Origin of the sequence: Methylobacterium nodulans ORS 2060, assembly GCF_000022085.1 — a bacterium.
Classification (GTDB): Bacteria; Pseudomonadota; Alphaproteobacteria; order Rhizobiales; family Beijerinckiaceae; genus Methylobacterium; species Methylobacterium nodulans.
This window is the reverse complement of the sequence record NC_011894.1, coordinates 2749637-2864345: the sequence shown is the minus strand read 5'-3', so window position 1 is coordinate 2864345 and position 114709 is coordinate 2749637. Positions and strand designations below refer to the sequence as shown.

The 114709-nt window shown below is 65.2% G+C and carries 101 protein-coding genes and 7 pseudogenes (2 of these 108 cut by a window edge); 54 read left to right on the top strand and 54 right to left on the bottom strand.

Annotated features, from left to right (window positions below; genetic code table 11):
- From mltG to MNOD_RS13230, 5 genes are all read left to right on the top strand, one after another.
- A protein-coding gene (gene mltG, locus MNOD_RS13250) for an endolytic transglycosylase MltG (RefSeq protein ID WP_015929411.1) crosses the window boundary here: on the top strand, positions 1-784 show its 3' portion. 587 nt of this gene lie to the left of the window's left edge; 784 of the gene's 1371 nt are visible here — the last part of the coding sequence; its start codon lies off the left edge, out of view; it ends in the stop codon at positions 782-784.
- A 13-nt stretch (positions 785-797) separates the two neighbouring features.
- Entirely contained in the window at positions 798-1673 is an 876-nt protein-coding gene (locus MNOD_RS13245) for a YicC/YloC family endoribonuclease (RefSeq protein ID WP_015929410.1), read from the top strand.
- A 79-nt stretch (positions 1674-1752) separates the two neighbouring features.
- Positions 1753-2412, top strand: coding sequence for a guanylate kinase (gene gmk, locus MNOD_RS13240; protein ID WP_015929409.1), 660 nt, complete (start codon positions 1753-1755; stop codon positions 2410-2412).
- Between the two features lie 97 nt (positions 2413-2509).
- On the top strand, positions 2510-3643 hold the full coding sequence (locus MNOD_RS13235) for a hypothetical protein (RefSeq protein WP_015929408.1): 1134 nt from the start codon (positions 2510-2512) through the stop codon (positions 3641-3643).
- 301 nt (positions 3644-3944) lie between these two features.
- Complete coding sequence (locus MNOD_RS13230; RefSeq protein WP_015929407.1) at positions 3945-4286, top strand: hypothetical protein; 342 nt, start codon at positions 3945-3947, stop codon at positions 4284-4286.
- A gap of 86 nt (positions 4287-4372) precedes the next feature.
- Here the strand turns inward: MNOD_RS13230 and MNOD_RS13225 are convergent, their stop codons facing one another.
- The 6 genes from MNOD_RS13225 to MNOD_RS13200 all read right to left on the bottom strand — a co-directional run bounded on the left by MNOD_RS13225 (position 4373) and on the right by MNOD_RS13200 (position 12237).
- Positions 4373-5158 (bottom strand): glutathione S-transferase family protein, encoded by a 786-nt coding sequence (locus MNOD_RS13225; protein ID WP_015929406.1) that lies wholly within the window; start codon positions 5156-5158, stop codon positions 4373-4375.
- 133 nt (positions 5159-5291) lie between these two features.
- Positions 5292-6647, bottom strand: a complete 1356-nt coding sequence (locus MNOD_RS13220; RefSeq protein WP_015929405.1) for an MFS transporter — start codon at positions 6645-6647, stop codon at positions 5292-5294.
- A gap of 75 nt (positions 6648-6722) precedes the next feature.
- Complete coding sequence (locus MNOD_RS13215; RefSeq protein WP_015929404.1) at positions 6723-7664, bottom strand: hydroxymethylglutaryl-CoA lyase; 942 nt, start codon at positions 7662-7664, stop codon at positions 6723-6725.
- Positions 7661-8902, bottom strand: a complete 1242-nt coding sequence (locus tag MNOD_RS13210) for a CaiB/BaiF CoA transferase family protein (protein ID WP_015929403.1) — start codon at positions 8900-8902, stop codon at positions 7661-7663. Before MNOD_RS13210 ends, MNOD_RS13215 begins: the two co-directional genes overlap by 4 nt.
- Positions 8903-8934: 32 nt before the next feature.
- Positions 8935-10920: an aconitate hydratase gene (locus tag MNOD_RS13205; RefSeq protein WP_015929402.1), complete on the bottom strand. Its 1986-nt coding sequence runs from the start codon at positions 10918-10920 to the stop codon at positions 8935-8937.
- 336 nt (positions 10921-11256) lie between these two features.
- Positions 11257-12237, bottom strand: coding sequence for an IS110-like element ISMno29 family transposase (locus MNOD_RS13200; RefSeq protein ID WP_015927424.1), 981 nt, complete (start codon positions 12235-12237; stop codon positions 11257-11259).
- Between the two features lie 562 nt (positions 12238-12799).
- Between MNOD_RS13200 and MNOD_RS13195 the strand changes: the two genes are divergently transcribed.
- From MNOD_RS13195 to MNOD_RS13185, 3 genes are read left to right on the top strand one after another with little or no spacing between them, the layout of a single operon-like run.
- Positions 12800-14089 carry an MFS transporter gene (locus MNOD_RS13195; RefSeq protein WP_015929401.1) on the top strand — a complete coding sequence of 430 codons (1290 nt, stop codon included), beginning with the start codon at positions 12800-12802 and terminating at the stop codon, positions 14087-14089.
- Between the two features lie 7 nt (positions 14090-14096).
- Positions 14097-15314, top strand: coding sequence for a CaiB/BaiF CoA transferase family protein (locus tag MNOD_RS13190; RefSeq protein ID WP_015929400.1), 1218 nt, complete (start codon positions 14097-14099; stop codon positions 15312-15314).
- A gap of 52 nt (positions 15315-15366) precedes the next feature.
- On the top strand, positions 15367-16158 hold the full coding sequence (locus MNOD_RS13185; protein ID WP_015929399.1) for an enoyl-CoA hydratase/isomerase family protein: 792 nt from the start codon (positions 15367-15369) through the stop codon (positions 16156-16158).
- A gap of 28 nt (positions 16159-16186) precedes the next feature.
- Here the strand turns inward: MNOD_RS13185 and MNOD_RS13180 are convergent, their stop codons facing one another.
- Positions 16187-16858: a GntR family transcriptional regulator gene (locus MNOD_RS13180; RefSeq protein ID WP_015929398.1), complete on the bottom strand. Its 672-nt coding sequence runs from the start codon at positions 16856-16858 to the stop codon at positions 16187-16189.
- Between the two features lie 38 nt (positions 16859-16896).
- Positions 16897-19821: an FAD-binding and (Fe-S)-binding domain-containing protein gene (locus MNOD_RS13175; protein WP_015929397.1), complete on the bottom strand. Its 2925-nt coding sequence runs from the start codon at positions 19819-19821 to the stop codon at positions 16897-16899.
- Between the two features lie 107 nt (positions 19822-19928).
- On the opposite strand from MNOD_RS13175, the gene MNOD_RS13170 reads away from it, so the two are divergent.
- Positions 19929-21122, top strand: a complete 1194-nt coding sequence (locus MNOD_RS13170; protein ID WP_015929396.1) for a pyridoxal-phosphate-dependent aminotransferase family protein — start codon at positions 19929-19931, stop codon at positions 21120-21122.
- A gap of 573 nt (positions 21123-21695) precedes the next feature.
- Here MNOD_RS13170 and MNOD_RS13165 read toward each other — a convergent pair.
- Together MNOD_RS13165 and MNOD_RS13160 are read right to left on the bottom strand one after the other, a co-directional pair.
- Positions 21696-23126, bottom strand: a complete 1431-nt coding sequence (locus MNOD_RS13165; RefSeq protein WP_015929395.1) for a sensor histidine kinase — start codon at positions 23124-23126, stop codon at positions 21696-21698.
- Positions 23123-23788 (bottom strand): response regulator, encoded by a 666-nt coding sequence (locus MNOD_RS13160; RefSeq protein ID WP_015929394.1) that lies wholly within the window; start codon positions 23786-23788, stop codon positions 23123-23125. Before MNOD_RS13160 ends, MNOD_RS13165 begins: the two co-directional genes overlap by 4 nt.
- 147 nt (positions 23789-23935) lie before the next feature.
- On the opposite strand from MNOD_RS13160, the gene MNOD_RS13155 reads away from it, so the two are divergent.
- The 5 genes from MNOD_RS13155 to MNOD_RS13135 all read left to right on the top strand — a co-directional run bounded on the left by MNOD_RS13155 (position 23936) and on the right by MNOD_RS13135 (position 31585).
- Complete coding sequence (locus MNOD_RS13155) at positions 23936-25024, top strand: ABC transporter substrate-binding protein (protein WP_015929393.1); 1089 nt, start codon at positions 23936-23938, stop codon at positions 25022-25024.
- Between the two features lie 102 nt (positions 25025-25126).
- The gene (locus MNOD_RS13150; RefSeq protein ID WP_015929392.1) at positions 25127-26422 is read left to right on the top strand and encodes an ATP citrate lyase citrate-binding domain-containing protein; all 1296 of its coding nucleotides are present in this window, start codon (positions 25127-25129) and stop codon (positions 26420-26422) included.
- 14 nt (positions 26423-26436) lie between these two features.
- A complete protein-coding gene (locus tag MNOD_RS13145) occupies positions 26437-29145 on the top strand; it encodes a CoA-binding protein (protein WP_015929391.1) in 2709 nt (902 codons plus the stop codon).
- 217 nt (positions 29146-29362) lie between these two features.
- Positions 29363-30676, top strand: coding sequence for an MFS transporter (gene tcuC / locus MNOD_RS13140; protein ID WP_015929390.1), 1314 nt, complete (start codon positions 29363-29365; stop codon positions 30674-30676).
- A 117-nt stretch (positions 30677-30793) separates the two neighbouring features.
- A complete protein-coding gene (locus MNOD_RS13135; RefSeq protein WP_015929389.1) occupies positions 30794-31585 on the top strand; it encodes a substrate-binding domain-containing protein in 792 nt (263 codons plus the stop codon).
- 285 nt (positions 31586-31870) lie between these two features.
- Here MNOD_RS13135 and MNOD_RS13130 read toward each other — a convergent pair whose 3' ends face one another.
- Positions 31871-33670 (bottom strand): hypothetical protein, encoded by a 1800-nt coding sequence (locus MNOD_RS13130; protein ID WP_015929388.1) that lies wholly within the window; start codon positions 33668-33670, stop codon positions 31871-31873.
- A gap of 931 nt (positions 33671-34601) precedes the next feature.
- Here MNOD_RS13130 and MNOD_RS13125 point away from each other — a divergent pair.
- The 3 genes from MNOD_RS13125 (at position 34602) to MNOD_RS13115 (ending at position 37426) form a co-directional block, all read left to right on the top strand.
- The gene (locus tag MNOD_RS13125) at positions 34602-35264 is read left to right on the top strand and encodes a peroxiredoxin (RefSeq protein ID WP_015929387.1); all 663 of its coding nucleotides are present in this window, start codon (positions 34602-34604) and stop codon (positions 35262-35264) included.
- A 137-nt stretch (positions 35265-35401) separates the two neighbouring features.
- Positions 35402-36325: an MBL fold metallo-hydrolase gene (locus tag MNOD_RS13120; protein WP_015929386.1), complete on the top strand. Its 924-nt coding sequence runs from the start codon at positions 35402-35404 to the stop codon at positions 36323-36325.
- 69 nt (positions 36326-36394) lie between these two features.
- The gene (locus MNOD_RS13115; protein WP_015929385.1) at positions 36395-37426 is read left to right on the top strand and encodes a cysteine synthase A; all 1032 of its coding nucleotides are present in this window, start codon (positions 36395-36397) and stop codon (positions 37424-37426) included.
- Between the two features lie 214 nt (positions 37427-37640).
- Here MNOD_RS13115 and MNOD_RS46465 read toward each other — a convergent pair whose 3' ends face one another.
- The 6 genes from MNOD_RS46465 to MNOD_RS13100 form a co-directional block, all read right to left on the bottom strand.
- Complete coding sequence (locus tag MNOD_RS46465; protein WP_015929384.1) at positions 37641-37871, bottom strand: hypothetical protein; 231 nt, start codon at positions 37869-37871, stop codon at positions 37641-37643.
- A 173-nt stretch (positions 37872-38044) separates the two neighbouring features.
- Positions 38045-38851, bottom strand: coding sequence for an anti-sigma factor family protein (locus MNOD_RS13110; protein WP_015929383.1), 807 nt, complete (start codon positions 38849-38851; stop codon positions 38045-38047).
- The gene (locus MNOD_RS13105) at positions 38848-39354 is read right to left on the bottom strand and encodes an RNA polymerase sigma factor (RefSeq protein WP_015929382.1); all 507 of its coding nucleotides are present in this window, start codon (positions 39352-39354) and stop codon (positions 38848-38850) included. Before MNOD_RS13105 ends, MNOD_RS13110 begins: the two co-directional genes overlap by 4 nt.
- A 963-nt stretch (positions 39355-40317) precedes the next feature.
- Positions 40318-41454 (bottom strand): glycosyltransferase family protein, encoded by a 1137-nt coding sequence (locus MNOD_RS43165; RefSeq protein ID WP_198157603.1) that lies wholly within the window; start codon positions 41452-41454, stop codon positions 40318-40320.
- Positions 41448-42569 carry a glycosyltransferase family 2 protein gene (locus MNOD_RS43160; protein WP_083786405.1) on the bottom strand — a complete coding sequence of 374 codons (1122 nt, stop codon included), beginning with the start codon at positions 42567-42569 and terminating at the stop codon, positions 41448-41450. The genes MNOD_RS43165 and MNOD_RS43160 overlap by 7 nt, the downstream gene beginning before the upstream one ends.
- 1048 nt (positions 42570-43617) lie before the next feature.
- Positions 43618-45828: a rhamnosyltransferase WsaF family glycosyltransferase gene (locus MNOD_RS13100; protein WP_015929380.1), complete on the bottom strand. Its 2211-nt coding sequence runs from the start codon at positions 45826-45828 to the stop codon at positions 43618-43620.
- Positions 45829-46060: 232 nt separating this feature from the next.
- Between MNOD_RS13100 and MNOD_RS41470 the strand changes: the two genes are divergently transcribed.
- The 6 genes from MNOD_RS41470 (at position 46061) to MNOD_RS13070 (ending at position 53607) form a co-directional block, all read left to right on the top strand.
- A complete protein-coding gene (locus MNOD_RS41470) occupies positions 46061-47476 on the top strand; it encodes a class I SAM-dependent methyltransferase (protein ID WP_015929379.1) in 1416 nt (471 codons plus the stop codon).
- 46 nt (positions 47477-47522) lie between these two features.
- Positions 47523-49325, top strand: coding sequence for an AMP-binding protein (locus tag MNOD_RS13090; protein WP_015929378.1), 1803 nt, complete (start codon positions 47523-47525; stop codon positions 49323-49325).
- 28 nt (positions 49326-49353) lie between these two features.
- Positions 49354-49599, top strand: coding sequence for an acyl carrier protein (locus MNOD_RS13085; protein ID WP_015929377.1), 246 nt, complete (start codon positions 49354-49356; stop codon positions 49597-49599).
- A 164-nt stretch (positions 49600-49763) separates the two neighbouring features.
- Positions 49764-51149 (top strand): alginate O-acetyltransferase AlgX-related protein, encoded by a 1386-nt coding sequence (locus tag MNOD_RS13080; RefSeq protein WP_015929376.1) that lies wholly within the window; start codon positions 49764-49766, stop codon positions 51147-51149.
- A 175-nt stretch (positions 51150-51324) separates the two neighbouring features.
- On the top strand, positions 51325-52773 hold the full coding sequence (locus tag MNOD_RS41465) for a class I SAM-dependent methyltransferase (protein WP_015929375.1): 1449 nt from the start codon (positions 51325-51327) through the stop codon (positions 52771-52773).
- Positions 52774-53205: 432 nt separating this feature from the next.
- Positions 53206-53607 (top strand): hypothetical protein, encoded by a 402-nt coding sequence (locus tag MNOD_RS13070; protein ID WP_015929374.1) that lies wholly within the window; start codon positions 53206-53208, stop codon positions 53605-53607.
- 144 nt (positions 53608-53751) lie between these two features.
- Here MNOD_RS13070 and MNOD_RS49945 read toward each other — a convergent pair.
- A pseudogene (locus tag MNOD_RS49945) lies at positions 53752-53877 on the bottom strand (IS3 family transposase); the annotation flags it as partial.
- 45 nt (positions 53878-53922) lie between these two features.
- Between MNOD_RS49945 and MNOD_RS13060 the strand changes: the two are divergent.
- The 3 genes from MNOD_RS13060 (at position 53923) to MNOD_RS50605 (ending at position 55751) form a co-directional block, all read left to right on the top strand.
- Positions 53923-54825 carry a LysR family transcriptional regulator gene (locus MNOD_RS13060; RefSeq protein WP_015929373.1) on the top strand — a complete coding sequence of 301 codons (903 nt, stop codon included), beginning with the start codon at positions 53923-53925 and terminating at the stop codon, positions 54823-54825.
- 23 nt (positions 54826-54848) lie between these two features.
- Positions 54849-55595 carry a cysteate racemase gene (gene cuyB / locus MNOD_RS13055; RefSeq protein ID WP_244424724.1) on the top strand — a complete coding sequence of 249 codons (747 nt, stop codon included), beginning with the start codon at positions 54849-54851 and terminating at the stop codon, positions 55593-55595.
- Between the two features lie 84 nt (positions 55596-55679).
- Positions 55680-55751, top strand: a complete 72-nt coding sequence (locus MNOD_RS50605) for a copper resistance protein CopC (RefSeq protein ID WP_244424785.1) — start codon at positions 55680-55682, stop codon at positions 55749-55751.
- Positions 55752-56182: 431 nt separating this feature from the next.
- On the opposite strand, the gene MNOD_RS13050 is transcribed toward MNOD_RS50605, so the two are convergent.
- Positions 56183-56413: a hypothetical protein gene (locus tag MNOD_RS13050; RefSeq protein ID WP_015929370.1), complete on the bottom strand. Its 231-nt coding sequence runs from the start codon at positions 56411-56413 to the stop codon at positions 56183-56185.
- A 105-nt stretch (positions 56414-56518) separates the two neighbouring features.
- Here MNOD_RS13050 and MNOD_RS13045 point away from each other — a divergent pair, with 105 nt between their 5' ends.
- Positions 56519-56677, top strand: coding sequence for a TOBE domain-containing protein (locus MNOD_RS13045; protein ID WP_050783327.1), 159 nt, complete (start codon positions 56519-56521; stop codon positions 56675-56677).
- Positions 56678-56807: 130 nt separating this feature from the next.
- On the opposite strand, the gene MNOD_RS13040 is transcribed toward MNOD_RS13045, so the two are convergent.
- The 8 genes from MNOD_RS13040 to MNOD_RS13005 all read right to left on the bottom strand — a co-directional run bounded on the left by MNOD_RS13040 (position 56808) and on the right by MNOD_RS13005 (position 63853).
- A complete protein-coding gene (locus MNOD_RS13040) occupies positions 56808-57593 on the bottom strand; it encodes an ABC transporter ATP-binding protein (RefSeq protein WP_015929369.1) in 786 nt (261 codons plus the stop codon).
- The gene (locus MNOD_RS13035; protein WP_050783510.1) at positions 57590-58588 is read right to left on the bottom strand and encodes a FecCD family ABC transporter permease; all 999 of its coding nucleotides are present in this window, start codon (positions 58586-58588) and stop codon (positions 57590-57592) included. The genes MNOD_RS13040 and MNOD_RS13035 overlap by 4 nt, the downstream gene beginning before the upstream one ends.
- Before the next feature lie 59 nt (positions 58589-58647).
- Positions 58648-59670 (bottom strand): iron ABC transporter substrate-binding protein, encoded by a 1023-nt coding sequence (locus MNOD_RS13030; RefSeq protein WP_043751130.1) that lies wholly within the window; start codon positions 59668-59670, stop codon positions 58648-58650.
- 259 nt (positions 59671-59929) lie between these two features.
- Positions 59930-60337, bottom strand: a complete 408-nt coding sequence (locus MNOD_RS50600) for a hypothetical protein (RefSeq protein WP_015929366.1) — start codon at positions 60335-60337, stop codon at positions 59930-59932.
- 164 nt (positions 60338-60501) lie between these two features.
- On the bottom strand, positions 60502-61158 hold the full coding sequence (locus MNOD_RS13020) for a DoxX family protein (protein WP_015929365.1): 657 nt from the start codon (positions 61156-61158) through the stop codon (positions 60502-60504).
- Positions 61159-61212: 54 nt separating this feature from the next.
- Entirely contained in the window at positions 61213-62031 is an 819-nt protein-coding gene (locus MNOD_RS13015; protein ID WP_015929364.1) for a nucleoside phosphorylase, read from the bottom strand.
- Positions 62032-62040: 9 nt separating this feature from the next.
- A complete protein-coding gene (locus MNOD_RS13010; protein ID WP_015929363.1) occupies positions 62041-62664 on the bottom strand; it encodes a class I SAM-dependent methyltransferase in 624 nt (207 codons plus the stop codon).
- Between the two features lie 241 nt (positions 62665-62905).
- A complete protein-coding gene (locus MNOD_RS13005) occupies positions 62906-63853 on the bottom strand; it encodes a helix-turn-helix domain-containing protein (protein WP_015929361.1) in 948 nt (315 codons plus the stop codon).
- A gap of 236 nt (positions 63854-64089) precedes the next feature.
- Between MNOD_RS13005 and MNOD_RS13000 the strand changes: the two genes are divergently transcribed.
- The 8 genes from MNOD_RS13000 to MNOD_RS12970 all read left to right on the top strand — a co-directional run bounded on the left by MNOD_RS13000 (position 64090) and on the right by MNOD_RS12970 (position 71020).
- Entirely contained in the window at positions 64090-65799 is a 1710-nt protein-coding gene (locus MNOD_RS13000) for an FAD-dependent oxidoreductase (protein WP_015929360.1), read from the top strand.
- Positions 65800-65859: 60 nt separating this feature from the next.
- Positions 65860-67098, top strand: coding sequence for an ABC transporter substrate-binding protein (locus MNOD_RS12995; protein ID WP_015929359.1), 1239 nt, complete (start codon positions 65860-65862; stop codon positions 67096-67098).
- Positions 67099-67143: 45 nt separating this feature from the next.
- The gene (locus tag MNOD_RS12990; protein WP_015929358.1) at positions 67144-67479 is read left to right on the top strand and encodes an NIPSNAP family protein; all 336 of its coding nucleotides are present in this window, start codon (positions 67144-67146) and stop codon (positions 67477-67479) included.
- Positions 67480-67518: 39 nt separating this feature from the next.
- On the top strand, positions 67519-68346 hold the full coding sequence (locus tag MNOD_RS12985; RefSeq protein WP_015929357.1) for an SDR family NAD(P)-dependent oxidoreductase: 828 nt from the start codon (positions 67519-67521) through the stop codon (positions 68344-68346).
- Between the two features lie 29 nt (positions 68347-68375).
- Positions 68376-69131, top strand: a complete 756-nt coding sequence (locus tag MNOD_RS12980; RefSeq protein WP_015929356.1) for an SDR family NAD(P)-dependent oxidoreductase — start codon at positions 68376-68378, stop codon at positions 69129-69131.
- A gap of 332 nt (positions 69132-69463) precedes the next feature.
- Positions 69464-69676, top strand: coding sequence for a DUF6494 family protein (locus MNOD_RS12975; RefSeq protein ID WP_015929355.1), 213 nt, complete (start codon positions 69464-69466; stop codon positions 69674-69676).
- 86 nt (positions 69677-69762) lie between these two features.
- Complete coding sequence (locus MNOD_RS46460; RefSeq protein ID WP_015929354.1) at positions 69763-69936, top strand: hypothetical protein; 174 nt, start codon at positions 69763-69765, stop codon at positions 69934-69936.
- A 55-nt stretch (positions 69937-69991) separates the two neighbouring features.
- Positions 69992-71020, top strand: coding sequence for an alpha/beta fold hydrolase (locus tag MNOD_RS12970; RefSeq protein ID WP_015929353.1), 1029 nt, complete (start codon positions 69992-69994; stop codon positions 71018-71020).
- 201 nt (positions 71021-71221) lie between these two features.
- Here the strand turns inward: MNOD_RS12970 and MNOD_RS12965 are convergent, their stop codons facing one another.
- The 5 genes from MNOD_RS12965 to MNOD_RS12950 form a co-directional block, all read right to left on the bottom strand.
- Entirely contained in the window at positions 71222-72397 is a 1176-nt protein-coding gene (locus MNOD_RS12965; RefSeq protein ID WP_043748637.1) for a DUF2382 domain-containing protein, read from the bottom strand.
- A gap of 906 nt (positions 72398-73303) precedes the next feature.
- On the bottom strand, positions 73304-74101 hold the full coding sequence (locus MNOD_RS12960; RefSeq protein WP_015929351.1) for an IclR family transcriptional regulator: 798 nt from the start codon (positions 74099-74101) through the stop codon (positions 73304-73306).
- Between the two features lie 9 nt (positions 74102-74110).
- Positions 74111-74836: an SDR family NAD(P)-dependent oxidoreductase gene (locus MNOD_RS12955; protein WP_015929350.1), complete on the bottom strand. Its 726-nt coding sequence runs from the start codon at positions 74834-74836 to the stop codon at positions 74111-74113.
- Positions 74833-74961 carry a hypothetical protein gene (locus tag MNOD_RS49940; protein ID WP_015929349.1) on the bottom strand — a complete coding sequence of 43 codons (129 nt, stop codon included), beginning with the start codon at positions 74959-74961 and terminating at the stop codon, positions 74833-74835. The genes MNOD_RS12955 and MNOD_RS49940 overlap by 4 nt, the downstream gene beginning before the upstream one ends.
- Positions 74961-75518 carry a 2,4'-dihydroxyacetophenone dioxygenase family protein gene (locus MNOD_RS12950; RefSeq protein ID WP_015929348.1) on the bottom strand — a complete coding sequence of 186 codons (558 nt, stop codon included), beginning with the start codon at positions 75516-75518 and terminating at the stop codon, positions 74961-74963. Before MNOD_RS12950 ends, MNOD_RS49940 begins: the two co-directional genes overlap by 1 nt.
- 310 nt (positions 75519-75828) lie before the next feature.
- Between MNOD_RS12950 and MNOD_RS12945 the strand changes: the two genes are divergently transcribed.
- Positions 75829-76176 carry an MFS transporter gene (locus MNOD_RS12945; protein ID WP_043748633.1) on the top strand — a complete coding sequence of 116 codons (348 nt, stop codon included), beginning with the start codon at positions 75829-75831 and terminating at the stop codon, positions 76174-76176.
- Between the two features lie 144 nt (positions 76177-76320).
- Here the strand turns inward: MNOD_RS12945 and MNOD_RS12940 are convergent, their stop codons facing one another.
- On the bottom strand, positions 76321-77343 hold the full coding sequence (locus tag MNOD_RS12940) for a LysR family transcriptional regulator (RefSeq protein ID WP_015929347.1): 1023 nt from the start codon (positions 77341-77343) through the stop codon (positions 76321-76323).
- A 690-nt stretch (positions 77344-78033) separates the two neighbouring features.
- On the opposite strand from MNOD_RS12940, the pseudogene MNOD_RS48990 reads away from it, so the two are divergent.
- Positions 78034-78314 (top strand): annotated as a pseudogene (locus tag MNOD_RS48990) (hypothetical protein); the annotation flags it as partial.
- Here MNOD_RS48990 and MNOD_RS43145 read toward each other — a convergent pair.
- The 6 genes and pseudogenes from MNOD_RS43145 to MNOD_RS12920 all read right to left on the bottom strand — a co-directional run bounded on the left by MNOD_RS43145 (position 78301) and on the right by MNOD_RS12920 (position 82649).
- Positions 78301-79050 carry a sulfite exporter TauE/SafE family protein gene (locus MNOD_RS43145; RefSeq protein WP_015929346.1) on the bottom strand — a complete coding sequence of 250 codons (750 nt, stop codon included), beginning with the start codon at positions 79048-79050 and terminating at the stop codon, positions 78301-78303. The pseudogene MNOD_RS48990 and the gene MNOD_RS43145 sit on opposite strands and share 14 nt — an antisense overlap.
- A gap of 28 nt (positions 79051-79078) precedes the next feature.
- Positions 79079-79924, bottom strand: a complete 846-nt coding sequence (locus MNOD_RS12935; RefSeq protein ID WP_244424784.1) for an FAD-binding oxidoreductase — start codon at positions 79922-79924, stop codon at positions 79079-79081.
- Positions 79925-79939: 15 nt separating this feature from the next.
- A pseudogene (locus MNOD_RS50595) lies at positions 79940-80227 on the bottom strand (2Fe-2S iron-sulfur cluster-binding protein); the annotation flags it as partial.
- Positions 80199-80570 (bottom strand): Rieske 2Fe-2S domain-containing protein, encoded by a 372-nt coding sequence (locus tag MNOD_RS41460; protein WP_015929344.1) that lies wholly within the window; start codon positions 80568-80570, stop codon positions 80199-80201. The gene MNOD_RS41460 and the pseudogene MNOD_RS50595, both read right to left, overlap by 29 nt.
- Before the next feature lie 131 nt (positions 80571-80701).
- A complete protein-coding gene (locus MNOD_RS12925) occupies positions 80702-81238 on the bottom strand; it encodes a nuclear transport factor 2 family protein (RefSeq protein WP_015929343.1) in 537 nt (178 codons plus the stop codon).
- A 163-nt stretch (positions 81239-81401) separates the two neighbouring features.
- Positions 81402-82649: an aromatic ring-hydroxylating oxygenase subunit alpha gene (locus MNOD_RS12920; RefSeq protein ID WP_015929342.1), complete on the bottom strand. Its 1248-nt coding sequence runs from the start codon at positions 82647-82649 to the stop codon at positions 81402-81404.
- A 628-nt stretch (positions 82650-83277) separates the two neighbouring features.
- Between MNOD_RS12920 and MNOD_RS12915 the strand changes: the two genes are divergently transcribed.
- From MNOD_RS12915 to sorB, 4 genes are all read left to right on the top strand, one after another.
- Entirely contained in the window at positions 83278-84333 is a 1056-nt protein-coding gene (locus MNOD_RS12915; protein ID WP_015929341.1) for a YeiH family protein, read from the top strand.
- A 311-nt stretch (positions 84334-84644) separates the two neighbouring features.
- A complete protein-coding gene (locus MNOD_RS43140; RefSeq protein WP_015929340.1) occupies positions 84645-84902 on the top strand; it encodes a (2Fe-2S)-binding protein in 258 nt (85 codons plus the stop codon).
- Between the two features lie 563 nt (positions 84903-85465).
- On the top strand, positions 85466-86674 hold the full coding sequence (gene sorA, locus MNOD_RS12910) for a SorA family sulfite dehydrogenase catalytic subunit (RefSeq protein ID WP_015929339.1): 1209 nt from the start codon (positions 85466-85468) through the stop codon (positions 86672-86674).
- Positions 86675-86685: 11 nt separating this feature from the next.
- Positions 86686-87009, top strand: a complete 324-nt coding sequence (gene sorB, locus MNOD_RS12905) for a SorB family sulfite dehydrogenase c-type cytochrome subunit (protein WP_015929338.1) — start codon at positions 86686-86688, stop codon at positions 87007-87009.
- A 1355-nt stretch (positions 87010-88364) separates the two neighbouring features.
- On the opposite strand, the gene MNOD_RS12900 is transcribed toward sorB, so the two are convergent.
- Complete coding sequence (locus MNOD_RS12900; protein ID WP_015929337.1) at positions 88365-89702, bottom strand: MFS transporter; 1338 nt, start codon at positions 89700-89702, stop codon at positions 88365-88367.
- 1077 nt (positions 89703-90779) lie between these two features.
- On the opposite strand from MNOD_RS12900, the gene MNOD_RS12895 reads away from it, so the two are divergent.
- The 4 genes from MNOD_RS12895 (at position 90780) to MNOD_RS12880 (ending at position 94273) form a co-directional block, all read left to right on the top strand.
- On the top strand, positions 90780-91655 hold the full coding sequence (locus MNOD_RS12895; protein WP_015929336.1) for an amidohydrolase family protein: 876 nt from the start codon (positions 90780-90782) through the stop codon (positions 91653-91655).
- Positions 91656-91723: 68 nt separating this feature from the next.
- The gene (locus tag MNOD_RS12890) at positions 91724-92476 is read left to right on the top strand and encodes a hypothetical protein (protein WP_015929335.1); all 753 of its coding nucleotides are present in this window, start codon (positions 91724-91726) and stop codon (positions 92474-92476) included.
- 18 nt (positions 92477-92494) lie between these two features.
- Positions 92495-92770 (top strand): hypothetical protein, encoded by a 276-nt coding sequence (locus tag MNOD_RS12885; protein ID WP_157091454.1) that lies wholly within the window; start codon positions 92495-92497, stop codon positions 92768-92770.
- A gap of 756 nt (positions 92771-93526) precedes the next feature.
- Positions 93527-94273, top strand: coding sequence for a PAS domain-containing protein (locus tag MNOD_RS12880; RefSeq protein WP_015929334.1), 747 nt, complete (start codon positions 93527-93529; stop codon positions 94271-94273).
- Between the two features lie 246 nt (positions 94274-94519).
- On the opposite strand, the gene MNOD_RS12875 is transcribed toward MNOD_RS12880, so the two are convergent.
- Positions 94520-94885: an SPW repeat protein gene (locus MNOD_RS12875; RefSeq protein WP_015929333.1), complete on the bottom strand. Its 366-nt coding sequence runs from the start codon at positions 94883-94885 to the stop codon at positions 94520-94522.
- A 583-nt stretch (positions 94886-95468) separates the two neighbouring features.
- On the opposite strand from MNOD_RS12875, the gene MNOD_RS12870 reads away from it, so the two are divergent.
- The 4 genes from MNOD_RS12870 (at position 95469) to MNOD_RS12855 (ending at position 98040) form a co-directional block, all read left to right on the top strand.
- Positions 95469-96149, top strand: a complete 681-nt coding sequence (locus MNOD_RS12870; RefSeq protein WP_015929332.1) for an RNA polymerase sigma factor — start codon at positions 95469-95471, stop codon at positions 96147-96149.
- Between the two features lie 81 nt (positions 96150-96230).
- Complete coding sequence (locus tag MNOD_RS12865) at positions 96231-96752, top strand: DUF4142 domain-containing protein (protein ID WP_015929331.1); 522 nt, start codon at positions 96231-96233, stop codon at positions 96750-96752.
- Positions 96753-96763: 11 nt separating this feature from the next.
- A complete protein-coding gene (locus MNOD_RS12860) occupies positions 96764-97087 on the top strand; it encodes a cupredoxin domain-containing protein (protein WP_015929330.1) in 324 nt (107 codons plus the stop codon).
- Positions 97088-97539: 452 nt separating this feature from the next.
- On the top strand, positions 97540-98040 hold the full coding sequence (locus MNOD_RS12855; protein ID WP_015929329.1) for a DUF2165 family protein: 501 nt from the start codon (positions 97540-97542) through the stop codon (positions 98038-98040).
- A gap of 249 nt (positions 98041-98289) precedes the next feature.
- Here the strand turns inward: MNOD_RS12855 and MNOD_RS43135 are convergent, their stop codons facing one another.
- From MNOD_RS43135 to MNOD_RS12835, 5 genes are all read right to left on the bottom strand, one after another.
- Positions 98290-99465 carry a GNAT family N-acetyltransferase gene (locus MNOD_RS43135; RefSeq protein WP_015929328.1) on the bottom strand — a complete coding sequence of 392 codons (1176 nt, stop codon included), beginning with the start codon at positions 99463-99465 and terminating at the stop codon, positions 98290-98292.
- Positions 99466-100567: 1102 nt separating this feature from the next.
- Positions 100568-100765 carry a hypothetical protein gene (locus MNOD_RS12850; RefSeq protein ID WP_043748617.1) on the bottom strand — a complete coding sequence of 66 codons (198 nt, stop codon included), beginning with the start codon at positions 100763-100765 and terminating at the stop codon, positions 100568-100570.
- Positions 100766-100850: 85 nt separating this feature from the next.
- Complete coding sequence (locus tag MNOD_RS46455; protein WP_157091452.1) at positions 100851-101483, bottom strand: hypothetical protein; 633 nt, start codon at positions 101481-101483, stop codon at positions 100851-100853.
- Between the two features lie 1072 nt (positions 101484-102555).
- Positions 102556-103413, bottom strand: a complete 858-nt coding sequence (locus tag MNOD_RS12840; protein ID WP_015927380.1) for an IS5-like element ISMno12 family transposase — start codon at positions 103411-103413, stop codon at positions 102556-102558.
- 88 nt (positions 103414-103501) lie between these two features.
- The gene (locus MNOD_RS12835) at positions 103502-104836 is read right to left on the bottom strand and encodes an IS1182-like element ISMno38 family transposase (protein ID WP_012631034.1); all 1335 of its coding nucleotides are present in this window, start codon (positions 104834-104836) and stop codon (positions 103502-103504) included.
- 219 nt (positions 104837-105055) lie between these two features.
- Here MNOD_RS12835 and MNOD_RS12830 point away from each other — a divergent pair.
- Positions 105056-105268: pseudogene (locus tag MNOD_RS12830) on the top strand (integrase core domain-containing protein); the annotation flags it as partial.
- A 130-nt stretch (positions 105269-105398) separates the two neighbouring features.
- Here MNOD_RS12830 and MNOD_RS43125 read toward each other — a convergent pair.
- Positions 105399-105789 (bottom strand): annotated as a pseudogene (locus MNOD_RS43125) (IS6 family transposase); the annotation flags it as partial.
- Between the two features lie 7 nt (positions 105790-105796).
- Between MNOD_RS43125 and MNOD_RS49935 the strand changes: the two are divergent.
- Positions 105797-105895 (top strand): annotated as a pseudogene (locus tag MNOD_RS49935) (IS6 family transposase); the annotation flags it as partial.
- A 151-nt stretch (positions 105896-106046) separates the two neighbouring features.
- Here MNOD_RS49935 and MNOD_RS12820 read toward each other — a convergent pair.
- On the bottom strand, positions 106047-107987 hold the full coding sequence (locus MNOD_RS12820; protein ID WP_015929324.1) for an acyl CoA:acetate/3-ketoacid CoA transferase: 1941 nt from the start codon (positions 107985-107987) through the stop codon (positions 106047-106049).
- Positions 107988-108421: 434 nt separating this feature from the next.
- On the opposite strand from MNOD_RS12820, the pseudogene MNOD_RS43120 reads away from it, so the two are divergent.
- A pseudogene (locus tag MNOD_RS43120) lies at positions 108422-108659 on the top strand (transposase); the annotation flags it as partial.
- Between the two features lie 57 nt (positions 108660-108716).
- Here MNOD_RS43120 and MNOD_RS12810 read toward each other — a convergent pair.
- Both MNOD_RS12810 and MNOD_RS43115 read right to left on the bottom strand, forming a co-directional pair.
- Complete coding sequence (locus MNOD_RS12810) at positions 108717-108935, bottom strand: hypothetical protein (RefSeq protein WP_043748612.1); 219 nt, start codon at positions 108933-108935, stop codon at positions 108717-108719.
- An 83-nt stretch (positions 108936-109018) separates the two neighbouring features.
- Complete coding sequence (locus tag MNOD_RS43115) at positions 109019-109444, bottom strand: DUF2380 domain-containing protein (protein ID WP_015929323.1); 426 nt, start codon at positions 109442-109444, stop codon at positions 109019-109021.
- A 98-nt stretch (positions 109445-109542) separates the two neighbouring features.
- Between MNOD_RS43115 and MNOD_RS12805 the strand changes: the two genes are divergently transcribed.
- The gene (locus tag MNOD_RS12805; RefSeq protein ID WP_244424783.1) at positions 109543-110739 is read left to right on the top strand and encodes an AraC family transcriptional regulator; all 1197 of its coding nucleotides are present in this window, start codon (positions 109543-109545) and stop codon (positions 110737-110739) included.
- Here the strand turns inward: MNOD_RS12805 and MNOD_RS48975 are convergent.
- Positions 110736-111083, bottom strand: coding sequence for a recombinase family protein (locus MNOD_RS48975; protein WP_083786396.1), 348 nt, complete (start codon positions 111081-111083; stop codon positions 110736-110738). The two genes, MNOD_RS12805 and MNOD_RS48975, sit on opposite strands and share 4 nt — an antisense overlap.
- On the opposite strand from MNOD_RS48975, the gene MNOD_RS12795 reads away from it, so the two are divergent.
- Positions 111045-111686 (top strand): 2,3-bisphosphoglycerate-dependent phosphoglycerate mutase, encoded by a 642-nt coding sequence (locus MNOD_RS12795; protein WP_015929321.1) that lies wholly within the window; start codon positions 111045-111047, stop codon positions 111684-111686. The two genes, MNOD_RS48975 and MNOD_RS12795, sit on opposite strands and share 39 nt — an antisense overlap.
- Before the next feature lie 617 nt (positions 111687-112303).
- Here the strand turns inward: MNOD_RS12795 and MNOD_RS12790 are convergent.
- The 3 genes in view from MNOD_RS12790 to MNOD_RS12780 are tightly spaced (at most 14 nt apart) and all read right to left on the bottom strand, a layout consistent with a single transcriptional unit that may run on beyond the window.
- Positions 112304-113176, bottom strand: a complete 873-nt coding sequence (locus MNOD_RS12790; RefSeq protein WP_015929320.1) for an ABC transporter permease — start codon at positions 113174-113176, stop codon at positions 112304-112306.
- Positions 113176-114072, bottom strand: coding sequence for an ABC transporter ATP-binding protein (locus tag MNOD_RS12785; protein ID WP_015929319.1), 897 nt, complete (start codon positions 114070-114072; stop codon positions 113176-113178). Before MNOD_RS12785 ends, MNOD_RS12790 begins: the two co-directional genes overlap by 1 nt.
- 14 nt (positions 114073-114086) lie before the next feature.
- Positions 114087-114709, bottom strand: the 3' portion of a protein-coding gene (locus tag MNOD_RS12780; protein WP_015929318.1) for an ABC transporter substrate-binding protein. The gene runs 409 nt beyond the window's last position; 623 of the gene's 1032 nt are visible here — the last part of the coding sequence; its start codon lies off the right edge, out of view; it ends in the stop codon at positions 114087-114089.

Below are 114709 nucleotides of genomic sequence, written 5' to 3'. Positions count from 1 at the left end.
CCTGCCCGACACCTACAAGTTCGAGCGCGGCGACAGCCGCCAGAAGATCCTGAACCTGATGCGCGCCAAGCAGCGGGAGGTGCTCAACCAGGTCTGGAGCCGCCGCTCCGCCGAGGTGCAGGTGAGGACGCCCCAGGAACTCGTGACGCTCGCCTCCATCGTCGAGAAGGAGACCGGGCGCGCCGACGAGCGGCCCCGTGTGGCCGGCGTGTTCGTCAACCGGCTGCAGAAGCGCATGAGGCTCCAGTCGGACCCGACCATCGTATACGGCCTCGTCGGCGGCCGCGGCACGCTGGGCCGAGGCATCCTGCGTTCCGAGATCGAGCGGCCGACGCCCTACAACACCTACGTGATCGAGGGCCTGCCGCCGGGGCCGATCGCCAATCCGGGCCGGGCCGCCCTCGAAGCCGTGGCGAATCCCTCGCGCACCAAGGAGCTCTACTTCGTGGCCGACGGCACGGGCGGCCACGTCTTCGCCGAGACCCTGGACGCGCATAACCGCAACGTCGCCCGCTGGCGGCAGGTGGAGCGGGCGAAGGCCGCCACCGATCCGGCCGCCGCGACGCCCGTCGACAAGGTGGAGCCCGCGCCCGCGGCCGATCCCTCGGCGGCGCCGGCCACCCGGGCCTTAAGCCCGTCGCCCATGGCCTATGACGGAGTCGATCCGAACGCGCAGCGCTCGAAGGCCTTCGACGCCTCCGAGGGCACGGCGCGCGATCCCCTGCGCAACAAGACCTACGACCTGACCTTCCCCAAGACCGTCCCGGTCCTGCGCAACCCGTGAGGCCAGCGGACCGATGACGATCGCGAGCATGACGGGCTTCGCCCGCGAGGCGGGGGTGACCGGGCCGGTCCACTGGGCCTGGGAGGTCAAGAGCGTCAACGGCCGTGGCCTCGAGGTGCGGGTGCGTGTGCCGCCCGGCTTCGAGGCGGTCGGCGAGGAGGCCCGCACCCGGATCCAGAAGCGGCTGGCGCGCGGGCAGTGCCAGCTCACCCTTACGCTCTCGCGCACCGAGACGATGCCGCGGCTGCGGATCAACGAGGCGCTCCTCGCCTCGCTCGTCGACGCGCTCGGCCGCCTGCCGCGACCCGAGGGCGTGCAGCCCGCTTCGCTCGATGGGCTCCTGCAGGTGCGCGGGGTGATCGAGTCCGAGGAGGTGCGGGAGGACGCGGCGGCGCTGCAGGCCGACCTGTCGGCGGCGGCCGGACGCCTCGCGGATGCGCTCGTCGCCATGCGCGAGAGCGAGGGAGGCGCCCTCGCGGCCCTGATCGCCGAGCAGCTCGCCGCCATCGCCGCGCTCGCCGATGCCGCCGATGCCTGCCCGGCCCGTCAGCCGGAGGCGATCCGGGCGCGGCTCGCCGCCCAGGTCGCCATCCTGATGGAGGCCGGCGCCTTCGATCCGGCGCGGCTGCACCAGGAGGCCGTGCTCCTCGCCGCCAAGGCCGATGTGCGCGAGGAGATCGACCGCCTGCGCACCCATGTGGCGGCGGCCCGTGCGCTGCTGGAGGCCGGGGGCGCCGTCGGGCGCCGCCTCGACTTCCTCGCCCAGGAATTCGGCCGGGAGGCCAATACCCTCTGCGCCAAGGCCAACGACGTCGCCCTGTCGCGGATCGGACTCGACCTCAAGGCCGTCGTAGAGCAGTTCCGTGAGCAGGTGCAGAACGTCGAGTAGGGAACCCGGTGGCCGTTTCCGGTCCTTAACCAGCAATCGTTAGGATCGGGCTGCGAGAGGGCCTGAAGGGCGTGTGCAGATGGCGATAGGGTCCGAAACACGGGTGTCGCGGCGCGGTCTGGTGCTGATCCTCTCCTCGCCCTCGGGCGCAGGCAAGACGACGCTGACCCGTGCGCTCGCCCAGCAGCCCGAATGGGGACTGGAATTGTCGGTCTCGGTCACGACCCGGGCGCGGCGCCCTTCCGAGATCGACGGCCAGCATTACCGTTTCATCGACCGCGAGACCTTCGACGCCCTGCGCGAGCGCGACGACATGCTCGAATGGGCGGAGGTGCACGGCAACTTCTACGGCACGCCGTGCCGCCCGGTGGAGCGGGCGCTGGCGGCGGGCCGCGACATGATCTTCGACATCGACTATCAGGGCACGCGGCAGGTGCGCGCCAAGCTGCGCGACGACGTGGTGACGATCTTCATCCTGCCGCCGAGCATGGCGGAGCTGCGCCGCCGCCTGGAGCGCCGGGCCGAGGATTCGGCCGAGACCATCGAGCGTCGCCTGCGCAACGCGCGGACCGAGATCGAGCGCTGGTCGGAATACGACTACGTTCTCATCAACGACGATCTCGACCGCTCCTTCAAGACGCTCGAAGCGATCCTCACCGCCGAGCGCCTGCGCCGCCAGCGGCAGGTGGGACTCGACAGCTTCGTGGCCGGGCTCCTCGCCGAGGCGCCCGCCGGCTGAGCGCGGGACCGAAGATCGGGCTTCGTCCGGCGCTCGAGGCGGCGCCCGGCCCATTCTCGATCGAAAGCTCACCCTCTTGGGAGGGGCGGCACGACGCATGGCGCATCCTGAGGCTTCATCCGTCGGGATCAGCTCGGCCGGAGGCGAACGAGGCCAAGACGGTCGGCTCTGCGGCGAGCGGAGGCGAGGCCGTCCCTCGGAAGTCCCGCAGGACGGCCGTGGAGGCCAGAACGGCCCTCGTGCCGAGGGCAACCACCAGGGTATCTTCCTGCCGTTCCTCAACGCGCCGGACCGCGACGCGGAGATCGAGCGCTCACCGCGGCTCGGCCTCTCCTTCGGGGGCGAGGTGCGCCCCGTCCTGATGGACACGGGCTCGACCGGCATCGTGGTCTCGGCCGCGCGCATTCCGGACGTCGATGCGCTGCCCTCGCGACCCGGTCGCCTGACCTACAGCAGTTCCGGCCGCATCATGATCGGCCGCTGGGTGACGGTTCCGGTGACCGTGTGGGGCCGCAACGGCGCAAGCATCACGACGGGCCCCATCCCGGTGCTCGCGGTGGACCGTATCGCCTGCACGAGCAGGGCTCGCCGCTGCACGCCCGAGGATACGCCCCGGCACGTCGCCATGATGGGCGTGGGGTTCGGGCGGGAAGGCGACGGTCAGGCTCGGAGCACGCCCGAGACCAACCCCTTCCTGAACCTCGCCCCGACCGGGGCGGGCCCGGCCCGGCGCGGCTACATCGTGACGAAGGAGGGCGTGCATGTCGGGCTGACGCATGCCAACACGCGGGGCGACTACCGCTTCGTCAAGCTCGATCCCCACCCCGCCATTCCCGGCGAGTGGCAGGGCGTCCCGGTTTGCATCGGCGTTGGCGGTCGACCGCCGGCCGCCTGCGGGCGGGCCCTGATCGACACGGGCGTCACGGCCATGTTCCTGACGCTGCCGCCGGAGCAGGTCGCCGGCAACATGGCCGCCGATGATGACGGCCGGATTGCGCTCCGTCCCGGAACGCGGCTGAGCTTCAGCTTCCCCGACGCCGCTGCGCCTGCGGCGCATTACGAGATCACCGTCGGCGACGCGTCGTCGCCGCTCGCGCCGGAGCGCATCATCCTCGACACCGCGCGCCCCACTCCCTTCGTCAACACGGGGCTGCACGTCCTGAACGGATTCGACGTCCTCTACGACGCCGATGGCGGCTGGTACGCCTTTCGCGCCCGCGAGGGCCGATAGCTTCACACCTGGATTCTCCCGCCGCGCTGCGCACCGTTCTCCTGAGAACCATCCCACCGCAGTGCAGGGCCGGCCTCGAGTCCGTCCGGGAGAGCTGGACAGTCTCCAGCCGGCTTTTCGGCGCCCGATTCCCAGCCGCAACGGTTGCAACCGGCTGTACCCGTCCCTGAATTTACAACGGGCGACAACCGGGCGTAGGCTGCTCCCTGCAACACGAATGCGACACGCCAAGGGGGCGTTCTCGAGGTTTCCGGATGAGGTTGAATCCCCGGATGTGGCGCGGCGTGGCAGGGCGAACCTCATGAGTCCCGCACTGCTCCTTGAGATGCTCGAAGGCCGCATGGCTGCGATCGGCCAGGCTCTCAAACGCCTCGCTTCGGACGGAGATGCCGTCGCCGAAGTCGAGAGCATCCGGACGAACCTGCTGGACGTCCTTCAGCTCGTGGAGCGCGATCCCGGCATCGATGCAGCGGCCGACGACCTCTACGAATGCGTCCGAGCATTTGTCCAAGCCGGGGAGGGCGACCCGGGCATCATGGAGCGCCGGAAGCGGCTGCTCGGCGATGCCTACTCACGGCTCTGGCACCGGCTCGGCATGTCTCACCTGCAACCGGATGGTGGCCTGCCGGGCTCTCGAACGTAGAGATCACCAGGACACTGATCAACAAGACGGCTGATCGCCGAACCGGTCGCGAGACAGGCCGGCCCAAGCGCCTGGTCCTCGCGCGGTCATGGGGCCCCGGGCCACGGGAAGCGGATGTTGCCGGCGCGCAGGCCGGCCAGCACCACCTCGATACCTCCCGACTTGACCATCCATTCGAGCCGATGATCGCGGTACTCGCGACGCCGCCCGCCCGTGGTGTAGAGATCGGCAGAAGCGGCCATTCGAGCCGCCGCGGCGTCGAACTCGGCAAACGTCGCCGCCACGGGCGGCCGCTCGCGCACGCGCGCGTGCCAACGGGCAAGGGTGCTGCCTTCTGCAGGTCCCAAACCGTAATGCACGGAGCGGTTGATCATCGGCGCGACCGCCGCATCCGCCCAGCCGAAGCGATCCCCGCCGAACCAGTCCGCCGCGCCGAGCCGATCGGACAACCACGCCTGCAAGATCCGGGTCTGCGCCGCCGCCTGCGCCCGCAGATGATCGGCCAGCGCGCCGGTCGCGCGGCGGAACCAGAGCACCTCGCCGAAGCCCCAGTTCACCGCCTCGTATTGCGTGTCGCAGACCTCCTCGGTCAGGCGCGCGAAGGCGCGGGCCGCAGGCTCACGCGGCAGGAGCGGCGGCTCGGGCCAGCGCTCCTCGATGTATTCCAGGATCACGGTGGATTCGAAGATCGTGACCTCGCCGTCGATCACGACCGGCACCTCCATGCGCGGGTTCGCTGCGGCGAAGGGGCCATCGGTGCGGCCCGTGCCGAAGCTCTCGGGCAATTCGGGCGTGAACGGCACGCCCTTCTCGCGCAGAGCGATTTTGACCTTCTGCGCGTAGGATGAGAGCGGGTGCTCGTAGAGCAGCACGGCGGTTCCTCCGGGTTTGACGACGCTCGGAACATGGCCCCCGCTCAATCCAAGGGGGTAGCGCGGACGGAGGCCCGCAGCCCGTCCTTCCGCGACGGATGGGCGCTCAACCTTCCTGACCGCCGTCCCGCACCTATTCCGGTAGCGGCTTTCCGGTCGTCTCCGGCATGAACCACGGTACCACCAGACCGATGACGTAGACGCTGCTCATGATCAGCGCCGCCTGCGCGACACCGCCGAACGAGGTGACGATCTGGCCGGCGATGATCGGAAAGATCCAGGCGACCAGACGGGCCCCGTTGAACACGAAGCTTGCGGCCGTCGCCCGAACTGCAGGCGTGAACAGCTCGACGAGGTAGATCGCCATCCAGCTGAAGGAGAAGCCCAGCGTGAAAGCCCCGTTCAGGAAGGCGATCACCATGAAAGCGACAAGGCTGCCGCTCCACAGATAGGCCAGGACCGAGGTCGCGATGCAGCCGACAAAGGTCAGGAACAGGAACCAGCGGCGCCCGATCGCGTCGGCGAGAAAGCCGGACATCACATAGGCGATGATCGCCCCGATGTTGTAGATGATGCCCATGCGCGGGCCCCACACATTGGCCGGTTCGCCCGCCGCCTTCGCCAGGGCCTCCGTATAGGCCGGCAGCCAGGATGACACCGCCCACCAGCCGACCGTCGTCGCAAACGACATTGCCGTCGCCAGCAGCACCCGCCGCCGGCTCTCGGGCTCGCGGAAGATCTCGGCCAGCGTGAAGGGGCGCTGTTCCGTCTTGTGGACCCTGCCACTCTCGGCATCCTCCGTCGTCGCCGCCCAGCGGTGTTCCCGCAGCGCCTGCATCCAGCGCTCGGACTCCTCCAGTGCCCGACGCAGATAGAGGCAGACGAAAGCCGGCAACGCACCGAGCGCGAACATGATGCGCCAGCTCTCCGGACCGAGCGGGTTCGTTGCCGCGAGGATCGCCCAGACGATGGCCGCGAGAACCGCGCCGCCGCCGAAGCCCGATTGCAGGAAGCCGCAGCCCTTGGGCCGGGCCCGGTTCGGCCAGGTCTCGGCGACGAGCGCGATCCCGGTGCTCCATTCCGAGCCGATCGCGAGCCCCGTGATGAAGCGCAGGACAGCGAGCTGGGTGAAGCTGGCCGCGAACGCCGTCAGGCCCGTGAAGATGGCATAGCCGAGGATCGACAGCATCATCATGCGCTTGCGGCCGATGTAGTCGGCCGCAATGCCACCGAGCATCCCGCCGATACCCCAGCCGAGCAGCGTGATGCCGATGGCCGCGCCGACATAGAAGGCCGGTGCCTGCGCCTGCTCGGGCGTCAGGATGCTGGCGAGAGCGGGCCGGAGCGCGTAGACCAGCGCGACCGCCTCGTAGCCGTCGAAGATCCAGCCGAGATAGCTGCCCCAGAGAATGCGCCAGTGACGGGGTGTCAGACCCGCATACCAGGGAGCGGGGACGTCCTCTCGCAGCAGGGCATTGCCGGCCGACATGTGATCCTCCCTGACCCGTGCGTGTTGGCTCCGACGCTCGGCCCGGCCTCCCCGAGAGCTTCTGCTCGGGTCCCGTCAGGTCACCGCGCAGGCGGCGCTGCCCGCACTCAGCGCATCGCGCACGCGTCCCCCGGCCAGCCCGCCCGGCAGCGCCGCGCCGTCCCGCGCAACGCTGACGAGCGCCGCGAGATCGACGCCGGTCGCCACACCCATCCGCTCGAACATCCAGACGAGATCCTCGGTCGCGACGTTGCCGGTGGCGCCGGGCGCGAACGGGCAGCCGCCAAGGCCGGCAAACGAGGCATCGAAGATCCGCACACCCTCACGATAGGCTGCGTGCACATTCGCCAGCCCCAGCCCGTAGGTGTCGTGCGCGTGCAAAGCCCACGCTTTCACCTCCGGAAACCGGCTCGGAGCTTCGGAAAAGAGCCTGCCGACATGATCCGGATCGGCGCGTCCGGTCGTGTCGCACAGGCAGATCTCGGCATCGGGCTTCAGGGCGACCAAGCGTTTAAGCAAGGCCAGCGTCTTCGCCTCGGGAATGCGGCCCTCGAAGGGGCAATCGAACGCGGTCGCCAGGTCGAGCCGGATCGCAACGTCGTCAGGAATGGCCTGCAGCAGGCGCCGGTACTCGTCGGCCGATTCCTCGGGCGCGCGCCGGACATTGTTGCGGTTATGGGCCTCCGACACGGAGAGCACGAAGACGAGCCGCCGCGCGCCCGCCGCGACTGCATCACGACCGCGGCGCTCGCTCGGAACCAGGACCTGGGGCTCGAGGTCCGGAAACTGCTTGCAGGCGGCCAGGATGTCCGGCGTGTCGCGCATCTGCGGCAGCGCCGTTGCGCTCACGAACGACCCGATCTCGATGCGCCTGAGCCCCGCGGCGACGAGCCGTCCGAGAAGTTCGATCTTGCGCTCTGTCGCGATGAAGGGGCCGATGCCCTGATAGCCGTCGCGCGGTCCCACCTCGACGATCTCGACCGCGTTCTCGGCAGGGTTCTTGGCAGGTTGTGTCATGCTGCCACTCCATCCCGGCGCAGGGCGGCGATCTCGGCCGCATCGAGCCCGACCACGTCACGGAGGATCTCGTCCGTATGGAAACCGGCTGGCGGACCCGGCCAGCGGATGCGGCCCGGATCGTCCGGAACATGCGGCACGATTCCCGCATGCAGGACCTTGCCGAAGAGCGGATCGTCGACCTCCCGGACCATGCCGCGAGAGCGGAACTGCGGGTCGGTCGCGATCTCGGCCGCCGTATAGGCGATGGTCGAGGGCACATCGGCTTCGGCCAGCAGCTTGTCCAGCTCGGCTGCCGTGTGCTCAACGCTCCAGGCGCCGATCAGCCGGTCAAGCTCCTCGACATTGGCCACCCGCGCGCGGTTGCCGACGAAGCGCGGATCCTGGGCCAGGTCGGGCCGGCCCATGAGCGCGGTCAGACGGGCGAAGATCGGCTCGGAATTGCCGGCGATCAGGATCCATTTGCCGTCGGAGGTCGGATAGGCGCTCGACGGCGCGGCGGTGGCAATGCGCGATCCGGTCGGTTGCCGGACCGTGCCGAACGCGCCGTATTCCGGCAGCATGCCTTCCATCATGCTCAGCACGGATTCGGTCAGCGCGACATCGAGCGTGCGGCCGCGTCCGTCTCCACCCTCCCTGCGATCGCGGGCCCACAGGGCGGCGACGATGCCGAAGGCCGCATAGAGACCGGCGATCGAGTCGCCGATGGAGACGCCGACGCGGACCGGGGGCAGGTCGGACATGGAGGGCGGATGGTTGGTGAGGTAGCGCAAGCCCCCGATCGCCTCGCCGATCACCCCGAAGGCGGCGCGATCCCGGTAGACACCGTCCTGCCCGTAGCCGGAGATCTGCGCGACGACGAGCCCGGGCCGCGCCGCTTCGAGCCTCTCGCGGTCGAGGCCCATCCGCGCGAGCTGGCCCGGTCGGAAGTTCTCGATCAGCGCATCGCAGGTCCCGACGATGCGCAGCACGATCTCGATCGCGCGCGGATCCTTCAGGTTCAGCACCAGGCTGCGCTTGTTGCGCTGGTGCATCGACGACCACGGCGCGCCCGCCCCCTCGACCTGCCGTCCCCATTGGCGCACCGGATCGCCGCCGGGCGCCTCGATCTTGATCACGTCGGCACCGAGATCGGCGAGCAGGCGCGATCCGAACGGGGCGGCGACGAAGTGACCGAGTTCGAGGACGCGCAGCCCCGTCAGAGGACCGGAGGTCTGGGTGGTGTCAGGTGAGGGCATGGCTTCACAGGCGGTTCATGGCTTAAGGACCATCAGGCGACGTTCTGTGTTGGCTGCCCGCCCGAGTCTGCTCCCAGACGCTCGCGCAGCCAGTTGATGACGCCTCCCTTGAGCAGAAGCTCGATCTGCCGTGATGAGAGGTCGTGGCGCAGCCGAATCTGCCGCTGCCCATGGTTGACGGAGGCAGCGATCTCGTGACCCGCAGCCAGGGCAGCCGCAATACCCTGTATGTCGAGCACATCCCCGAGCCGGAGGCCGTCGTAGTCGGCCGCATCCACGAAAGTGAGCGGCAGGACACCGAAATTCACCAGGTTCTGCCAGTGGATGCGCGCGAAGCTCTTGGCCAGCACGGTCTCGAGACCGAGATAGCGGGGCGCCAGCGCGGCGTTCTCGCGGCTTGATCCCTGACCGTAATTCGAGCCGGCGACGATGGCGTGACCGGTCGGCTCCTGCCCATTCTGGCGTGCACGTTTCGGATAGCTGTCGTCGATCGGCTCGAACGTGAATTCGCTGGTTTTCGGGATGTTCGACCAGAACGGCATGACCCGGGCGCCGGCCGGCATGATGTCGTCCGTGGAGATGTCGTCGCCCAGCTTGAGCAGGATCGGCACGCGGATGCTGTCGGCGATGCGGCCGAGTTCCGGCAGGGTCGTGATGTTCGGCGTCTTCTCCAGCCGCACGGCGCGCGCCGCGGCGGCGTCGAGCGGCGGGACGAGCATGGTCATGTTCGCCGCGACGGTCGCGGGCACCTCGATGCGCTCGTATGGGATTCCGAGGCTGCGCGGGTCCGTGATGACGCCCGTCAGGGCGGAAGCCGTGGCCGTCTCCGGGCTGCACAGGAACACGCTGTCCTCGCGCGTGCCGGACCGCCCGGGAAAGTTGCGCGGAACCGTCCGCAGCGAGTTGCGCCCGGACGCCGGAGCCTGCCCCATGCCGATGCAGCCGTTGCAGCCGGCCTGGTGAACCCGCGCGCCGGCGTGAACCAGGTCGGAGAGCCTGCCCGTCGTGATCAGCGTCTCGAGAACCTGTCTCGAACTCGGATTGATGTCGAAGGAGACGCGATCGTGGACGTGCCGCCCCCTCACCATCGCGGCCGCGATGGCGAAGTCCCTGTAGCCCGGATTGGCGGATGAGCCGACATAGGCCTGGTAGATCTCCTCCCCGGCCACGTCCCGAACCGGCACGACGTTGCCGGGGCTCGAGGGCTTGGCGATGAGGGGCTCGAGGCCGGAGAGGTCGATCTCCTCGTGGATGTCGTAGGAGGCGCCCTCGTCGGCCGCGAGCGGGATCCAATCGGCCTCGCGGCCTTGACCGCGCAGGAAGACGCGGACCGCGTCGTCGGACGGGAACACGCTGGTCGTCGCGCCGAGTTCGGCCCCCATATTGGCGATGACGTGCCGGTCCATGGCGGAGAGATCGTCCAGCCCGGGCCCGTAATACTCGACGATGCGGCCGAAACCGCCCTCGACCCCATGGCGGCGCAGCATCTCCAGGATCACGTCCTTCGCACTGACCCAATCGGGCAGAGCGCCGGTCAGCCGCACGCCCCAGACCTGCGGCATGCGCAGGTGGAGCGGTTCGCCGGCCATGGCGAGCGCCACTTCCACGCCGCCCGCGCCGAAGGCCAGCATGCCCAGCGAGCCGGCCGCAGGCGTATGGCTGTCCGAGCCCACCATCGTCTGGCCGGGCTTGCCGAAATGCTGCATGTGAACCGGATGGCTGATGCCGTTGCCGGGTCGGCTGTACCAGACGCCGAAGCGCCGGCAGGCGGAACGCAGGAAGAGGTGCTCGTCGGCGTTCAGATGGTCGTTCTGGACCAGGTTATGGTCGACATACTGGGCCGCGAGACCCACCTTGACGCGTTCGATGCCCATGGCCTCCAGCTCGAGCATCACCAAGCTGCCGAGGACGTCCTGAAGGAGGGCCTGATCGATCGCGAGCGCGATCTCGTCACCGGGGGTCAGGCTGCCAGCGAGGAGATGCGACTGGACGAGCTTCTGGGTGAGGTTCAAGGCCACCGGCGCGCCTCCCTCGTTCAGATCTGCTCCGATCTTCAAGCTGACCGATTACGGCGTCCGCACGATCGATCATTGCAGCTTGAGCATTGGCTCAGATTTTTGTTGAGAGGAGAGAAGCAGAGAACTCTGTTTTCCACAAGTGAGCTTCGAACGACACATCTCCGCCGTGGTCTGGTCAAGGTCAAACCCTCGACCGAACCTGAGGAGCGTGGTCGCTCCCAGGCATCTCAGGGTCGATTGAGACCGCGGCAGCCCATGCGACGATGTCCGCTTCCCCTTTCCCGGGCGCATGCAGCGTCAGCGGAAGGAGATCCGGGAAAGCATCTGTGTTTGGCGTCAAGCCTGTTGGGGCTGATTTGGCGTCCAGAGGCGGTCCTGAGCGATGAGGCTGTTGGCCAGCACGGCGAGCTTGCGGGCCACGGCGATGATGGCGCACTTTGGCTTCTTGCCGTTGGCGATCAGGCGTTCGTGGAAGGCTTTCAGGCCGGCGTTGTGGCGGGCGGCCGAGAGCGCCGCGAGGTAGAGGACGCGGCGCACGGGCGGGCGGCCGCCCCAGATGACCCGCACGCCCTGGCGCGCGCCGGAATCGTCGGCGACCGGCGCCAGGCCCGCCAGCAGGCCGATCTGCCGGCTGCTGCAGGTGCCCAGCTCGGCCAGGCTGGCCACCAGGGTGGCCGCGATCGTGTCCCCGATCGAGGGGATCGAGACCAGGATGGCATGCCGCCGGGCCAGTCCGGGATCGGCCGCGATGAGCCGGCGGATCTCGCCGGCAAGGGCCTCGATGTCCGCGGCGATCCTGGCCAGACGGTCCTGGAGCTGGCGGATCAGGAACGGGCTTGCGGCCGCGGCCAGCTGGTTCTTGAGGGCGGTTTGTTCGGCCACGGCGCTGTCGCGGGCCGCGACCAGTTCCTGGAGCGCTTCGAGCGCGTCCGAGGCCGGCGGGCGCTGCGGGGGGGCCATCACCGCGGCAAACTGCGCCAGCACGCGGGCATCGAGCCGATCGGTCTTGGCCCAGATGCCTTGCGCCTTGGCGAACATGCGCACCCGAAACGGATCGACGACGGCGACCGGCAGGCCCGAGGCATGCAGGCTGCGGCGGGTCTGGCGGTGCCACTTGCCGGTGGCCTCGACCACGACCAGCCCCAGAGCAAAGCGCCCAAGCCAGCGCTTGAGCTGCCGGATGCCGACCTCGGTATTGGCGAACCGCTGGGCTTGGCCGGAGGGGAGGACGTGGACGTCGAGCCAGCTCTTGCTGACGTCGATCCCCACGCTAGACTTGCCCGCGGTCTCTTGTTTGGACACTTCCTTGCCTTGCATACGGGACTTGCTCCCCAGCATCTGTTCAGGACAAGAGCCAGAGGGCGGCCGGATCCTGCTTTCCCACGGTGCCAATCCTAGAGGGAGATCGATCCCGGCCGCCCGCGTCGCGGCCGGTGGCCACCGGCCGCGACGCACCTCACAGCTTGGTGCGCTGGTCGGCCCGTCAAACATGCAAGAGGGAGCGGGCGGAGATCCAGGAAGGACAGAGAACCGTCCGCCTGAGCGGAGCCGACATCCCCATGGCGAAGCAAGCAACCGGATGTCGTGAACTCACCACCGGCCGGGCCAACCCCGATGGGGATGAGCACGTGCCATATCGAGGCGGGCAAAAGGTGCTGCCGGCCTCGGATTGCTCCGGCTCGGTGCATGCCGCACGGACGGGGTCAATCCATCGCTCCGGGCGGATTGCCACGGGGGAGGTCGATCAGATAATGTATTCAAAATTCGTAATGCCGTCCGGAATGCCGCCGGAACGGACGAGACCGCCGCGCCAAGACGGTGGCCCGACCCCAGGATGCAGAGGTGAGAAGCCTCACGTCCGCCATGGAGAGAGACGCCCATGCAAGTACGGGTTAAGGCAACGACCAGTGTTCTTCTGCTTCTCTGTTTGATGTATTTCATCACATACATCGACAGGGTTAATATCGGCACGGCTGCCAGCCACATCAAGCAGGATCTCGGCCTCACCAACACGCAGTTGGGACTGATTTTCTCGGCCTTTGCCTACCCGTATGCGGTGTTCCAGGTGATCGGCGGCTCGATCGGCGATCGGTTTGGAGCGCGCCGCACGCTGCTGCTCTGTGGCGTGATCTGGGCCTCCGCCACCATCCTGACGGGCTTTGCCGGCGGGATCGCGTCACTCTTCCTGGCCCGGGTGATGCTCGGCTTCGGCGAGGGCGCCACGTTCCCGACCGCGACGCGCGCGATGCAGAACTGGACCGCGGCGAGCCGCCGGGGCTTCGCGCAGGGCATCACCCATGCCTTCGCGCGCCTCGGCAATGCGGTCGCGCCGCCCATCGTCGCCCTGCTGATCGTGCTGGTCGGCTGGCGCTGGAGCTTCGTGGTGCTGGGTGTTGCGAGTTTTCTCTGGGTGATCGCGTGGTACGGCTATTTCCGCGACGATCCCCGGGATCATGCGCGCATCTCGGCCGAGGAGCTCGCCGCCCTTCCGCCGCCCCGCACTCCGGGGAGCCGCAGCGCCGTGCCGTGGGGACGCCTCACCCGCCGCATGCTCCCGGTGACGCTCACCTATTTCTGCTACGGCTGGACGCTGTGGCTGTTCCTCAACTGGCTGCCGTCCTTCTTCAAGGAGGGCTACGGGCTCGACCTCAAGAACTCCGCCCTGTTCGCTTCCGGCGTGTTCTTCGCCGGCGTCGTCGGCGACACCCTCGGGGGCGTCCTCTCCGACCACATCCTGACGCGCACCGGCAACCTCAAGTTCGCCCGCCTCAGCGTCATCCTGTTCGGCATGCTGGGCGCGGCGGCGAGCTTGGTCGGGGTGTTCTTCACGCGCGACCTCACGCTGATCGCGATCATGCTTTCGGCGGGCTTCTTCTTCCTCGAACTGGTGATCGGCCCGATCTGGTCGGTGCCGATGGACATCGCGCCGCAATATTCCGGCACGGCGAGCGGCCTGATGAACACCGGCTCGGCGGTCGCCGCCATCGTCTCCCCCCTCGTCTTCGGCTGGATCGTCGACCTGACCGGGAACTGGATCCTGCCCTTCGCGGGGTCGATCGGGCTGCTGCTGGCGGGCGCGGCCCTCGCCTTCACGATGCATCCGGAGCGTCGCTTCGTCGACGAGCCGGCCTCGGCGCCGTCGGGCCTGGCTGCGGCCGCGGCGGAGTGAGCGCGTGATGACCTCGATGCGAACCGGCCCGCTCGCGGGCGTGAAGGTGGTCGAACTCGCCCACATCATGGCGGGTCCGGTCTGCGGCCTGATGCTCGGCGATATGGGCGCCGAGGTCATCAAGGTCGAGAAGAGCGAGGGGGGCGACGACACCCGCCGGATGGTGCCGCCGACGCTCTCCGGCGAGAGCGCCGCCTACCTGATGATGAACCGCGGCAAGCGGGGCATCGCCCTCGACCTCAAGCACCCGGACGGCAAGGCGGTGCTGCGCCGGCTCGTCCGGGACGCCGACATCCTGATCGAGAACTACCGCGCCGGCACGATGGAGCGGCTCGGCCTCGGCTATCCCGCCCTGCGCGCCGAGAATCCGGGCCTGATCTACTGCTCGCTCTCCGGCTTCGGCCGCACCGGCCCCTACGCGGACCGGGCGGGCTTCGACCTCGTGGCGCAGGGCATGAGCGGGCTCATGAGCATCACCGGCGAGGGGCCGGGCCGCCCGCCCGTGAAGAGCGGCGCCCCCGTCACCGATATCACCGCCGGCATCCTGGCCGCCATGGGGGTGCTCGCCGCCTACACCCACCGCCTGAAGACCGGCGAGGGGCAGCAGGTCGACACCTCCCTGTTCGAGGCCGGCATCGTCCAGACCTACTGGCAATCGGCCATCGCGCTCGCGACCGGGGTCGCGCCCGGCCCGATGGGCTCGGCCCACCCGCTCAACGCCCCCTACGAGGCGTTCCCGACCGCGGATGGCTGGATCACGGTCGGGGCCGCCAACCAGACGAACTGGCTGCGCCTGCTCGCCGTCCTCGGGGCGGAGGCCCTGGCGGAGGATCCGCGCTTCTCCGAGAATCGCGGCCGGATGGCGCATCGCGAGGAACTCGCCGCCGCGCTCGCCGCGTATTTCCGCGAAGCCAGCTCGGCCGAATGGCTGGAGCGGCTGGAGGCGGGCGGCGTGCCGGCCGGGCCCGTGCTCGACGTTGCGGCGATGCACCGCGACCCGCAGACGCTGGCGCGCGAGATGCTGGTCGAGGTCGAGCATCCCCGGGCCGGCCCGATGAAGACGCTGGGGCTGCCGGTGAAGTTCTCGGCCACGCCGGGACGCGTCCACGGCCCGGCCCCGCTCCTGGGCGAGCACAGCCGCGCGATCCTCGCCGCGCATGGCTACGACGCGGCGGCGATCGACGACCTGATCGCTCGAGGCGTGGTGCGCGAGAGCGCGGCATGAGCCGCGGCGCAAGCTCAAGCCTCGATCGACATCCTCCCGAGGAGCCCTGCCGATGAGTGCCGACGAGATCCTGTATAGTTGCGACAGCGAGGGCATTGCCCGCATCACCCTGAACCGGCCGCAGGCCCGCAACGCGCTGACCTTCGCGATGTACGAGCGGCTGTATGAGCTCAGCCGCGCCCTCGACGAGGACCGCGCGGTCAAGGCGGTGATCCTCAGCGGGGCGGGCGACAAGGCCTTCGCGGCCGGCACCGACATCGCGCAGTTCCGCGGCTTTGGCACGGCCGAGGATGCGCTCGGCTACGAGCGCTTCATGGACCGGGTGCTCGGCAGCCTGGAGCGCTGCCGCAAGCCCACCATCGCGGCGGTCGCGGGCGCCTGCACGGGCGGCGGGGCGGCGATCGCGGCGGCCTGCGACCTGCGGCTCGCCACCGGCGATGCGCGCTTCGGCTTCCCGATCGCCCGCACGCTCGGCAACTGCCTGTCGCTCGGCAACCTGCGGCGGCTCTCGGCGCTGGTGGGGGCGGCGCGCGTGAAGGAGATGCTGTTCACCGCCCGGCTGGTCGGGGCCGAGGAGGCGCAGCGCATCGGCCTGGTCAGCGAGGTGGTGGCGGATGCCGCCGCGCTTGCCGAGCGGGCGACCGCGCTGGCGCGGCTGGTGGCCGCGCATGCGCCGCTGACGCTGGCGGCCACCAAGGAGGGTCTGCGCCGGCTCGCCGGCGAGCCCGAGGCGGGCGGGCCGGCCGGCGATGACCTGATCCTGATGTGCTACACCAGCCGTGATTTTCGCGAGGGCATGGAGGCCTTCCTGGCCAAGCGCCCGCCCAACTGGTCCGGGACCTGAAGTCCTCGGGGTCCGGCGGTGGGGCGCGTCACTCCGCCTCTGTTCCGTAAGCCGCTGCGATCACCGGCTTCTTGCCCCGGATATGGGCACGCATCACCCGGGCGAGCGCCTCGCCGTCCCGAGCGCGCAGATGAACCAGCATCTGCTCGTGCTCGTCCACGGCCTGCTGCCATTGCTCGGGCGTCTTGTGGGCGGAATAGCGGGCCCGCTGAATGCGGCCCGAGAGGCTGGCATACATGTTGGCGAGGGTCGCGTTCCGGCTCGCTGCCATGATCGCCTCGTGGATCTGGCGGTTGAGGGCGAAGTAGGCCGGGTCGTCCTCGCGGCGCCACGCCGCCACCATTGCCGCGTGGGTTGCGGCGATGGCCTCGACCTCCGCGTCGGTGATGTGCCGGCAGGCGAGTTCGGCCGCAACGGCCTCCAGTCCCGCCACCACTTCCAGGATCTCCTCGATCTCGGCGGTCGAGATGCTGACGACCCGCGCACCGCGGTTGGGCAGCAATTCGAGCAGGCCTTCCGTCGCCAGGATCTTGATCGCCTCCCGGAGAGGCGTGCGCGAGATGCCGAAGCGTTCGGTGAGGGAGACCTCGTTCAGACGCGCCCGCGGCTCGAGTTCCCCCGACATGATCAGCGCCCGCAGCCGCTCCGCCACTTCATCGTGGAGGTAGCGGCGGCTGATCCCGGTCTCGACGCTGTTCATCGCTGAGCCACTGAAGAATCCTCTTTCCTCACACGTATTCAGCGGGCGTAACTCTGTCGAGGTTCCAGTGCGGAATGGAGCACGCGGGCGACGTGGAGCGCCTCGCGGCCGAGCCCGTCGCGGATCTGGTGGCGGCAGCTGGTGCCGTCCGCCACCACGAGGTCCTCCGCCGCGGCGCGGCGCAGGGCCGGAAACAGCGACAGCTCCGCCATGGCCCGCGAGACCTCCTGCCGGTCCGCCCGGTAGCCGAAGGCGCCCGCCATCCCGCAGCAGCTCGACTCCACCGGCCGCACCTCCAGGCCCGGCACCTGGCGCAGCACCGCTTCGACCGCGCCCATCGCCCCGAACGCCTTCTGGTGGCAGTGGCCATGCAGATGGGCCGCCCGGCCGCCCTGGTGAGCGAGGGGAAGCGCGATGCGCCCGGCCGCGAGGTCGGCCGCGAGCAGCTCCTCGAACAGCAGGCTCGCCCGCCCGAGCGCCTCGGCCTCCTCGCCCGGCAACAGGGCCGCGAACTCGTCCCGGAAGGTGAGGAGGCAGGAGGGTTCGAGCCCCACCACCCGGGCGCCCGCCCGCACGAAGGGCAGGAGCGCGTCGCGGGTGCGGCGCGCCTCGGCCCGCGCCCGGGCGACATCCCCCGCCGCCAGGAAGGTGCGCCCGCAGCAGAGCGGGCGGTTGCCCCGGCCCGGCGCCGCCACCCGGTGCAGGCGGTAGCCCGCCGCCGTCAGCACCGCCTCGGCCGCCTCCAGGTTCTCCCGCTCGAAGGCCCGGTTGAAGGTGTCGCCGAACAGGACGATGTCGCGAAAGGTCCCGGCGACGTCGCCCGGATGGGCGATCTCGCCGCTCTCGCGCCAGGGGCGGCGCCAGCGGGGGAGGGGGCGCGCCGCCGCAAGTCCCAGCGCCCGCTCCGAGAGCCGGGCCAGGGCCGGGATCCGGTCGCGCAGGTTGAGGAGGGGCGCCAGCACGGCGGCGGCCCCCGCGTAATCGGGCAGATGCGCCACCAGCCGCTCGAACAGCGGGCGGCCGTGGCGGGCGTAGTAGTGGTGGAGCACCTCGATCCTCATCCGGGCCATGTCGACGCCGGTCGGGCATTCCCGCCGGCAGCCCTTGCAGGAGACGCAGAGATCGAGCGCGCGCTTGGTCTCGGGCGCGGTGAGCGCCTCCGGCCCGAGCTGCCCCGAGAGGGCGAGCCGCAGGGTGTTGGCGCGGCCCCGCGTCAGGTGCTCCTCCGACCGGGTGACCCGGTAGGACGGACACATCGTGCCCCCGGCGAGCGCCCGGCAGGTGCCGTTGTTGTTGCACATCTCGACGGCGCCGCCGAGGCCGCCCCAGGCCGACCAGTCGAGGGCGGGCACTGGCACCTCCACCCGGTAACCCTCCGGAAAGCGCATCAGGCGCCGGTCGTCCATGCGCAGCGGCCGCACGATCTTGCCGGGGTTGAGGCGGTTTCCCGGGTCGAAGGCGTCCTTCACCGCCGCGAAGGCGCCGGCGAGCCGCGGCCCGAACAGCGGCGCGATGAATTCCGAGCGCGAGATGCCGTCGCCGTGCTCGCCCGAGAAGGAGCCCTTGAAGCGGCGCACCAGCTCGGCCGTCTCCTCGGCGATGGCGCGCATGGCGGCGACGCCCGCCTCCTGCTTCAGGTTGAGCACCGGCCGCACGTGCAGGCAGCCGACCGAGGCGTGGGCGTACCACGTACCCCTGGTGCCGTGCCGGGCGAAGCAGGCCGTCACCGCATCCGTGTAGTCGGCCAGGTGTTCGAGCGGGACCGCGCAATCCTCGATGAAGGAGACGGGCTTCGCGTCGCCGCGCATCGACATCATGATGTTGAGGCAGGCCTCCCGCATCGCCCAGACGGTGCGCTGGCGGGCGGGCTCGGGGACCGCGACGACGGCGCCCGGAAAGCCGTGGTCGGCCATGCAGGTATCGAGGCGCGCGAGGTCGGCCGCGAGGGAGGCCGCCTCGTCGCCCGCGAACTCGACGAGGAGCAGGCAGTCGGGGCGCCCGCGGGTGATGTCCGCCAGGGTGGCGCGGAACAGCGGGATGTCGGCGCCCAGCACCAGGACGTTGTTGTCCACGAGCTCGACCGCGACGGGGTCGAGGGCGACGAGGGCCGGTACCGTCTCCATGGCGGCCCGGAAGGACGGGAAGTGGCAGACCCCCATCACCCGGTGGGCGGGCAGGCGGGCGAGCTTCAGGGTGATGGCGGTGGTGGCCGCGAGCGTCCCCTCCGAGCCGACGAGGAGATGGGCGAGGTTCGGCCGCTCGGCCAGCAGGGCGTCGAGGTTGTAGCCGCCGACCCGCCGCTGGACCTTCGGAAACATCCGTTCGATCTCGTCGCGCTCGGCCTGCGCGAGGCGGAGCATGCGGGCGGCGAGCTCCTCCGCACCGGAGACCGCCTCGGCCGAGAGCGAGATGGCGGTGCCGTCGGCGAGCAGCCCGTCGAGGCCGAGCACGTTGTCGACCATCTTGCCGTAGCGCAGCGAGCGGGCGCCGCAGGAATTGTTGCCGGCCATGCCGCCGAGGGTGCAGCGGCTCGCCGTCGAGGGCTCGACCGGGAAGAACCAGCCGTCGTCCTTCAGCCGTGCGTTCAGCCGCTCCAGCACCATGCCGGGCTCGACCGTGACCGTGCCGGCCTCGCGGTCGTAGGCGAGCAGGCGGTCGAGGTGGCGGGAGCAATCCACGATGAGCCCGGCGCCGATCGGCTGCCCGTTCTGCGAGGTGCCGCCGCCCCGCAGGATGACGGGCACATCGTGCCCGGCCGCGACCGCGAGGGTGGCGGCGATGTCGGCGGGGCTCTTCGGCAGGACTACGCCGCGGGGCATGATCTGGTAGATCGAGGCGTCGGTGGCGTAGCGACCGCGGTCGAAGGCGCCGGTCAGCACCTCGCCGGAGACGGCGGCGCGCAGGGCGCGCTCCAGGGCCGCCTCGCCACCGGGCGCACCGATGCGCTGCAATGATCCGTGCATCCACCCCTCCCCCGACTCGGCCGGCCGCCGCCTCTTGCCTGGTCCGGATACATAATACAAAATTCAAAAGACGCCACAGCGACGGGCAGAATGCCGGGGAGGATCTCATGACCCACATGCCGGGCCGCCACTTTCTTCAGATCCCGGGTCCCACCAACACGCCGCTGCCGATCCTGGCGGCCATCGCCAAGCCGACCATCGATCACCGCGGGCCGGAATTCGGTCGGCTCGGCCGGACAATCCTGCAGGAGATCCGGCCCGTCTTCGGCACGACGAACCCGGTCGTGATCTACCCGGCCTCGGGCACCGGCGCCTGGGAGGCGGCCCTGGTCAACACGCTCTCGCCGGGCGACCGGGTGCTGATGTTCGAGACCGGGTGGTTCGCCACTCTGTGGAGCCGGCTTGCCAAGCGCCTCGGGCTCGAGGCGGAGTTCCTGAAGGGCGACTGGCGCTCCGGCGTCGATGCGGGCGCAATCAAGGCCCGCCTCGCCGAGGACCGGTCCCACACCATCAAGGCGGTGTGCATCGTCCACAACGAGACCTCGACCGGGGTGACGTCGAATGTCGCGGCGGTGCGCCGGGCTCTCGACGCGGCCCGTCACCCGGCGCTGCTCCTCGTCGACACGATCTCCTCCCTCGGCTCCATCGACTACCGCCACGACGAGTGGGGCGTCGACGTCACGGTCGCGGGATCGCAGAAGGGGCTGATGCTGCCGCCCGGCCTCTCCTTCAATGCCGTGTCCGACAAGGCCCTGGCCGCGGCGAAGACGGCCCGTCTGCCCAACTCTTACTGGAACTGGGAGGAGATGCTCGCGGCGAACGCTACCGGCTACTTTCCCTACACGCCCTCGACCAACCTCCTCCAGGGGCTCGCGGTGGCGCTGGAGATGCTGCGGGCGGAGGGGCTGCCAGCGGTGTTCGCCCGGCACGACCGCGCCGCTGCAGCGACCCGGGCCTGCGTGGCGCATTGGGGCTTCGAGATCCAGTGCCGCAATCCGGCCGAGTATTCTTCGGCCCTCACGGCGGTTCGCTTGCCGGACGGACATTCCGCCGACGCGCTCCGGGCCGAAATCCTGGCACGGAGCAACATGTCCCTCGGCAATGGCCTGGGTCCGCTGGCAGACCGGGTCTTTCGCATCGGACATCTCGGCGACTTCCATGACCTGATGGTCACCGGAACGCTGGCGGGCGTCGAGATGGGCCTGAGGGTGCGCTGTATCCCGCATCGTCCCGGCGGCGTCGACGCCGCCATGCAGGTGCTGGCCGGACATGCCGGGCCGGCGGCCCTGGCTGCGGAGTAGGGGCGCCCGGACCGGGCCGGGGCGATACGCTTGCCCCGCGCCCCCATTCCTGGCTCCAGATCATACCAACGGTCATTTTCATGTGACCGTTGGTTCCGGTCTCGGCTTGTCGCCAAGCCTCGTCACAAAGCCTCTGGTGGCATCGACAATGCGAGATGGGTCGACGGCCCGATGCGCAAGCATGCGCGTCAGCACCCGCTGCCCCAGCAGTCTGGGCCGGTGGCATCACTTCGCCACCGGTCGGGCTGCCCCTGATGGATGAAACCGCGGCTGAATGAGCGCTCCCTCTCGTGGCAGCTCCACCGCTCCTCATGCTGAGGTGCAGCCGCAGGCTGCCTCGAAGCACCCCTGAACGGCGATCCCGGCCAAACTCGTGTCTTGGATAACCCTTCCGGGGTGCATCGAGGCTGCGGCTGCGCCGCAGCACCTCAGCATGAGGAGCGGGGCGGCTTCCACGAAGGTCAGTTTCGATTGAGACCGTGGGTCGTCCGGCATCGAACCGCATGCGTCAAGATCGCAAGCCTTTCGGGCTTTGCCTTTTCGGGCCGATCACCCGCCGGTTGCCATGCGCTCTTACGCTGGTGCAGGGCCTGAGAGGCCTGACGAGACTGGCCGGAAGACCACTCTCGCAAGCAGCCCGGGCCCGCCTCGGCTTCCTTCCTCCAAGGTGACGGCTGCGCCGATCCGGTCGGCGAGGGCCCGGACGACGGCGAGGCCAAGGCCGCTGCCCTCCGGACCGCCGCTCCGGGCCACGCGGTAGAAGCGCGCAAAGACCTTCTCCCGCTCCGACGAGGGGATGCCGGGCCCGTCGTCCTCGATCTCGACACGGGCCCCGGCCGCGTCGTTGGCGACGCGCACGACCACCGATGCGCCGCTTCCGCCGTAGCGAATCGCGTTGTCGATGAGGTTGCCGAGGATCTCGCCCACGAGGGTGGGGTGGGCCAGGATCATGACCGGCCCGTCGGGCCGCTCGAACGCGATCTCGACCCCGGCGGCGAGCGCCCGCGGTACCTGTTCGGCGAGGACGGCCGCCGCAACCTCGGCGAGATCGAGATCGGTCGTCGTCACGGCATCGGCGGCCTCGTCGGCCCGGGCGAGAGCGATGAGCTGCGACAGGAGGTGCTCCAGGCGCTCCGCCGCCCCCTCGATATCGTCGAGGGCGGCGCGCCCCTCGGAACTGGCTGCGACGCCGTAGCGGCGCGCGAGGTCGAGATGCGTGCGCAGCACCGCGAGGGGCGTGCGCATCTGATGGGATGCATCGGCCGTGAAGCGACGCATCGCGCCCATGGCTTGCTCCAGCCGCGCCAGCAGGGTGTTGAAGGCAAGGACCGGCGCGACCGCCTCCTTGGGCACCTGCGACGCGTCGAGGGGCCGCAGGCTGATCGCGCCGGGCACCGCCCGGCGGTCGATCTCAGCGCTCAGCCGGTTCAGGGGCTCCAGGCCGCGGCCGATCCCGTGCCATGTCAGCACCCCCACGAGGCCGAGGAGCCCCGCCTCGAGCAGGATCAGCCCGCCGAGGAGCCGCGTCTGCAGGGCGCGGCGGGCATCCCGCGTCTCCGCCACCTGGACGAGGACGGGCTCCGGCTTGCCGTAGATCCTCCGGGCCTGCGCGGCGACGCGGACGGGCGCACCGCGCATCACGGAATCCCAGTGGCGCGTGACGCCGGGCTCCAGCTCCGTCACCGCCGCGCGGGGCAGATCGCGGTAGCCCGTCACCAGCTGCCCGCCGTAGCTGACGCTGTAGTAGATCCGGTCCTGCGCCTGGCTCTCCAGCATGCCGAGCGCCACCCGCGGCAGATCCACCGTCACCTCGTTGTCCTCGTCCAGCGCGAGGCGCTCGGCGATCGCCAGCACCGAGCCGTCGAGGAGCCGGTCGTGCGTCGTCTCGACGACGTCGCGGATGACGAGGGCGCCGCCGAAGCCGAGCACCAGGGCGAGCGCCGCCGCGGGCAACAGCATCCGCGCCATCAGCCCGCGCCGCAGCGAGGGAGGATGCCGGCTCATCGGCCGTCCAGAAGGTAGCCGAGGCCGCGGATGGTGCGGATCTCCGGTCCGTTCGGCTGCAGCTTCTTGCGCAGGCGGGCGACATAGAGTTCGAGGGCGTTGGGGGCCACCGCCTCGTCGAAGCCGAACACCTCGCCGCTCAGCCGCTCCTTCGGCACCACCTGTCCGGCCCGCGCCATCAGCACCGTGAGCACCGCGAGTTCCCGGCGCCGCAGGCTCACCGGCTCGTCGCCGAGCGTCACCGTCCCGGTCGCGCGGTCGAGGGAGAGGGCCCCGCAGCGCAGCACGGGGTTCGGCAGGCCCTGGCCCCGCCGGATCAGGGCCCGGACGCGCGCCTCGAACTCGGCCGGTGCGAACGGCTTGAGCAGGTAGTCGTCGGCGCCGAGATCGAGCCCGCGCACCCGGTCCGTCACCGCGTCCCGGGCGGTCAGGATCATCACCGGGACCGCGCTCTTCGCGGCGCGGATGCGGCGGAGCACCTCGAAGCCGGACAGGCCCGGCAGGCCGACATCGAGGACGATCAGGCTGTAGGGCTCGGAGAGCGCGAGCCTCGCCGCCTCGGCCCCGTCGGCCTCGTGGTCCACCGCCAGCCCGGCGAGCCGGAGCGCCGCCACCAATCCCCGGGCCAGGGCGGCATCGTCCTCGACGACCAGCACCCGCATCCGCTGCTCCTCCCTCGGAGCCGGCCGCCCCCGTGTCCGGGCCGCGGCGGAGCGGCTTGGAATCGCGGCGCGAGCCTGTAGCCTCCGATCCTCGCCGCCCATGGCGCCGTGGGCAACCGAAAGGTTCGGAGGTTCAGGGAGGAACGGGTGCGCGTGCGGATCCTTGCGGCCGGGCTGATCGGGCTCGCGGCCTTCCTCGCCGTTCTTCTGACCTCCGCCCGGGCGCAGGTCGACGCTTCTGTCGATGCCGCCCGCCAGGACCTCGCGGCGGCGCAGCGGGAGGGCACGGTCGTCATTCGCGCGACGACCGACGAGGCCGAGGCCGCCGCGATGCTGGAGGGTTTCCGCCAGCTCCATCCCGGCCTTTCGGTCTCCTACGCCAAGGTGAACTCGTCGAATCTCTACGAGGAATTCCTGGCCGAGGCTGCGGCGGGCGGTGGCACGGCGGACATCATCTGGAGCTCGGCCATGGATCTCCAGGTCAAGCTCGTGAACGACGGCTACGCCGAGCGCCATGTCTCCCGGGAGGCGGAGGGCCTGCCGGCCTGGGCGGTCTGGCGCAACGAGGCCTACGGCATCACGGCCGAGCCCGTCGCCCTCGCGTACAATCGTACCCTGCTGCCGGAGAGCCGGGTGCCGCGCAGCCATGCGGAGCTCCTCCGGGCCCTGACGCAGAACCCGGAGGCGTGGCAGGGCAAGGTCGCCGCCTACGACCCCGAGCGCAGCGGCGTCGGCTTCCTGTTCCTGGCGCAGAACCTTGAGGTGACGCCCCGGACTTGGGACCTCGTCCGGGCCCTGGGGCAGGCCGGTGCGAAGCTCTACACGACAACCTCGACGATGCTCGACCGCGTCTCCTCCGGCGAGGCGCTCATCGCCTTCGACGTGTTCGGCTCCTACGCCCTGGAGCGGGCCAAGCACGATCCCGCGCTCGGCGTCGTACTGCTCTCCGACTACACGCTCGTGACCTCGCGCATCGCCTTCATCCCGAAGGCCGCACGCCACAAGGCGGCAGCGCGGCTCTTCATGGATTACATGCTGTCCCGGGCAGGACAGGCGCAGCTCGCCGCCCGGTCGGTGACGCCCGCGCGCCCCGACGCGCGCCGGCCCGACGACCCGGTCGCGACCGCCCCGGCTCTGCGCCCGATCGCGGTCGGCCCGGAACTCCTCACCTATCTCGACCAGATCAAGCGGGCCCGGATGCTGCGCCAATGGCGGCGCGCCACCGAGGGGCGCTGATGCGGCAAGCTCAACCTTGGGCTCGCAAAGAATTCGCCGCGCGACAGGTTAGTGACAGGTTCCATCCGTAAGATCCGGGCAAATACAGCGCGGAGGAAACGGATGCAGGTCACGGGCATGTTGCACGGCGCCAAGCTGTTGCAGTTCGCCGGCTTCCCGACGGCCGAGGTGCTCGGCCCGGACGCCAGCGAGGAAGAGATCAAGGGCCTGATCGACCGCCACGGCTCGATCTTCATCAAGCCGGTGTTCAAGGGCGGCGTCGGCAAGAAGGGCAAGGCCGGCCTCGTCGGCCGCGCCCGCGACCTCGGGACGGCCCTGCGCGAGAAGGAGCGGCTCTACTTCGTCGAGCACCGCCACGGCAATGCGCTGGCCAAGGCCAACGGCGTCACCTTCGAAGGCGCGGTGCCCGCCGAGCACGAGGTCTATTTCTCGATCACCGACAGCACCCGCTTCCGCGCCCCGACCATGACGCTCACCCACCGGGGCGGGGTCGACATCGAGGAACTCGACCGGAGCGAGGTGGCGCAGGTGCCCTTCGACCCGCTCACCGGCCTCAAGGCCTTCGTGGTCGCCAACGCCCTCTCGGAGCTGAACGCGCCCAAGGCCCTGATCTCGCCGCTGGTGCAGCAATTGCCCAAGCTGTGGGAGCTCTACCACGGCTTCGGCATGACCACGGTCGAGCTCAACCCGATCCGCATGCGCCCCGACCGCACCGGCCGGCTGACGCCCGTGGCCTGCGACTTCAAGTGCGGCTTCGACCGCGACGATCCGCGCTGGCAGCGCCTCGGCCTGCCCGGCCACCTGTTCTCGGTCGACTACTCGGACTTCGAGGCCGAGATCAACGGCTTGCGCACCTACCAGGGCCAGAGCGACGTCTGCGTCATCAACCCGGCCGGCACCATCCTGGCCCCGACCTTCGGCGGCGGCGCCAACTCCCTCGTCACCGAGATGCTCGGCGACGACGCGATCATCTCCTCGGATTTCGGCGGCAACCCGCCCTACGCGAAGATGAAGGAGGTGGCGCGCATCTGCTTCAAGCACTGGCTGAAGCAGGCCAACGTGCTGTTCATCATCGGCGGCAAGTCGAACAACACCGACATCTTCGAGACCTTCCGGGCCATGGCGGATGCCCTGCGCGAGCATGTGGGCCGGCACGGGCCGACGCCCCTGTACATCGTCGCCGGCCGCGGCGGGCCGAACCTCGTGCGCGGCATGGGCGCGCTGCGCGACACCGCCGAGGCGCTCGGCCTGCCCTACCGGCTGTTCGGCTTCGATTCCGACATGAGCGAGGTCGTCGCCTACGCCCGCACGGCCGACCAGTGGATGAGGCAGGGCGGGCGCGAGGCCGTGGCGCGCGCCCTCGGCAGCGGCGAGCCGCTGCGCCAGGCCGCCGAGTAAAAGGGGAGGAAAAGATGCACAAGCCGGGCATCGGCAGCTTCAAGTACTACGTCGGCATCAGCTCGCTCGACCAGATCGCCACGCGCGAGGACCGGGTCTGCGTGCTCAACATCTTAGGCGGCGAGTCGAGCGACGTCACGCCGGTCGGCCACGCCTATTCGGGGGGCAACGTGGTGTTCGGCACCTCGCCGGGCCGCCGCGGCCAGGGGCTGGAGACGCCGCTCGGAGAGATCCCGGTCTACAACAACGTGCGCGAGGGCCTGGAGGCCGGCCACCGCTTCAATTGCGGGGTCGTCTACCTGCCGCCCGCGGGGGCCCGCGACGGCGTCGCCGAGCTGATCCGGGTCAACCCGGACCTGCGCAAGATCTTCATCGTCACGGAAAAACTCTCGGTGCACGACAGCCGCGAGATCCGGGCGCTCGGCCAGCAGAACGGCGTCGACATCTTCGGCGGCAACAGCCTGGGGGTGGCCGACGCCTACCATCAGGTCCGCATCGGCGGCGCGCTCGGCGGCGACAGCCCGGGCGAGGCACTCAAGCCCGGCTCGATCGCGATCTTCTCCAATTCCGGCAACTTCACCACCACGATCGCCACCTACCTGCGCATGAGCGGCTGGGGCACCACCACGCTGATCTCGAGCGGCAAGGACGTCTACATCCAGTACGCGGCGCCGGAATTCGCCTTCGCGCTGGCCAACGACGCGCGCAGCAAGGCGGCGGTGCTCTACGTGGAGCCGGGCGGCTACTACGAGCGCGATGCCCACTTCACCAAGCCGGTGGTCGCCTGCGTGGTCGGGCGCTGGAAGAGCCGGCTCACCCGGGCGGTGGGCCATGCCGGCGCCATGGCGGGCGGGGACGACGATGCCGCCGCCAAGGAGCGCTGGTTCCTGGAGAAGTTCGGGGTCGCGAGCGTGTTCACGCCCGACAACCCCGTCGTCTCGGCCCGGGGCGCGGTGGTGACGAACATCGCCCACATCCCGGCGGCGCTGAGTGCGGTGATGCACGAGAACGGGGCGCGGCCCGACTTCGCTCCCGAGAGCAGCCTCGCCCTCAAGCCCTGGTTCGGCTCGAATGCGTCCTTGAGCCTGCCGGCCGCGCTCGACCTGCCGGTGGTCGAGGCGGTGGCGCCCTACGGCGCGCAGATCGCGCGGCTCAACCGCCAGATCGGCGTGGTGCTGCCGCGGCAAGCCATGAAGGACGCCTCGGGCGCCTCGCAGATGGACCCGAAGACGCAGGTCACGAGCCTCAACGGCGTCTCGATGCTGGAGGCGGCGCGCCTGCCGATGGAGGCCAACCTCGTGCTGGCGCTCCTGCGCGAGCCGGCGAGCGAGAACGACCGCGCCCTGGTCAACGCGGCCGTCGCCGCGCAGGTGAACCTGCACGGCCGGCCCGAACTCGCGGCCGCCGAGGCGGTCCGGGAGGCGGGCAACGCGCCGAACGTGGTGCTGGCCGCGGCGGCGGCGCTCGTGGGGCCGCGGCGGGCAGAGGCGGCCCGGCGGATCTGCCGGCTGCTCACGGATCGCTTCGCCGAGGCGGGCCTGCCGAGCGCCCTCGACGAGAGCTTCGAGCTCGGCCGCGTCGCGGCGGACCCGGATCTCTCCGCACTCCTCGTCGGCCCCGAGCCGGATCCGCGGGCGGAGGCGCTGCTCGACGCGCTCCAGGCCCGCGGCGCCCGCTCGGTCTTCCTGCGCTACCTGCGCAGTCTCGGCGGTCATCCGACCCGCGAGGCGGTGCTGGCCTCGGTCGCCACGACGCTCGCCTGGGGGCCGCTGATGCGCAAGCGCATCTCGCGCCTCACGGCCGAGAGTCTGCCCTGGTGGCTGCAGCTGTTCGGCGTGCTCCTCGGCGCAGCGGTCCCGGCGGCGCGGCACACGGCAGACAGCTTCTGCGGCGTGCCGAATGCCGACCTCCTGACCCGCCGGACGCTGGGCGAGATCGGCTGCCTCGCGCTCCTCGGGCGCGAGCCTGCCGATGCGGGCGACGTGTTCGTGTTCGAGACCCTGGTCGGCCTGCTGCTCTCGAACGGCCCGGGCACCATCTCGGCTCAAGGGTGCAAGGGCGCGGTCTCGGCCGACGGCCCGGAGAGCCCGGAGCGGGTGCAGCTCAACAAGGCGCTGATCGGGTTCCTGACCCATGCGGGCTACGCGCATGGGGGCAACGGCTACGAGGGCATCGCCTTCCTGATCGAGCAGTTCCGGGACAGCGGCCTCGCCGATCCGGCCGACCCCGATCACGGCATCGACCTTCAGGCGCTCGCCGGCCGGACGGCGGCGGAGTACGCGCGCTACAAGTCCGACCGGAAGAGTGCCGGCAGCCTCGACATCCAGAAGATCCCGGGCGTGAACCATCCGGTGTTCAAGGACAAGGCGGTGAACCACGATCCGCGCGAGGTCTGGCTGCACGAGCAGCTGGCGGCGCGGGGCGACAGCAACGCCTTCCACGCCTATTATCGCGCGCTGGTGCAGGCGCTGTTCGAGGCGGGCGTGTCGCGCAATGTCTACTGCGTCAACATCGACGCGGTGATCGCGGCGCTGCTGCTCAAGATGCTGTGGCGGCCCTACCGCACCGGAGAGCTGTCCGCCTCCGCGCTGGAGAGTGCGGCGTTCACGATCTTCCTGTTTGCCCGGATGCTCGGCTGCGCGGCGGAGGTGGATGACCACCTGAACCGCGGCCGCGACATGGACACGCGGACGCCAGCCTCGCAGTGCCGGTTCGTGGCCTGAGAGCCGGGCCGCGGGTTCGGAGCAACCCATCCCCTTCGGTGCGTCATCCCCGCTCCCTGCCGGGAGCAGGGGCGCCGCACGCGAAGCGGGTCACCCCCTGACGATGCGAAAGAGGCCGCAGGATCGCGGCCCCTCGGCGCGGGCCGCCGCAACGGCAAGCCCCGCCCACCACTCCGTTCGCCTCCGGTCGGGCGGATCAACACCCTGGGAGGACATCATGACTGACGACACCGCCGACCCGCGACCCCGTTCGAAAGCCGCCACCGTGCTGCGCGTGACGAGCGGCAACTTCCTGGAGATGTTCGACTTCTTCCTGTTCGGCTTCTACGCCACCTACATCTCCCGGGCGTTCTTCCCGGCCGGCAACGAATACGCCTCCCTGATGCTCACCTTCGTGACCTTCGGGGCCGGCTTCCTGATGCGGCCCCTCGGGGCGATCTTCCTCGGCGCCTATGTCGACCGGATCGGACGGCGCAGGGGCCTCATCGTCACCCTCACCATCATGGCGGCGGGCACCATCCTGATCGCCTTCGTGCCCTCCTACGAGACCATCGGTCTGTTCGCGCCGTTCCTCGTCCTGGTGGGGCGCCTGCTGCAGGGCTTCTCGGCCGGCGTCGAACTCGGCGGCGTGTCGGTCTATCTCGCCGAGATGGCCACCCCCGGCCGCAAGGGCTTCTACGTCGCCTGGCAGTCCGGCAGCCAGCAGGTCGCCATCATGGCCTCGGCTGCGATCGGCTACGGCCTCAGCCAAGCTCTCACGCCGGAGGCCGTGGGCTCCTGGGGCTGGCGGGTGCCGTTCTTCATCGGCTGCCTGATCGTGCCGTTCCTGTTCTACATCCGCCGCTCGCTGGAGGAGACGCAGGAGTTCCTGCACCGCAAGCACCGCCCGTCGGTGGGCGAGATCTTCGCTTCACTCGGCCGCAACTGGCGGATCGTGCTGCTCGGCATGCTCCTCGTGGTGATGACCACGGTCTCGTTCTACACGATCACGGTCTATACCCCGACCTTCGGCAAGTCCGTGCTGAAGCTCTCGGCCACCGACAGCCTGATCGTCACCTTCTGTGTCGCGGTGTCGAACTTCTTCTGGCTGCCCGTGATGGGCGCGCTCTCCGACAAGATCGGCCGCAAGCCCATCCTGCTGGTGTTCTCCGCACTCACCCTGCTCACCGCCTATCCGGCGCTGGCCTGGCTCGTGGCGAACACCTCCTTTGCCAACATGCTGATCGTGTTGCTGTGGCTGTCGTTCCTGTACGGGAGCTACAACGGAGCGATGGTGGTGGCGCTCACCGAGATCGTGCCCGCCCATGTGCGCACCGCCGGCTTCTCGCTCGCCTATTCGCTCGCCACCGCGCTGTTCGGCGGCTTCACGCCGCTGATCTCGACTTGGCTCATCGAGGAGACGGGCAACCGCGCTGCGCCCGCCTTCTGGCTCGCCTTCGCGGGTGCCTGCGGCCTCGTCGCGACGCTCCTCGTCTATCGGGAGCGCAGTTCCGCCCGGTTCGGCCTCGCCGAAGGCCCGGCGGCCGTCTGAGCGTTGCTTGCGGCACCGCGGCCGGCGCGTCGCCCGACGCGCCGGCCGCGACCTTGACGAGGCCACCATCCGGCGCCCCGGATGTGTGGGCGACCCCCGGTCCTCATGGAGAATGTCGTGATCCGTCGCTTCTTCCTATCCCGCGTCCTCGCCTTCGCGGCAGCGATCCTCGCATCCGCCGCTGCCCCGGCCGCCGAGGTGCGGGTGGTCAGCTCGGGCGGGTTCGCCGCCGCCTACCGCGCCCTCGCGCCCGAGTTCGAGCGCCGCACCGGACACGGCCTCGTGACGGAGTGGGGCCCCTCGATGGGCCAGACTCCGCAGGCCGTGCCGGCCCGGCTCGCCCGGGGGGAGCCGATCGACGTCGTGATCATGGTGGGCTACGCCCTCGACGACCTGATCCGGCAGGGCAAGGTGAGCGCCGACAGCCGCACCGCGCTTGCGCGCTCCGGCATCGCCCTCGCGGTGCGCGCGGGCGCGCCGAAGCCGGACATCTCCTCCATCGACGGGCTGCGCCGGACCCTGCTCGCGGCGAAGTCCATCGCCTATTCGGACAGCGCGAGCGGCGTTTACATTGAGACCGAGCTGTTCCGGCGCCTCGGCATCGCCGACGCAGTGAAGGCCAAGGCGCGGATGATTCCGGCCGAGCCGGTCGGCGCGGTGGTCGCGCGCGGAGAGGCGGAAGTCGGATTCCAGCAGCTCAGCGAACTCAAGCCGGTCCCGGGGATCGAGATCGTCGGTCTGCTCCCCGCGGAGGTGCAACTCTACACCGAGTTCTCGGCCGGGCGGGTCGAGGGCAGCCGTGCGCCGGAGGCCGCCTCCGCCCTGATCGGCTTCCTGGCCTCGCCCGACGCGGCCGGCGCCATCCGGGAGAGCGGGATGGAGCCGCTCCCGGCCGGAGCGGCGAAGTAGGACCGGGGACGCTCCCGCGCGCGGATCAGCTGACGGGCATCGCCGGATCACGGCGGTCGGTCTGCGCCAGCCGCTGGAGGTCGGTGCGGGTGGCGGAAGGTGATTGCTCCGGCCCGCGGTGAGGCACGCCCCGCTAGAGCGCTCCCCGCCGAAGTGGGTGCCGGTTCGGCGCAAGGCAGCGCGACAAATCAAAGACTGAAGAGCCGTGACCGTTTCGACGGAAACGGGCACGGCTCTCGTCGCGGACTGTATTCCGGTTCCCAGGCCGCCTGCACCACCGCGGGCTCAGCAGTCACCGCTGTCCGACGCGGCCGAGGCGTTGCGCGCATGAACCGCCGCGGAGAGCACGAAGGCCGAGGTCACCTCCGGGCCACCGACGATGATTCGGGTTGGCGTCTTCATCTTGTTCCACTCATAGGCGCAGTAGGGCGCGCCTCTCGGGCCCTCGCCGAATCCTTCTGCAATCACCCTCAGAGCCGGTGCGAAGCTCGCGGGCTCCGCTCCGAGCTTGGCGAGCGCCAGCAGGGCCATCGCAGCATCGAAGGGATTCATCTCGGCTGCCATCAGCTCGTCCCGGACGTAAGACAGGACGCGAGCCCGGATGAGGTCGAAGCTGCCCTCCGGATCAACCGCTTGCCTCGTCGCAGACGGGAGCCGCATCCACGTGGCGTACAGGCGAGCAAAGTAGGCGCAGTACACCTCCGGCAGATAATAGAGGTGCGAGCGCGAATCGGCAAAAGCTCCCGTCTCCGCCAGCCGGCGCTGGAACCGCACGATCCTGCGGGTGCAGGCCAGGCGCTCGGGATGCTCCGCGATGCGCCAGCGCGCATGGTTGCGGAAGACGGCTTCCAGAACGTCAAGGTTCAACGTCGGGTCGAGGTCATTGCCATACGGCAGCTCGCCGGACGCATTCTCGATCCAGGTCAGAACGCCCCCCTCGTAATCGATCCCGCCATTGATCGCCACGCCGGGTGGGGCGCAGCCATCGCTGCCGACCTGATACCCGGCAAAGAGATCGATCAGCGGCTGCGCCAGCAGGGGCTCATCCGAGTCCGCCTGCGTCGCGGCGGAGACGGCGCAGGCGGTCGTGTCGCCATCGGGCACGAAGACACCAAAGCCGAGATGGACTTTCGTCACGGTGTGGAAGAAGCGGCTCTGCCGCGCATGCGGGTAGGGCGCGAGTGCCGTGACGACACGATAGGAACCGCTGCCGCGAGGGTCCGGCACCTGCTCGCAACTCGCGATCAGGCAGAAGCGGATCATCTCGTCGATCGCGCATCGGGCCTGCTCAGCCTCGGTCCGGCTTGCGAGGCCGCTCCCCAGGAAGTCGAGCAGCGCCTCACAGAAGAACGCATCGTAATAGGCGGAGCGATGCCGGATCTGGACCGGTCCCCTCAGCGGCTCGGCACGGCCACGCCAGGGCGGGCCGATGAGCGCCGCCACGGACGGATTGGCCAGGACGAACACCCGCGCCAGATTGAAGAGGAGGGTGGAGTTCTTATAGGTGCGCGCCTGCAGCCCATCGAGGGCGACAAGAAGATCGCGGCCGCGGAAATCCGGGTCGCCGATGAGGTTGAAGGCTCCGTAGGCTGGAATGAAACCGTTCCGGCGGTAGGAGCCCAGGAGATGGCCGGCGCAGCGGCGGATCAGCGTCTCGAGGTGCCCTGGCGGGAGCGGGTCTGCCGACATTCGGTTGGGCAGCGGCGCGTGACGAGCGTGAGCCTGCTCGTCAAGGAGCGCCGCCAGGGGAGCACCGACCGCGCGCCAGTCCGGCGCGGCGTGGTCGCGCGCAGCCAGAAGGGCTTGCTGCAACGCGCGGAAGTGCGCCTCGTCGCGGAGCGTCGGCAGACCTGCGCGACCGAGGAGAGGCCGCAGCAGGGGATTCGCAAGCGCAACCTTGTAGAACAGACGCAGATGCGCGTTGCCGGGTCTTGTCCCCTTCAGAATTGGGTCGCAGAGATCATAGAGGGTCGGTCCGGTCTTCGGCGTGCGGAAGGTCCGGTAGGCAGCGCGAGCGAGATTGCCGAGGTAAGAGGCTGTGGGCGTCGCCCATGGCGTGGCCGGCCGCGGATGCGGTGCAGACATGGCGGTCTCTTCGGTCGGGCTCTTGGGTCGGGGCACGACGGACACGGCCCAAAGATGCTGGGCAGGTGCGTCGACTCAAGGGCGAGCCGGCAACGGGCGCGAAAGGCGCCGCTCTCATTGAGAAGAGCTTGCCATGGGTTGCTTCACAGATCTACCCTCTTGGCTCGTCAGACCAGCTCAGGCCACGTCTTTCTTTCGCCCGGGCCATCATGCTGATGGCCGTCGATAGATCATGAAAACATCAGGATGCGCATCTGGTGTGCTTCCAACGCAGAGCTGTGAGAGATTTTGGGCCGCGACGGGGCAGGTTCAGTCGTCCTGCGGCAGGATCGATCAGGAGCGCGGGGATGTGTGCTCACGGATCATGTGACTTGGCTGTGGTCCAGATGGAGCAGCCCGACCCTGTCGTAATCCGCCCGTTGCTGTGTCGCGACAGCCGATACGCAAACCGATCCGCCGCGAAGTGCTGGCCGCCAATAACGCGCGATTGCTCACTGGCAGCCTGAACGAGGTCGCGGCCGCGAGCGAGACCGGCCGCCCCGTCGCCGGAGAGAACCGAGCTGCACGGGTCCGAAGGCGGCGCAGTCTGCCCGGGGCCCACGCACCGTTTCGGCCCGCTCGGATGCCGCTCTGAAGAAATTGGCGAATTGCTTCTCCCCAGACTGCCCTTCGAAATGCCCTTGGCCAAGATTCTCTTAGCCAAGCTTCTCTCGGCATCGAGATGCGCGCATGCATGGGAGCATCCACGAGGCGCGGACGAGAGCCGTGCCCGCTCCGGTTGGGTCGGATCACGGCTCTAAGGTCTTGATTTCATGCGCTCCCTTGCGCCGAACCGGCCTCCAGCTTGGCGGGGAGCGCTCTAGGCAGGTCCACGAAGTTCAGCTAACTTGAAATCCGGGGCAAAGCGAACGCGCTGCAATGGGAGGCGTTCATGGCTCTTCAGATCGGTGATACAGCGCCCGACTTCGAAGCCGAGACCACCGCCGGACGAATTCGATTTCATGACTGGATTGGTCAGTCATGGTGTGTATTGTTCTCGCATCCAAAAGACTTCACTCCGGTCTGTACGACTGAACTTGGCTATATGGCCAAGATAAAACCCGAATTCGACAAGCGAAACGTAAAGATCATCGGGCTGAGCGTCGACCCCGTCGAAAGCCACGCCAGGTGGGTTGCTGATATCGAGGAGACCCAGGGCTTCTCGCCGAACTACCCGATGATCGGGGATTCCGACCTGCAGGTCTCGAAACTCTACGGGATGCTGCCGGCAGGCACGAGCGGCACCTCCGAGGGGCGCAGTCCGGCCGACAACCAGACGGTCCGGAACGTATTCGTCATCGGGCCTGACAAGAAGATCAAGCTCATCCTCGTCTACCCCATGACGACGGGCCGCAACTTCGATGAGGTGCTCCGTGTGATCGACTCCCTGCAGCTGACGGCCCAGCACAGGGTTGCGACGCCTGTGAACTGGCAGCAGGGCGAGGACGTCATCATTGCAGGGTCGGTATCGGACGAGGAGGCGCGCCGGATCTACCCGCAGGGCTGGAAGGCGCCAAAGCCTTACATCCGCATCGTGCCGCATCCGGCAGCTTAGCAAGCCTCGGGTTGCTCGCTGCCGCCTCATTGTTTGCCGGACCGCGGACGGCACGCGTCGCTCGCACGAGGCGTGCCGGTCATGCCCTTCGCCGCGGCTGGAAGCTCCTCCGCTACCCTTGGCATCAAGAGGGACGTATGCGCAGTTCGGCTCCGACCCGTCGGTCGCCTTGCACGATGAGATGCGAGCCAGTGGTCACCGCCTTCTTCGAGAGGCGAACATGCAGCGTCCAGTACATCGTTGCCGATCCCGCCTCTCGTGAATGCGCCATCATCGACCCGGTCCTCGACTACGACGAAAAGTCCGGGTCGATCGCCACGGAATCCGCCGACGCGCTCCTGCACGACATTGCCGAACGGCAACTGCACGTGGCGTGGATCCTCGACACCCACCCGCATGCCGACCATGTCAGCGCAGCCTGTTATCTGCGCGAGAGAACAGGGGCACCCACCGGAATCGGTGAGCGGATCGTCGAGGTTCAGGCGCTCTGGAAGACCATCTACAACCTGCCAGACACGTTTCGCGCAGACGGTTCTCAATGGGACCGCTTGTTTGCTGATGGCGATCGCTTCGCGATCGGAGGCTTGGAGGCGGAGGTGCTCTTCTCGCCAGGGCACACGCTGGCCTCGGTGGCCTACGTGATCGGCGATGCTGCGTTCATCCACGATACCCTGCTGATGCCCGATTTCGGCACGGCGCGATGTGACTTCCCAGGCGGCGACGCGCATCAGCTCTGGCGAAGCATCGAGCGGATCCTGGCTCTCCCCGACGATACGCGGCTATTCACAGGGCATGATTACATGCCCAACGGGAGGGCTCCGGCCTGGGAGAGCACGGTTGCCGAGCAGCGAGCCCGCAACGTTCATCTGCAGTGCGCCCCAACAGAGAAGGATTTTGTAGCGCTTCGCCAAGCGCGAGATGCCGCGCTTCCTTTGCCGAAGCTGATCCTGCATGCCCTGCAGCTGAATATCGCGGGTGGCCAGCTGCCCACGCCCGAAAGCAACGGCCGCCGCTATCTCAAGATACCGCTCGGCGCCTTCGCGATGGCGCAGTGGGATTAGAATGACCACAAAGGGCGCTCGCGGTATGAGCAATTCAAGAGCGCAAGTTCCGGGATAGGGTTAGGTGCCATGGACATCCGCGACAGTATCATCGAGGCGATCGGCAATACGCCGCTCATCCGCTTGCGCCGGGCATCTGAGGCCACCGGATGCACCATTCTGGGTAAGGCCGAGTTCATGAACCCGGGCCAGTCCGTTAAGGACCGGGCGGCCCTGTACATCATCCGGGACGCGGAGAAGAGGGGCCTGCTGCGGCCCGGCGGCGTGATCGTCGAGGGCACGGCCGGCAATACCGGCATCGGTCTCGCGCTCGTGGGCAACGTGCTCGGCTACCGCACCGTGATCGTGATCCCGGACACGCAGACCCAGGAGAAGAAGGACATGCTGCGCCTGTGCGGCGCCGAGCTCATCGAGGTTCCGGCGGTGCCCTACGCCAATCCCAACAACTATGTGAAGGTCTCCGGCCGCTTGGCCGAGCGTCTGGCCGGCGAGGAGCCGAATGGGGCAATCTGGGCCAACCAATTCGACAATGTCGCGAACCGTGACGGTCACGTCGCCTTCACCGGGCCGGAGATCTGGGAGCAGACGCAGGGACGCGTGGATGGGTTCGTCTGCGCCGTGGGCACGGGTGGCACGCTGGCCGGCGTCGGGATGGCGCTGAAGGAGCGAAATTCGGATATCGTGATTGCGCTCGCGGATCCAATGGGTGCCGCACTCTACAGCTACTACACGACCGGCGAGCTGAGGGCGACCGGCTCCTCCATTACGGAGGGCATTGGCCAGGGCCGCATCACCAAGAATCTGGAAGGTGCGCCGATCGATGTCGCTTATCAGATCCAGGATGAGGAGGCGGTGCCGATCATCTTCGATCTCTTGGAATATGAAGGCTTGTGTCTGGGCGGCTCGTCAGGCATCAACGTCGCGGGCGCAATCCGACTGGCACGGCAATTGGGGCCAGGACATACCATCGTGACCGTATTGTGCGACTACGGCACGCGCTACCAATCGAAGCTTTTCAATCCTGATTTTCTGCGTTCCAAGAACCTGCCGATCCCAGCCTGGCTGGAGCGCAAGAGCACGATCAATGCTGACCTTGTCTGAAGATGCCGAGGATCTGCGAGGTTTCGCTCGGCCGAGCGGGCGATCTCGGTGCGCACGGCCGGGGTGGTGCGAGCCTCAGCGCGCCCTCCTGAAAGAAGCGTGCCGTGATGGCTCGAAGCGCCACGCTTGCTCCTTGGTCGCCCGACACACCTGATCCCAACACCATTCCGCGGCCGAACTGATCAAGCTGGACGACATTGGCCCGGAGCCTGGATCAGGGCCGATGCCCGGTCTTGCTCCGCATCAGTGTCAAGGCTCTCAGAATGACCCGACGCACATGCGCTCGAACAGGATGCGGGGCCGAACCGGATTTCTCCGCCGAGGACGACGACGTCGCCGCTTCCTTCGGCTCGTCGTCGCCCCGCGACGACGTCGCGTTCAAGCCAGGCCGGTCTCCGAGGCTGAGGACTCCGATGCTGAGGACAAAGCGGGCATCCTTGATCATCGCGAACGCTCCCTTTCGAGGGCAGGCCGGTGGTCCGGAGCCGGCATGCACGCCATGCCGCATCGCGCACGGGCCGGGGCGCCTCGACACCGCACCGCCTCGCGCCCCCGCCGGTCCCGCGGAGACACGAACGGCGGGATGGACGGCCGGACCCGATGGACTGTCGAGCTTCATCAGCCGTTCTTGCGAAGTGGTCCCTCGAATTGCCGGAAGACTTGCTCGGCCACCGTCTGCAGACGTGCCCGGTCGAATGTGCCGACAACGGCATAGCCGCAGCCATCGTCGACCCAGTAGAATGTTTGCACGTCCCCCTGCCGCATGAAGCTGACATCGCCTCCCCCAAACTCACCGGTGCGGACGTAGACGGTCAGGCGGGTTCCCTTGTCTTCCTCGAACATGAACTGGGCTGCGATGTTCTGCCCAGCCGGCAGGATGCGGCCGCCGACCAGATGGAAGCCCACTGGTGTCAGGTCTGGAATGAGCACGCTGCGACCGAGCCGCTTGGCGACCCATTGCGCGAGGTGCGCCTGGTCGCTCGCCTTGACCTCGACCGGGTGAACGACCTCGACGGCGAAGGTGCGGTGTGCATCGATGGCCTCCCGTGCCATGGCGGCCCAGCGCAGACCGAGACCCGGCGGGACGTTGGGACCGAGAAGGTCGTTGGCCACCCAGCCGATGACCCCGCCGAGGCTCAGCCAGAGGCATGCCACCGCGGCTGCCAGCATGCGGCTCTTGCGCGTGTCCCGCTGCGCGGCGGCGATGCCGCCGACCCTCAGCCGCGCCGGGATCGGCTCCTCGGCCTTGAACTGCAGGCGCGCGCGCAAGGCGGCCTGCGTCGCCTGGTAGGCTGCGAGGCGCTGTGCCAAATCAGGGCGATCGGCCAGCATTGCCTGTACGGCCTCCTGGCGCTCGGGATCGAGCCGGCCGTCGATCCAGGCCTGCAGATCATCCTCGCCGACGGGGCGGTCGCGCCGCGTCATTTCACTCTCCTCAGGCGCGGCAGCTGTCCCGTGTCGAGATAGGCCTGCAGGCGCTCCCGGCCGCGGCTGAGGCGCGACATCAGGGTGCCGACCGGGATGGCGAGGGCCCGAGCCGCCTGTGTGTAGGACAGCCCCTCGACTCCGACGAGCAGGATCGCGCTCCGCTGCTCGGTCGGCAGCACGTCCAGCCCGGCAAGCAGGTCGCCCATGCCGATCTGTTCCTCCGCGCCAGGGGCTCCCGGAACGGCCAGCGCCTCGTCCAGGCTGACGTGGACGCCGCGCCGGGCCCAGCGACGCCTGAAGCTGACGAACAGGTTATGCTCGATGGTGAACAGCCAACCGCGCACGTCGCCGTCCTGCCGCCGCAGGTGCCAGCGGCGGACCGCATGTTCGAGCGTGTCCTGCACGAGATCGTCGGCGGCATCACAGTCGCGCAGAAGCGCCCAGGCGTAGCGCCGCAACGCCGGGATGTGAGGCGCGATCAGGGCGGTAAGCTCGTCCATGACGCCGCAACCTGGCTCCGGCGGAGGCCTCTCGTGGCATAGACGCCGAGAGTCCGCGATTATTCCGATCCTTTCCGACGATTCTGCCGACCGCCGGCAATCCCGGAGACAGGCTGGCGGGCCCGCGGCTTCCTTCGCGGACGGCCAGGGCGGGCCAATCAACGGTGCGGATGCATCGGGTCACCGCTCCGCTGCGGGCGCCCGCAGGCGGCCGAAACCTGTGCCGAGGGTGTGGCGGCGAGGGCGTGCCGGATTGGTGCCGACCCGGGGGCGAGCGCGCTGCCCTCGAGCAGCACGGCAGAGTGCTGCCGCTGCCGCAGCCGGAGTGGCGCCGGTTCGTCGCGGGAAGCAGCTTCGCCCCGGCCTGCGGGCGCGGTGGCCGTTCCAGTATCCCGAGGAAGCCGAGGTGGATCTTCCGGAAGACCTCGCCTGTGCGCAGTGGTCGGCCGTGGTCGATAACGAACGGACCGGCGGGGAGTACGGCGTGATGACCAGAGAGGGCGCTGGTGAATGATGCCTCCGACGACATCCTGACCATCCTGCGGCTCACGCTGAGACGGCGAGGCTACCCCCGTACCGGTGGCTGGGCCCGACATGAACGTGCCGTCCGCTGGAAAGCACCCGCTTGTGGCCAAGTGGCAGCTCCGCTGCCTCGATGCCAGTGAGGACGCGGTGCAGGCCTGGCGGCGCAGCGAGCCTGGGAGCACCAACACCGGCCTGCTCGCGCCGCGAGCGCCCGCTGGCCTGGGCAAGCCACACGGCCTCGTCACGGACCTCCGGAGTGAAACGCTTCTTTGGTTCTGGCATCGGAGACCTCTTCCCTCACGGTAAAGAGCTCTCCACTTCTCCGGCACAAGTCCAGATAGAGCGTGTCCAGCTCCCGTAGCTGCGCAGGGCTCAGGTCGTCCAGACGAATGGCGCGCATCGCCACCCACGGCCAGATGCGCCATCATACCACGAAACTTATGAAGCTGTACTTAAATGCATACCATAATAATCCCGTACGACGTCTGCATATATATACTCGGAGTAAGGCCTTGCATTTTGCCTGAGTAACCCAATGTCTAAGCGCAGAAAGAGGTCGTTTACGGATTTCACATCATCTTTAAGAGCATAGTCTAAGATTATTCCTTGTTCAATGTTACGCAAGCGTTCGGCAGGAGCTCCGAGGTCGAATACCACAGGCGGAATACCCGACGCCAGGGCGATCGATAGTGTATAGCAGTAAGTTTCAGGCCAGATTGAAGGCATGAGAACAAGATCTATGTTGTTAATATACAGTAAACTGATAGCTTCCATGGGGCTGTTGTATCTACCAGTCTCATGTATCCCGACACTTCCCATCCGGTCGGTCATATGAGAGTATCCGATAATCATATACTCGATCGGCAGCTGACGCAGTTTCGCGTCAAGTGCGAGGTCGTGAAGGACATAGGACCCTTTATGTGGTCCTATCGCACCAATAACAGCAATTTTTGATTTTGAACCACTATCCGAGAATCCGTTCTGGAACTGATGAATTTTACCTTTATCGGTACATTTAATTGACAGATGCTCCTCATGGGGTCGGATTATCAACTTATCTGCTGGCAGATGCTCGCGCATGCGGTCTGCTATATCTGAGGACGGCGCGAAAATGACGTCGACTTTATCCAGGAACTCGGAATAGAGATTTCGACGCACCTCAGGATCAACGGCATCAACATACTGATGATCAATCATACTACATTTGCGGCAAACATCAACGCTCATCAAGCGACAATAATTACCATCCGGCATAACCAGATCATTACGATGACACACTGGGGAATTATCATGTAACGTGTAAAATAACTTGTAACCTCGATCCAGAATTCCCATAAATGTCTGCAATGAACGGAATTCGAGCCCAACAAAGGAATGAATGTGTATAAATGTCGGTGAGATCCAATCTATAATCTCTCCAATTAGTTCCGAATTCTTAGAGATATGCAGCTTGTCGACGGAGTTTAGCGGAAGAAAAAAGCGACTCAATCTTGGGTATTCGACACGCAGTGCATCATCGCTGATAATCTTGAGTATAATTACAGAGACTCCTTCAGCCTCAAGTCGTTCTACCAAGTCGTCAGTATGAGTCTGTATTCCGCCGCCGCGATGATGAGTAACAAAGATAGCCCTGTATCTACTAAATGCTTCGCAGCACGATATAGATCGAGGCGTGCACGCGCTTCCCGGCCTGGATCCGCCAGAAGATGCTGATGGACTAGGGATAAGAACACCGGGTGTTTCAACAAAAGATTTCTCTCGATCTCGGCCATATTCTCGCTATAGATATTGTCAAAAGAGACGCCTCCTGCGTGATAAACGAAAACATCGTGCGCAAGAATGTTGCGAAAACCAGCCTGCGACGCACGCAGGCAGAAATCATTCTCTTCTCCGTAGCCTCGTCCAAACGTTTCAGCATCAAGGAGGCCTACACAGTCAATCACGCTGCGGCGCATATAGAAGCAGAACCCCACTCCAGTCGGAACCGGTGAGGACAGTCTTGAGTTACAGATCTTTGAGTAATCATCCAAGGTTTTTGCAGAGGCTTCCAGTTCTATCCTATTATTGTCGTTGTTTACGGGGTAACTATAGACAGTGGCGTTATTGGACATCGGTGTTATCGTCGCCACGTCGGCATCAGCATGAGCATGCCACATGAGGCGATCGATCCAGTCGCCAAACGGAATTGCATCCGAGTTAAGGAGAATAACGTCCTTGCCTTCGGAGTGCGTAAGTGCCCTGTTGACGCTTCCCACAAATCCAAGATTTACCTCGTTTTCAAGATATGCAAAATAAGAAAGTTCCGCCAAAGCCCGCAGCTTCTGTGTTAGGCTTTGATCTGGACTTCCATCATTCACAACAAGCAGAGCAAATGGTACCTGTTGGGGATTGCATAGAACTGCATGAATTGCACTTAACGTCTCATTGTAGCCTTTATAAACTGGAATTATCACAACCACTTCTGATTTTTCAATATTATTTGCGCGGATCGCATTTGCCCACGCATCCTCATCCGGGGCCGTTAAAGAAGGCCAGAGCCCTTTGTTATAAGGGTTCGGCCTGAATCCAGCAGACTTGCCAATTGTCAAGTAGTGAAAGAATGGATTTTCACATTCTTTTAGATGATCATTGTAATTGTTCAGGTAAACTCTGTCCAAAATGCACCGTTTGGGTTGCGTTTTTCTTTCCATCCATACTGGACATAATGCAGCAGAGGATCCGAGCCGCTCGAACGGACGTCCCCATACGCGCGAAGGTAATATTCTTTGTCGAAATGCGGTAGGAGTGTCTTAAGCACAAAACCGAGGGAGCGGCCCTCTGTGATCTCGCTTCTGATTCGTTCAAGGCGTTCCGCTTCTGCGGTGGCCGAGGCATTTCGCATGAGACCTGTGGAAACGACGTGGTGGAATGGCGTGTATCCGCTGCTTTCGACGTGAGAGTTCCTGGATAGATATTCTTTCGTTTTGAATATTTCATTGGGCTCATAATCTAGTTTCCAGCCGATTTCCAAATAGTGGTCAATTGGATCTATATTTTCCTCAATATTATATCTATATATATACAAACTCGTGTCAAAATATGGCTTGATTATCTCGCGTTGAATTTCCTTCTTCTCCCGCTGAAGGCAATGTGCGATTATGGATTGTTCGCGGCATTTAGGCTGACAAAATGTAGATAAGGGTTCGTATCTGCTTTGTGATTCTGCATAAATCTATCTTTGTACAATAAGGTAGTAAAGTAAGGTGAAGGATCTCGCCCTTCACGCCAGCCAAAATTTATGTAATGTTCAAATTCATCCACGCCAGCGGATGCAACATCCACATGAATATTCCTGTAGAATTTGCGGTCAAAATGGTGCCTCGCGGAGGCAAATTCGGGCGTATTGAATGCACGTCGAATCTTGCGTGAGATCACCTGGTACATTTCGTCAATATCCTTAATGTGGGTAGAAGGGCTTGACGGCTGCGGCGATTACAATAATGAGGGCGGTATGACAGAATGAATTCAAGATTTATGGGCATATAAGATGATATATTCTGATGGTATAGTCATACAAATCATCTCGACGCGGCGGCAGATTGGCGCACTGATCTCGCAGCGCAGAGTGTGGCGGCAGCAATCCGCGCCATCGGCATGATCGAGGTGACGTACGGAGCTCGTGACATGCCTGCCGCCCGCCGCGGGCGCTATTCGTGGGCACGACATCGGCCCGTGCGGTCTGGCCCGGAGCATCCCTGCTCAGGCCTGCCGGCTCGCCGTCAACGACAAGAAGACGCGCTCAATCACGGCCGCGTCGAACGTGCTGCTCCAACTCCGCTCCTGCAGCACCAGTCGCTCGCGCTCCCGCGTCTCGATATCCTCGGCCCGTTCGACCGCGGCTCTGAGTGCCGCTTCGACGCCAGAGAGGCTCGGAAGGCACGGGACGATGTTGCGACAGATAGCTTGCAGATCGTCGGCCGAGCGATTCTCGTACACGTTTGTGACAACAACGGCGCCGGCTGCCGCGAACTCGAACGGCACGACGCTCGGATGAGGCGCAAGCATCAGGCTCAAGCCGATGTCGATGCTGCTCATAAAAGTCTCGTACTCCTCCTGTGGCATCTTCTGAACCATTTCGATCTGGTGGCCACCGCCGAGAGGCAGGATGTGGTCCTCGGCCAATGCCCCGAGGCCAACGAAACGCCAGCGATGATCGAAAACTCCGTCGCGGCAGAGGTTGCGTAGCGCCAAGTAGCCCAGCTCGAACAGGTTGCGCGCCGCATGCATCTCCGGGCGGGCGTAGAACGCGAGCGTCCGCGTAGGTCTCTGCTTCTGCAAAGGCCGCATCGCCAAACGCGTCGGCACGTGCTCGAACACGAAATGTTCTCCGCCCTCCGCCGTGCGCGCCGGTGCGAATGGTCCAATTTCGTGCTTCGAGAAGTAGTTCGTCAGAAATCTGCTATTGAACAACGGAACGTGATCAAGGCGATACGCATCCTCGATCAGGGCTCGCGCCGAACCGCATTCGTAGAAGATCGGTTCGTACTCCTGAGCCAGCAACAGGAATTTCTTTGCTCTGGTTTCCTGCAGCATCGGCTGGATCACATAAGCGTCCCACACCGAATAAACGACGAAGAGATCGTCTTCGCTGAGCTCGACCGGGACTCCACTCTGCCGGTTGGCGTAGGCTGACCGCTTAATAACATCGACAAGCTCGCGGTCCCGCTCGCGATAGACGAAGTAGTCGATCCCCACGATGGGGTCGTCGGTAATGAGCAGGCCAATGGCCCGGCCCGTACGCGCTGTTGCCTTGATCAGCTCGAAGACCGCCTTATAGCCCCCGAAGCTGATATCCGGATTGAGCGTTGGGAGACAGAACCAGACTCGAGACTGCTGCGCCCGAAAACGATGGGGCGGCGGCTGCAATCGACGCTCGATGTCGCTGGCGCGCTGCAGCAGCCGCGGCTCGGTTATCCCAGCCATACGAGCTTCCAGCGCGTAGCTTAGCTTGTAACACGGCAGGCGCTGCTCGACCTTGCCGCTCATCATGTAATGCTGGAAGCCAGACAGAATTTCTCCAGCGGCGATAGCCTCTCCGACGTCACGATAGAACGACCGATACCAGAGTTCGTCGAAATTTTTGCTCGGACTATTGCCGTCCCGTGCGCCCACGGTGAGGTAATGCTGTAGCGCCTCATAGTCGCTTGCACGGCCGTTCAGATATTGTGCTCTGTAGAACTCGCAATCGAATTGATCCAGCAGGAACTCTTCAAACCGATGCTGGACGCTGACCGGCTTCTCGCGCACGGCGTGGCCCAGATCTCGGCCATACAGGCGGTAAAATGCGGCCTCATCGATGATGGGGAAGCACCTAAGAAATTTTTCCACAATTGGATAGGTGCTGACGTACGAAGCGACGTCGAAGGCCGCGGCCGGCACCGGCTCGCCGGCACATCTCTCCGCGCGCGCCAAGTCGAGCATTGCGTTTGGAGAGCGGCCCTCGTGCAGACCATAAAGCACGAAGTGGACAAAACCGGAATAGACTTGGCCCGAAGCCTTGGCGGCTCGTACGTCTTCGTTCCGTTCAAGGTACCACTGCTCGTCGAACAGAACGTTCGGGCTGAGGTTCGCACAGTCGGGATCGGCGAAGTAGGCATCGATCGGCTCCGAAGCAGGCGGCAGCGGCGCGAACCGACGCAAGGCTAGGGCTCTGTCGAAACAGGCTGAGATCATCTCGCAGTTGCGTGGGCCGTGCTTCTCGAAGCGCAGCCGGCCGGCGACCAGCTGAGCGTGGTACCGGTCGCGAATGACGGCGGGAGTTGGGGTCGCCGGCAGATCTGCGACGCTTCGTTGCGAACGCGCGAACTGCTCGATCTCAACGACGACCGGCTCATCCCGGCTGCCGTCGGACGTAGCGTCCGGCTCATTCGGCCTGCCGTTGGACGTAGCGTCGGTTCGACTGAGTTGCATCGTTCGCTCCGGTGTGCCAGCATTGGCATGTATCTGTTCTGCAATCAAGCTGCTAGGAGGCGCGGTTGCGACGCACTACTAGCTGAACGTAATACCACAAATTGTGTCTTTCTTGTCACATCGTGAGAAGTCCGTTGCAGGCACTCCCCGACAGCGCACCGGATGTGCGCTAGAGATTGCGGATGTTTTCCGATACAAATAACCCCTGCAGTGCAACCCCAACGGAAGGCCGATGACGAGTTCCTCTGCCCCCCTTGTGCGTCCCAACGTCACCGGACATGGCGTCGGACAGGGCGTCACGCTCGCTCTTGACCCGCCCGGTCGCGTCAGCGGCCGGATCCGGCCCGGCGCAACGCAGGCGAACCGTGTCACCGTGCTCTGCGACGGGCGGCCCTGGGCGACGGTGCCGGTTGTGACGGATGCGTCGGGTGCCTCCTTCGCCTGCGAGCTGCCCTCGGTGACGGAGCCGACCGCCACGGCGGTGGAGGTGCGGGACGGGGCCGTCTCTCTCGGGGAGATCCGCGGCCAACGTGTGCCGCGCCGAAATGCCCATGGGCTCGACGCGGCGAGCGTACTCGCGGTCTACGATCGCCCGCTCTTCTCCGTACCGTGGCTGCGCTTCGACGGCGCTCACCTCGTCGTGTCCGGCTCTCACCTACCGCCGGCGGGCAATCCGGAGCTGCTGTCCGTCCGCTTCGGCGATGGCGTAGCATACACATTCGACTATCCCTTGCTGTCACCTGAGTTCGCCAATCATTTCTGGTATTGGCCGAACGCCGAGCACTCGAACTTTGTCCTAATAATCGACCTTCCGTCGTGCCGGGCCGGGAGCGACCCGTTCCAGTTCGAATTCGTCTATCCCGACATGGATTGTGGTTCGGTGCTGCCGGCGGAACACCACCGCATCGGCCGGCGGATCTCGATCCCGCCTCGCCTCGACATGTCGATCTGCTTTCCCCGTGACAGCACGCAGCTGACGCGCGTTCAGACTTGGTCGGATGACCAGAGCGTGACGTTCACGGGATACAACACCTTCAAGGCCCTCGAGGCCCTGTTCGCCCATTACGGCGTAACCAGACGGCCGGGCGTCAGCATTCTCGACTGGGGCTGCGGTCATGGCCGTGTCACCCGCCACTTCATCCAGAACTGGCCGGAGGCGAGGATTTCGGGTGCCGACATCGACGCCGAGAACGCGGGATGGTGCAGGCGGCACCTGAACGGCAGCTTCAGCACGGTACCATTGCTGCCGCCGACGGACCTTCCGGGCGCCAGCTTCGACGGGATCTTCGGCGTCTCGGTCATGACCCATCTGACCGCGGAGACCCAGGCGGTCTGGCTGGACGAGATCGCCCGGCTGCTCAAGCCGGACGGCGTGCCCCTGATCACCTTCGCGGGCCCGGCCGCCGCCGCCTTTTCTTCGGTGTTCCGCAGCCGCGCCTGGTGGCAGAATTGGACCGGCACGGGCTTCGACGACGCCCAGCACGATCCCGCACTCGACGGCAAGATCGAAGACAACACGTACTACCGGAATACTTTGCACACGGCCGAGTACACGCGGCGTGTGTGGTCGAGGCACGTCGACGTCGTCGATATCATTCCGAGTGCCATCGGCTACCAGGACATGGCCGTGCTGCGGCGCAAGGCTTGAGCGCGAAGCGCACGCACGGATCCCGCACCATGAAGAGGAAGCATCGATGACGACGGCCATGCTTGCGTCCGGCATGAGGCATGATTGCGCTGAAGCCTGGCCGGATCTGGCGAGCGGAGTGCGCCCTGCCGATGCCCCGGAGGATGCGGAGACGACACTGCTCGGCCGGCTGGAGCAGCACGCGCGCGGAACCCCCGACAAGCCGTTCCTTGTCCACCACCAGGGCGGCCGCTACGCGATCCTGACGTTCTCCGATGTCCAGGCGCTCGCAAGCCGCATCGCCGGAGCCCTGTCCGATATCGCCGAGGGCCATCCGGACTCGCGCGTCGTCCTGCTGTTCCTCAAGCACCACCCCAGGCAGCTGCCGGCTTATCTCGGAGCCATGATGGCTGGGCTGATCCCCTCCTTCATGGCGTTCCCGACGCCCAAACAGGACCCTGCCCTCTACTGGGCCTCGCATGCCGCGCTCATCGCCCGGATCCGGCCGGCGGCGATCGTCACCTATCGCGAGATCGCGGCCGAGCTCACGGCTTTGTGCGCCGACCTGCCGACGCGCGTCCTGCTGATCGACGAGCTTGGGAACGACGCACAGGGGCGCGAAGAAGCCGGCCCCGGCGTGAAGCCAAGGCCGGGCGACACGGCTCTGCTGCAGCACTCGTCCGGCACGACCGGTCTCAAGAAGGGGGTTCAGCTCACCTTCGCGCAGATCGAGGCGCAGGCGGCGGCCTACGCCCCGACCATCCGGCTGGACTCCGACAGCACGGTCGTCAGCTGGTTGCCCTATTACCACGACATGGGCCTGTTCACGGCCTTCCTGGTCCCTCTCACGGTGGGGGCGGCCGTGGTGTCGATGGACGCCTTCGAGTGGGTCGCGAGGCCCGCCAGCCTGTTCGAGGCGATCGAGCGGTTTCGCGGCACCCATTGCTGGCTGCCGAACTTCGCCTTCCAGCATCTTGTGAACACGGTCTCCCCCGGGGGGGCGGATGGGCGGCACTACCAGCTCGCGAGCATCAGGACCTTCGTGAGCTGCTCCGAACCGGTCAAGAGCGCCAGCCTCCAGCGCTTCGCGCAGGCCTTTGCGACTTGCGGCGTGCGGGCGGAGCAGCTGACGGCCTGCTACGCCATGGCCGAGACCGGGTTCGCTGTCTCGCAATCGGATCCGGACCGGCACGCGCCGGTCCGCTGGTACGCGGCCGATGCCCTTGCCAGCCGGTCGCGCGCCGTGGCTGTGGCACCCGATCATCCGGGCGCCCGCCCGCTGGTCTCGAACGGCGTGCCGCTGGCGGGCGTGGAGGTGCGCATCCTCCCGCTCGACCGGTGTGCGGGCGCCTGCGGCGACGGCCCGGATAGCGCGCTGGTCGGCGAGATCGCCGTGCGCGGTCCCATCGTGTTCTCCGGCTACTACGAGGACCTGGAAACCACCCGCGCGGCCTTCGAGGACGGTTGGTACCGGACCGGAGACATCGGGTTCCTGGATGACGGTGAGCTGTTCATCAGCGGCCGCGTCAAGGACGTCATCATCGTGCATGGCCGCAACTACTACGCTCATGACATCGAGGAGGTCGTCTCGGCCGAGGCCGGCGTCGTTCCCGGCCGCGCCGTCGCGGTCGGCGTCATGAACGAGGAGGTCGGGAGCGAGGATGTGGTCGTCCTCGCCGAGACCCGGCTCGAGGCCGAGGCGGAGCTGCGCGCGCTGAAGCGCGCCATCAAGCGCTCGATCTTCGACCGCCTCGAGCTCACGGTGCGCAGCGTCCACCTCGTCCAGCCCGGCTGGTTGACGAAGACGAGTAGCGGAAAGATCAGCCGGTCGGAAAATCTGGCGCGTTATCGGGCTGAGAATCTTGGCTGAGAATCTTGGAGATGCGGGGATAACGTTGATGAGCACGGTACAGGACGCGGTCCGGGCGGTCATCGCCGAAACCTTCGGCGTTCCACCCGAGCGTCTCTCGGACGACACCGTCGCGGACGACGTCGACGGCTGGGATTCCCTCTCGCACACGGTGCTGATGATCCGCCTGCAGAACGCCTTTGGCATCCGCATCCCGGAGAGCGTCGCGGCCGAAGTCGCCACGGTCGGCGAGCTCGTCGCGGCCGTCGCGGACATCGCCGGGATGAAACGATAGCGTCTCTCGACGGCGTAAGGATTTAACCCATCGGGCAACTGCCCCGTCCGGACCTGTCGCCATCAGGCTGAAGTCTTGACGACCATACGGGAACAGAGCCGGCGGTCATCAATCATGACCGTTGGCACCAGCGGGCCTGAGACAGGCAGGATTGGAGGTCGCGCGTGCTGGCTGGATCTAACCTCTCGATCGTGGAGGGGCACGAGGGTTGGCTTTTTCTTGAGCGCTATGAGGATGTCTTTCCTCTGCGAACCGCGGCCGATCTCGCGACCTGGTCGCAGACCACGCTCCCCCTGCTGCGCAGCATCCTTCGCAGCCGCGCCGAGCGGCTCGCGGCGCGCGGCATTGCGCTCGTGGTCGTCGTCGCCCCCGAGAAGGCCAGCGTCTACGACGAACTGCTGCCGGCCGGCTACGTCCTGGATCGTCCGGCCGCCGCCGAGCGCCTGACGGAGGCGGCACGCCAGGACGGCATCAGCGCCATCGACGCTGTGGCCCTCTTGCGCCAGGCGAAGGGTGCGGTCCCGCTCTATTACGACGTGGATTCGCACTGGACGAGCTTTGCCGCCTACCGCGTCTACCGCTCCCTCATCGCGGCCGCGCCCAGCCGGCTCGGCCTGAAGCCGGTGGCGCCGGACTGCGTATGGTACGGTGATCGGCCGACCTTCGGCGATCTCGGCGTCCACATCCGCCCGGAGCGGAAAGGACTGATACAGCAGGCGGACATCTCGGGATCCGAAGTCTCGACCGGGGTGGAGATATACGACGACCGCGAATACGCCTTCCAGCAGTATCATTGCGCCACGGGACGGGGCCGCGCCCTGGTGGTGCGCGACTCGTTCACCACGTTCCTGTCGCCCTTCCTGAGCCGGACCTTCGCCGAGACGACCTACATCTCCCCGGCCAACGCGCTGCCGGACGACCTGGTCGAGGAGCTGTCGCCCGATCTCGTCATCGTCCAGATCGCGGAACGCGCCTTGTTCTACATGCCCGATGGGCTCTGCGACTGGAGCATCCGCAGCTGGCGCCAGACATACCTTGAATCGCAAGCGGATCATCCAGCCCGCAAGCATAACCGCCGGGCACGGCAGGCCCTGAGGGTGGGAGATTGGAGCGGGGCCCTCGCGGCCGCCGAGGCGGCTGCGGCCCTCGATCCCGACGATCGCTTCATTCACAACCTGGCTGAGACGCACCTGCGGGCGGGCAGCCCGGCGGATGCGCTGGCGGCCTGCGAGGGGACGAGCCGGCCTGCCGACCGGCTGCTGCTCACCATCGCGGCCTACGCACTCTGGGCGCTCGGGCGCCAGGACGAGGCGATCGACCGCCTGCAACAGGCGCTCACGCACCAGCCCCTCAACGCACGCCTCCAGTTTCAGTGCGGTGAATGGCTGCTGGAGCAAGGCCGGCCATCCGACGCCTTGGCGTATCTCGAAAGGGCGGTGGCCAACGCGCCGGCTCATACCACCTCCTGGTACCGGCTGGGCATGGCGCGCCATGCTCTGGCCGACTATCCGGGCGCAGAGGCAGCCTTCAAGAGCGGCGGCTTCGGTTGAAGACGGCGATTTTCCTGAAAAATACTTCGAGGTATAATACCGATCTTTTCCATTCATTGTGAAATGGATTCCTAGACACAACCCTGGGGCAGATCGCACGGACCAGGGTCGGGAGAGCCCGGCCCGACCGGCAGGGTGTGCCATCGACCAGACCAGGAACCGGGAGCATAGGGACATGGTAGCTTCGGCGGCAACGAATCCGAGTTTTCGCGCGGCGCAGGACTTGGCCCTCCAGCAGGACTTGGCCCTTCAGCAGGACTTGGCCCTCCAGCTGAGCCTGGACCCTGCCGATATGCTGTGCGGCCAGTTCACCGGCGAGGGCGCCCCCGCTCAGGTCGCCATCCGCTGCAACGGCAGGCACTGGGCAACCGTGCCGGTGGCGACGGACGGCGCGACCCGCTTCACCTGCCAGCTGCCGCCGTACGGCGCCGAGGACGAGACCCGGGTTGAGATCTACGACGCCGGCGGAACCCGCCTCCTCGGCCAATTCACCGCCGCGCCGCGCCAGCCGATCGTCAACAGTCATGGGCTGACGGCTCGAGAGGTCCTGGTCTCCCATCCGCTGCCCTTCTACGCCGCCCCCTGGATGCGCTTCGATGGCGCTCGCCTGGTGATCACCGGCGAGCACCTGCCGCCGGCCGGCGACCCCGGCGCGCTGCGCGTCGTATTCGGACCGGGCGTCGCCTACGAGTTCCAGTATCCGTTGCCGTCGGTGGCATTCGGCAATCATTTCTGGTATTGGCCGAACGCTCATCTCTCGACCTTCAACGTGATCATTGACCTCCCGGCCTGCGCGCCCGGCTCGAATCCGTTCCAGTTCCACTTCGAGTACGACAACGGCAACCCGCTGGCGCCCGACGCGAACCAGGTGGGCGATGCTCTCGGCCGTCTCGTCTCCATCCCATCCCGCCTCGATGCCGGCATCGGGCTGCCGCGCGACGGCAGCCAGCTCACGCGGGTGCAGACTTGGTCGGTCGACCGGAGCGTCACGCTCACCGGCTTCAGCGCCTACAAGGCCATCGAGGCCCTGCTGGCGCGCTACGGTGTCACGAACCGGCGCGAGGTCTCGATCCTCGATTGGGGCTGCGGTCACGGGCGTGTGACCCGCCACTTCATCCAGCAATGGCCGGAAGCGCAGGTGTGCGGCACCGACATCGACGCCGAGAACATCACGTGGTGCCAGCGTAACCTCGCCGGGACATTCGCGACGGCGCCGCTGCTGCCGCCGACCGGCTTCCCGGACGAAACCTTCGACGCGATCTTCGGCATCTCGGTGATGACGCACCTCTCCGCCGAAGTGCAGGCCGCCTGGCTCGACGAGATCGCCCGGCTGCTGAAACCGGATGGAGTCGGGCTCATCACCTTCGGGGGCCATAACGCCGCCGCCTGGTCGTCGGTCTTCCGTACGCCGGAGTGGTGGCAGCACTGGGTCACCGCCGAGTTCGAAGATCGCCACCACGACCCCTCCCTGGACGGCAAGATCGCCGACTCCACCTATTATCGCCACACCGTCCAGACGATCGAGTACACGCGAGCCTTCTGGTCCCGGCACATGGATGTCGTTGAGATCATTCCCGACTTCATCGGGAATCTCGACGTCGCCGTGCTGCGCAGGCACCGCTAGTGCACAGATGCCGGCGAGAACACCAGGCACTGTACGCTCAATGCTTGCAGCTGCGAGCCAAACCGCGCTGCGCGGTGTCCGTTTCGAAGGCGTCGGTGCATGAGGGCATCAGCCCGAAAGGCGGCTCCCAGTTCTCGGGAGGGCCGAGGCACAACAAGGAACAGCATCGGACCGGGTCCGATATCCTGCCCGATGCTGGAGGATGCACGGGCAGGCGAGGTCTCGGCCTCCGCCCTGCCGCGGCGGCACCCGATGGGATGGTCAGGCCCCAGGTCCTCCATCGGTCCTCACGCATGATCCGCCCCTGTACTGAGAATTCGAAGCTTCTGGCTTCTGATTCCTAAAGATCTCCACCGTCATCTCGGCCATTGGGGTTTCGCCCCGCAACATAATCGGCAGCTTATCTGCTAGCTTACCTGCCGGAGAACCAACGTGCTCTTCTCACAACTCAATCGACAGATTAGCAGGTATAAAATCAGAAGCGGAGATAGCTGTGTTCTCATCAAGAGTGAGGTTCTGGATGAGATCCTGGCCATCGCTCTCAATTCCGTCAAAGTCGACGAGCAATGGTACCTTGAGAGATATCAGGATGTGAAGGCCGCGATTGCGGCTGGCAGCGTCAAGACGGCGAAGCAGCATTTCGTCAAATACGGCTACTTCGAAGGAAGGCTGCCCCGCCCGATCGAGGTGGACGAGGTGTTCTATCTCCGAGAATACCCGGATGTCCGGGCCGCAATTGAGAGCGGCGAGATTCCGGACGCCACAACGCATTTTCACACGGCCGGAGCCAGGGAGGGCCGCATACCTTATCACGGCTTCTCGCTATTTGATTAAACTGAAGTTCGTTGCGGGACGAATAGTCCTGACCCGCGAAAGGGGAGGGAGGTTCGAGCGCAAGTTTTTCGGGCATCCTGAACCCTGAAGGAGGGTGGATGCCATTGAACCACCCCGGGTTTCCCGGAGGCTGTCTGGTTTGGGTCAGGCGGCCAAGGCTGCCTCCTGAGCCTGTGCATAATAGCGTGCTTCCGCCTCGGCGGGCGGCATGTTGCCGACATGTTCGAGCAGGCGGCGGGTGCTGAACCCGTCGACCCACTGTGACATGGCGAGCCGCTGGTTCCCGTTCCGAACAGGCGTTAGGCTGATGCGATCATGGAGCTAAAATGGCTTGAGGATTTCGTCAGCCTCGCACGAACCGGCAGCTTCTCGCGTTCTGCCGAGGAGCGCCACGTCACGCAATCCGCGTTCAGCCGCCGCATCCAAGCCCTTGAGACCTGGCTAGGCGTCTCCCTGATCGACCGCAGCACCTACCCGACCACACTGACGGCGGCAGGCCGTGAGTTCCGCGAGATGGCCGAGGAGGCCGTGCGGATGCTCCATGGCAGCCGGGCTGCCCTGCAGGCGAGTGCCCGGCCGAGCAAGCAGACCGTGGCGGTTGCCGCGCTCCACACCCTGGCCCTGACGTTCTTCCCGCGCTGGTTCCGACAGATCGAGGCGCATACAGGGCCGCTCGGCAGCCGCTTGCTGCCCGACGACTTCCACAACTGCATCCAGGCAGTTGCCGAAGGCGGCTATGATTTCCTGCTGACCTTCCACCATCCGAGCGTACCGATCCTGCTCGACCCCGCGCAGTACCCGTATTGCGTGGTCGGCGCCGACAGCCTTGTGGCCGTCCGTAGCGCCGCGCGGACCGACGGGAGCGCGAGTCTGCCGCTGCTCAGCTACGCGCAGAACTCCTTTCTCGGCCGAGTGGCGATCGTCGCCCAGGCACAGGCTGGCGAACCGCCTGCCGGGATCTCGCACACCAACGAGAACGCCATGGCGGAGGCGTTGAAGTTCATGGCGCTCGAAGGGCATGGGCTGGCGTGGCTGCCCCGCAGTCTCGTGGTGCGTGAACTGGCCGAGGGCAGCTTGATTGCCGAGGGCGAGGAGACGCCCCTTGAGGTACGCCTCTACCGCAACGCTGGACACCGCCGGACGGCCGTGTTGGCGGTCTGGCAGGCGGCGGAAGCCGTTGCTGCCGAAACTATGCAGCATCGGAATAAGGTGGACTGACACAGCATTGGACCCTGCACCGGGTGCGGCCCATCGTGCCTTCACAACAGGAGGTCGCGATGCTCGGTGTGCTTGGTGGAATGGGTCCGATGGCGACCGTGGATTTCATGGGCAAGGTCGTCCAGAACACCCCGGCCGCCTGCGACCAGGACCACATTCAGGTGGTCGTCTGCATGGCCGCCAACATTCCCGACCGCACCGCCGCGATCCTGGGCGAGGGTACCGATCCATTCCCCGCAATGCGCGCCACTGTCCGGTGGCTTGAGACGGCGGGCGCGACCTGCATCGCTATCCCCTGCAACACGGCGCATCACTGGCACGCTGCCCTGCAGGCCGAGACATCGGTGCGCATCCTGCACATTGTGGACGCTGTGGCTGACACGCTCGCCGGTCAGGGCGGCTGCATCGGAGTGCTGGCGACCAGCGGCACGGTCAAAGCTGGCATCTACCAGAAGCGCCTTGCCCTGCGCGGCTTCTCCTGCCGGACACCCGACGCAGCCGGACAGGCCGAGGTGATGCGGGCAATCCGGCTCGTGAAGGCCGGGCAGCTCGCCGAGGCGACAACCATTCTGCGAGCGCAGGCCGAGGCGATGGTGGCGGCGGGATGCCGTCAGGTGGTGATGGCCTGCACCGAAATCCCGGTGGCGCTCGCGACGGTCAACGGGGCGCTCCGCTCCGTGTTGGTGGATGCGACTGAGGCACTGGCCTGCGCCTGCGTCGAAGCCTGCACGACGGGCGCGGCTGATCCGGCGCTGCCGCTCGCCGTTTAAGCGAGAAGCAAAAAAGCCGGCTTGAACAGGCCCGGCCCAGCGCGCATTGCCTTGGCTCCTCGTCTTCCGCCGGGCATCTACCGGGTGACGTGGCACGTGGTGTCGGTGGACACGCACCGAACGCAGGGCAGCTTCACTTTCGAGATCAGGCCCTGAGCCATGGACCCGGTCCAGGCCGCGATCCCGCTGGCAAGGGCGGTGTACTACGTCGCCCTCGTCGTGCTGTTCGGCGCATCCGTATTTCCCCTCTCCGCCGGCCGAGGCGGGCGTGCCGCGCTGTCGCGGTGGCCGGCGGTGGCTCTCTCGGCCGCAGCCCGGCCCTCATGCTGAGGCGCGGGCGATCGCAGATCGCGCAGGCGATCGAAGATCGCGCAGGCTGCCTCGAAGCACGCCTGAGCAGTCATCCCGGCCACCCGAATCTTGCACGAGCGGTCCGGGGTGCGTGCCGGCTGATGCCGGCCAGAGGCTCGCTGCGGTGCGATCTTCGATCGCCAGTACCTCAGCATGAGGAGCGCGGCGGCTTCCACGCACCCCGGTTTCTATTTGGACGGCGGAGCGGGGATCCGCCGTCCCCGCAACCGTGACACCTACCAGGGCCGATGCTGCAGCCAAGCACGGCTGAGCACATTCAGAACCGTGGTCTCAATCCGACTCTCGTTGAGGATCTGGTCGTAGGCGAAGAACGCGGCTTGCAATGCGAGCAAGACCGTGACCGTTCCGAAGCCCCATCCGACATCGCGCTTCAGGAAGGCCTTCCAGTCTTCCTTCATCATGTCAACGGCTGGTTCGGCCTCTTGCTTGGGGCTGCCCCCTGCCATGGGCGATCTCCTCGGCATGCTGTACTCATAGACTGGCAGAGCCGTCTATCCATCTCCCCATCTCCCGATACAGCGTCCAGGTTCCGAGACTACGCGGCCTCACGCGTGCCGCTCACCACGCCGCACGTGAAGATCGAGATCGCGCCCGGCCAAGTCATCACGTCATCAATCACCAACAAGTCCGTCGATGGGCTGAAGTTCAGGATTGGCAGTGTGGCCTATACCGTGTTGAAGTCCTTGGATGTCATGATCGCCATCGACTGAAAGCCGGTCAGCCACAGCATGAGCAGGGTCCCTTGCGAGAGCATTGTCCGACGAGGTGGATGCCGGTTCGTCGCAGACGATGCGGCAAAGGCCTGGAGCAGAAGCCGGTCCACCGTGACCGGATTCTGCTCTAGGCAAGGACAGGGGTACAGACCGAGCGTCCATGCCCGGGAACCGGCACCACCGCGACCTCGACGCCATAGAGGCGCTCCAGGCTCTCCGGCGTGATCGTGTCGGATGGGGGTCCGAGGCCGGCGAGGCGGCCGTCCCGCAGCAGGGCCACCCGGTCGGCGCAGAGGAAGGCGTGGCCGGGATCGTGGGTCGAGAGGATCACCCCGAGGCCGCGCTCGGCGAGGCGGCGGATCTGGCCGAGCACCCGCGCCTGGTTGCCGAAGTCGAGGCTCGCGGTCGGCTCGTCCATCACGAGGAGGCGAGGCTCGCCCGCGAGCGCCCGCGCGATCAGGGCGAGCTGGCGCTCGCCGCCGCTGACCTCGGTGTAGACGCGCTCGGCGAGGTGAGCGATGCCGAGGGCCGCGAGCGCGGCCTCGGCCGCCGCGTGGTCGGCCCGGCCCGGGCTCGCGAAGGGCTTCAGCCGGCTCGCGCGACCCATCAGGACCACGTCGCGCACTGTGAAGGGGAAGAGGGCCGCGTGCGCCTGGGGCACGTAGGCGATGCTGCGCGCGAGCCGCGCCCGGGGCCAGCGGGCGACGCTCTCGCCTTCGACGAGCACCCGGCCCGCCTTCATCGGCAGGAGCCCGAGCACGGTCTTGAACAGGGTGGTCTTGCCGCAGCCGTTGGGGCCGAGCAGGCACAGGACCTCGCCTGCGGACAGGGCGAAGCCGACGCCCGAGCCGACGATGCGGGCGCCGTAGCCGAAGGCGAGGTCCTCGACCCGCAGCAGGGGCTCCCTGCTCACGACCAGCCCCGCCGGGCTGTGGCGAGGAGCCACAGGAAGAAGGGCGCACCGATGAGCGCCGTGAGGATGCCGAGCGGCACCTCGATCACGGCGGCCGTCCGCGCCACGAGGTCGACGGCGACGAGGTAGCCCGCCCCGAGCAGGAGGGAGGCGGGCAGCAGGCGCCGGAAGTCCGGCCCGACGAGGAGGCGGGCGACGTGGGGCACGATGAGTCCGATCCAGCCGATCACGCCGGTGACCGAGACGGCGGCCGCCGTGACGAGGGTGGCGGCGGCGATGAAGAGGGGGCGGACGAGCCGCGTCTCGACGCCGAGCGCCCGGGCCTCCTCCTCGCCGAGGCTCATCAGGTTCATGCGCCAGCGCAGCAGGACGAGGGGTGCGAGGCCGATCAGGATCGCGGGCAGGATCGCGCCGATGTCGGCGAGCGTCGCCGAGGCGAGGCTGCCGAGCAGCCAGTAGGTGATGGCGGGGAGTTGGTTGTAGGGGTCGGCCAGCACCTTGAGGAGCGATATCGCCGCCCCGAGCACCGCCCCCACGGCGACGCCGGCCAGCACCAGGGTCAGCACAGGATCGTGACGCTTCACGGCGGCGCCGACGCCGTAGACGATCGCCACGGCCCCGAGCCCGCCGAGAAAGGCGAGGCCCTGGATCGCGGCGACCGGCAGGGACAGGAAGATGCCGGTGACCGCCCCGAGGCTCGCGCCCGCCGAGACGCCGAGGATGTCCGGCGAGACGAGAGGGTTGCGGAAGAGGCCCTGATAGGTCGCGCCCGCTGCCGCGAGTCCCGCCCCGACGACGAGGGCGCCTGCGACGCGGGGCAGGCGCACCTGCAGGATCACGGTCTGCGCCGTCGGATCGACGCCGCTCGGCAGGCCAAGGAGCTTCGCGCCGAGAACCGCGACGATGTCCCCCGGCGGCACGCCGTAGCGGCCAGTGGCGAGCGACAGGAGGGTGAGGAGGAACAGGGTGAGGAGTGGGAGCAGGCCGCGCAGCAGGCGGCGCGGGAGCCCGGCCGCCGCAGCCCGTCCGCCGGTGGCCGGCGCAACCGCCCGGGTCACGGCCCCGCACCCTTCAGGAGCGCCTCGGCCTGATCGGGCGTGAGATCGACGTGGTAGAAGAGCCGATAGAAGTCGCGGGTCGCGGCCTCGATCGGCTGCGGGAAGAGGTCCGGGTGGAGCACGCCCGCGAGCCAGCGCAGGCCGATCAGGCGGTTGACGCCGGGCGGCGCGTCGAACCAGCCGAAGGGGAGGCGGGGCGCCAGGTAGATCCGGCCCGCACGCACCGCTCTCAGCCCACTCCAGAGGGGGTCGGTGGCGAGGCTCGCGCGGAACGGTGCGTCGAGGGTCAGGATCACGTCCGGGTCCCAGGCGAGCACCTGCTCGGGCGAGACATTGGTGAGGCCACCCCGGCCCACCGCCTCGGCGACGTTGCGCCCGCCCGCCAGCTCCAGGATCTCGGTGTTGATGGAGCCGGCAAGCCCTGTCTCCAACCCCTTGGGCCCGCGCCCGTAATAGACGCGCGGGCGCTTCTCCTCGGGGATCGACCCGATCTTCTCCGCGACCTCGGCGAGGATCCGCTCGGCGTAGGCCGCGAGTTCGGCACCGCGGGCCTCCGCGCCGATTGCGGCGCCGAAGCTGCGGTAGGTCTCCGGGATCTTCGTGAAGCGCCCGTCGAGGAGGAGGTAGGGAATACCGGTCTGCTCCTGCACCCGGTCGGCGAGCGAGGCGTAGGTGGGGCCGGTCGAGCCGACATCGACGATGAGATCGGGCTTCGTCGCCAGCACCGCCTCGACATTGGCGGTGTTGCCGCGGCCGGTGAGACGGCCGGTCGTCGGCAGGTCCCAGGTCTCGCGGGCGAGGTAGGGCTTCTCGTCGGCGTGAGGCGCGCGGACCCAGCCGACCATCTTGGCCGGTGCCAAGGTGTAGAGGAGCACGGAAGCGGGCGGTCCCGCAGCCAGCACCCGGGAGACCTTTTCCGGCACCTGTACCGAGCGGCCGGCACCGTCGACGAAGGGGCGGGCCAAGGCAGGAGCGGCGAAGAGGATCAACACGACGAAGGCTGCCAGAATGTGCTGCATCGCTGTGGAGGCAGCATCCCGGTCGAGCGCACCGCGCAGGGCAAAGGTGTCGGTAAGGGGCTGAACCATGTGCTCAGACACGACAGCGAGTGAAGGCCAGTATCAATATGAAACGTCTTGCATATACGGCTTCGCCGCAGGTCCATGAGGCGATGGCTCCAAATCCATTCCGAACACCATCTCGGAGGGCCCGTGTCCCAACAGGGCATATCTAGGCGGCCCGGCGTGTACGATCCGTGGCCCGTTGTGCCGGTCAGGATCAGCCCTTCAGGCGCTTGTTGCACTCGGACCAGTAGCCGCCGCCCTTGACGATCCAGGGCATCCCACCGTTGCCCGAGCCGCCCGCGGCCTTGTTGGCGTTGTACTGGCCCAGGCAGGTCTTCTGCCGAGCCATACCGGTGGGCTCGTTGGCGTACTTCGGAGAGACGGCAGGCGGGAAGATGGTGCCGGACGGCGCGGCCCTGGCAGGCTTTTGGGAGGGGGCCGGAGCGGGATCCTGGACAGGCTTGGCCGTGGGAGCGGGAGCCGGCCTTGGGGCGGCCCCGGCACCGCTTGGCAGGCCAACGGTGCCGCCCGGGCCGAACGGGTTACCCATCGGCGCCGTTTGCGCAGCGGCCGGGATGGAGAGAGCCAGGAGGAGAGGGAGAGACAGCGTGGTCAGGCGCATGGCGTTTGTGCCTCGGTTGAGGGCATGAGCTTAGCTCTCGGCTGCCTGATTTCCGAAATCCATCCGAGGTTCACCGCCCGCCCGGTGCCCTCACGACGAAATTATCGGAGGTGCCCAGCATCCAACCGATCGGCTTGGATACAGGTGACGCTTACGGGGCTCCTTCAGCTCACTCCCGCCAGGACCTGCTCCCATGGTGTCCGACGAGTCCACTGCAACATCCGGCGGCGCAGCAGTGCATCCAGCCCGAGCGAGCGACCTGCGGCGTGCAGGCTGAACGCGCCCATCAGCAGCGCCAGAAACACGTAGTTCCACGGCCACTCGCCCGGATGCCGATACAGGCCGATCCAGAGATTGATGACAAAGGCGACGCCGATCAGTCCGGTCAGGCGCACCGCAAAACCAAGGATCAGTGACGCCGCAAAGGCCAGCTCGGTCAGATAGACGAGCGGTCCGATCACGAGAAAGGCCGGGATCACGGCGTGCGCCACCAAGTCCCGATGCCAGTCAAACGCGCTGTGCTGGACCATTTGCTGCGTCCAGTAGAACAGGCCATTGTCGGTGGTGAACAGCGGCAGCTTCCAGAGCGAACCCTGAAACCACATGCTGCCGACGAGGACCCGCGCCAGCCAAGTCACGAGATGCGGCAGTGTCCGTTGGTCCGGATCGTCTCGCCAGTTGATGACCGCAATCACAAGACTGCCGGCGAGCAGGGCGAGAAACAGTCCGAGCAGCAGCCAGCGAGCCTCGCCACGCGCCAGCTGATCGGGCTGATTGGCGAGGAAGAACTGCCAGGTGTCATCAAACGGGTTGGTTCGCATGGAGAGCCCTCCGATCGTTTGACTTCGCCCCGAAAAGCGTGGCGGTTACTCCCCTCAGGCCGACCCGAAAGGCGATTGCAGCCAAGCTTCGGCGACCACTTGCACCAAGACGAGCGAAGCAATCGCACCATTGGCTTCGCCTTTCTCGAAGTCGCCTGCTTGGCCCATCTGGTTGGTGACGTGCGCAAAGCAGAGGACCGGCTTGCTGCGCGCCTGGGCAAAGGCGTAGAGTGCCGCCGCCTCCATCTCGACGGCGAGGATGCCCGCCTCGCGTGCGGCGGCGATAGCCTCCGGCGTTTCCCGGTATGGCGCATCCGTCGTCCAGGTTGCCCCGCGCTCGACCGGCTCGCCGACATGCGCCAGCGCAGCGCTGATCGTTGCGACCAGCGCCGGATCGGCCTCCGCATAATCGGAGGCAGGCAGGTAGTGGTAGCTGGTGCCCTCATCGCGCAACGCGCGCTCGATCAGGATGAAGTAGGGCGGCAGGCGCAGGGCCGTGATCTGGCCAGAGGAGGTTATGCTGACCACCAGGCGGCAGCCGGAAGCGAACATCTGCTCGGCCAGCAGCACGGCGTAGGACGCACCCACGGCACAGCCAACGATGCCGTATTCACGGCCGCCTTGCGTGAAGCGGTCCATGTCGCTGTGGTAGCAGACCCAGCTCTCGACCCGCTGCGCACGACCGGTCGCGCGGAGATACCGCACGACGTCACCGTCCGGATCGAGAATGCAGACCTCGGGCACGGGCGTGTCAGGCAGGCCTTTCTGACGGCGCGCCTCGCGCAGCAGGTTCTCCGGGGTGAACGCCGACGCCGCCCCGTGGTGCTTCCCGCGCAGGATCGGCGGGAGGACGCGAAGGTTGCGGTTGCTCATGGGCTTGGGTCAGGACGTGCGGCGGAAAACACTGAATTGGAACGCCTGCGGTGCGCCCCAGGGCGTGGTGTGCATGTGCCGCAGCGCGCGCACGCGCTCGAACGCCGGGCCGAGGGTCCGGGCGAGACTGTCGGCGTCATAGCGCATGACCGGCAGGCCGCTGCACTTGTCCGGGCCGTCCGGCGCGAAGGTGGCCATGATTGCGTGGCCGCCGGGGACCAGAGCCTCGGTGAGCCGGGCCAGATAGGCCGACCGGTCGGCCTCCGCGACCAGGAAATGGAATGTCGCCCGGTCGTGCCAGACCGCATAGGGCTGCGGCGGCGTCCAGGTGATGACGTCGGCCACCAGCCAATGGACGTCCGCGGCGCGGGAGCCGAGACGCGCCTGTGCGGTTGTCAGGGCAGCCTCGGACAGGTCCAGGACTGTCACATTCTGAAAGCCCTGAGCCAGCAGGTGATCGATCAGGCGGGAGGCCCCGCCGCCGATATCCACGATGGCGGACGCGGGAGACACGGCCACCTGGGCAATGAGATCCAGGGACGGCTGCGGCTCGTCCTGAAACCAGCTGACCTCACGCTCGCCCTTGGCGCGGTAGGTGTCTTGCCAGTGCGCCTGGCGGCCTGACGCGTCCATGACGGTTAGCACCCGGCTCGCAAGATCCTCGCATGCTCATAGGCATGCATGCCGCCCTGGAAGGATTCAAGCTCATTCAATCAATCTGCTGAATGTTCAGTCGTGTGGGGCCCCACAAGCTCAATGGGTCCACCTACGCCCACGCAATCCTCCCCACGGCCGAGCTGCTCGCGGCGCTGCATGCCGAATCGGCTGATCGCATAGCGGGCGCCGCCGCCGGCCTCTGAGGGGGCTCGGCAAGTCAGGAGAGCCGCGGTCGTCCGCTCGCCAAAGTTGATCCTATCCATTGACCGGATAGGGCTGATCCGGTGCGTGAGGAGCGGAATGCCTGGGGTGTCTCGCCGGTTTTCCGCTTGAACACGCGGGAGAAGTAGGCGGGATCGCGGAATCCGAGCGCGTGACTGATCTCCGCGAGCGGCATCGTCGTGTAGATCAGCCAGCGTTGCGCCTCGACGAGCACGCGCCGCTGGATCAGCACCTTCGGCGGCTGGCCGAACCGCCGATGGCAGGCAGCCAGCAGGCGGTCCTCGGTCACGTTGAGCCGGCGCGCGTAGGACGAGACCGGCTGGGCCTTGCGAAAGTCCCGCTCGATCAGTTGCTGGAAGCGGGCGATCAACTCGGCCTCGACCGGCGCCGAAGCGTCCTCCCGACTTCGTGCGTCCACGATGCGGGCAGCCGCCACGAGGATCCGAATCAACTCGGCCTCGATGGCGAGCATCCGGGCAGGTGCCGACCACACGAACTCCCGCGACAGGTCCACGAAGGCGGCCGACAGAGCATCGGCCTCCTTGCCATCGAGGGTGTTGACGCATCGTGCCTGCCTCAGGAGGCGGACGATGCTGGCTTCGCCTTTGGCCACCTCGCCCGCCAATGTGTCCGCCACGGTCACGACCCAGCCGTCGGTGCCGGCGGTGAAGTCGAAGGCGTGGATCGATCCGGCGGGGACAATCAGCAGTGCCGCCGGCGCAATCGAGTAGCGCTCAGCCTCGGCGCGCATCACCCCGCCGCCCCGCGTGACGAGCAGGATTTGGTGCAAGTCCGCATGGGCGTGAGGGGCGATCGTCCACTCGTGCCTGCCACTGCGCAGGCGGATCGGCTCGACGTGCAGGAAGCGCGCTTCGACGCTCTGCACAGGTTCACCGTACAGAAGATAGCGCTCGACCGGTATTCTCGGCGCCGGATCGGCCATGATTCTCCTCGATGCATCCGGGATGGGCATTCGCGGAAAAAGTGCAAGCGATCGCGGCTTCTGTCCATTGCCTCGTGCGACCTCTCCGCTAGCCTGCGGGCATCAGCCGTCGTGGCCAATGCCGCAGGACGGCCGGGAGGAAAGACGGCGCGAGCCGCAATCGCCGGAAGGTCTTCGCGGGTGGACCGCGGGCCCTGCACGCACGGCTACGCCGCAGCCTGTGAGAGGATGACACCATGGCGGCTTCCGCAGCCAGCGATCTCGCCTGCGACGTGCTCGTCGTCGGCTCCGGCGCCGGTGGTCTCTCGACCGCCATCACGGCGCACAAGCACGGCCTCGACGTCATCGTGATCGAGAAGGAGCCGTTCTTCGGCGGCACCACCGCCTTCTCGGGCGGCGTGCTGTGGATCCCCGGCAATCCCCATGCCGTCGAGGCGGGTCTCCACGACACAAGCGAGGCCGCGCGAACCTATCTCCGGCACGAGGTCGGCAACGCCTTCGACGAAGACGCGGTCGAGGCGTTCCTCGACCAGGGCCCACGCATGGTCGAGTTCTTCGAGCGCGAGACCGAGGTCAAGTTCGTGCTCTCGGGCTACCCCGACTACCATCCGGACGTCGAGGGCGGGGCGAAAGCAGGTCGTTCCATCACGGCCGCCCCGTTCGACGCCCGCAAGCTCGGGCGCGAGATCGCCCGCCTGCGGCCGCCGCTCGAGACCATCACCTTCATCGGGATGATGTTCAACTCGTCGAACGAGGATCTGAAGCACTTCTTCCGCGCCACCCGTTCCCTGACCTCGGCCGTCTACGTGGCGCGGCGCCTCGCCCGACATCTCAAGGACCTCGCGGTCCACCGACGGGGCGTCCAGATCACCAGCGGCAATGCGCTCGCGGCGCGGCTGGCCAAGACCGCCTTCGACCTCGGAATCCCGATCCATACCGGCACGGCAGCCGAGGAACTGAGCGTGACGGATGGGAGGGTGACGGGGGTCATGGTGCGCGACGCGCAAGGCCGTCGCCGGATCACCGCACGCCGGGCCGTCGTGCTCGCCTGCGGCGGCTTCCCGCACGATGCGGCGCGGATCGCGAAGGCCTATCCCCACGTTGCCCGGGGGGCCGAGCACCTGTCGCCGACACCGGCCGGCAATACCGGCGACGGCATCCGCCTCGCGGAATCCGCCGGCGGCGCCTTCGAGATCCGCTTCTCCAACGCGGCGGCCTGGATGCCGGTCTCGCGGGTGCCTCTCGGCGGCGGTCGGACCGGCGTCTTCCCCCACCTTGTCGACCGCTACAAGCCCGGCGTCATCGCGGTGAACCGGCACGGGCGCCGGTTCACCAACGAATCCAACTCCTATCACGACACCGGCGCGGCGATGATCCGCGATGGCGAGGGAGAGGGTGAGACCTCTGCCTGGCTGATCTGCGACCATGCCACGATCCGCAAATACGGCCTCGGCTACGCCAAGCCGGCGCCGGTGCCGGTCAGCCTCTACACACGTAACGGCTTCCTCAAGACCGGCCGGACGCTGCCTGAACTGGCACGGGCGGCCGGCATCGACCCGGATGGCCTCGCGGCGACGGTGGCGGCCTACAACCGGGATGCGGAGCGAGGCGAGGATCCCGCCTTCGGCCGCGGCTCAACGGCCTTCAACCGCTTCCTCGGCGATCCCGACAACAAGCCCAACCCCAACGTCGCGCCGATCCGCCGAGGGCCGTACTACGCGCTCAAGCTCATCATGGGGGATCTCGGCACCTTCGACGGCCTGCGCACGGACACGGTCGGGCGTGTGCTGCGCTCCGATGCGCGGCCGGTTCCGGGGCTCTACGCGGTCGGCAACGACCGGGCCAGCATCATGGGCGGCAACTACCCGGGTGCCGGCATCACGCTCGGGCCGATCATGACCTTCGGCTTCATCACCGGACGCCACCTCGCGGGCGCCGAAGCCTGAGCGGCTGCGGGCGTTCCGCATTTCGGACGAGACGAACCAGAACCACCGGGAGGACACGCCATGATCCTTGACCGCCGCGCCTTCGTGCGCACCGGCCTCGCCGGGCTCGCCATGATGCCCTCATGCCTGACACGGGCGCAGGCCGCGAACACCATCCGCATCGGCGTGATCACCGACATGTCGGGCGTCTACCGCGACGTCTCGGGGCCGACCACGGTCGCCTGCGCGCAACAGGCCGCCGACGAGTTCATGGCCCAGAATCCCGACATCCGGGTCGAGATCCTAGTCGCGGACCATCAGAACAAGCCGGATGTCGGCCTCACCATCATCCGCCAATGGTTCGACCGTGGCGGGGTCGACCTGATCGAGAACGTCGGCAACAGCTCCATCGCGCTCGGCGCCCGCGGCATCATCGAGGACAAGAAGAAGGCGGCGCTGATCACGACGGCCGGCAGCTCCGATCTCACCGGCAAGAGCTGCAGCCCGAACTGGGTGCACTGGTCCTGGGACTCCTGGTGCCTTGCCCACTCGACTGCGACCTCGCTCGTGCGCGTCGGCGGCGACAGGTGGTTCTTCATCACCGCCGACTACGCCTTCGGCCACGCGGCTGAGGCTGACGCGACGAAGTTCGTCAAGGCGGCGGGCGGCAGGGTGCTGGGTTCCGTGCGCTACCCGCTCGGCAGCACCGCGGACTTCTCCTCGTACCTGCTCCAGGCCCAGAGCAGCGGTGCCAACGTGATCGCCTTCGCCAATTCCGGCAGCGAGCTGATCGCCTGCCTCAAGCAGGCGCAGGAATTCGGCATCGAGGGCGGCGGCGTGCGGCTTGCCGCGATGGTGGGCTATATCACCGACGTCGTTGGCATGAGCCTGCCGGTCGCAAAGGGGCTGTCGCTCACGGAGACCTTCTACTGGGACCTGAACGAGCGCACCCGCAGCTTCATGGGCCGGGTCAAGCCCCGGCTCGCAAGCGGCGTCTTCCCCAACATGAGCCAAGCCGGCGACTACGCCGGCGTGCTGCACTACCTCAAGGCCGTCAAGGAACTCGGCGTCGCACGGGCCAAGGCCGACGGCCGCGCGGTGGTCGAGCTGATGAAGCGGATGCCGACCGACGACGACGCCTTCGGCCGCGGCAGCATCCGGGAGGACGGGCGCAAGATCCACCCGGCCTATCTGTTCGAGGTGAAGAAGCCGGAGGAGAGCCGGGGCGCGGGCGACGTCTACAAGCTCGTCTCGACCATGCCGGCCGAGGAGGCGTTCCGGCCCCTGGCCGAGGGCGGCTGCGTGCTGAGCCGGTCCTGAGCCGTGCGGCATGGCCGCCCGAGCGTCACGCGAGAGGAGCTTCCCATGACCTACGACGCCGCAATCGTGGATCTGCGCACCTACACCATCCGCCTGCGCGGCATGGCGGAGTTCCTCGACGTCTTCGACCGGCTCGCCATGCCGGTGCAGCTCAAGTATCTGGGCCGACCGCTCGGGATGTTCACCAGCGCGGTCGGCCCTCTGAACCAGGTCGTCCACCTCTGGGGCTTCGACGACATGGGCCAGTTCGAGGCGCGGCACGCCGCGCGGGACAGGGACCCGGATTGGCCGGCCTATCTTCAGGCCTCCGCCCATCTGATCACCGCCCAGGAGAACCGACTGATCCGCCGGGTGGCGCTGCCCTCCCTCGGGGGCCGCTGACCGCCGCCCCGCTCACACCCTCTCGGGAGCATCCTCGTCATGACCGAAACCGGTTCCGATTGGCTGAACCTGCGAGGCCGCGTCTGTGTGGTGACGGGCGCCGGCGGCGGGCTCGGCCACGCCATCGCGCTCGGCTTCGCAGAGGCGGGCGCCCGCCTGGTCCTCCTCGATCGTCGGGCGGAGGCGATGGCACGGACCTGCGAGGAGGCCGAGCGGCGCGGTGCCGAGGTGCTGGCGCTCGCCTGCGATGTGGCTGAGCTTGGGAGCGTCGAGGCGGCGGCCGAACAGGCGCGGGCGCTCGGGCCTTGCGCGGTGCTGGTCAACAACGCTGCGCTGCTGCGGCCCGGCCCCCTCGCGACCCTGCCGCTCTCCGAGTGGAACACGCTCCTGTCGGTCAATCTCACCGGCTATTTCCTGTGCGCGCAGGTCTTCGGACGGCAGATGCGCGAGCGGGGCGGCGGCGCGATCGTCCACGTTTCCTCGATCGCCGGCAGCCACGCGCAGGGGTTCAGCGGGGCCTACAGCGTCAGCAAGGCTGGGGTCGTCATGCTGTCGCGCCAGCTCGCCGCAGAGTGGGGACCTGCGGGAATCCGCAGCAACGTCGTGAGCCCTGGGCTGGTGGTGACTCCGCTGAGCCAGCCCTTCTACGACGCGCCCGGCGTGAGGGAGCGCCGCAGCGCCGTGGTGCCGCTCGGCCGCATCGGTGCGCCCGAGGACGTCCGGGACGCCGTCCTGTACCTCGCGAGCGACCGCGCGGCCTACGTCAACGGCGACGAGATCACGGTCGATGGCGGTTTCGGCCGCGTCCTCATGAACCTGATCCCGCGGCCTGGCTACGAGGCCGGTCCCTCCGTCGAGCCGGCGTGACCGGGTCGCTTGATAAGGAGCTTTCCGCCATGGAACAGGTCGCCCTCATCACGGGTGCCGCGGACGGGATCGGCTGGGCGATGGCCCGGCGCTTCGCCGAGGCCGGATGCCGCATCATGCTGGCCGATATCGATGGCGCCCGGGCCTGCGACCGCGCGGCTGCTCTCGGGACGGATCACGCCGCGGTGCGGGCCGACCTGTCGGACGAGGCCTCGACCGTCGCGATGGTCGAGGCGACGCTCTCCCGGATGGGGCGTCTCGACATCCTGGTGAACAATGCCGGCATCGGGGACAGCCACCGGCCGACCCTGGAGCAGGACGTCGCGACCTTCGATCGGATCCTGCGGGTCCACCTCGACGGCACGTTCATGGCGTCTCGCGAGGCCGCTCGCGCGATGATCGGGCGAGGCGGCGCCATCCTGAACGTCAGCTCCATCGCGGGGCTGACCGGTCTGCCGCGGCGCAATGCCTACGGCGCCGCCAAGGCCGGGATCGTGGCGATGACGAAGAGCATGGCCTGCGAGTGGGCGGGATCGGGCATCCGCGTCAACGCGATTGCTCCAGGCTATGTCGGCACCGCACTGGTGGCCAAGCTCGAAGCGGAAGGACGCATCGACCGCGCCCGCCTGGAGCGCCGGATCCCGATGGGCCGGCTCGCAGATCCTGCCGAAATCGCCGAGGCTGCCTGGTTCCTGTGCTCGGCGGCGGCGTCCTACGTCACGGGTGCGGTGCTGAGCGTGGACGGTGGCTGGAGCGCATTCGGAGACGCCGGATCGGCCTCCTAGGCCGGTCGGCGGATGCCGCTCCAGGCGTGGACATCGCTTCGTCGGCGCAGCACAGCTGCCTTAGAGCGCTCCCCGCCGAAGTGGGAGCCGGTTCGGCGTCAGGGAGCGCGTCACGTCAAAGCTTGAGAGCCGCCGACCGGATGCAATCAGGTCGGCGGCTCTAGTGGTGGGCGCGACCGTGACGCCCGGGGTGACATCCGGGCAGGTCGAGATGAGGATCACGCTGGCGGACGGCCTTGCTACATCGAGCACGCGGTGGGCAGCATCGAGAACCCGATGACCGGACCTGAAGCGGAGGTCCGCCCGGAACCCGAAGCCGAGGAGGAGGCACCATGGACGAGGATCGCTTCAACATCGAATTGCGCAAGTTCCTGAAGGAGGTCGGAGTCACGTCTCAGCGAGAGATCGAGCGCGTTGCACGGGACGGCCTCGTGTCCGGCAACACCCTGAAGCTGCGCATGACACTTACGGCTGAGAACGCACCGCTCCAGCACACGGTCGAGCGAACGATCGCACTGGAAGGCGACGCCGATCCCAACCCGTAGAGCGGCCACGCGTCACGCTGCCAACGCTCACGAATGGAACCCGGGCGACTGATGCCGGGCTGATCTCAGTCAGCCCAGCTCCTCGCATGCCGCTCAAGGGGCCTCCGAAGGCCTGCCGATACGGATGGAGCGCCAACGAGCTCTGGTGTTCCGGGCGGATCCAGGTCGCGGGCGTGCCGTTCTTCATCGCCGACGGCCAATGGGCCCTTTCGGGAGCGCAGCCGGTCGAGCAGTGGGTCGAGGTGTTGCGCGGCAGGTGAGGAACGAGGTCGCTGCCCCATCTCTGAGACACAGGCACAGCTTGGAGGCATCGACTTGTTCCGGTTCGTTTCACGGCGCGCCTCTCGGCGTGTCTCCGCGGGCGCCTCCAAGCTCCTGAAGTCCACGGTCAAGCTCAATGAGGCCGCTCTCCGCCAGGGCAGCAAGCTTGTTCGGCAGACCAGAAAGGCCGTGCAGGCGCTCAAGCACGAGCAGTCGAGCAGACCTCCGGGGCGATTCGTCGACGTCGACGGGCTGCGGGTTCATTACATCGCGCGCGGCAAGGGTCGGCCCGTGGTGCTGATCCATGGCAACGGGACCATGGCGGAGGATTTCGTCATCTGCGGACTCGTCGACCAGCTTGCCAAGCGATACCGCGTCATCGCAATCGACCGGCCCGGATTTGGTCACACGGACCGTCCGAGGCACCGTGTCTGGACGGCTTCGGCCCAGGCACAGCTTCTTCGGCGCGTGCTGGAGCGCCTCAACGTCGATCGGCCCGTGATCGTGGGACATTCCTGGGGCACCATCGTCTCGCTCGCACTCGCCACGCAAATGCGGCGCGACCTGCGGGGGTTGGTCCTCCTGTCGGGATACTACTATCCGGGCCGACGGGCCGATGTGGCCCTGATAACACCCCTCGCCCTGCCGGGGGTGGGAGACGCAGCGCGTGCAATGATGCCGGGGTCACTCGGACATCTGCTCGCCCCGCAGGTGTTCCGGCACGTGTTCAAGCCGCAGCCGGTTCCAGCTCGCTTCACGGCACGGTTCCCGGTCGCGATCTCGATCCATCCTACGCAGGCTCGCGCGAGCGCGGAGGATACCGCGACCATGAACGCGGCTGCGACTCTGCTTCAGCCGCACTACGCCAAGCTGCGCTTGCCGGTCGCGATCCTGACGGGCGACGCGGACGCCATCGTCGACCCTCACGAGCAGTCCTGCCGTCTGCACGAGGAACTGGCCGGAAGCACGCTGACGATGCTGCCCGGACAGGGCCACATGATCCACTACTCGGCCAGGGCCAAGATCGCGCGGGCGATCGACGGTCACATGGCGCTCACGAGCAAGAGCCTGAAATGGCTTTAGTGAGCGGACTGGCGGACTCGCACGATCTCTTGAGACAAACCTTCTCCCATTTGACTGCGTTTACGGCACGCGGCCTCGTCACGCAATCAACAACGCTGTTTCCGGCAGCAATTTCCTGCCGTCGGAAAAACAGGAAGGGATCGCGGTCGATTCGTCGACCGCGATCCGCTCACATTGAAGGTTGGCAGATTACGCGCGGCTTTAGGCCACTTTGGCCCGCTTGTTGTTTGCGCGCTCGCCCGTGTTCGAGATCTCGATCTCGTCGCGCCGCACTGTATCGCGCACCGTTTCGATACGCTTTGTGCGTTCCCGACGGACGACGACCTCTTCTCGCAACTTGAGGCCCTTGGCCACAAGCGGCACCTCGGATGTTTCAACCATCTCAACGGTGAGCTCGGTCAATGCCTCGCCCGTTACGGCATCGGTGGCCGGCTTGCGCCGTTCAACCACAACCCTCTCGTCATACAGCGTCACCTTCTGCTCGACCGGGATCTCGACGACATAGCGACGGACCGTGGTCGTGCCGCTGTTCACCGTGTGCTTGCCGACGATCAGCGTCTCTTCCGCGAGAGGGATGACTTCCTCCTCGTGGGTGGATTGCCGGGCGGTGGACCCGGGGGCACTTGCCGGCCGCGCCAAGGACCCCCTCTGTGGGAGGCTCCACATGCCGAACATCGCATCCCAGAACAGAGAACCCGAGCTGATCGGCGCAGCGGCAGCACGCTGAACGCCCTCAGCTGCAGTCTGGATCACTTGGCGGGAACTCTCGTCCACGACTTCAGCTGTTTGCATCACTTGCTCTGCAGCCTGCCGTGAGGTCTCTCTGAAGCTCCGCTCGCGATCTGCGGCCTCCTTTTGCTCGGCCAGCTCCTCGTCAGCCTGGTCACGCTCGCGTCTTTGCTCGGCGCGACGCTGTTCAGCCTCGACGCGCCTTGCTTCTTCGATTTCGGCCTTGCCGTCCTCGATCTTCTCGACGACGGCCTGTGCCTCCTCGTCGCTGAGCGCCTTCATCACCGCCGGGAGCAGATCCTTCCGCTCATCGCGCACACTTTGCTGGAAAACCTTTCTCAGCTCGGCAACTTTGGGGGCAAACTCTTCACTCCCCTTCGGCGTCTGCTCAAGCTCGGCCAAAAGCTTGCGGACCTGCCTGTTGTCGTTGAGCGCTTGAGCCACAAGGTCTCTCGTTTCCTTGTGCTTCCGGAGGATTGGAAACAGGTGCTCTTCCTCCAGCTGGGCAGAGAGCTCCAGCTCGGACTTGAGCCCTTCAAGCAACCGCTCTCTCGTCTTGACCGCGTTGTCGGAGGTCTCGGCGAGCCGCGCAAGAAGCTCGTTCGCTCTGACTGGGCTGGTTTGGATCAGCTGCCTGATGGTCGTCATGCCTAACCCCGTGAGATGCAGGAAATGGATCGCCGACGCAGAACGCAAGTAATAACCCCTCCACTCGGACCCGAGATCTCTCAGGGTCTACGAGAGGATCGAGTGCAGGAGCTCCGCCATCTATCGTCCCGCCTGTTGGTGGCTTGTTGACGATGACAGAAGACGGGCAGCCATTCGGACGGCCCCGTTGCAGCATAGCGTTTCATGCTGCATCGCGATGAGCAACGGCCTGGGATGCGAAACGGTTCCGGAGACCTGTCCGTGCGGTTCTGTAAAAATTTCCGGCGTCGGTTTTTGTCTGGTTTGCCGCTCATTCGGGCGTGAACGGGTTGCCTACAACCTGCCTGGAAGCAGGCGTGATCCCGCGCTGCCCGCCGGGTCGGTGCCGCGAAACTGCGGCCCGGGAAAGCGGTAGAGGGTCCAGCCCTCGAAGCAATGCCGGCCCGTGGCCGCATCCGGCCCCCGTCCAGCCGGCCGGTGCATTTGCGGCGGTCGAAGCTCGCCAGATGCCCGCTGGAGAGCACCGTCCGAGCGACGCCCTTCGAGTCCACGTCCACGCCGCGCGCCCCGAAGCTGCCCTCCGGCGGCTGGAACAGCTCCGCAACGGCTGTCCGGCTCGGATCGGAGCCGGGAACGAGACGGATGAGCAGGCTCGGCTGGTCCATGCGCGAGAAGCCCGGCCCCATCGACTGACCCCAGATCACGTCTCCTTCAGGGCTCGGCGCCACGCCGTAGAAGGCCGCCCTGACCCATTTGTCCTTTCCGGACTCGACCGGCTGGTCGGACTGGACGAACGGCGCGCGCTGCCCGCTTCCACTGACATTGGCGATGACGGGCGTCCATCCGTGTGATCCCGCCTCGTCTCCGGTTGCGTCGAACACCCGCGTGTCGAGCCGTGGTGCCTTGCTACGGATGGCGCCCGGCGACCTGCGCAATGCCGTCGACGCAATCCTGCATGGCTTCGAGAATCGTCTCGCGCCGCATGCTCTCGAACCGGTATCGCGGCAGGCTGACGCTGATGCAGCCGAGCACCTTGCCGTGCGGACCCTGGAGGGATTTGCCGTAGCAGCAGATATCCAGCTCGTTCTCCTGCAGATCGAGCGAGTAGCCGCGCATCCTCGTCGCCGCGATCTCTTCGCGCAACCGGTCGATGCTGGTGATGCTGTGGGGCGTATGGGAGATCAGGGCGGCCCGCTCCAGAAGGGGATTCAGCTCCTCGTCCGGCAGGGTTGCCAACCACGCCTTGCCCACCGAGCTGGAATGGAGCGACACGCGCGTGCCGATGCGGGACGCCATGCGTACCGTGCGGTAACTTTCCAGCTTGTCGATGTAGACCATCTCTCCGCGGTCATGCACTGCGAGATGCACGGTCTCGTCGAGGCGGTCCCGGAGGCGGACGAGGTGCTCCTGCGCAGCCTGACGCAGGAGCGATCCATCCCATGAGCGGAAGGCCAGGCTGATCAGCCGCGGGCCGAGATGCAGGCGCCCGTTGTCCCCTTCGGACAGCATGCCCTCCGCCACGAGAGCGGCGGCGATGCGGTGCACCGTCGCGCGCGGCAGTTCCGTGCTGCGGCAGAGCCGCGCGACCGTCATCTCGTCCGGCCTGTCGGCCACGGCCTGGAGCACCCGCATGAACTTGGTGAAGGCCGCCGTGCCCGGAATCTCGGGTCGAACGCCTTTGCGGTCCGGTGTCTCGGAAAGCATCGCAAGCTTCTAGGCAATGAGGTATCCGCCATCAACCGGCAGGATCACTCCGGTCATGAAGCTCGCGGCCGGGCTGACGAGGAAACTCACCGCCTGCGCCACGTCGTGCGGCGTGCCCCAGCGGCCGAGCGGGGTGCGGGACAGGATCGGCTGCGACCGCGCCGGGTCGTCCTGCAGGGCCTGCGTCAGCGGCGTCGCGATCCAGCCCGGCGCGACGGCATTGACCCGAATGCCGTCGGGCGCGTAGGCGAGCGCGAGCGATTTCGTCAGCTGGGCCACGCCGCCCTTGCTGGCGCTGTAGGCCGGAACCAAGCTCCCGCCGAAGAAGGACAGCATCGACGCCGTGTTGACGATGCATCCGCTGCTCGCCGCGAGCTTGCTTCGCGCCGCGGTGCAGACGCGCATCGTCCCGGTCAGATTGACCGCCAGCACCCGCTCGAACACGTCGAGCTGATGCTCTTCGACACGCCGGATGATGCCGGCGCAATTCACCACGATGTCGATCCGCTCGCAGGAATCCACCAGCGCCGCGACGCCGGCATCGTCCGTCACGTCCAGCTCGCGGGCGACCACGTCGGCCCCGGCGGGCGCGCGGTAGGCCGCGGCCCCGATCCCCACCGCGACCACCCGGGCGCCCAGGCCGCTCAGCGCCTCCACGATGCCGGCGCCGATGCCCGTGGTCCCGCCGGTGACGATCGCCGTCTTGCCCCGGAGAAGGTTGGGTTCGAAAGTCATGCCAGGCGCTCCGTCGGGGCCAGAGTCTCGACGCCTTCCAGGGGCTTGCGCACCAGAAGCAGGTAGGCGGTTGCGGCCACGATCGCGACCCGGCCTGCGAGATCGAAATGCGAAGAAGCCGCCATCAGCGGATGAACTGATCCACGTAATCGGCCCCGAGGCCGATCGCCTCGTAGTGCTTCCGGCACATCTCGATCTTCGTGAAGACGTCCTCGTATCCCGTGTGCCGCCCCCATGGGTCGACGTAGTACATGCAGCCATTGACCTGGAAATAGGTGATCATCTCCTCGACCCCCTCGTCCACGACGAGCGTGTGGGTCTCACCCGGCGGCTCGAAGGCATAGGAGCCCTCCGTCGCAATCCAGTCGTGCTCCAGGTAGCGCCAGCTCCCCTTCAGCACGAAGGCGTGGACGGGGCCGGGGTGGCGGTGCCGGCTGAGGATGCCGGACTTGCGGACCTTCAGCAGATTCATCCAGTAGCCGGCGGAGACGTTCAGGCAGAGCGGCCGGAACCAGACGTTCTCGGCCTGCGGGACCCAGATGCGATCGTCCTGCGGGATGGCCGGAGCCACCACGAGGTCGGGCAGACCCTCCTTCGGCTGGGGGAACTGATAGGGCATGCGCTTCAGCGTCGCCGCATCCAGCCCATCTGCCGGATCGGCGGACGATGCCGTCTCGCTCATCGAGCGTCTCCTCGTTTGTCCACATTATGGACATTCAGTCCATAATGTGGATAGTTGCTGAAGGCGGGCAATCTGTCAAACCCCGGACCCTTCCTTTCAGGCCTGCCGCATGGCGATGAGTCCGCGCGTGCCACGCCACTCCGGACATGGCCGGGCCGCCCCCTGGCGATCTGCGGGATTGCGCCGAGCGTCGGCGCGACCGCGCTGGGGTGATCGGCGTGTGCAACGCCATCGGCTCATACGCGTTCGGGCTCTGCTTGGAGCGCGCTACAGCCGCCGGCATCTGCTGGCCGGAATCTACGCAATCCGCATGGTCGCGATCGCGGTTTACGTCTCCCTGCCGGTGAGCGAGGCCTCAACTCTGGTATTTGCGGCTGTGATGGGGATGACCTGGCTTGGGGTCGTCCCGCTCGTGTCGGGCCTGATCGGAAGACTGTTCGGCCTGGATCATTTCAATCTGCTCTTTGGGGGCGTGTTCTTCTGCCATCAGCTGGGCGGGTTCGTCGGACCGTGGGCTGGCGGCATCATTCTCGATGCAACCGGCCGTTACGATCTCGCGTGGTACGGCCTGAACGGCTTCGGTGCCTGTGCGGCCCTTCTGCAGTGGCCGATGGATGATCGTCCGCAGCGAGCCGAGACTGCCCTGATCGCAACCTGACCCGCCGAGGGCTCTGCATATGCTCCCCTGCCAGATCATCCGTGCTCAGACCCGACCAGCCCGTGTCCGGTTCTGATGGGGATTGCCCCGCGGGGCCTGAGATCCGGTCAGGTCGGCACGGGGTATGGACGGTGTGAGTAATCGTTAAGCTTTGACAGGTCGTGGCCTGCGGGAGCTCCCAAGATCGATGGAGAACGGCAACTCGTTCGGTGCGCTTGACGGCCAAGTGCTGGGAGACTCGGTCCGTGGGTCATTCAATATTAGGTCGAGACCTCCCCGCTTGTTCAGGTCCTTGACGGCTGAGACAAGAATACTTGCGATCGGGGTCATCAGCTCGCCTTCTGCCCAGAACAGGCCAACGTCTTGGCTCACCACAGGCTCCACAACCTGCAGCGCTTTCGTGCCCCGGTGCAGGCCAGGCATTCGTGTGAAGTGTTCAGGTATAATTGTACAAAGGCCGCCGAACTGAACCTGAAACATCAGGTGCAGGATTGACTCAGACTCGACTTGCGGCCGTGGATGGCGGCCTACCTTGTCGAAGATCGTATCGACGAAACGGCGTTCATGGATTGCTGGACGAAGCATCGCGAGAGGCAGGTCTGCAACTTCACGCCAGGTGATGCTTGCACGATTCCGAAATTCCTCCGTGTCCGGAACAAGCACGCAGAGCTTTTCAGTATAGATCTTCAGTGAGTTGCGGCGCCCGAGCTCGGCAGTATCGAGATACGTGAGCGCGGCATCGAGGGAGAAGTTGTTGAGCCCTGTCTTCATCGCATCGTTGCCGAGGAATCGGACATCCATGACGACATTCGGGTGCTGCTTACGCACGAGTTGAAGCAGGACCGGAAGGACCGGCGACATCGACGGCATGGCACCCATCCGCAAGCGTCCCGACAGGTTTCCGCGCATCTCGGCGATTTCATCGCGCATCGCTTCGCAGTGGCCGACGACGTTGCGGGCCCATTTGACGACCCTCTCGCCCTCGGGCGTAAGCCCATGAAATCGCTGACCGCGCCCACGCAGGAAGATCGGCACGCCGATCTCGAGCTCAAGCTGCTTTATGCCCACCGATAGACTCGGCTGCGTAACGTTGCAGCGCTCGGCCGCCCTTCCGAAATGCTCCTCGTCCACTACGGCGAGAAGGTACTTGAACTGACGCAAGAACATCGGCGTTCCACCCTTGACCGTAAGCTCGTGAGTTCGCTCTCACTTTCGCTCGTGGCGGTCGAGGTTATCTCATAGATACGATTTCTCAAAATCGAAAATGTGCGATCTTTGCCTATCAGCTCCACCGGATCGGCACTCTCGCATCCGGCCGTGGCCACGAGGTTTGAAACGAGGGCGACCAAGGGCCGGAGCCGATGCCCGGTGATGATCCGGCCTGGCGCGGTTCAGGGCTCCCGCCAGAGAAGCGGACCAAATACTCCAAGGCGGCGTGCCACCTGCCGGCGTTGGGACATGCTTGCCTCCGCGACTTCAGGCGCGTTGCGCCGGGAGCGGGGTGACGATTTCGCTCGCGGGGTGCACCGCTCCAGCCCGCCCCGTGACCGCTCTGCCGGTTCGGCTCTCCCACCCTTTGCGCGGAAGAACCGCGGAGACGCGAGCGCTGCGCGATGCTTCAGGACAGGCATGGGCCTTGCCCTTCGCGCCTCGACCACTGTGCCCTGCGCAAGGGGCGGGCCTGCAGCGCCCGCCCTGTCGACCGCAGGTGCGCCACGGACCTCGCGCAGGGCGGTGCGCAAAGATATCTATGCCGAGAGTTTCACGGTTCCATGCCTTGGCGCGCCGGCTTCGCCCTGCTCCGTCGCGGTGTCCTTGACTCCGAGCGAGAAGGCGGTGGCGCTGGAAGGCTGATGCTGGGCAATCGAAGACGTGTTCGAGACCACCAAGACGGAACTCGGATGGCCCGCAGCGAGAGCCGCTCGTGGCACAACTGGCACCGACACGTCCCGCTGGCGATGCTGGCCTTCGCCATGCTGACGCGGGTGCGGCGGCTGGCGAACTGGTCTCCTCAATAGCCCTCAACGCCAAGCTTACCGGTGCCCTGGTCGATCGCAGAGTTCCGGCGCGCGGTGAATCGGCTTGGCGCTCTGGCGCATTTCAAGCGTAGAGCGAAATGTAAAACTAGGAAAAATTAACTGATACCAACCTTATTGCGACAATGGTACCAGTCGTTACGAGGATTACCGCAGCAATTGTGTGTAAGGTTTTTTCCGTAACTGAATGAGCAATCCTTGCACCTGCGATGCTGCCGGCGACGAGTCCGACCGTCAGCTGAGCTCCGATTTGAGTGTCGAGCGAGCCAATCAGGTAGGCGCCCGCCGTGGCTAAGCCCGCAACCGGAAGCTGGATCGTCTGCGCTAGACCGACCGCAGCCAGCACGGGGACGCCGAGCCACATCAGCAAAGGTACGAGAATTACCGGTCCTCCAGTCCCGGTGAGCGCCGAGATCAGACCAACAGCTGCGCCCAAGAGTCCCGCACAGGTAGCCCCCAGCGCAAACGGCCGAGCACGAACACGAGCTCCACCGCTCAGGCTGTTCAAGCCGGCTCCAGCCGCAAGAGCCGCGATGAGCATTTGAACCACAATCGGGTTTGCTTTCTGTACGGCCCACGCGCCAACCAATGCGCCAGGAGCTGCGCCGATGCACAGCGCCAGCGAAAGCTTCCGATCGACCGCTCCGCTACGGCCAAAGAGCAGGGTGCCAGACGCTCCCGTAGCGATGTAGCCCATCATCGCAGCTGCTGCAGCAGTACCGATGGGAATGCCACATCCGAGAGTCATCACCGGAACAAGGATGACTCCGCCGACGCCGACGCAGCCGATCATAAATCCTGCGAGCAGACCGAGGCCAAGAAGCGCCGGCGTCAGCATCACAATCGATCCGGTGAACATCTCGATGCTACCCGAACTTGTCGTATCGAATCCGGTCTGGCGTCGCACGAGCACCGACGATCAGGGCACGCAAGGCGCCATCGACCATAGGCGGTGGGCCAGCGATGTAGCTCATCGTGTTATCGTACCGATCCTCCATCGCCCGTGCACAGACCTCGTGCACCAAGCCGGAGGCCAGCCGAATCTCCGGGTGCAATGGATGCTGCTGTCCGCTGCAACTCTCGTGGGAAAGTGCGACGGTAATTTTAAGATTTCCGTCCGCCTCCTGCGAGTATCGGCTAAATTCATCTAAATAGAAGCAATCAGACAGCGTACGAACTCCAAAAAATACATAACCCCCGTGGTTGCGAAAATAACCGTCGCGTGTCGCTCGATCCAATATCGACATCATTCCTGCGATTCCGGACCCGCCGGCGATCAGCAGTAGGTTGTGGTCCTCCTCGGGGTGAAACGTTGCTCTTCCGAGCGGGCCGAATACCTCAATCGGTTCACCCTCCCGTGCTCGATCAAAGAGCCAGTTGCCGAATCCTCCTCCAATCTTCCGCTTGACCACGAAACTGAGGCGTTGCGCATTCCTTTCGTAATTCACCATCGAATAGGCCCGCATACCTTCGAGTCCTGCAACTCTCAGCAGCACAAACTGTCCCGCCTCGAAGGAAATCGGTTCCGACAGCGAAATCTCGAAATGGATGACGTCGGGAGTCAGGCGAGTGATGACATCCAGGCGGCCATCACAGCGGCGCGGCACCGCATGCCGCGGGAACCCTACGCCGACATTCGCCGGAACCCGGACCACGCAGTCGCTGAGCGGCCGCGTCTGACACATGAGGATTTCGCCTTTGTCGCGCTTCAAGCGACTCTGTCCCGGGGCCTCGTCCCAGCCAACCGCGACCTCGCCAGATACCACTCTGGCCCGGCAGCTTCCACAAGTTCCGGTTGCGCACTCATACGGGAGAGCAACCCCCTGACTCAGTCCGGCATGGAGGATCGGGTCATCCGGGTTACATGCAAATTCCAGGATTCCTGACTTGGACTGAACCTCAATGAGATGATTACCTGCTGCAGGCTTGGGTCTCTCCTGCACAGAACAAAGATCCTCGGCGGAAGGGCCAGCGCACGTATTCGGCTCATGCCTTAGCAAAGAAATCGTCGTCATCCTCGGCCTCTTCATCGAAATCATATTCAAGCTCTTGCTCAATAAGAGCATACAGACGATTGCCTTCCTGTTTCAGATCATAGGTTTTAAGGGGTTTCTCCGTCTCGCCAATGAGGTCCAAGTTTCGAAGATCCCAGGCCCACAGGTGCTTTGTGCATGTGAGCACGCAGCTCGCGATCACGCCGGATTCCTCAAGAGGTTCCTCCATATGAGGACAGATGGGCGGCATGGCGCGGAATCCCTCGCCATAATTCGCAACGACAATTCTGATCCCGTCAACGTCGACAAGTTTTAGCGAATTGCTTGCAATATCAGACGTATCGCACAAATATTTCCAGTTCATAGCTACCACCACATTTGTATAGTACCATAACGAGTCGGGCGAGTCCGATGGGAGATCGCGGAAATATCGACTAGAAGTCGACAGCTAGACGGTCTCGGCCCGAATCCATACTCAACCATGCTGTCTCGATGCTAGATCGGCCAATGCGATCCCTTGTCGAGCCGCCGATTCAGCAGCCTGACCTCACGTGACTTGAATCTGACGGACGTCTCATCGATTCGGAGTTGATCGTAGTACTTGCCAACCAAGAAAAGGCGGCTCTCTCCAGAGTCGATATGAGAGTTCGTCCCATCGAGCATGTGCTGAAATATGACGACGGATGAGATCGCCTGTGCCGTCCTGCCGTCCGGCGAAATCTCCACTGTGTAAACACTCGTATGACGGCTCAAAGGGGAATGGTCGGTGTTGTGCTTAGGCAATAGCCGGATCAAAGATTCAAGGTCTTTTCTGGACGCATGAAGGTAGGTCATGTCGTAGTTGATCTCGGGGCTCCACGATTTTATGTCATAGGTGAAATCCTCCGCGCAAAGCGCAAGCCAGTCATTCCAGCGCTGGTCATCCAAGAGAAGGCTGGCTTGATATACTGTATCTCGCACGGCTGCTTGCCGAAGATCTCCGTAAGCGCCGGACAGACTGGTATCAGAAGTCGCGATGAAGTGAGTATCCATTGTTGTGGTCTCTCATTCTAGTGTAACCTGCATCAAGCTGCTGCCGTGTCTGACCGCCGGGGCCAAGCGAGAGCTTGACGATTCCATTTCCCGGGAGGCCTGTTCGGTTCCTCCCAGGCGAGGAAAGCTGACGGAGTTCGACACTCCGCCAGTCGATCTCCGGCTACTCAGCTGCGATGGTTGCCGGCGGTGAGTAAGATTTCTCTGGATCGCTCGGAAGCCGATTCATCCAACGGCCCCACTCATCATAGTAATGCCGCATACCATTCTCGTCATGAATGGTCTGGTTTTCCTGGCGCCCGTGAAGAATACGACGAGACTCGGATCCAGGTCGCATGGTGACCCCTTGTCCCTGCACTCCGATGAGGTCCTCATGCAGGTTCCGGCCGAACGGCCCCCAGATCGAATTATGGTGGTTGATGCGGGTCTGGCGCTCTTCCTTGGTGTCGCGCTTCAGGCCTAAACCACGGAATTCGATCATTGTCTTGTTCGGCCCGAGGGGTGTCACGACATCACAGCGAAGGGCGGATCCTCGCAGATTGAAATTCATCCCGGGGAAGAGATCGATCATATACCACTGGTTTGGCGGAAGATGGGGGAACGACAAACCAGCGCGGCTTTCGAAACCTTCATACTGGTCATAGTTGACCTCGAAAGTTCCTACCACGATATGCCCGTGATCGAACGCCTCGTTCTTTCTCGCAAAATAGGCATCGTTGAACCCAGTGACACGGTTATGATAATGCATGAAATCGTGGTAGAATTCGCAATTCGTGTCATGCCAAAGCTTATAATTTGTGTCGACAATCGCCTTGTGGTAATGGAAAACTTCCAGGGGTTCGGCGTCCAGCGTCTTGCGCAGGCACTCGAAGGGAGCTCCTGCCCAATCTTCGAGGGGAACGGGATCGTCGGCCAGGCTGACCCACACAAATCCCCCGAACTTCACTTCGCAGCGGAGCCGGCGGAGCCCGACATCCTCCTTGCAGAGTCGGTCCTGGTAGCCTTCCTTCTCTCGGCTTACGTAGACGCAGCTGCCCTTCATGTCGAATTGCCAGGCGTGGAACATGCAGGTCATCCGCTTCGGATTGCCTGAAGGTTGGCCTTCGTAGAAGCTGCCGGACGGCCTGCGTTCGATGATCATACCGCGATGCGGGCAGACGTTGAGGAATGCTCGCACGACATTGTCTGGGCCGCGGCAGATGATGACCGGCTCACGCGCGATGCTGGTCGTCCGGAAGTCGTATGGCTTCGGCAGCTCTGATTCGTGGCAGACCGGAATCCAGGTACGCTTGAAAATCAGCTCCAGCTCTTCCTCAAAAATCGCGTCGTCTGTATAAACTCTGCTGTCGATCCACTCCCCACGCTGGAGGGGCGGATTAGCGGTCCACTGCTTGGAGTTCCTAGCGGGCATAGACGTCCCTCCTCGCGTTCTTGGTCAATCCGGAACAGTACGTGGCGAGGCAAAGCCGATCGCCCTTGTCGGATCAATATCGTGTGCCAGGGCGCATCAAGCGGCCCGATCTCGAGCTGCTTGAGTGTTGATTGCACTCTTCAGTTTCGCTTCCGGGCGCTCCGGAGCTGTCCCGGCATCACTGGAGGGGAAGATGGCCCACCGTTCGCCCCCGGGCTAATTAAACCTCTTTATCTGCCGATAGTTTTGCGCTGGGTCCAAAAGCGTGGAATGAACGTCGAGCAGGCAAGGGGCAAGGTGATCGCCACCGATGCCGCGAAGCCGCGTACTGCCGGCGTAAATGATTGTAAAATCACGAATAATTGGCGCCTTGTGGGATTGCCTGCTGGTGAGGCTCCGACGTGTGGGCTTCGGCGCTGTTCGGCGACCCGAGAGGCAATCGGCGAGCCAGTGATAGACGCTGCCGATCAAGCAACAGCGACGGTCAAATAGAAAGGCGATCCGGTTGGGGCTATCGAGGATCTGTTCGATCTTACGCTTAGCTGCCTCTCACCAGCGTCTCCGGTCGACGGCGCCCGTTCGAGCGCCGATCGGACCGGACGATATCAATCGTTTAGGAGAATTGTGCATGTCGAGTTCCGTCACGCCGGCGGCCGCCGGAACAGCTCCAAAATTCGGTACTATCCACGAGATTGCTCCGGGGCTGGTCTTTGCCGCTGCGGTTGCCATCGTGAGCACATGGCTGCAGCCTCTGCTGCCGAAGAGCATTCCCCTTCCGGCCATGGTTCTGGCGCTGCTTATTGGGGTCCTGCTGCATCGGTCTGCAACTCACGCCCTGTTCCAGCCGGGCATGCGCTTCTGTGTGAAATCGCTGCTGCGTTGGTCGGTTGCCCTGCTCGGGCTGCGAATTGCCCTGGGTGATATTTTCGACCTTGGCGTCGGCGCGGCCGTCGTCGTTGTAGCCGCCATGGCGGCCACGATGGTTTCCTCGTTCGTCCTGGCGAGAATCTTTGGGCAGTCGCCGATGTATGCAGCTCTCGCGGGGGCGGCCACGGCCGTCTGCGGAGCATCAGCTGCCCTGGCTACGTCGACTGTCGTCCCGAGTTATAGGGAAAAAGATGCTGACATCGCTTTTGTTGTCATCGGAGTCAATTTGCTTGCAACCGGAGCAATGCTTTTGTATCCGCTCCTTGGTCATTGGTTAGGCTTCACGGACCGAGCGACTGGAATTTTGCTGGGCGGGACAATCCATGATGTGGCTCAGGTGGTGGGTTCCGGATATTCGGTGTCGGAGGAGGCTGGAAACGCGGCGGTGATCGTAAAGCTCTTCCGCGTTTTCCTTCTACTGCCCGTCGTTCTCGCGGTTAGCTGCTATTTCACTCGCTCAGGGCTTCGCAGTGGTGAAGGCAAGGTGCCGATGCCGACGTTTGCTTTCGCGTTCCTTCTGCTCTGCATTGTCAACAGCGTCGCTCCTGGATACCCGGCAATTGCGCCCCTTTTTGCGTCCGTAAAGTCCGTTCTCATATCAATCTCGACCTGGGGGCTTCTGCTCGCAATTGCGGCTCTTGGCCTCAATACGTCGTTGCATGCGATCACGTCGCTTGGTTGGAGACATATTGCGACACTGGTCGGCTCAGCCTTCGTCATTTTTGCGACCATGGCAGCCGGCCTTGCAATACTCTGAGCATGAAAATGCGCCCGTGAGGTCAATCCCGGGCGCAGTGCTTTTACTGAGATGGAACTATGATTGGCTGGCTGTCATTGCGCCGACTTGTCGGCCTGAACTTGGTCTGATGGAGACGAATCCGGTGGATTCATCAGCCATGTTTTGAACGCAGGAGTCGCGTCGTTTTCGCGCTATGCAGCAATGGTCATAGCATCGAGAGAGTCCGGGTCAGCGTATCCGGCGCCGACCTGTCGCCGGTGCCTCTGAATTTGACGAGCAGTTCCTTTCATCTGGCCGGTTAGGCAGTACCATCCTGGTGGTGACCTCGAATGATCGTCTGTTCCTGCAATGTCTTGTCCGATGGCGCAGTGCGCGCATGCCTGAGCGGCAGCCCCACGGGCCCGCGTACGCCCGCACAGGTTTATGCCTGTTTAGGCTGCAGCCCGAAATGCGGACGCTGTGCCCGCACCATCCGCTCGATCATGCGAGTCGCGCTCGACAGGGTAGCGCATTCCTGCACGGCCGCTTGTACGAGCACCTGCTCTGCGGTGAAGGCTCAGAAGGCGGAGGGGGAGATCGCCGCCTGAGGCGCGGGTTGGAGCCCGGCCCCCGGCCTTGCGGATGACCCGAGCCTACGGGAGACACCCTTGTGACAAGAGTCGAGCGAGGCCGACCTCGCGAAGGTTGATACTGGCTCGTCACTCTGACGTCCGGCTGGCGCGCGATGACGTGATGCGCATGGTGGCCGCGATAGCCGCGGGCTATGTAGGCCGAGGAAGAATGTATTAGATTATACGGGCGAATGGTTTTCTAATATTTGGCAAAGGTTGGCGTTTGGCGCTATGCTCAAAGCTGGCCCGCTGAAGGTTCGTCAAAGCACGAACGCGAAGGTTTGCCGTGCTCCGCAGTGGCGAGTCGGGTGTCCCTCGCACGCCGATCTCACATGATGCCCACGGCTGTCGGGTATGGGCGTGCCACGATCCATGTCCATGATTCAGGTGCGGAGACGCGGTTATGAGACACCAACGAGTAAAATAGGTGCTTGATGCCATAGGCAAGTCGCCCGAGCATCCGCCCGTATCGGGCCACCTTGTCCAGACACGTCTCGGTCCATCCGAGAGCGGCCACCCTCCATGTCAGAGTCCATCGAATGATACAGAGACGAGAGATCCTCAGATTCGCCGGGCTAGGTGCGCTCGCCGTTGGTGGTGCATCTCTGAAGCCCGTGCGGGCCTTCGCGGACGAACTGGCGCGGCTGCCGTTCGGCAACGGCGAGCGCCCGCTCGTCGCCTATCCGGGCAAGCGCCCGCTCTTGGAGATGACCAGCCGGCCGCCGCAGCTCGAGACCCCCTTCGGCATCTTCGACGAGGGCGTGATCACCCCCAACGACGCCTTCTTCGTGCGCTACCACCTCGCCGACCTCCCGACCGCCATCGACCCCGACAGCTTCCGCCTGGAGGTCACGGGCCATGTCGAGACCCCGCTCTCGCTCTCGCTGGCCGAGCTGCGGGCGCTGCCGGGCAGCGAGGTCGTCGCGGTCAACCAGTGCTCGGGCAATTCGCGCGGCTTCGTCGCGCCGCGGGTCGCCGGCGGCCAGCTCGCCAACGGCGCCATGGGCAATGCCCGCTGGGCCGGCGTGCCGCTGCGCAGCGTGCTCGACAAGGCCGGCCTGCGCCGCGGCGCCGTGCAGGTCGCCTTCGAGGGCCTCGACGGGCCGGTGCTCCCGGCCACACCCGACTACGCCAAGGCGCTCGACCTCGACCACGCCCGCGACGGCGAGGTGCTGCTGGCCTATGCGATGAACGGCGCGGAGCTGCCCTGGCTCAACGGCTATCCCTTGCGCCTGGTGGTGCCGGGCTATTACGGCACCTACTGGGTCAAGCACCTGAACCGCATCACGGTGCTCGATCAGCCGTTCGAGAGCTTCTGGATGAAGTCGGCCTACCGGATTCCGGCCAATGCGTGCGCCTGCACGGAGCCGGGCCAGGCGCCCACGGCCACGGTGCCGATCGGGCGCTACAACGTCCGCTCCTTCGTCACCAACCTCGCCGACGGGGCGCGGGTGCCCGCGGGCGAGACCCTGTTGCGCGGCATCGCCTTCGACGGCGGCTCCGGCGTGACGGAGGTCGCGGTCTCGACCGATGACGGCCGCACCTGGAGGCGGGCGGCGCTCGGTGAGGATCTCGGGCGCTACTCCTTCCGGCCCTGGAGCCTGCGGGTCGATCTGGCGCCGGGGGCGCATGCGATCCGGGTGCGCGCGACGAACCGGATCGGGCAGACGCAGCCGCTCGACCCTCTGTGGAACCCGGCCGGCTACATGCGCAACGTCGTCGAGACCACCCGGGTGCAGGCGGCGTGAGAGAGGCGATGATGACGAAGCGATTCCTGACCGCCGCCGCGGCCGCGGGCCTGCTCGCCGGAGGCGCGGCGTTGGCCGGGCCGCGCACCTACGCGCTGCCCGAGCCAACGGCGCAGCTGAAGGAGCCGAGGGACAAGGCGCACGCAGCCGGGTACGAGGCCACGCAGGCCAACTGCCTGACCTGCCACTCGGTCGACTACATCGCCATACAGCCGCCCGGGAAAGGCCGAGCCTTCTGGGACGCCGAGGTGACCAAGATGATCAAGGTCTACGGCGCCCCGATCAGCGAGGCCGACGCCAAAACCATCTCAGAGTACCTAGCCGACAGATATTGAATCACTTGGCGGGCTTCTCGATCGATTCCAACTGAGCATTGAAGACATTGACCGATCAGGCTCGCCAAAATTGATAAATCTCCAGGATTTCATAAAAATATGCTTGTTCTCCCGAAATTGTAATGACAGTGCTGCCAAGCGACACGATCGATCAGCGCTCGAATGCTGAGCCAGTGTGATACCAACGGACCAAGATGCTGATGCGTCGGGCCGTTGGTCGATCTCGAACGTCCGTGGCAAGCCAAGGGCTTGGCGAAACTCTGAGACCGGAGCCAATGGACTTTTCTAATGCCCATTGTCATGCGGTCTGCATGTAGTGCATGCCAGGTCAGACTTACAGCGACCTGACCGCACGAATTGCGCCAAGCTACATCCAGCCTCAAACGCGCCGAAAATCTTGAAATCTCGCTTGTCTGGTTGTAGAGGCGGACGAGCGATGATCTGATGCCGCGGCGACCGGTGGTGTTCAAGGGCCAAGGCGCTTAGCCGGACGAGGAACCTTGAGGGTCGACACCAGTTGAGTGCCCTTGAGACGCCTCCGTGCCGGTTATTCGTATGCGCTTGAGCATTCCGCGCGAGGGCTGGCAACAAAGGTCTTGGGTATTTCCGATGTCCGTAGTTCTCGCAGAAGTTGCCACATTCACCTTCGGTTGCGCACTCATACATCGCTTCCGGGCGCATCCGAATTTGGTTACGTTGATCCTGGCCGCGCTTCTAACAGTTGCGATTGCCGCTGTGGCGACAATTCTAAACTGGCAAGTGATTGGCGACCTGTGCGGTCATGCCGGGAGCCAACTGCGTTTTTCATCAGAGTACTGCGGTGGCTTGGCAAGCTTCTGACCGTCCTGCGATCGGCCTGGGTCGGTGTCGACTGACGGCGAAGTGAATGGATGTCAACTTTCATCCATGCGCTGATAAGGCTGCAACACCCAACTGCGCCAGGAAGCTGCCTGTCACCATGGCGGGTGGTCGATCGACAGCTTCATCGCGCCGCCGACGAGCTGAGGCCGATTGTTCCTGAAGGGTGCCGCAGCTGCTGTGTGTGATGCCAGGGAGCGCCTGCGAGCGCCTCGCGGCACAGCGCAGCACTTCGGTCGCAGCGTGGCGGAAGAAGGAGATGCCGATTAGCGGGGTATGTAAGAGCTGCCATAGGCAATCGATCAGTCGCGTGTCTACAGCAGCGCTCGCGTATCGTGTCCCCTGCTGCTACTAATATACACATACCTTACCCTCTGCCTCGCGCTGCCCGCGGCGCTTCACTCACTCTGACGGAGAGACCGGCACCTCAAAAAAGAAAGCCGGACCAACTGGTCCGGCTAGAAGTAACGTTGAGCGGTACCATCACGGGTAAAGGTTTAACGGGCCTGCAAATCCTCCATCTCGTTGCTGGAGTTTCTATCAGACCGGCCGAGTGATTCCGGTCCAAAGAGGTAGGCGAGCAACGCACATAGCAGAACAATACAGGAGTACTTCATTGCGTCGCCCATCCCGCCGGGTGTAACGCTCGCCAGCCAGGCGATACCGAGGGGAGCGAAGATTGACGGAAAGCGCCCGAGTGCTACCGACCAGCCGAAGCCCGAACCGCGGATTTCAGTCGGAAACAGTTCTGCTACATGCACCATTCCGATTGCCCAAGAGCCACCAATACCGCCGAAAGCCAGGATTCCGAAGATCACGAACAAGGGGATCGATGTCGTTGAGAACATCACCCATAGAGAGGTGGCCAGGACGATAAGGGTTGATGCGCCCGCAGATTTGCGTCCGATTTTATCCGAAAGCGCTCCGCAACCGATCGAGAACACGAACATTGAGAGATTGAACAGACCCAGCGTTGCCACTGCAGCAGTCGTGCTCATCTTGAGCTGAGAAACCATGAACGGCACTGCGAAAACGGTTTCTGCGTAGTAAATGCATGCGAGCGAGACGTAGATCAGTGATCCCCAGCCGAGATTGCGTCGAAGCGCGGGGCTAGCCTTGAGAGAGGACCAGAACGAAGCGCGCTTGCGACGAGCCTGCTTCAGCTTCTCCATCGTGGCCAGATAGCTAGGGCTCTCCTCCAGTTGCATTCGCACGAACAGGATGATGATCGCCGGCAGGACCGCAAGGAAATACATCGCCCGCCATCCAAGCCATTCGAGGATCAACGCGGACACCAGCGCGGCATAGACGACCCCCAGGGCGTAACCGGCAAACATCAGGCCGGCACCAAAGCCTCGGTGCTTGCTGTCCCAGGACTCCACCACATAGGGCACACCGACCGTCAACTCCCCGCCGCCGCCCACGCCCGTTAAGAAGCGGCCGATCGCAAACTGAACCGGAGTCAGCGCGAGCCCTGTCAGGGCCGTCACACTGCCATATGCGAAGATCGAAAAGCCAAGCGTATGCTTTCGTCCAAATCGATCGCCGAGCATGCCGAACACACAGCTTCCAAGCATGTATCCGGCAATGAAGATCGATCCAATAAGCCCCATTGTCTGGATGCTTACGTCGAAGTCCAGGGCGATAAGCGCAAGCGTCATGCCATAGATATTAATGGCATAGGCGTCGAAAAGATAGCCCAGAGTTGCAGCCAAAGTGATAGTGTTGCGGGCTTTTTTGCTGATTTTTGGCTCTTCAACTACTGCCTTATCGACCACTCTGGCATCTTCGAATGCCTCGTCGAGGGGCCTTATCGTGCTAACTCCTGTGGTCATTCTAGCGTTCCTCCGATTTATGATTTCCGTGTTTGCCGATGACTACCCTTTAGTCAATCAGTTTCGCTGCATGACGCCTGCATCAAAAGTAACCATGTGTCTCACAAGTCTTCGCATTTAAAAATGTTACCCCGGGGCATGAAGATCCAGGAAGCCTTCCAGGTTTCGGCCCGGCGAATGCTGCGGTGCAAAATTCCGACTGCTGCGATGCGAAACTCAAGCGTCCCCTAAACCCTGCCGGCAATATGCCCGCTAGGCTAATATTTATTCGAGAGGTAGGGATAGGAGTTGCCTATGAAGACAGGGGGCTCGAATTACCAGGTCTGAGCGCGTCTTGAGAGGATCGGCGCCAGTGTTCGGGCTGGCCGGTTGCGCTGCCGAGGTCTGGCGGCTTCCCAGGGGCGCGGCATCCGGCGGCCCCCGGGCAATGCTCAAGGCCGCTCTCCGGCCCAGCCAGGCCAGCGGTGCGGATGAACAGGCCATGCGGCATTTCTGATCAGCGAGAACGTGCCCGGAGGCCGCGCGCACCGTCTTGCAGCGGACGCTGGAGGGAAAGCCGTGGTCCGCCATGAGGTGCTTGTTGGTCTTGGGGCGGCAGGCGGTGGAGACCCAGACCGCGCCCTCGGTATTGGCCTTGTCTACCCAAGCCCTTTCGCGTCTTGTCCACGTTGAAGAAGCCTGGCTTTCGGCCTGTCTGCTTCCTCCCGTCAACCCGGGCAGTTGGTCACGGGAAGCCTCGGAAGCGAGGGTTTTCGGATCGTCCAGGCGAACTGCCGCGGCTTGCTGGTGCTCGGGAGCGCGGTCAGATTGCTAGATCCTCTAAACAGCGCACGACGCGGGCTGTCCGAATAGGGGGTGCCTATCTCCCTATCCGAACTTTCAACTATTTTCGCTGCGAGGTGCGCCGCAAGTTGGTGTCTGTCGGATGCAGGCTCTCGAAGAGAGGGCAGGGGATCAGACGGGAAATACGCTGGCGGCCGCTCTCCTTGTTTTGGGATGGCGCTTACTGCAGTCGTATGGCTGCGACACATATTGGCCGCTTCATTGAAATGCCAGATCTTTAGGACGGAACGGGAAATGACTTCGAAGCGAAACCAGCCGATCATCGATATGCGCAACCGGCCCGCCTTCCTGCATCCGTTTTTCGGATCGGCACCTGGGACGCCGCAATACGACGTCGTGCGTTGGCTGAACAGACGCGTCGGCAGCCGTGAGATCGACCATTTTGCGCGAGCGCGCGACACCGCCGGGTTTGTCGCAGAGATGGATGAAGCCGAAATTTCGGCCGCCGTGATGGTTGCCCGCAGTGTCCCCGGCGTACGAGTCAGAAACGACGATCTGGCTGCCATCGCGGCCGAGGCACCGAACCGCCTGATCGGGGTTGCTTCCGTGGACCCGATTGAACTCGGCCGTGAGGCAGCGTTGGCCGAGGCGACACGCGCAGTGCGGGAACTTGGCCTGAAGGGCATCAACCTCGACGCCGGGTTTTACGCTGAGCCACTCAAGGCGAGCGACGAGCGCCTGATGCCTCTGTATGAGCTGTGCCAGACGCTAGGGGTTCCGGCCTTCATCATGTCCGGACCGACGACACCGGACTTGTCGTTTAATGATCCTCTTGCAGTTGATGTTGTTGCGCGCACTTTCCCCAGGCTCAAGATTGTTTGCAGCCATGGATTCTATCCACGCATTTCCGAGATCGTCACAGTCGCATTCCGTAATGAGAATGTCTTCGTTTCACCCGATATGTACACATTCTCGCCCGGAGGCGGCCTCTACGTCGAAGCCGCTAATGGATTTATGAAGGAGCAGTTCCTCTTCGGAAGCTCCTATCCGTTCCGCCCGATGCGACAGGGTGTCGAGGATTTCAGGGCGCTGGGTCTCTCCCAGGAAGCCTACAAGTATGCGACGTTCCGGAATGCTAATCGCATTTTCGGACTCGGGATCGAAAGCTGATGCCGGTCTGCGTCTCTTGCACAGATCCTCGCTAAGTTTGGCAGAAAGCCGGTGAGGGAGATTGAAACATGTCCGCAGAAGAATGGCCCTCTATGGCCGAGTCTGATCAGCAGCGCTTCGCGGAGGCACGACATCAGGTTCACAGCCTCCTGCAATGGCTCGCACGGATCGAAAAAAGCTACGGTCCGGCGGCCGGCAGCACTGCAGATGTCACGTTGCGGTGGTGTGATGCGCGGAAGGCCATCACGACGCGGCGCCTTGGGAAGGATCTGCAGTTGGAGCTGAGATTGCCGGAGATGGTCCTGCAATTCTGGGAGGGTGGACGGGCAGCCAACCACGCTCTCAGCGCAGAGGAGCACTCTCCGGCGCATGTCGAGGCTTGGCTTCTGATTGAGCTTCTCCATCGCGGGATCGATCGGAAGAGATTTACGAAGGAACTTCCGTACGACGTCTCTGGGCTGATGTCGGGCGACGGCGTGGAGTTTTCACCGGAACTCTACCGAAATGAACTGATCACATTGACTCAATGTCTGACGGCAGCCGCCGCGGCAATTTTGCAGGCAAGTGAGACAGCATCGCAAGATCCGGATGAAGAAATTGTCTTGCGGCCGAATGACTTCAGTCTTGAAGCCGCATTCGACTCCCGCCGCGTTCTGGGCTTCAAAGCGAGCGGTGCGAAGGTGGGAGAGCCGTTATTCTATATTCGTACGAGTGATGAGGGCGGCCGCACGGATGTCTGTAATGAGATCATCTTGCCCGTCTCGCGACTTCCGAGCAGCGGAGGCTGTGAGCGGCTGAGGATGTTCTTTCAGTCTCACTGACCATCTGCTGTGAACGTCATGCAACAAGAACTCCTGTATCGGGCATTCTACATCCGCCATGAGTGCGGGATGTTCATCACAGAAGAGGCAGTCATCGGTCCGTTGGCCTTTGAAATGACTTCGAGCGATATCAGCCGAATACAACGTGCCATCGACGAACTTTGGTTCAGCATACGTCATGACTCGACAGGGCCGAGTTGGCTCGTTCCGGCCCTCGTCGAGCACAATCAAACCCGCATAGACCTGGACGGCATCGTTCTCGACACAGAGTTGCGGCAGTCAGTGCATTATTGAGGCGCGCACCCCGCCGCTCGTGACAGTGCTCTCGTGCACGGATGCGGTAAAATGGTGCATGGATCGCATTGATTCCATCTGCTGAATTCATTATACTATGCTCTACCTATAAGTGATCCATCCGCATCGGTGCACTTGGGTGGCTCCTGGCGCGGTATGCGTGCCGGGAGCAGGCCCGGTATGTCCAAGCTTCCCGAACGAGATGCGCTCGGTACGGGTTTGTCGCGGCAGATCGAGCAGCGTAGCAGATCTGCCCCCACGATGTTCGGCTGGAATGTTGGTTGTGTCGGAATGCGTTGCGCATTGAACTGGCGCGGCAGGCTCACGCAAATCCGACACGGGACGCGTCATGAGACGGCGCAACCGACAGCAAGTTGAGCTCGATCCGGTTGCTCGCAAATTTGTTCTATCAGCTCAGCAGCTCAAATCGGCCGTTGGATTGGCAGCAATGCCAACTCATTCCAATTGACAACCAGGCTCACTGACGAAATTTTTACGCGGCAACGGTGGCGGGGTTGGATGACCTATCGTTAGTCATGGCAGGGTCACATTGTTTGTGCGGCGTCAGTCCGCTCTCGCATGGCTTTGTGGAAGAGTATAAGCTGACGCGAGTTGGACGACCTGGAGTGCCGCGCCTCAGGTGTACCGGGACAGCCGCAGCTGCCCTGGTTGGAGCGCGGGGGCACTCAGGTCGCGCGGCAGGAGGGGCAACCGGTCGGGTGGTGGGCCATCTGGCTCGCTGGAGGAGAGCAAAGTGTGGCTTCGGACGCCTTCTGGTCGGAGTTGGACGATTTGAGTGGCCAGTGGAACTGCGAGCCGTCGCGCGCCGAATTGTTTGAGCAGTTCACCTCGGCGGTTTACACCACGGACGCGGAAGGATGGCTGACTTACTACAACGCAGCCGCTGCCGATCTGTGGGGATACCGGCCCGAGCTTGGAAAGGCGCGCTGGTGCGGCTCCTGGCGCATCTTCACGCCCGAAGGTGCGAACCTGCCGCTCGAGCAATGCCCGATGGCGGTGGCCCTGAAGGAGAGGCGCACCGTGCGTGGCGTGCAGGCCGTGCTGGAGCGCCCGGACGGAACGCTGATCCCATTCACGCCCTATCCGACGCCGCTGCGGGACGCGTCCGGTGCGATCGTGGCGGGCTCCAACATGCTGCTGCCGCTGGCCTCACCGGCTGCACCGCGCGACTTCGCCCTCCCGGGCGATGCGTCGCCTGCCATGCAGCCGCAGGAGTCGAGATCCGGGCTGGCACTTGATGACCTGACGGGCGGCCTCCAGGCAACGCTCGCGGCGCTTGCTGATGTCGAGGTCGAGTTTCAGCTCGACCGCGAGCGCCTTGATGGCTGGTCTGGACCAGCCTCGGAAAGGGAACGCATCATCGCTCAGCTGGAGAGCAAGCGGGCACGGCGACGTGCGTTGCTGAGCGAGCGGCTCGATGAGCTCCAGGTGCAAGCCATGCGACTGACCTCGAACATGCATCGCGACGGGTTCGACGCTTAGAGCCGTGCCCGACCCCGGTCGGGTCGGATCACGGCTCTCAAGCCTTGTTCTCACGCGCTCACTTGCGCCGAACCGGCTTCCGCTTCGGCGGCGAGCGCTCCAGCCGCACGGCACGGGAGCGATGAGAGGCCGAGAGCAATTCAGCTTGCGTTGATCGGCGAACCGCGAGGCAGATTGACAGGCCGCCGGACGCGGCTGTCGGCTTGCACAAGGGGCCGGGGAGCCGTTTCTCCCCGGCCGATGCGATCACGCGGTTGCGTGCGGCGACTGATGAATCAGCCACAGTTCGACCGCTGCCAGGATCGCGACGCCGAGCCCAACGGCAACAGCGGTCCAGGTCGCATATGCCAGGCCCGCGAAACCGAGAGCCCACGGCGAGACCGCGACCCACAAGCCGGCCACGAGGTTGATCCACTCCTCCCATTCCTGAAAGGCGATCACCGCCGCGAGCGCGACGATGGCGATCACAAGGCCGCAGATCCAGGCATTCCATGGCGCGGCCTGCTCGCCGGAGTAGCCGAACAGCCAGGGCGAGATGAACAGAACAGCGGCAGCCGCAGCGTTGACGAGGTTGATGGCCGTCATTTCACTGCGCGATTTCAGCAGATCCATGGTTGACCTCCTCATCCTCAGGCAAGATTGCGCGATTGGCTGCGCGGGCCTCTCCGTCCCCACGTCCGGTCTTCGGCGACGAGGCGGCCGAGACTCCCTTCGTGGATGCTGCCCGAGGCAGCGCATCAGTCCGCCAGCGGCCAGGATCGCCGCGCCGTCCGCCCGCAAATCTGATGTGCTGGGCCTTGCAGCCTTGGCCGTTATTAGAGATGGTAGCAGTTGGCGCTCTTTCAAGGGCCTTGCCATAAGAAAAACTGCAGTAAATGGCTGGACGTACGGCACTGGCGCCCGGGCCACGTCCAGGATCGACTTCACTGCCGCGCTGATCGAGTGATACAGACAGGCGATCTGATCGGACTGCCTGCAGCCATTCGCTCGCTGGCCTGTCAGATCTGCTCGGACCGTCCATCCTGGATCGGGGTGCGCCGTGTCTCCGTGCTCAGACGCACGAGGTCCGCAACACCGAGCCTGGCGCCGGGATGGAGCGTAATGCACGGCGGTGAGCACTGCGCCCGAATCTCGGGAACGTTTTGGCACCAGCTGCATCTGACGGCTATTCGAAGCAGCAGCAGGCAGCAGCGCCATGGTCGAGCGCCCGCTTCATCAGTCCCCAGCGGACGAGGCAGAACTCGTCGAACACGCACGTCGCCATAGCCCCGCGGCCATCCGGCTCATCCTTCAGCAACAGAACCGGCGCTTGTACCGGATCGCGCGGAGTATCGTCAGGGATGACAGCGAGGCAGAGGACGTGCTGCAGGAAGCCTATGTGCGAGCCTTCACGCGCCTGAGCACCTTCCGCGGCGACGCGCGTTTCAGCACGTGGCTGGCCCGCATCGTCATCAACGAGGCGCTGGGCCGGCTCCGGCACCGCCGCCCAACTCTGGAGCTGAGTGCCGTGATGGCGCGCATGACAGGCGCCCAGATCATCCCATTTCCGCACGTCAGCATGCCGCCCGACCCGGAAGCTCTCATGGCACAACAGGAGATCCGCGCACTGCTCGAGCAGGCCATCGACAGGCTCCCGGATGCATTCCGCACGGTTCTGGTCGCACGCTTGGTGGAAGGCCTGAGCACCGAGGAAACCGCGGAGCTGCTCGGCATCAGGCCAGAGACGGTCAAGACCCGTCTGCACCGTGCGCGGCGGCTGCTGAAGCGCGATCTGGAGGAGCAGATTGGTCCGGTGCTGGCGGGGGCCTTCCCCTTTGCCGGCTGCCGCTGCAGGTGTCTGACCGAGGCTGTGCTGGAGCGGCTCGGCCTCGCGTAGCACGCGGGAACCTTCTCACTCGTTCAGCATCCAACTGCGCGCAGAAGGGCCATCTGCATGGCCCAGCGATGGAGAGACGCGATGCTCATGAGAGGAACCCCGGCTTTGGCCGCGTTGGTCCTGAGCGCGGTCGCGGTTGGCGCGCAAGGCGCCAAGCCGAATGATGCGCAGATCGCGCATATCGCCTACACGGCGGGACAGATCGACATCAAGGCTGCCGAACTCGCGTTGCAGAAGTCCAAGAACAAGGAGGTCCGCGCTTTTGCAGAGGACATGGTGCGCGACCACAAGGCGGTGAACGAGAAGGCGCTCGGGCTGGTGAAGAAGCTCCACGTCACGCCGGAGGACAACGACACCAGCAAGTCGCTCGTCAAGCAAGCTGACGAGAAAGAGGCTTCACTGAAGAAGCTCAATGGCGCTGCGTTCGACAAAGCTTATGCTGAGAACGAGGTAAGCTACCATAAGACTGTTAATGATGCACTTGAAAACACGCTCATTCCCTCGGCGAGCAATCCCGAACTGAAGGACCTGCTGCGCACGGGCCTGAAGATCTTCCAGGGGCATGAGCAGCATGCCGAGCACGTTGTTCAGGTGCTGAAATGAGGTGCAAGCCCATGGTGCGGCTGCTTTGCCCGGCATGGCTTCTGGGACTGACGATCTGCCCTTTGCCTACAGTTGCGGCAGAGACAATCCGCATCCGGATTGAGGATCTTGCCTACACACCGCAGCACGTCGCAGCGCATGTGGGCGACGCAGTCGAGTGGACCAGCCGCGACTACGTCGCGCATACGGCAACAGCACGCAACAGGGAGTGGGATGTGGTCATTCCCGCGGGCGGAATAGGACGCGTCATGCTCACGCACGCCGGTAAGGTTGAGTACTACTGCCGGTATCACCCGAACATGCAAGGGAGCATCTCGGTCGCTGCGCCACCCTAAGCATCCTTCGCCGAAGCGTCCCCCGGTTCGGCGATAAGAATGAGGCGGAAGCAAAGACATCCAAGCCGGGTGGCGGGGCGCAGCCGCGCCTCCCTGCTTGGACTGATGGGCCATCATCGGGTGGCTCTCGGCCGAACTTGATACCGTCGGCGCATTCAACTGCCGCGCCGCGAGTTCCGCCAAGCGCGAGATGCGGGTGGACGCGAACGGCCAGCGGGACAACCGAGCCGCTTTGTGCGCGCCGCATTGTCTGTGACGAACCGGGATCCTCTTCGTCGGACTATGCTCTGGCTTCGCACAGGGAAGAGCAGCGGGCTCTGCCTCCCATCCTGGCACATCCAGCACGGAATGCCGTTTACGGTCCCTCAGGGCCGCAGACGAGGAGCACGGCCGTAAAAAGGTCATCCTTGCTCGCTCAAGGCACTGACGGCTTAGCCGTGGGAGCCAACAAGATGACCCTTGTCCGCCTGTCCAAAACACTGGTCGTTGCAGCCGTTGCCCTACTGTTCAGCCTCGTCGCCTTTGGCAACATCACGGATTTCGGCACGAACCTGCCCTTCGTGCAGCATGTGTTGATGATGGATACGACCTTCCCAGGCGCAACTATCCGCTACCGTGCTGTCACGGCTCCGGCTCTGCATCAGGCCGCTTATCTGATCATCATCATGATTGAAATATCTTCTGCCGCTCTGTGCTGGATTGGTTTCATACAACTTCTTCGACACTTGAGAGGCAAAGCGGTCGCATTCAATCGAGCGAAGAGCGTTGCGATTGCTGGCCTGACACTCGGTTACTTGCTCTGGCAGGTGGGTCTTATCGCGATTGGCGGTGAATGGTTCGGCATGTGGATGTCGCATGAGTGGAACGGCATTGAGAGCTCGTTCCGCTTTCTTGTCATGACCTTGGGTGCGCTTATCTACGTCAGCCTGCCTGACATGGACACGCCGGCATGATGCCTCGAAAAGAGACAGCAACAGCTGCAGGAAAGGTGGTTTGTCCGCGGCAGCACCATAATACGGCTTGCGCGCCGGCAGCGCTCTGAACCATCCGACCGTCGATCGCGCGCATCTCAATAGCGCTTCGTGCTCGACGGTCGGGGAACCTGGAGCGCTCCCCATCGAGTGGACACCAGTTCGGTGCAAGGCAGCGCGTGACAGCAAGACCCGAGAGCCGTGATCCGACCCAACGGGGGCGGCACGGCTCTAGTGGATCGATCGAAGGTCCGCGGTCGGCCGCTCGACGACATCGGCTCCCATCGGGGCCGGCGTCTTCGCTGGCCTAAAGTGCGCATCCGCTCTCTGGCGCACCCTCATCAGGGCAATGCGGATCATCTCGCCGCTCAGGATCAGAACACCGGACGGTCTTCGAGGAACATAGCGCAGCGTTTGCCACTTTTTTTCCTCATGCGGCCAGATCATCTGCCAGTCCGCTGCCGTACCCAGGGAGTTGTACGAAGTCAGCCCATCTTGGTAGCAGAATCTAAGTGTTTCATGAAATAACAAAAACCCAGGTGACAGCTTTCCGTAACTTTCATCGTATCCGATCTTGAGGTCGTACAAAACATTCTTGTAGCAGGCTGCCAAACGACATGCGATTGCAACGCCATCAATCTTCATGAGATAGATACGGAGCATGTTCGATTGTGCGAGAGCATGCGCGTATAGTCGAAAAAACATTTCCCGGTTTCTGCTTGAAAGAACCGCGCTTTTGCTCTTTCCCTTCCAGCCAGATCCCTCAATTCGAAATACTTCGTTCAACAAAGGGTCTACGTCCGCGCCATGCGGCGCATATGCGAGGAACTCAACGCGGCCGAGGGCCTCGGCCCGCCTGCGGCAGCGCCGCAGAGTCTGCCTCCGTGATGACGAAACCTGTTTCTCTAGCGCGCTGTAATCCGCCGTCAGCGGGATGCACAGCGTGGTTCCCCCGTCAGTCGTAATGAGGGGAGTCGAATCGCGCGCAACCGATTTCACGATGCGCAACTCCGGATCGTTCCGATTCAAGCGGCTGAGAAGAAAAGGAAACCGTGTTTCGAACAACTGGAAGATCAATTCCCGAAGCGACTCCTCATTCAGATATAAAAGACCGCTTGGTTCGCAGATATTTTGACTGATAAATTCGAGACGACGTACACCAAAGAACCTCCGAAGAACCAGAGGTGCCGCAGCGACAAGCTTGTGTGCATCATATACAGCAATAACGTATAGATGTCCATTGGTAAAAGAAGCCGAAATGAGTGATATGAATAATTCGTGCCGAAGAAGAGGGTTTCCTAAATGATCCGCCAGAACATTCCACTCGTCCGCAATGCCTTTAAATTCATCAAGGGAGGTAATCTTACGAACCGAGTATCGATTCGCGCCACGGTTTAGCGCGCGCATTGACGTCCCCCCTTCGCACCGAATTATGAAGCTTCGAGCACAATGTCGATGACCATTGCCCACCCACTCAAGAATTAATCCCACATTTTTCATAGATTCCCGTAATATAGAGGGCTACTCCTGAATTGACTGGATTGGACCCAAGGTACCTATTGACAAATCCCCGAGAGGCAGTTTGGGCTTGCGCATTGTGCAATCGCGGTTCGATCTGGCATTCCTCCGGCCTCGATCTCTGGCTGGCTTGGCCCGGAGCAACGCGTAGATCCGATACGGGCTTCCCGAGCCGCTTCCAGCACGATCACCCTGCGGACAGTACAATGGACGCCGGGCTCGGCCTGCATGCCTGTCCATCTGCTCACGGCGCGCTGCACCCGTGATGCTACCTGACCGTCGCTGTGCCTGATGCGCCTATGGTCTCGATCCTGCCGATTTCGCACGTGCGCAGTCGATGGAGCTGCAGCGGGTCGGGCTTCGCACAGCGCCCATGAAGCATCTTCGGTGTGAAAGGGGGCTCGTCAGCGGCATACACCACGGCAGAAGGGCAGGGGATACATGAGAATGGGAAAGACCGCGCGGTAGCGCGCCGGATGATACCAGCTTATGTGGGACCGCCGGGAAGCATCTTGGATGCACGCTAGCTGCTTCTCGAAGCTATCTCCACGGGACCGGCTCGCTTGATCCACGCCATGGCGTTTTGATTCAGCGAAAGCGTGCGCATCTGCCGGCAGAACCGCCAAGAGAAGTGCGACTTTGAGAAAGCCTTTTGCTTTCATGGTCCCTCTCCTTAACGATCGCCCTCCCGTGAGCATTCCTGAGGAGAAAGAGGTGTGATCACCTGTTTCTGCCTCGCAGAAACAGGTGTCGGTGCGCCAGAGCACAAGGCAAGCGTTGCGACGTAGCTGGCGCATGGCGCTGACTGTCTCCGCGCCCCGTTCGAATCCGGCAGGCCGCGCTGGGCGGCTGCTCCGCGGCCAGCGCCGCAACGTTCCGAGTGGGCAGCGCCAGATAAGACCTTGGCCCGCTCCTGCCGGCGAACGACAGTCAGGCGAACACCCGGCGCTCTGCGCCGATCATTCGATCAAGGCAATCCAGGCGCGCGCCGTCACGGCAGCGGCAGAGGACCGGGCCTGATATCGCTTGGCAACCTCGACGGTGTCTTCGAGCCCTGCCGAATCGCGGCCTGCACTCTGACCATCAACGCCGCGCAGCCGCCCATCGACATGGCGCGGCCGGAGAAATGGAAGGCGGACTGAACGACCATGCAAGCTTGGTCCCGGAGGGGCATGGTGATGAACTGCATCACTCCCCCGCACCGGGTCGGCGTCGTCCGGTGAGCTGGCAACCGCCCGCCACACGCGACGCGCCAGCCCGCTAATCCTTAAGTACTAATTCTTATGGCTTATTTGCATGAGGTCGGAAGGCATTTGAAAACAATGCGTCAGCCGAGAAATTGCCTTATCGTCGATGCCAGTGATCTGTATGTGTGCTGGTGCGATCTCGCCGTGCGAGACACGCGCCGACTTCGGACGCCTCGTTGAGCACGGAGCCAGGCCGGTCATGCCGCTACTATGAAAGAACCTGTATTTCTTATTGCAAGAGTTGTAGTATCGGCTCTTCATCTCGCCGATGGGGAGCCTTCGCGGTGCACTGTCATAAATAATGCCGATCTGCGCAATTTGTGCTTGTCGATTGAAAACGCAGACTCGTCCTACTGCCGGCGGATCCGCGATCCTGATATGCGCAGATGGTGCCGAACCCAGAGCAATGATTACAGCCACGAGGAGGAAGAGCCAGGCCTGCGGACGGAGGACAGCGCCGTCAAGATATTCGCAGCCGCGCCGCCGGGACTGACTGAGGCGCTCTCTCTGAACACCCTCCGTCCCGTCGATCGCCACGGCGGGCTCGGAGACCAGTCCTCCGGCAACGCGGTCGCCCTGACCGGACAGTGGCGGGTCACCGCCGCCGGGCTCGATCTGGCCCGCTGCGCCAGCCATTCGTTGCGGGCCGGGTGTTGTCACGACATGCGTATTCCAAGCCGGAGTGGCGACTGTGCTGATCTGAAGGAGGCCTAACGTTCTCCATCATTGGCTGTATCGCCGGCACGTTGAGAAGTCCGATCCAGCAGGAAATCGCATTATACCACCAGCCCAAGATGCTGACGCATCGGGCCGTCGATCCATCTCGAAGTGTCGATGCCAAGCCGCAGGCTCGGCGATCATGCGAGAACGGAACCAGCGGCCATTTCCAATGCCCGTTGGTATTACTCCTCGTCGCCGGGATTCCGGGCGGGCATCCAGGGGCACAGCCCGCGCCTGACTCCGAAGGCGTTGGGGCCAGAGCAGTCGAGGTCGCCGGCCCAGGGATGCACGCGGATCGTCCATGGGTCGACTTCGCCGATTCCGACGGCCGGATAGGGTCTTCGGACCAGGACAGTCCGCCGGTGAGGCACCGGTCTGGAGACCACGACGGGATGGGTTCTTCGGACCAAGACGGTCCGCTGATGCGGCATCGGTCTGGAGACGCGTTCCGCCCGATGCGAGCGGAGGACCGGCGGCGACGGTTGCTGGACGACCAGCCGTGGAGGCCGCCGGACGGTGGCGACGGCGCGGTTGCGGGCGGGCGGGCGCTTCGCCTGCCGCCGGACCGCCCTCCGGGATGCATGTCCTTTCGGCTGCTCGGCCACCGGCTGGGCGGGCGCGTTCGTTTCGGACGGGGCTGCGGTGCGGGTCGGCGGATCAGTCCAGCGGGTCTGTGCGGCCAAGCCGGGTACATCTGAGAACAGGAGCGCCACCGCGAGCGCGATTCGGCAATTCACCATGAGCACGCTCCTTCCGTCACGAGTCAGCGAGACCGCGACCGAATCACCGGCCACATGCAGCACTACATGCAGCACAAGACGGGCCATTCGATACGCCGATTCAAGCGTTAGAGCGCTCCCCGCCGGGAGTGGATGCCGGTTCGGCGCAAGGGAGCGCGTCAAATCAAAGACCTGAGAGCCGTTATCCGACCCAACCGGGGGCGGGTACGGCTCTAGGAGCCCGTCCGAGTAACGGTTTGATGCGTTGGGACTAAGAGTCCGTTGGGAAAGGGTCATTTCATAGTGATTGACGCGAGAAGCCGAGTTATAGAGGCGAAAAGCATAGCCGCCGCCGAGATGTGAAGCAGCGTATCGTAATCCAGCTTGAGACGGCGCGACACCGTGAGAGCGCCGATGCTTTGCTCAATCCGCCATCGTTTCGGCAGAAGCACAAAGCCCTTCCCAAATTGCGGCCGTACGACCACTTCCACGACACGGCTCGTGCCAGCCTGAACCGCCTCAATGAAACGGGCCTTGTACCCACCGTCCACCACGATTGTCTTGATCCAGGGACAGAGACGAACCAAGCGCTTGACGAGCGGGATCCCGCCCTCTTGATCCTGAACGTTGGCCGGAGTGATCATCACCGCAAGCAGGCGTCCGTCGCTGTCGACCGCCAGATGCCGCTTGCGCCCCAGCACTTGTTTCGCCGCATCGTACCCGCGCTCGCCTTGCGGGGCGTCACACTTCACCGCCTGGGCATCCACAATCGCCAGCGTTGGACTGGCTTCTTTCCCGGACTTCTCACGATCCCTCATCACGAGATGATGGTTGATCCGGTCCATGTGGCCGCCATCGGTGAGCAACCGCCAGTAATCGTAGCAGAGACTGGCGGGCGGCAGATCCTTTGGCATGGCATCCCAGGGAATGCCGTACCGCTGCACGTAGCGGATGCCGTTCATGATGTCCCGAATAGGATAGGTCCGGGGCCGCCCGATCCCCTCCGCGACAGGAAGCAGTGGCTCCAGGGTGAGCCACTCGTCGTTCGTCATATCACTCGGGTATCTCTGGCTGCGACGATCATAGCGCGGCCGATTTGCAGCGGTCCAGACCAAGGAGGGGCCATTCATCCATTCGAGACGAGCAGACATGCTCTATCATCCCGCATTTTCTCTTGGCCACCCTTTCCCAACGGACTCTAAGGTTGAGATCTGGGCGGATGGCTCCTGCGCCACAGGCTCAGCGCGCGGCCTGCGCCAGCTTCAGGAGGTTATGGGCGGTGCAGATCATCGCCCACTCGCCGCGGACCTGATCGAGCCCACGTAGCAGGAACTGTCGGAAGCCTCTGGCCTGCTTGATCTGCCCGAACACCGGCTCGACGACCTGCTTCCTGAGACGGTAACGGCTCCGGCGCCCAGCCCGCTTCAGGCGGACGGCCATCGCGCTCATCAGGGGCATCTTCGTCAGCCTCCGGCGACCTGCTGCATCCGCCTCGCCGTGACGGGCACGGCCCGGAGCGAGATAGGCTGTGATCCGTCGCTCCTGCAGCGCGGCCAGGTTCGCCTCGGTGGCAAAGCCGGCATCTCCGGAGACCTCCCGCGGCTTGCGCCCGAGATGGGTGCAGACGCCGTCGACGAGCGGCACGAGAGCGCGCGAGTCGGCGGGGTTCGTCACGAGCCGATGCGCGACGATCACCTGATGGGCCGCATCAACCGCAATCTGGCCGTTGTAGCCCTGCACGAACCCGTCGCGCGTGGGCAGGATGCGGCTGTCCGGGTCGGTGAAGTTGCGCTGCGCCCGGTCGGGCGGACCGCCGTCCTCGCCCCGCAAGGGCCGACCTTGCCAGCGCATGCCCGACGAGGCCCCCGGCCCGTCCTCGTCCTCCGGATCGGGCGGATCGGCAGCCTCTGCCTCCAACGCGGCCTTGGCGGCGCGGATCGTCTCCAGCCGCCGCTGCTTGTCGGCCATCCAGGCCGGTGTCTCGTCGCCACGATGGTCGGTCCCATGAGCCCGATCCTCCGCCGCGTCGGCCTCGCGCGCTTGATCCAGCCAAGCCTCGACCTCGGCGGCCAGCGTCGACTCGGCCGCCTTCATCCGGCCGTAGCTCATCGCCTTGTGGCGCGAGGCGTTGGCCTTCAGCTTGGTGCCGTCCACCGCCACGTGGGCAAAGCCGACCAGCCCGGCCGCCCGGCACAGCCGCAGCACCTGCACGAACAGGTCCGAGAGCGCCGTCAGATGCCGCTTGCGGAAGTCAGCGATGGTGCGGAAGTCGGGCCGGTTCAGGCCGGTCACGGCCATGAAGTCAACCCGCTCCTCGCAGGCGCGGGCGAGCTGACGCGACGAGTACAGACCGCGGCTGTAGCCGTAGAGGAGCAGGGCCACCATCATGCCGGGATGGTAGGGCGGGTAGCCGCGCTCCTCGGTGTAGGTGTCGAGAATGGCTGAGAGGTCGAGCGCCTCGCGCACCGTATCGCGCACGAAGTGCGCCATGTGCCCGGGCGGCACGAACTCATGCAGCGAGGGTGGCAGCAGCCAGCCCTGATCGACGTCCCAGGAGCGAAACACCTTGGCCATGAGCCGAGTGAATCATCCCAAAGCGCCGCCGTCGAGGTACTTACTCGGACGGGCTCCTAGTTGTTTGGTCGCGGAAGGTTGTTGGGATCAGGTGCGTTGGGCAATTGAGGAGCAGGCCTGGCGCTTCGAGCCCTCACGGCGCTCCTCCTCCAGGAGGGCACGCTGATGCTCGCAATCCATCCCAATGCCCGCACCACCCCGGCCGTGTGCGCCGAGATCGCCCTGGCCGAGACGATCAACGGCCTGTTCAAGGCCGAGGTGATCCAACGGCGCGGGCCGTGGCGCTCCCTGGACGCCGTCGAGTACGCCACCCTGGAGTGGGTCGACTGGTTCAATCACCGCCGCCTGCTCGCACCGATCGGCCATGTGCCTCCCGCCGAGGCCGACGCGCGCTACTATGCCCAGGCCGAGGTGCCAGCCTTGGCCCCCTGACCCAAACCAAAGGGCCTCCGGAAAACCCGGAGCGGTTCACACCAGCGCCGCCTTCCGCCATGGCTTGGACGCGCGCCATCTGCGCTGGGCTGTGGGCAGTGTCTGCAACCAGAAGGTCTATGCGGCGGATGGCCCCATCGGTGCCAATCCGGTCCGGGGCGAGCAGCAGCTCCTCCCGCAGCATCTTGCGGAAGAACCACTTGGCGGCATCGAGATCACGCTGGGCGGTGAGCAGGAAATCGACTGGCTCACCGTGTTTGTCGATAGCCCGGTAGAGATACCGCCACCGGCCGCGGATTCGGATGGAGGTCTCGTCGACGCGCACTGAGCCGCAGTGCGGCTTGCGGAACCTGCGCAGCCGACGCTCGATAGCGGGGGCGTAGGCGAGGACCCAGCGGTTGACGATGGAGTGATCCACCTCCAGGCTCGCGTTCGAGCCGCCTCTCCTCGATGTCGCGGTAGCTCCGTGCATACCGCAGGGATCAGGAGACGGCCTGCACGATGAGCGTGGCCTCGAGGTGCTACATCTTCACCGTTTCTCGTCACCTCGTCTCGGCCCGCACGCACCGGCTCTTCCGAGCCGATGCGTTCAAGACGTGGCGCCACACGGCGGGTGTTGCTGCCTGAAACTGGGCAGGACGGGTCTTCTTGCAGCCGTCTCCGACAACGCGACAACGCCTGAACAATAGCGGATGCGCCACCTACGGATTCAGCTTCGAAGCCTCTATGTGCATCATAGCGCAATCACAGGCCCCGGAAACTCAGGGCTGCCTGCATTCTAGGTCGGACACACCGCATTTAAGAATGCATGCGCCTCCTCTTTTCGCTCGAAAATGTGCGGCGCCAGCCCGCGCTTGCTCAGGGCCTCCTGCATCTTCAGGCGCAGGAAGGCACTCGTCGAGTAGCGCGTCGTGGTCAGATAGTGATGGGTGCAGAGATACTCGATCATCTCCGCGTAGGCGTCGTAGAGGTTCTCGCTGATGCGAAACCCGTCATGGTTGACCACAGAGTTCACGCGCTGGCCCGCTTTCAGGCAAGCCGTCTCCAGCACTTGCCGCAGAGCGTCGATGTCGCTCGTCGAACGCACCTGCCAGCCCTCCAGATTCACGAACAGGAGGTTGCGCTCCGCGTCGTAGCTGACCCGCTCGCTGAGGTTGAGGTTGAGCAGGTCGGCCAAAAGCTCCATCGGCTTGTCCCGGAAGATCCGCTGGTCCATCGGGATCGGGTTCTCGATCACCGGCATGAAATCCATGTGGGCGAGGATGTCACGGCCGATGTCAATTCCGGGCGCTACCTCAATCAGCTCAAGGCCACGTTTCGTCAGGTTGAAGACACAGCGCTCGGTCACATAGAGCACTGGCTGATCGCGCTCCTGTGCGAACGGCCCGCTGAACGTGTTCTGCTCGACAGCCTCGACGAACTTACGCGAGCGGCCCTCCTGCACAATGCGCAGGCGCCCGTCCTCGATCTTCGTGACGAGGCCACCCGCCGTAAACGTGCCGGCGAAGACCACCTTGCGAGCATTCTGCGAGATATTGATGAAGCCGCCGCATCCGTTGAGGCGCCCGCCGAAGCGGCTGGTATTGACATTGCCAGCCCGGTCGCACTCCGCCATGCCGAGGCAGGTCATGTCGAGCCCACCTCCGTCGTAGAAGTCGAACATCTGATTCTGATCGATGATGCAATCGGCGTTCGTTGCCGCGCCAAAGCTCGAGCCCGAGGCCAGCACGCCGCCAACCGCCCCCGCCTCCGTCGTCAGGGTGATGTAGGGGGTGACCTTCTCCTCGGCGGCGATCGAGGAAATGCCCTCGGGTGCACCGACACCGAGATTGACCACGCCGTTCGGCGGAAGCTCGAAGGCGCTGCGGCGTGCAATGATCTTGCGCGAATCGAGCGGCATCTTCGGGATGGCGCCGGCAGGGACCCGGATCTCGCCTGCCAGCGCAGCGTCATGCATCACTCCGTAGTTCATGCGGTGCATCTCGGGCTCGGCCACTACGACGCAGTCGACAAGCATGCCGGGCACGCGCACGTCCTTCGGCTTGATCGAGCCCTGCTCGACGATGCGCTCGACCTGGGCGATGACGATGCCGCCATTGTTGCGCGCAGCCATGGCCTGGGCGAGGTTATCGAGGGTCAATGCCTCCTTGGCCATGCAGATATTGCCCGATGGGTCGGCCGAGGTGCCGCGGATGAAGGCGACGTCGATCTTGGTCGCCGTGTAGAACAGCCACTCCTCGCCATCGACTTCGACGAGCTTGACGATTTCATCCTTGGTTATTGTGTTGACGCGTCCGCCGCCGTGGCGCGGGTCGACGTAGGTCTTGAGGCCGACCTTGGAAAACAAGCCGGGCTGCCCGGCCGCACAGGCGCGGAAGAGCTGCGAGATGACCCCCTGAGGGAGGTTATAGGCCAGGATCTTGTTCTCCTGCGCGGCCTGGGCGACCTTTGGCATGCGCCCGAAATTCGCGCCGATGACCCGACGCAGTAGGCCGTCGTGGTGCAGGCGCCCCGTGCCCAGACCTTTGCTGTCGCCCGCGCCCGCCGTCATGATCAGGGTAAGGCCTCGCGGAGCGCCGCTCTCCACGAAGCGCTTCTCAAGCGCAGCGTGCAGCGCCTCCGGGATGCAGCTCTGAACGAAGCCCGTGGTGGTGACGACGTCGCCGTCGCGGACCAAAGCAATAGCCTCGTCGGCTGAAATAATTTTGCTCTTCGTCATATGGACAGACGGCCGCACAAGACTGGAGCGCCGCGAGCCGCCCAGTCGACGTTTAGAAGAGCACGCCACATCCATTTCTCGCGTCAGAGGTGGCCTGTAAGGTGGGGATGCAGAATAGATCATGTCCCTTCAATTGTAATCTTAGACCTATAGGCAACCTGACAGGTAGCGCGGCGGCATTTCAGTCGCGAATCGCCTCGTACGCCGCCGCGTTGTCCAGCAGGCGCCGTCACGGGAACTGAGTTGCGGTCGCAGAAGCGGCAGGACCGGCCTCACCTCAGGCCGCAGTGGTCGCCTGCCGCCATGCGTCCGCCGCCTCAACCCTGAACAGGCGGAGTATGCGGCGGGAAATCAGGTGACGCTGACCATAGAACGTGTTCTGAACGGCTGCGTGCGTCGAGAGGAACCGCTGAGCTGAGTCCGGCGACTTGAAGCCAGAGTTGGCGCGATCGGCGATCCGTCGCCTCATCGGCCCGATCGAAGAGGTCGCCGAGCAGGAAGGCCGAGACGGTGATCGTCGCCTGGTGCCGGACCGACGCCGCGAGCCGCCGCCTCCTGACGATCCCCGGCCTTGGGCCGATCACCGCGAGCGCGATCGCGGCGGCTGTGCCCGATCCCACCCGGTTCCGGTCCGTCCGCCAGTTTGCAGCGTGGCTCTGCCTCCCGGCTCCCGCCCGTCCGAAACGCCGAAGGTTCACCCCTTGCGGAGACGCCTCATATGGGTCGAGCTCAGGGAGCGTCGTTGCTCAATCGGGAAGCGAGGAGAAACAAGGTGCGTCCGCGCTGATCCTCGCTGATCGGGACAGTGGCGCCCTTGACCGTCAGCTGCCCGGCGATGCGGATGAGAAGCGCGGGCCCCCGGCCGGCAGGAAGGGCATCGGCGTGCTCGCGCACGGCACGAACCCAATCCGCGATCCTGCTGCTGAGGTCGGCGCCGGGCGTCGACACCGATTCGGCACAAGGGAGCGCGTCAGATCATTTTCTTCGATGGTCTGTCCTGCACCGCGCCTCACACGGTCCGTTACATGAGCTTAGCGTTCCAGGTGCGGTGCGGATGTGATTGCGCTGGTCAAAAACGCTTCGGCTCGCCGCCAAGCTTCGTCTGTATCTCCCCGAAAATTGAGGTCGCGAGAGAATAGAACCTCTCCCGTTCTACTGCTTTCAATCCTTACCCATATTTGCATAATCAGCGTGCTGCTTTTCCGGTGCCACAGGGCATTGCCGGCCCCAAGTTGCAGGTCGAGCTTTCTCGATAACCAGAGCACCCCATAGGGCAGCAGGCTCACCCACTGCGCTTGCTTTGCTTCCAGGCCCGTATCGAGCCAGACGCCGACCTCTGAGGACACTGTGACTATGGTGCTTGTGGCAACAGCATCGCACTCTGCAAGTGCATTGATCAGGGCATCCCGCGCAGCTTCGCGCCCGAAAGCCTCATCAGACAAAGTCGCTTGGATCATGGCGGCTCTTCCTTCCCTGAGCCGGGCCCGAGCGCTCCGACCCTCCATTGGCGCTGGTGCGGCCGGCCATCGCGTGAGCGGTCAGCCGTTTGACCAAGGTGTTCTTGCCATTTCGCGCCATCCTGCGGAGGCTGACGGGGGGAGGAGCGGGCATGTCGGGTCTTGGTCTGACGAAAGCTTGCACGATGGGTCCGATCGCCCAGGCCATTGAGGCGGCCGGCGGTTCAGTCTCCCGCGTGTTCCGCCGCGCAGAAGTGCCGCTCAGCCTCATGGACGACCCCGAGCGGCTCATGCTGCTGCGCGACCAGCTTCGGCTCGTTGAGGGCGCCGTTCGGGAAATCGGGGATCCCGCCCTTCTGGCCCGGCTGGCAATACGAGCGGGTATTGACGGGCTCGGCGCTATCAGCCGGCATGTGCGCTCTACCGAGACGCTCGGTGACGCGATCGCCCGAGTGGGGACCGTTACGCCTGCCGTTCTGCAAACCGCGACCTGGACCGGCTTACGATTTCGGGGCGACCGGGCAGTTTACGGCTATGCGGTTACCGAGCGGATCGAGGCAGGACGGCAGACGAACGAGATCTTGGCGCTTGGCTACCTGCTGAGCATCATGCGTCATTTTCTCGGGCAAGATTGGCGGCCGGAGCGCGCAATCGTGACCGGAGCTGTGTTGCCGGACCGCTCCGAGATCGAAAGTGTCTTTGGTTGCGACATTACGCTGGGACCAAATGCTGGCCTTGTGTTTCGGGCCGAGCTTCTTGACACTGGAAACCCGGCGCCGTGTGATCTTCTCGCAGGCGAGGAGCCGGCTGCACCGCTTGCAGAAAATCTCACTGACATTGTCGGGCATCTGGTAAGGCTGAGCTTGTGCGAGGGTCGGCCCTCGATCGACTGGGTCAGCCGCCGGCTTGGTCTTTCCCGCCGCACGTTGCAGCGCCGGCTGGAGGGTGAAGGGACCAGCTTCGCCATGATCCAGCGCGGGATCCTGATGAGTGAGGCCAAGCGGCTGCTTGCGGCGTGCGATCGGCCCATTGGCCGGATTGCTCTCGAACTCGGCTACGCAGATGCGGCCCACTTTAGTCGCGCGTTCCTCGATTGGACGGGAGTGACACCCCGTTACTGGCGTCAGACATCATTGCGAGCACATAAGGATGGCTTTGGCATCTCGGGAATTCGCGCTCAGCAGGCGATAGATGCTGGCACGTCCGATCCCGAGATGCCGCCGGGTTTCCGGAAGGGCGACGCCTCAGGCGCACGCACTTTCGCCAGATCAATCGAGGGAGGCCGGCCCTTTTAGATGCCCTTGGTCGGCTTGCTGGCAATGCCCTCCGGTTGGCGCCCCTGGCGCAGGTTGGTCTCGAACTCGGCGAACACGCCCAGCATGTCGAAGAAGGTCTTTGCGATGGCGGTACCGATGTTGATCGGCTGCTCGGTAGCCTTCAGGGTCGTGTCCCTGGCTCTGAGAGCGCCTACGCGATGTCGTGCAGGTTGCCCATCAAGCGAGCCAGGCGGGCGTCGCTCAAGCAGATCAAGCGAGCGGGGTGGCGGCCGGGCTGGGATGCGATATGGCAGGCCGCCTGCCATGCTGCGGGGTGAGGTGTGATGGATATAGGCAAGCAGATGCTCGTGCTGATGCGCCATGGGCAGAGCCTGGACAACGAACAGGACCTGTTCTCAGGGTGGCGCAACCCGGCCTTGACTGCCCGCGGTGTTGCCGAGGCTCACGCAGCTGGGCGCAAGCTGAAAGAACTCGGCTTTTCCTTCAATCTTGCATTCACCAGCAAGCTCAGGCGCGCTCAGCACACGCTGGCCCTCATGCTTGAGGAACTCGGCCAGCCCACCCTCCCCGTGCATGCAGACACGGCTCTGAACGAGCGTGACTACGGCGCGCTCAGCGGCTTGAACAAGACGGGCGCTCGTTCGCTCTGGGGTGCGGAGCAGGTCCATCTCTGGCGCAAGTCCTACGACGCAGTGCCACCGGGTGGCGAGAGTTTGGCAATGACGGCTGCGCGCGTCGTGCCCTTCTACGAACGCGAGATCGCGCCTTGCGCCCGAGCGGGCAAGCGGGTGCTTGTGGTCGCGCACGGTAACAGCCTGCGTTCTCTGGTTATGCATCTGGATGGACTCGATCCTGAAGAGATAGTCGGGGTGAACATCGCTACGAGCGAGATCCTGATTTACTGCTTGAATAAGCGGGGCCATATCGCCAGTAAAACAGCCATGCCTGCATCATCCATTGCTTAGATAGTTAGTGGTTATTGCAGATCGATATGATCAATAGTCGCTTTCTATGAAATCTGTTTTGATCTATGCCGTGATGCACCGCATATGACGCGCCGACACAGTGCCAGAATCAGCCTCGCCCAGATTAGAAGACAAAAAGACCATGGATTCCTGTACGGCATCCCTCACGACCGGGGCCGCCGCGTCTCTGGAAAACTCGCGAACCCGAGGAATCCGCCGTCATGGACCGGAACCTCACTGAACTCGAGTTCGCTGAACAGAGTACTACCGATTGGGCGGCGCGGTGCCAGCGCCGGGAAGTGGTCGCTGCAGATCTCAAAGCGAAAGGGCTGGCGCGAACCATCAGTTGCAGTCGACGCAGATCCCCTTCGAAATCTCGCAGTTCCGGCGCTGTTGCGGTGTGCGGCACTCGATGGCCCCGTCGTGGCGGGGCTTGCGTCCCGGCTCGGCGGCATGGACCGGCCCTCCACCGAGGTATTGGGGGCGCGCTGCGTTGAGAGCGGGCCACCGCACGTTGTCCGGCCGAGCACTGGCAGCGCGTGCTCGCCAATGCCGAAGCCCGGATGTGGATGAAGGATGTCGGCATGTACGAGAACGAGTGTTGCGCTCGCACGGAATCAGCGGACCATTCCCCAGCGCCGGGTCGTCAACCGCTCAAAGGTCGCGAACACGATGTTCTCGACCACAAGCCCGATCGCGATGACCAGGAGGAGGCCGGCGAAGACGCGATCCGTATAGAGTTCGTTGCGGTTCTGGAAGACATACCAGCCGAGGCCGCCGCGCCCGGACGCCGCGCCGAAGACCAGCTCGGCTGCAATCAGGGTGCGCCATGCGAAGGCCCAGCCGATCTTGAGGCCGGACAGGATGGCCGGCAACGCGGCCGGGATGAGGATCTGCCACACGTAAGCGAGGCCCGTCAGCCCGTAATTGCGTCCCGCCATGCGCAACGTCTCGGGCACGCTCTGGAACCCGGCGAAGGTGTTGAGTGCCAGCGGCCACACCACCGAATGGATCAGGACGAAGATCAGGCTCCCGGAGCCTAAGCCGAACCAGAGCAGCGCCAGCGGCAGCAGCGCGATGGCGGGCAGCGGGTTGAACATTGCCGTCAGCGTCGAGAGCAGGTCACGGCCCGCTTGAGTCGAGACGGCGAGCGTCGTCAGCAGGAAGGCGAGCCCGATGCCGCAGAGATAGCCCTGCGCCAGGACGGTGAGCGAGATCCGGACGCGGTCCAGCAATTCGCCGCTCGCCACGCCCTCGGTCAGAGCCGACAGGGTGGCGAGACAGCCCGGCAGCAGCAGATCGTTGTTCTGCCATCGGGCGAGCCCCTCCCAGGCGAGCGCGAGCGCGGCGATGATCAGGCCCTTGCGCAGAAAGCCCAGTTGCCAGAGCCGTACCCTAAGCGGCAGCGCACGCTCGACCGGAGCTTCGACAAAGGGCGGGAGCGCCCGGTCGTATTCCGGGCGGATCGGAGGCAGGACGTGCTGGGTCATCACAGGGCAGGTCGCGCAGCGGTTTCGGGATCGGCATCGAACAGCCGCCGATGCAGGCGCTGGACCGCCGCCTGGAAGGCGCTGCTGCCGACGCTGGTCAGATCGAATTCGTGGCTGTTGAACTCGCCCCGGACGCGGCCCGGATGGGCCGACAGCAGGGCCACGCGGTTGCCGACCGCCAGCGCCTCCTCGATGGAGTGGGTGACGAAGAGCAGGGTGAAGCGGATCTCGTCCCAGAGCGCCAGCAGCTCCTCCTGCATCTTGCGGCGCGTCAGCGCATCGAGGGCCGCGAAGGGCTCGTCCATCAGCAGCACCTTGGGCTGCATGGCGAGCGCGCGGGCGATGGCGACGCGCTGCTTCATGCCGCCGGAGAGCTGGTGCGGATAGCTGTCGGCGAACCGCGACAGGCCGACCTTGTCGATGGTGTGCCGGGCGCGCGCCTCGGCCTCCCGCCGGCCGAGCGTGCCCGAGGCCCGCAGCGGAAAGGCCACGTTCTGCACCACCGTCTTCCAGGGCGGCAGCTGGTCGAATTCCTGGAAGACCACGATGCGGTCCGGTCCCGGTCCGCGCACCGGCCGGCCATCGAGGATGATCTCGCCCTCGATCGGGGGAATGAAGCCGGCCACGGCCTTGAGCAGGGTGGACTTGCCGCAGCCCGAGGGGCCGAGCAGGACGAAGCGATCGGCCTCGTAGACGTCGATATCGACGCGGTGCGTGGCCCGGATCACACGCTCCGGCGTGCGGTACTCCAGGGAGACGCCCGCGATGCGCAGGAGCGGCGTGGGCATGCTTGCGGCCTGAGGAGCGCGCGCCTCCTCGCCGTAACGGAATCCGGGAACCGGAAGACCTCTCTGCTGCGTCGCGGCAGGAGCGTCGCGCTTGGCCACCAGAGTCATTCGCGGCCTGCCGCTCAACTGCCCGCGGTGATGCGCGGACTGACGAAGAAATAGTCGCCGAGCGTCTTCGGCTCGTTCTTGATTGCGCCCACCCGATGCATGAACTGGCCGAGGCCGAGCGTGTTCTGCGGCTCGATCTTGAATGTCACTTCGGGGTTTTTGATCACCTTGAGCAGGAGATCGCGGTCGATCTTGCTGCCGGTCGCCTTGAGGTAGATATCGGCCGCTTTATCCGGGTTGGCGGTGATGAACTTCGCCGCCTCGGCCAGCGCATCGACGAAGGCCTGATACGTCTTGGGGCTGTCCTTGTAGAATTTTTCCGTCGCGTAGAGCACGGTGGAGGAGGCGGGGCCGCCCTGGACGTCGTAGGAATTGAGGACAATGCGGGCGTTCGGGTTCTCGGCCAGCTCCTGCTCCTGGAAGGGCGGGTTGCCGAAATGGCCGCTGATCTCGGTGCCGCCCTTGATGATGGCGGCGGCCGCCTCCGGATGCGGCACCGCGACGCTGATCTTGTCGAGTTTGGCGAAGTCCTTGTCGCCCCACAGCTTGGCGGAGGCCCATTGCAGGATGCGGGCCTGTACCGACACACCGACCGCGGGCAGTGCGATCCGGTCCTTGTCCGTGAAGTCGGCGATCG

Bases quoted from the DNA above. Each gene is read 5' to 3' on its own strand.
- MNOD_RS13165 (WP_015929395.1), bottom strand. From the start codon at position 23,126: ATGAGCCGGCATCCTCCCTCGCTGCGGCGCGGGCTGATGGCGCGGATG.
- MNOD_RS13000 (WP_015929360.1), top strand. From the start codon at position 64,090: ATGGCGGCTTCCGCAGCCAGCGATCTCGCCTGCGACGTGCTCGTCGTC.
- MNOD_RS12920 (WP_015929342.1), bottom strand. From the start codon at position 82,649: ATGCCCGCTAGGAACTCCAAGCAGTGGACCGCTAATCCGCCCCTCCAG.
- sorB (WP_015929338.1), top strand. From the start codon at position 86,686: ATGACGAAGCGATTCCTGACCGCCGCCGCGGCCGCGGGCCTGCTCGCC.
- MNOD_RS13220 (WP_015929405.1), bottom strand. From the start codon at position 6,647: ATGTCGGCCGGCAATGCCCTGCTGCGAGAGGACGTCCCCGCTCCCTGG.
- MNOD_RS43160 (WP_083786405.1), bottom strand. From the start codon at position 42,569: ATGGAAAGAAAAACGCAACCCAAACGGTGCATTTTGGACAGAGTTTAC.
- MNOD_RS12915 (WP_015929341.1), top strand. From the start codon at position 83,278: ATGTCGAGTTCCGTCACGCCGGCGGCCGCCGGAACAGCTCCAAAATTC.
- MNOD_RS13100 (WP_015929380.1), bottom strand. From the start codon at position 45,828: ATGCAACTCAGTCGAACCGACGCTACGTCCAACGGCAGGCCGAATGAG.
- gmk (WP_015929409.1), top strand. From the start codon at position 1,753: ATGGCGATAGGGTCCGAAACACGGGTGTCGCGGCGCGGTCTGGTGCTG.
- MNOD_RS43145 (WP_015929346.1), bottom strand. From the start codon at position 79,050: ATGCTGACGCCGGCGCTTCTTGGCCTCGGTCTGCTCGCAGGATTTATG.
- MNOD_RS43115 (WP_015929323.1), bottom strand. From the start codon at position 109,444: ATGATCCAAGCGACTTTGTCTGATGAGGCTTTCGGGCGCGAAGCTGCG.
- MNOD_RS13160 (WP_015929394.1), bottom strand. From the start codon at position 23,788: ATGCGGGTGCTGGTCGTCGAGGACGATGCCGCCCTGGCCCGGGGATTG.
- MNOD_RS13180 (WP_015929398.1), bottom strand. From the start codon at position 16,858: ATGAACAGCGTCGAGACCGGGATCAGCCGCCGCTACCTCCACGATGAA.
- MNOD_RS46465 (WP_015929384.1), bottom strand. From the start codon at position 37,871: ATGATCAAGGATGCCCGCTTTGTCCTCAGCATCGGAGTCCTCAGCCTC.
- MNOD_RS13245 (WP_015929410.1), top strand. From the start codon at position 798: ATGACGATCGCGAGCATGACGGGCTTCGCCCGCGAGGCGGGGGTGACC.
- MNOD_RS12865 (WP_015929331.1), top strand. From the start codon at position 96,231: ATGCTCATGAGAGGAACCCCGGCTTTGGCCGCGTTGGTCCTGAGCGCG.
- MNOD_RS41470 (WP_015929379.1), top strand. From the start codon at position 46,061: ATGACGAGTTCCTCTGCCCCCCTTGTGCGTCCCAACGTCACCGGACAT.
- MNOD_RS13125 (WP_015929387.1), top strand. From the start codon at position 34,602: ATGGCTCTTCAGATCGGTGATACAGCGCCCGACTTCGAAGCCGAGACC.
- MNOD_RS13235 (WP_015929408.1), top strand. From the start codon at position 2,510: ATGGCGCATCCTGAGGCTTCATCCGTCGGGATCAGCTCGGCCGGAGGC.
- MNOD_RS12840 (WP_015927380.1), bottom strand. From the start codon at position 103,413: ATGTCTGCTCGTCTCGAATGGATGAATGGCCCCTCCTTGGTCTGGACC.
- MNOD_RS13145 (WP_015929391.1), top strand. From the start codon at position 26,437: ATGCACAAGCCGGGCATCGGCAGCTTCAAGTACTACGTCGGCATCAGC.
- MNOD_RS48975 (WP_083786396.1), bottom strand. From the start codon at position 111,083: ATGGCGCATCAGCACGAGCATCTGCTTGCCTATATCCATCACACCTCA.
- MNOD_RS12795 (WP_015929321.1), top strand. From the start codon at position 111,045: ATGGATATAGGCAAGCAGATGCTCGTGCTGATGCGCCATGGGCAGAGC.
- MNOD_RS12940 (WP_015929347.1), bottom strand. From the start codon at position 77,343: ATGTTCTTGCGTCAGTTCAAGTACCTTCTCGCCGTAGTGGACGAGGAG.
- MNOD_RS12855 (WP_015929329.1), top strand. From the start codon at position 97,540: ATGACCCTTGTCCGCCTGTCCAAAACACTGGTCGTTGCAGCCGTTGCC.
- MNOD_RS13215 (WP_015929404.1), bottom strand. From the start codon at position 7,664: ATGACACAACCTGCCAAGAACCCTGCCGAGAACGCGGTCGAGATCGTC.
- MNOD_RS13090 (WP_015929378.1), top strand. From the start codon at position 47,523: ATGACGACGGCCATGCTTGCGTCCGGCATGAGGCATGATTGCGCTGAA.
- sorA (WP_015929339.1), top strand. From the start codon at position 85,466: ATGATACAGAGACGAGAGATCCTCAGATTCGCCGGGCTAGGTGCGCTC.
- MNOD_RS13020 (WP_015929365.1), bottom strand. From the start codon at position 61,158: ATGCGAACCAACCCGTTTGATGACACCTGGCAGTTCTTCCTCGCCAAT.
- MNOD_RS13005 (WP_015929361.1), bottom strand. From the start codon at position 63,853: ATGGCCGATCCGGCGCCGAGAATACCGGTCGAGCGCTATCTTCTGTAC.
- MNOD_RS12850 (WP_043748617.1), bottom strand. From the start codon at position 100,765: ATGCAGTTCATCACCATGCCCCTCCGGGACCAAGCTTGCATGGTCGTT.
- MNOD_RS41465 (WP_015929375.1), top strand. From the start codon at position 51,325: ATGGTAGCTTCGGCGGCAACGAATCCGAGTTTTCGCGCGGCGCAGGAC.
- MNOD_RS13115 (WP_015929385.1), top strand. From the start codon at position 36,395: ATGGACATCCGCGACAGTATCATCGAGGCGATCGGCAATACGCCGCTC.
- MNOD_RS12885 (WP_157091454.1), top strand. From the start codon at position 92,495: ATGCAACAAGAACTCCTGTATCGGGCATTCTACATCCGCCATGAGTGC.
- MNOD_RS12945 (WP_043748633.1), top strand. From the start codon at position 75,829: ATGGTCGCGATCGCGGTTTACGTCTCCCTGCCGGTGAGCGAGGCCTCA.
- MNOD_RS13050 (WP_015929370.1), bottom strand. From the start codon at position 56,413: ATGGCAGGGGGCAGCCCCAAGCAAGAGGCCGAACCAGCCGTTGACATG.
- MNOD_RS13120 (WP_015929386.1), top strand. From the start codon at position 35,402: ATGCGCAGTTCGGCTCCGACCCGTCGGTCGCCTTGCACGATGAGATGC.
- MNOD_RS12895 (WP_015929336.1), top strand. From the start codon at position 90,780: ATGACTTCGAAGCGAAACCAGCCGATCATCGATATGCGCAACCGGCCC.
- MNOD_RS13105 (WP_015929382.1), bottom strand. From the start codon at position 39,354: ATGGACGAGCTTACCGCCCTGATCGCGCCTCACATCCCGGCGTTGCGG.
- MNOD_RS12835 (WP_012631034.1), bottom strand. From the start codon at position 104,836: ATGGCCAAGGTGTTTCGCTCCTGGGACGTCGATCAGGGCTGGCTGCTG.
- MNOD_RS12950 (WP_015929348.1), bottom strand. From the start codon at position 75,518: ATGAGCGAGACGGCATCGTCCGCCGATCCGGCAGATGGGCTGGATGCG.
- MNOD_RS43135 (WP_015929328.1), bottom strand. From the start codon at position 99,465: ATGCGCGCGCTAAACCGTGGCGCGAATCGATACTCGGTTCGTAAGATT.
- MNOD_RS13150 (WP_015929392.1), top strand. From the start codon at position 25,127: ATGCAGGTCACGGGCATGTTGCACGGCGCCAAGCTGTTGCAGTTCGCC.
- MNOD_RS12965 (WP_043748637.1), bottom strand. From the start codon at position 72,397: ATGACGACCATCAGGCAGCTGATCCAAACCAGCCCAGTCAGAGCGAAC.
- MNOD_RS12960 (WP_015929351.1), bottom strand. From the start codon at position 74,101: ATGCTTTCCGAGACACCGGACCGCAAAGGCGTTCGACCCGAGATTCCG.
- MNOD_RS13060 (WP_015929373.1), top strand. From the start codon at position 53,923: ATGGAGCTAAAATGGCTTGAGGATTTCGTCAGCCTCGCACGAACCGGC.
- MNOD_RS13185 (WP_015929399.1), top strand. From the start codon at position 15,367: ATGAGTGCCGACGAGATCCTGTATAGTTGCGACAGCGAGGGCATTGCC.
- MNOD_RS46460 (WP_015929354.1), top strand. From the start codon at position 69,763: ATGCCGCTCAAGGGGCCTCCGAAGGCCTGCCGATACGGATGGAGCGCC.
- MNOD_RS12870 (WP_015929332.1), top strand. From the start codon at position 95,469: ATGGTCGAGCGCCCGCTTCATCAGTCCCCAGCGGACGAGGCAGAACTC.
- MNOD_RS13210 (WP_015929403.1), bottom strand. From the start codon at position 8,902: ATGCCCTCACCTGACACCACCCAGACCTCCGGTCCTCTGACGGGGCTG.
- MNOD_RS12985 (WP_015929357.1), top strand. From the start codon at position 67,519: ATGACCGAAACCGGTTCCGATTGGCTGAACCTGCGAGGCCGCGTCTGT.
- tcuC (WP_015929390.1), top strand. From the start codon at position 29,363: ATGACTGACGACACCGCCGACCCGCGACCCCGTTCGAAAGCCGCCACC.
- MNOD_RS13200 (WP_015927424.1), bottom strand. From the start codon at position 12,237: ATGCAAGGCAAGGAAGTGTCCAAACAAGAGACCGCGGGCAAGTCTAGC.
- MNOD_RS41460 (WP_015929344.1), bottom strand. From the start codon at position 80,570: ATGAACTGGAAATATTTGTGCGATACGTCTGATATTGCAAGCAATTCG.
- MNOD_RS13015 (WP_015929364.1), bottom strand. From the start codon at position 62,031: ATGAGCAACCGCAACCTTCGCGTCCTCCCGCCGATCCTGCGCGGGAAG.
- MNOD_RS12975 (WP_015929355.1), top strand. From the start codon at position 69,464: ATGGACGAGGATCGCTTCAACATCGAATTGCGCAAGTTCCTGAAGGAG.
- MNOD_RS12785 (WP_015929319.1), bottom strand. From the start codon at position 114,072: ATGACTCTGGTGGCCAAGCGCGACGCTCCTGCCGCGACGCAGCAGAGA.
- MNOD_RS12955 (WP_015929350.1), bottom strand. From the start codon at position 74,836: ATGACTTTCGAACCCAACCTTCTCCGGGGCAAGACGGCGATCGTCACC.
- MNOD_RS13030 (WP_043751130.1), bottom strand. From the start codon at position 59,670: ATGCAGCACATTCTGGCAGCCTTCGTCGTGTTGATCCTCTTCGCCGCT.
- MNOD_RS43140 (WP_015929340.1), top strand. From the start codon at position 84,645: ATGATCGTCTGTTCCTGCAATGTCTTGTCCGATGGCGCAGTGCGCGCA.
- MNOD_RS13175 (WP_015929397.1), bottom strand. From the start codon at position 19,821: ATGCACGGATCATTGCAGCGCATCGGTGCGCCCGGTGGCGAGGCGGCC.
- MNOD_RS12875 (WP_015929333.1), bottom strand. From the start codon at position 94,885: ATGGATCTGCTGAAATCGCGCAGTGAAATGACGGCCATCAACCTCGTC.
- MNOD_RS13190 (WP_015929400.1), top strand. From the start codon at position 14,097: ATGACCTCGATGCGAACCGGCCCGCTCGCGGGCGTGAAGGTGGTCGAA.
- MNOD_RS13170 (WP_015929396.1), top strand. From the start codon at position 19,929: ATGACCCACATGCCGGGCCGCCACTTTCTTCAGATCCCGGGTCCCACC.
- MNOD_RS12995 (WP_015929359.1), top strand. From the start codon at position 65,860: ATGATCCTTGACCGCCGCGCCTTCGTGCGCACCGGCCTCGCCGGGCTC.
- MNOD_RS12860 (WP_015929330.1), top strand. From the start codon at position 96,764: ATGGTGCGGCTGCTTTGCCCGGCATGGCTTCTGGGACTGACGATCTGC.
- MNOD_RS12980 (WP_015929356.1), top strand. From the start codon at position 68,376: ATGGAACAGGTCGCCCTCATCACGGGTGCCGCGGACGGGATCGGCTGG.
- MNOD_RS13085 (WP_015929377.1), top strand. From the start codon at position 49,354: ATGAGCACGGTACAGGACGCGGTCCGGGCGGTCATCGCCGAAACCTTC.
- MNOD_RS13130 (WP_015929388.1), bottom strand. From the start codon at position 33,670: ATGTCTGCACCGCATCCGCGGCCGGCCACGCCATGGGCGACGCCCACA.
- MNOD_RS12900 (WP_015929337.1), bottom strand. From the start codon at position 89,702: ATGACCACAGGAGTTAGCACGATAAGGCCCCTCGACGAGGCATTCGAA.
- MNOD_RS13230 (WP_015929407.1), top strand. From the start codon at position 3,945: ATGAGTCCCGCACTGCTCCTTGAGATGCTCGAAGGCCGCATGGCTGCG.
- MNOD_RS12890 (WP_015929335.1), top strand. From the start codon at position 91,724: ATGTCCGCAGAAGAATGGCCCTCTATGGCCGAGTCTGATCAGCAGCGC.
- MNOD_RS49940 (WP_015929349.1), bottom strand. From the start codon at position 74,961: ATGGCGGCTTCTTCGCATTTCGATCTCGCAGGCCGGGTCGCGATCGTG.
- MNOD_RS50600 (WP_015929366.1), bottom strand. From the start codon at position 60,337: ATGCGCCTGACCACGCTGTCTCTCCCTCTCCTCCTGGCTCTCTCCATC.
- MNOD_RS12790 (WP_015929320.1), bottom strand. From the start codon at position 113,176: ATGACCCAGCACGTCCTGCCTCCGATCCGCCCGGAATACGACCGGGCG.
- MNOD_RS12925 (WP_015929343.1), bottom strand. From the start codon at position 81,238: ATGGATACTCACTTCATCGCGACTTCTGATACCAGTCTGTCCGGCGCT.
- MNOD_RS12990 (WP_015929358.1), top strand. From the start codon at position 67,144: ATGACCTACGACGCCGCAATCGTGGATCTGCGCACCTACACCATCCGC.
- MNOD_RS12820 (WP_015929324.1), bottom strand. From the start codon at position 107,987: ATGACGAAGAGCAAAATTATTTCAGCCGACGAGGCTATTGCTTTGGTC.
- MNOD_RS13010 (WP_015929363.1), bottom strand. From the start codon at position 62,664: ATGGACGCGTCAGGCCGCCAGGCGCACTGGCAAGACACCTACCGCGCC.
- MNOD_RS13110 (WP_015929383.1), bottom strand. From the start codon at position 38,851: ATGACGCGGCGCGACCGCCCCGTCGGCGAGGATGATCTGCAGGCCTGG.
- MNOD_RS13195 (WP_015929401.1), top strand. From the start codon at position 12,800: ATGCAAGTACGGGTTAAGGCAACGACCAGTGTTCTTCTGCTTCTCTGT.